The organism is Mesorhizobium sp. WSM4820 (assembly GCF_055811075.1).
Genome location: NZ_JBVVQN010000019.1, coordinates 1 through 112,680, shown reverse-complemented (window position 1 = coordinate 112,680; position 112,680 = coordinate 1). Strand labels below are relative to the sequence as shown.

General features: G+C 64.2%; 106 protein-coding genes, 1 tRNA gene and 1 pseudogene (1 of these 108 only partly in view). 48 read left to right on the top strand and 60 right to left on the bottom strand.

The genetic code is table 11. From position 1 onward, the window contains the following. Positions 1 to 3,872, bottom strand: partial view of an NAD-glutamate dehydrogenase gene (locus AC0L2R_RS26490; protein WP_473512395.1) — the 5' portion only. It extends 937 nt beyond the left edge of the window; only the first 3,872 of its 4,809 coding nucleotides appear in the window; it begins with the start codon at positions 3,870 to 3,872; its stop codon lies off the left edge, out of view. Between the two features lie 135 nt (positions 3,873 to 4,007). Here AC0L2R_RS26490 and AC0L2R_RS26485 point away from each other — a divergent pair. Together AC0L2R_RS26485 and AC0L2R_RS26480 are read left to right on the top strand one after the other, a co-directional pair. Further along, positions 4,008 to 4,175 (top strand): annotated as a pseudogene (locus AC0L2R_RS26485) (peroxidase-related enzyme); the annotation flags it as partial. A 159-nt stretch (positions 4,176 to 4,334) separates the two neighbouring features. Beyond that, complete coding sequence (locus tag AC0L2R_RS26480; protein ID WP_473512394.1) at positions 4,335 to 4,658, top strand: YciI family protein; 324 nt, start codon at positions 4,335 to 4,337, stop codon at positions 4,656 to 4,658. Between the two features lie 9 nt (positions 4,659 to 4,667). Here the strand turns inward: AC0L2R_RS26480 and AC0L2R_RS26475 are convergent, their stop codons facing one another. Continuing rightward, positions 4,668 to 5,282 (bottom strand): LysE family translocator, encoded by a 615-nt coding sequence (locus AC0L2R_RS26475; RefSeq protein WP_473512421.1) that lies wholly within the window; start codon positions 5,280 to 5,282, stop codon positions 4,668 to 4,670. A 300-nt stretch (positions 5,283 to 5,582) separates the two neighbouring features. Further along, the gene (gene typA / locus AC0L2R_RS26470) at positions 5,583 to 7,412 is read right to left on the bottom strand and encodes a translational GTPase TypA (protein ID WP_287241253.1); all 1,830 of its coding nucleotides are present in this window, start codon (positions 7,410 to 7,412) and stop codon (positions 5,583 to 5,585) included. A 200-nt stretch (positions 7,413 to 7,612) separates the two neighbouring features. On the opposite strand from typA, the gene AC0L2R_RS26465 reads away from it, so the two are divergent. Then, entirely contained in the window at positions 7,613 to 7,888 is a 276-nt protein-coding gene (locus tag AC0L2R_RS26465) for a hypothetical protein (RefSeq protein WP_473512392.1), read from the top strand. 274 nt (positions 7,889 to 8,162) lie between these two features. Here the strand turns inward: AC0L2R_RS26465 and AC0L2R_RS26460 are convergent, their stop codons facing one another. Together AC0L2R_RS26460 and AC0L2R_RS26455 are read right to left on the bottom strand one after the other, a co-directional pair. After that, complete coding sequence (locus AC0L2R_RS26460) at positions 8,163 to 9,731, bottom strand: alkaline phosphatase D family protein (protein ID WP_473512390.1); 1,569 nt, start codon at positions 9,729 to 9,731, stop codon at positions 8,163 to 8,165. A gap of 277 nt (positions 9,732 to 10,008) precedes the next feature. Beyond that, the gene (locus AC0L2R_RS26455) at positions 10,009 to 11,292 is read right to left on the bottom strand and encodes an MFS transporter (protein ID WP_473512388.1); all 1,284 of its coding nucleotides are present in this window, start codon (positions 11,290 to 11,292) and stop codon (positions 10,009 to 10,011) included. A gap of 81 nt (positions 11,293 to 11,373) precedes the next feature. Here AC0L2R_RS26455 and AC0L2R_RS26450 point away from each other — a divergent pair, with 81 nt between their 5' ends. Both AC0L2R_RS26450 and AC0L2R_RS26445 read left to right on the top strand, forming a co-directional pair. After that, positions 11,374 to 11,973, top strand: coding sequence for a TetR/AcrR family transcriptional regulator (locus AC0L2R_RS26450; protein ID WP_473512386.1), 600 nt, complete (start codon positions 11,374 to 11,376; stop codon positions 11,971 to 11,973). Positions 11,974 to 12,018: 45 nt separating this feature from the next. Beyond that, entirely contained in the window at positions 12,019 to 12,612 is a 594-nt protein-coding gene (locus AC0L2R_RS26445; RefSeq protein WP_473512384.1) for a hypothetical protein, read from the top strand. Between the two features lie 245 nt (positions 12,613 to 12,857). On the opposite strand, the gene ppa is transcribed toward AC0L2R_RS26445, so the two are convergent. The 5 genes from ppa to AC0L2R_RS26420 form a co-directional block, all read right to left on the bottom strand. Beyond that, positions 12,858 to 13,391, bottom strand: a complete 534-nt coding sequence (gene ppa / locus AC0L2R_RS26440) for an inorganic diphosphatase (protein ID WP_023800478.1) — start codon at positions 13,389 to 13,391, stop codon at positions 12,858 to 12,860. Between the two features lie 112 nt (positions 13,392 to 13,503). Further along, the gene (locus tag AC0L2R_RS26435) at positions 13,504 to 14,010 is read right to left on the bottom strand and encodes a GNAT family N-acetyltransferase (RefSeq protein ID WP_023800479.1); all 507 of its coding nucleotides are present in this window, start codon (positions 14,008 to 14,010) and stop codon (positions 13,504 to 13,506) included. Between the two features lie 116 nt (positions 14,011 to 14,126). Then, positions 14,127 to 14,765, bottom strand: coding sequence for a TPM domain-containing protein (locus AC0L2R_RS26430; RefSeq protein ID WP_473512383.1), 639 nt, complete (start codon positions 14,763 to 14,765; stop codon positions 14,127 to 14,129). Positions 14,766 to 14,773: 8 nt separating this feature from the next. Beyond that, complete coding sequence (locus tag AC0L2R_RS26425) at positions 14,774 to 15,601, bottom strand: TPM domain-containing protein (RefSeq protein WP_419695139.1); 828 nt, start codon at positions 15,599 to 15,601, stop codon at positions 14,774 to 14,776. 88 nt (positions 15,602 to 15,689) lie between these two features. After that, positions 15,690 to 16,322, bottom strand: coding sequence for a LemA family protein (locus tag AC0L2R_RS26420; RefSeq protein WP_473512381.1), 633 nt, complete (start codon positions 16,320 to 16,322; stop codon positions 15,690 to 15,692). 161 nt (positions 16,323 to 16,483) lie between these two features. On the opposite strand from AC0L2R_RS26420, the gene AC0L2R_RS26415 reads away from it, so the two are divergent. The 6 genes from AC0L2R_RS26415 to AC0L2R_RS26390 all read left to right on the top strand — a co-directional run bounded on the left by AC0L2R_RS26415 (position 16,484) and on the right by AC0L2R_RS26390 (position 21,779). Next, complete coding sequence (locus AC0L2R_RS26415; protein ID WP_473512380.1) at positions 16,484 to 16,726, top strand: hypothetical protein; 243 nt, start codon at positions 16,484 to 16,486, stop codon at positions 16,724 to 16,726. A gap of 7 nt (positions 16,727 to 16,733) precedes the next feature. Then, on the top strand, positions 16,734 to 17,618 hold the full coding sequence (gene pdxY, locus AC0L2R_RS26410; protein ID WP_473512379.1) for a pyridoxal kinase PdxY: 885 nt from the start codon (positions 16,734 to 16,736) through the stop codon (positions 17,616 to 17,618). Continuing rightward, positions 17,615 to 18,391, top strand: a complete 777-nt coding sequence (locus AC0L2R_RS26405) for a DUF429 domain-containing protein (protein WP_473512378.1) — start codon at positions 17,615 to 17,617, stop codon at positions 18,389 to 18,391. Before pdxY ends, AC0L2R_RS26405 begins: the two co-directional genes overlap by 4 nt. A gap of 154 nt (positions 18,392 to 18,545) precedes the next feature. Next, entirely contained in the window at positions 18,546 to 19,190 is a 645-nt protein-coding gene (locus AC0L2R_RS26400) for a carbonic anhydrase (RefSeq protein WP_023800486.1), read from the top strand. 9 nt (positions 19,191 to 19,199) lie between these two features. Beyond that, positions 19,200 to 19,610, top strand: a complete 411-nt coding sequence (locus AC0L2R_RS26395; RefSeq protein ID WP_473512377.1) for a nuclear transport factor 2 family protein — start codon at positions 19,200 to 19,202, stop codon at positions 19,608 to 19,610. A 114-nt stretch (positions 19,611 to 19,724) separates the two neighbouring features. Further along, positions 19,725 to 21,779 carry a M3 family metallopeptidase gene (locus AC0L2R_RS26390; protein ID WP_473512375.1) on the top strand — a complete coding sequence of 685 codons (2,055 nt, stop codon included), beginning with the start codon at positions 19,725 to 19,727 and terminating at the stop codon, positions 21,777 to 21,779. Between the two features lie 290 nt (positions 21,780 to 22,069). Here the strand turns inward: AC0L2R_RS26390 and AC0L2R_RS26385 are convergent, their stop codons facing one another. After that, positions 22,070 to 22,384: a DUF167 domain-containing protein gene (locus AC0L2R_RS26385; protein ID WP_473512374.1), complete on the bottom strand. Its 315-nt coding sequence runs from the start codon at positions 22,382 to 22,384 to the stop codon at positions 22,070 to 22,072. A gap of 10 nt (positions 22,385 to 22,394) precedes the next feature. Continuing rightward, positions 22,395 to 22,685 carry a YggT family protein gene (locus AC0L2R_RS26380; protein ID WP_023800489.1) on the bottom strand — a complete coding sequence of 97 codons (291 nt, stop codon included), beginning with the start codon at positions 22,683 to 22,685 and terminating at the stop codon, positions 22,395 to 22,397. A 161-nt stretch (positions 22,686 to 22,846) separates the two neighbouring features. On the opposite strand from AC0L2R_RS26380, the gene AC0L2R_RS26375 reads away from it, so the two are divergent. The 6 genes from AC0L2R_RS26375 to AC0L2R_RS26350 all read left to right on the top strand — a co-directional run bounded on the left by AC0L2R_RS26375 (position 22,847) and on the right by AC0L2R_RS26350 (position 29,386). Next, positions 22,847 to 22,922, top strand: a tRNA-Ala gene (locus tag AC0L2R_RS26375). Between the two features lie 517 nt (positions 22,923 to 23,439). Then, the gene (locus tag AC0L2R_RS26370) at positions 23,440 to 24,354 is read left to right on the top strand and encodes a sugar phosphate isomerase/epimerase family protein (RefSeq protein ID WP_473512373.1); all 915 of its coding nucleotides are present in this window, start codon (positions 23,440 to 23,442) and stop codon (positions 24,352 to 24,354) included. Positions 24,355 to 24,400: 46 nt separating this feature from the next. Then, a complete protein-coding gene (locus tag AC0L2R_RS26365) occupies positions 24,401 to 25,435 on the top strand; it encodes an ABC transporter substrate-binding protein (RefSeq protein WP_473512372.1) in 1,035 nt (344 codons plus the stop codon). Between the two features lie 210 nt (positions 25,436 to 25,645). Then, on the top strand, positions 25,646 to 27,184 hold the full coding sequence (locus AC0L2R_RS26360; protein ID WP_473512370.1) for a sugar ABC transporter ATP-binding protein: 1,539 nt from the start codon (positions 25,646 to 25,648) through the stop codon (positions 27,182 to 27,184). After that, positions 27,181 to 28,149 (top strand): ABC transporter permease, encoded by a 969-nt coding sequence (locus tag AC0L2R_RS26355; protein WP_473512368.1) that lies wholly within the window; start codon positions 27,181 to 27,183, stop codon positions 28,147 to 28,149. Before AC0L2R_RS26360 ends, AC0L2R_RS26355 begins: the two co-directional genes overlap by 4 nt. A gap of 256 nt (positions 28,150 to 28,405) precedes the next feature. After that, the gene (locus AC0L2R_RS26350) at positions 28,406 to 29,386 is read left to right on the top strand and encodes an ABC transporter permease (RefSeq protein ID WP_023800493.1); all 981 of its coding nucleotides are present in this window, start codon (positions 28,406 to 28,408) and stop codon (positions 29,384 to 29,386) included. Positions 29,387 to 29,602: 216 nt separating this feature from the next. On the opposite strand, the gene AC0L2R_RS26345 is transcribed toward AC0L2R_RS26350, so the two are convergent. The 21 genes from AC0L2R_RS26345 to AC0L2R_RS26245 form a co-directional block, all read right to left on the bottom strand. Further along, positions 29,603 to 30,037, bottom strand: coding sequence for an FKBP-type peptidyl-prolyl cis-trans isomerase (locus AC0L2R_RS26345; protein WP_473512366.1), 435 nt, complete (start codon positions 30,035 to 30,037; stop codon positions 29,603 to 29,605). 801 nt (positions 30,038 to 30,838) lie between these two features. Then, positions 30,839 to 31,645, bottom strand: a complete 807-nt coding sequence (locus tag AC0L2R_RS26340) for a cytochrome c oxidase subunit 3 (protein ID WP_091592351.1) — start codon at positions 31,643 to 31,645, stop codon at positions 30,839 to 30,841. Continuing rightward, positions 31,642 to 33,216, bottom strand: coding sequence for a cytochrome c oxidase subunit I (locus AC0L2R_RS26335; protein WP_473512365.1), 1,575 nt, complete (start codon positions 33,214 to 33,216; stop codon positions 31,642 to 31,644). The genes AC0L2R_RS26340 and AC0L2R_RS26335 overlap by 4 nt, the downstream gene beginning before the upstream one ends. Further along, positions 33,213 to 34,037 (bottom strand): cytochrome c oxidase subunit II, encoded by an 825-nt coding sequence (gene coxB / locus AC0L2R_RS26330; RefSeq protein WP_473512363.1) that lies wholly within the window; start codon positions 34,035 to 34,037, stop codon positions 33,213 to 33,215. The genes AC0L2R_RS26335 and coxB overlap by 4 nt, the downstream gene beginning before the upstream one ends. Before the next feature lie 5 nt (positions 34,038 to 34,042). After that, complete coding sequence (locus AC0L2R_RS26325) at positions 34,043 to 35,656, bottom strand: GMC family oxidoreductase (protein ID WP_473512361.1); 1,614 nt, start codon at positions 35,654 to 35,656, stop codon at positions 34,043 to 34,045. Continuing rightward, positions 35,653 to 36,201, bottom strand: coding sequence for a sugar dehydrogenase complex small subunit (locus AC0L2R_RS26320; RefSeq protein WP_128173635.1), 549 nt, complete (start codon positions 36,199 to 36,201; stop codon positions 35,653 to 35,655). The genes AC0L2R_RS26325 and AC0L2R_RS26320 overlap by 4 nt, the downstream gene beginning before the upstream one ends. 324 nt (positions 36,202 to 36,525) lie before the next feature. Next, positions 36,526 to 37,650 (bottom strand): D-alanyl-D-alanine-carboxypeptidase/endopeptidase AmpH, encoded by a 1,125-nt coding sequence (gene ampH, locus AC0L2R_RS26315; RefSeq protein WP_473512359.1) that lies wholly within the window; start codon positions 37,648 to 37,650, stop codon positions 36,526 to 36,528. A gap of 488 nt (positions 37,651 to 38,138) precedes the next feature. Beyond that, positions 38,139 to 39,638 (bottom strand): helicase HerA domain-containing protein, encoded by a 1,500-nt coding sequence (locus tag AC0L2R_RS26310; RefSeq protein WP_473512357.1) that lies wholly within the window; start codon positions 39,636 to 39,638, stop codon positions 38,139 to 38,141. 105 nt (positions 39,639 to 39,743) lie between these two features. After that, positions 39,744 to 40,976, bottom strand: a complete 1,233-nt coding sequence (gene arsK, locus AC0L2R_RS26305) for an arsenite efflux MFS transporter ArsK (protein ID WP_473512355.1) — start codon at positions 40,974 to 40,976, stop codon at positions 39,744 to 39,746. After that, the gene (locus AC0L2R_RS26300; protein WP_473512354.1) at positions 40,973 to 42,406 is read right to left on the bottom strand and encodes an NAD(P)-binding domain-containing protein; all 1,434 of its coding nucleotides are present in this window, start codon (positions 42,404 to 42,406) and stop codon (positions 40,973 to 40,975) included. Before AC0L2R_RS26300 ends, arsK begins: the two co-directional genes overlap by 4 nt. 51 nt (positions 42,407 to 42,457) lie before the next feature. Further along, positions 42,458 to 42,778, bottom strand: coding sequence for an ArsR/SmtB family transcription factor (locus AC0L2R_RS26295; RefSeq protein WP_127315183.1), 321 nt, complete (start codon positions 42,776 to 42,778; stop codon positions 42,458 to 42,460). A 77-nt stretch (positions 42,779 to 42,855) separates the two neighbouring features. Continuing rightward, entirely contained in the window at positions 42,856 to 43,584 is a 729-nt protein-coding gene (gene arsH, locus AC0L2R_RS26290) for an arsenical resistance protein ArsH (RefSeq protein ID WP_473512353.1), read from the bottom strand. Next, positions 43,577 to 43,999: an arsenate reductase (glutaredoxin) gene (gene arsC / locus AC0L2R_RS26285; RefSeq protein ID WP_473512351.1), complete on the bottom strand. Its 423-nt coding sequence runs from the start codon at positions 43,997 to 43,999 to the stop codon at positions 43,577 to 43,579. Before arsC ends, arsH begins: the two co-directional genes overlap by 8 nt. Further along, positions 43,996 to 44,685 (bottom strand): aquaporin, encoded by a 690-nt coding sequence (locus AC0L2R_RS26280; protein ID WP_473512350.1) that lies wholly within the window; start codon positions 44,683 to 44,685, stop codon positions 43,996 to 43,998. The genes arsC and AC0L2R_RS26280 overlap by 4 nt, the downstream gene beginning before the upstream one ends. Positions 44,686 to 44,689: 4 nt before the next feature. Further along, positions 44,690 to 45,196, bottom strand: coding sequence for an arsenate reductase ArsC (locus AC0L2R_RS26275; protein WP_473512349.1), 507 nt, complete (start codon positions 45,194 to 45,196; stop codon positions 44,690 to 44,692). A 16-nt stretch (positions 45,197 to 45,212) separates the two neighbouring features. Next, positions 45,213 to 45,545 (bottom strand): ArsR/SmtB family transcription factor, encoded by a 333-nt coding sequence (locus AC0L2R_RS26270; RefSeq protein ID WP_077380823.1) that lies wholly within the window; start codon positions 45,543 to 45,545, stop codon positions 45,213 to 45,215. 120 nt (positions 45,546 to 45,665) lie between these two features. Further along, on the bottom strand, positions 45,666 to 46,037 hold the full coding sequence (locus AC0L2R_RS26265; protein WP_473512347.1) for a hypothetical protein: 372 nt from the start codon (positions 46,035 to 46,037) through the stop codon (positions 45,666 to 45,668). Then, complete coding sequence (locus AC0L2R_RS26260) at positions 46,034 to 49,138, bottom strand: efflux RND transporter permease subunit (protein ID WP_473512346.1); 3,105 nt, start codon at positions 49,136 to 49,138, stop codon at positions 46,034 to 46,036. Before AC0L2R_RS26260 ends, AC0L2R_RS26265 begins: the two co-directional genes overlap by 4 nt. Then, entirely contained in the window at positions 49,135 to 50,307 is a 1,173-nt protein-coding gene (locus AC0L2R_RS26255) for an efflux RND transporter periplasmic adaptor subunit (RefSeq protein WP_473512345.1), read from the bottom strand. Before AC0L2R_RS26255 ends, AC0L2R_RS26260 begins: the two co-directional genes overlap by 4 nt. Continuing rightward, the gene (locus tag AC0L2R_RS26250; protein ID WP_473512343.1) at positions 50,297 to 50,500 is read right to left on the bottom strand and encodes a hypothetical protein; all 204 of its coding nucleotides are present in this window, start codon (positions 50,498 to 50,500) and stop codon (positions 50,297 to 50,299) included. Before AC0L2R_RS26250 ends, AC0L2R_RS26255 begins: the two co-directional genes overlap by 11 nt. Before the next feature lie 72 nt (positions 50,501 to 50,572). After that, positions 50,573 to 51,250, bottom strand: a complete 678-nt coding sequence (locus AC0L2R_RS26245; RefSeq protein WP_473512342.1) for a hypothetical protein — start codon at positions 51,248 to 51,250, stop codon at positions 50,573 to 50,575. A 230-nt stretch (positions 51,251 to 51,480) separates the two neighbouring features. Here AC0L2R_RS26245 and AC0L2R_RS26240 point away from each other — a divergent pair, with 230 nt between their 5' ends. Both AC0L2R_RS26240 and AC0L2R_RS26235 read left to right on the top strand, forming a co-directional pair. Then, entirely contained in the window at positions 51,481 to 52,206 is a 726-nt protein-coding gene (locus AC0L2R_RS26240; protein WP_473512340.1) for a response regulator, read from the top strand. Next, entirely contained in the window at positions 52,203 to 53,453 is a 1,251-nt protein-coding gene (locus AC0L2R_RS26235; protein ID WP_473512339.1) for an ATP-binding protein, read from the top strand. The genes AC0L2R_RS26240 and AC0L2R_RS26235 overlap by 4 nt, the downstream gene beginning before the upstream one ends. A gap of 49 nt (positions 53,454 to 53,502) precedes the next feature. Here the strand turns inward: AC0L2R_RS26235 and AC0L2R_RS26230 are convergent, their stop codons facing one another. From AC0L2R_RS26230 to AC0L2R_RS26215, 4 genes are read right to left on the bottom strand one after another with little or no spacing between them, the layout of a single operon-like run. Continuing rightward, positions 53,503 to 54,474: an energy transducer TonB gene (locus AC0L2R_RS26230; RefSeq protein WP_473512337.1), complete on the bottom strand. Its 972-nt coding sequence runs from the start codon at positions 54,472 to 54,474 to the stop codon at positions 53,503 to 53,505. Next, positions 54,474 to 54,932 (bottom strand): TonB system transport protein ExbD, encoded by a 459-nt coding sequence (gene exbD, locus AC0L2R_RS26225; RefSeq protein ID WP_091592320.1) that lies wholly within the window; start codon positions 54,930 to 54,932, stop codon positions 54,474 to 54,476. Before exbD ends, AC0L2R_RS26230 begins: the two co-directional genes overlap by 1 nt. A gap of 15 nt (positions 54,933 to 54,947) precedes the next feature. After that, complete coding sequence (gene exbB / locus AC0L2R_RS26220; RefSeq protein ID WP_473512336.1) at positions 54,948 to 55,931, bottom strand: tonB-system energizer ExbB; 984 nt, start codon at positions 55,929 to 55,931, stop codon at positions 54,948 to 54,950. Between the two features lie 29 nt (positions 55,932 to 55,960). After that, positions 55,961 to 56,752 carry an ATP-binding cassette domain-containing protein gene (locus AC0L2R_RS26215; RefSeq protein WP_128173647.1) on the bottom strand — a complete coding sequence of 264 codons (792 nt, stop codon included), beginning with the start codon at positions 56,750 to 56,752 and terminating at the stop codon, positions 55,961 to 55,963. A 230-nt stretch (positions 56,753 to 56,982) separates the two neighbouring features. Here AC0L2R_RS26215 and AC0L2R_RS26210 point away from each other — a divergent pair, with 230 nt between their 5' ends. The 3 genes from AC0L2R_RS26210 to fhuB are packed head-to-tail and all read left to right on the top strand — an operon-like array spanning position 56,983 to position 62,052. Continuing rightward, a complete protein-coding gene (locus AC0L2R_RS26210) occupies positions 56,983 to 59,157 on the top strand; it encodes a TonB-dependent siderophore receptor (protein ID WP_473512335.1) in 2,175 nt (724 codons plus the stop codon). Between the two features lie 7 nt (positions 59,158 to 59,164). Beyond that, complete coding sequence (locus AC0L2R_RS26205; RefSeq protein ID WP_473512334.1) at positions 59,165 to 60,049, top strand: ABC transporter substrate-binding protein; 885 nt, start codon at positions 59,165 to 59,167, stop codon at positions 60,047 to 60,049. Further along, a complete protein-coding gene (fhuB, locus tag AC0L2R_RS26200; RefSeq protein WP_473512333.1) occupies positions 60,046 to 62,052 on the top strand; it encodes a Fe(3+)-hydroxamate ABC transporter permease FhuB in 2,007 nt (668 codons plus the stop codon). Before AC0L2R_RS26205 ends, fhuB begins: the two co-directional genes overlap by 4 nt. 52 nt (positions 62,053 to 62,104) lie before the next feature. On the opposite strand, the gene AC0L2R_RS26195 is transcribed toward fhuB, so the two are convergent. From AC0L2R_RS26195 to AC0L2R_RS26185, 3 genes are all read right to left on the bottom strand, one after another. Further along, the gene (locus AC0L2R_RS26195) at positions 62,105 to 63,043 is read right to left on the bottom strand and encodes an LLM class flavin-dependent oxidoreductase (RefSeq protein ID WP_473512419.1); all 939 of its coding nucleotides are present in this window, start codon (positions 63,041 to 63,043) and stop codon (positions 62,105 to 62,107) included. A gap of 131 nt (positions 63,044 to 63,174) precedes the next feature. Continuing rightward, positions 63,175 to 63,330, bottom strand: coding sequence for a hypothetical protein (locus AC0L2R_RS26190; protein WP_091592315.1), 156 nt, complete (start codon positions 63,328 to 63,330; stop codon positions 63,175 to 63,177). Between the two features lie 201 nt (positions 63,331 to 63,531). Further along, positions 63,532 to 63,924: a hypothetical protein gene (locus AC0L2R_RS26185; RefSeq protein ID WP_473512331.1), complete on the bottom strand. Its 393-nt coding sequence runs from the start codon at positions 63,922 to 63,924 to the stop codon at positions 63,532 to 63,534. Positions 63,925 to 64,194: 270 nt separating this feature from the next. Between AC0L2R_RS26185 and AC0L2R_RS26180 the strand changes: the two genes are divergently transcribed. Further along, positions 64,195 to 66,345, top strand: coding sequence for a DUF294 nucleotidyltransferase-like domain-containing protein (locus AC0L2R_RS26180; RefSeq protein WP_473512329.1), 2,151 nt, complete (start codon positions 64,195 to 64,197; stop codon positions 66,343 to 66,345). Between the two features lie 5 nt (positions 66,346 to 66,350). On the opposite strand, the gene AC0L2R_RS26175 is transcribed toward AC0L2R_RS26180, so the two are convergent. Beyond that, the gene (locus AC0L2R_RS26175; protein ID WP_473512327.1) at positions 66,351 to 66,983 is read right to left on the bottom strand and encodes a hypothetical protein; all 633 of its coding nucleotides are present in this window, start codon (positions 66,981 to 66,983) and stop codon (positions 66,351 to 66,353) included. A gap of 303 nt (positions 66,984 to 67,286) precedes the next feature. On the opposite strand from AC0L2R_RS26175, the gene AC0L2R_RS26170 reads away from it, so the two are divergent. From AC0L2R_RS26170 to AC0L2R_RS26155, 4 genes are all read left to right on the top strand, one after another. Beyond that, positions 67,287 to 67,541, top strand: a complete 255-nt coding sequence (locus tag AC0L2R_RS26170; RefSeq protein WP_473512325.1) for a DUF4212 domain-containing protein — start codon at positions 67,287 to 67,289, stop codon at positions 67,539 to 67,541. 14 nt (positions 67,542 to 67,555) lie between these two features. After that, on the top strand, positions 67,556 to 69,544 hold the full coding sequence (locus AC0L2R_RS26165) for a sodium:solute symporter family protein (RefSeq protein WP_287378147.1): 1,989 nt from the start codon (positions 67,556 to 67,558) through the stop codon (positions 69,542 to 69,544). Between the two features lie 108 nt (positions 69,545 to 69,652). Beyond that, positions 69,653 to 69,961 carry a YggT family protein gene (locus AC0L2R_RS26160; RefSeq protein ID WP_473512323.1) on the top strand — a complete coding sequence of 103 codons (309 nt, stop codon included), beginning with the start codon at positions 69,653 to 69,655 and terminating at the stop codon, positions 69,959 to 69,961. Between the two features lie 4 nt (positions 69,962 to 69,965). Then, positions 69,966 to 70,286 carry a hypothetical protein gene (locus tag AC0L2R_RS26155; protein ID WP_473512322.1) on the top strand — a complete coding sequence of 107 codons (321 nt, stop codon included), beginning with the start codon at positions 69,966 to 69,968 and terminating at the stop codon, positions 70,284 to 70,286. A 20-nt stretch (positions 70,287 to 70,306) separates the two neighbouring features. Here AC0L2R_RS26155 and AC0L2R_RS26150 read toward each other — a convergent pair whose 3' ends face one another. The 8 genes from AC0L2R_RS26150 to AC0L2R_RS26115 form a co-directional block, all read right to left on the bottom strand. Continuing rightward, entirely contained in the window at positions 70,307 to 71,251 is a 945-nt protein-coding gene (locus tag AC0L2R_RS26150) for an ABC transporter permease (RefSeq protein WP_023800524.1), read from the bottom strand. After that, positions 71,248 to 72,303: an ABC transporter permease gene (locus tag AC0L2R_RS26145; RefSeq protein ID WP_473512321.1), complete on the bottom strand. Its 1,056-nt coding sequence runs from the start codon at positions 72,301 to 72,303 to the stop codon at positions 71,248 to 71,250. Before AC0L2R_RS26145 ends, AC0L2R_RS26150 begins: the two co-directional genes overlap by 4 nt. Next, positions 72,303 to 73,814: an ABC transporter ATP-binding protein gene (locus AC0L2R_RS26140; RefSeq protein ID WP_473512319.1), complete on the bottom strand. Its 1,512-nt coding sequence runs from the start codon at positions 73,812 to 73,814 to the stop codon at positions 72,303 to 72,305. The genes AC0L2R_RS26145 and AC0L2R_RS26140 overlap by 1 nt, the downstream gene beginning before the upstream one ends. Positions 73,815 to 73,919: 105 nt before the next feature. Next, complete coding sequence (locus tag AC0L2R_RS26135) at positions 73,920 to 74,951, bottom strand: BMP family protein (RefSeq protein ID WP_473512317.1); 1,032 nt, start codon at positions 74,949 to 74,951, stop codon at positions 73,920 to 73,922. Between the two features lie 165 nt (positions 74,952 to 75,116). Beyond that, on the bottom strand, positions 75,117 to 76,418 hold the full coding sequence (locus AC0L2R_RS26130) for an NAD(P)/FAD-dependent oxidoreductase (protein WP_473512316.1): 1,302 nt from the start codon (positions 76,416 to 76,418) through the stop codon (positions 75,117 to 75,119). Between the two features lie 2 nt (positions 76,419 to 76,420). Continuing rightward, positions 76,421 to 77,773 (bottom strand): glutamine synthetase family protein, encoded by a 1,353-nt coding sequence (locus AC0L2R_RS26125; protein ID WP_473512315.1) that lies wholly within the window; start codon positions 77,771 to 77,773, stop codon positions 76,421 to 76,423. 37 nt (positions 77,774 to 77,810) lie between these two features. After that, positions 77,811 to 79,094 carry a glycosyltransferase gene (locus AC0L2R_RS26120; RefSeq protein WP_473512313.1) on the bottom strand — a complete coding sequence of 428 codons (1,284 nt, stop codon included), beginning with the start codon at positions 79,092 to 79,094 and terminating at the stop codon, positions 77,811 to 77,813. A 17-nt stretch (positions 79,095 to 79,111) separates the two neighbouring features. Further along, positions 79,112 to 80,050 carry a GntR family transcriptional regulator gene (locus AC0L2R_RS26115; RefSeq protein WP_473512311.1) on the bottom strand — a complete coding sequence of 313 codons (939 nt, stop codon included), beginning with the start codon at positions 80,048 to 80,050 and terminating at the stop codon, positions 79,112 to 79,114. 240 nt (positions 80,051 to 80,290) lie between these two features. Here AC0L2R_RS26115 and AC0L2R_RS26110 point away from each other — a divergent pair, with 240 nt between their 5' ends. The 8 genes from AC0L2R_RS26110 to AC0L2R_RS26075 all read left to right on the top strand — a co-directional run bounded on the left by AC0L2R_RS26110 (position 80,291) and on the right by AC0L2R_RS26075 (position 88,041). Next, the gene (locus AC0L2R_RS26110; RefSeq protein ID WP_473512310.1) at positions 80,291 to 81,355 is read left to right on the top strand and encodes a polyamine ABC transporter substrate-binding protein; all 1,065 of its coding nucleotides are present in this window, start codon (positions 80,291 to 80,293) and stop codon (positions 81,353 to 81,355) included. Positions 81,356 to 81,720: 365 nt separating this feature from the next. Further along, on the top strand, positions 81,721 to 82,563 hold the full coding sequence (locus AC0L2R_RS26105; protein WP_036269997.1) for an ABC transporter permease: 843 nt from the start codon (positions 81,721 to 81,723) through the stop codon (positions 82,561 to 82,563). Then, a complete protein-coding gene (locus AC0L2R_RS26100; protein ID WP_473512309.1) occupies positions 82,556 to 83,350 on the top strand; it encodes an ABC transporter permease in 795 nt (264 codons plus the stop codon). Before AC0L2R_RS26105 ends, AC0L2R_RS26100 begins: the two co-directional genes overlap by 8 nt. Beyond that, complete coding sequence (locus tag AC0L2R_RS26095; RefSeq protein WP_473512307.1) at positions 83,347 to 84,420, top strand: ABC transporter ATP-binding protein; 1,074 nt, start codon at positions 83,347 to 83,349, stop codon at positions 84,418 to 84,420. Before AC0L2R_RS26100 ends, AC0L2R_RS26095 begins: the two co-directional genes overlap by 4 nt. A gap of 16 nt (positions 84,421 to 84,436) precedes the next feature. Next, positions 84,437 to 85,711, top strand: coding sequence for a glycosyltransferase (locus tag AC0L2R_RS26090; RefSeq protein ID WP_473512305.1), 1,275 nt, complete (start codon positions 84,437 to 84,439; stop codon positions 85,709 to 85,711). A gap of 82 nt (positions 85,712 to 85,793) precedes the next feature. Next, positions 85,794 to 86,144: a cupin domain-containing protein gene (locus tag AC0L2R_RS26085; RefSeq protein WP_023800537.1), complete on the top strand. Its 351-nt coding sequence runs from the start codon at positions 85,794 to 85,796 to the stop codon at positions 86,142 to 86,144. 24 nt (positions 86,145 to 86,168) lie between these two features. Next, on the top strand, positions 86,169 to 86,513 hold the full coding sequence (locus tag AC0L2R_RS26080; protein ID WP_023800538.1) for a cupin domain-containing protein: 345 nt from the start codon (positions 86,169 to 86,171) through the stop codon (positions 86,511 to 86,513). 19 nt (positions 86,514 to 86,532) lie between these two features. Next, complete coding sequence (locus AC0L2R_RS26075; protein ID WP_473512303.1) at positions 86,533 to 88,041, top strand: aldehyde dehydrogenase family protein; 1,509 nt, start codon at positions 86,533 to 86,535, stop codon at positions 88,039 to 88,041. Positions 88,042 to 88,078: 37 nt separating this feature from the next. On the opposite strand, the gene AC0L2R_RS26070 is transcribed toward AC0L2R_RS26075, so the two are convergent. From AC0L2R_RS26070 to AC0L2R_RS26055, 4 genes are read right to left on the bottom strand one after another with little or no spacing between them, the layout of a single operon-like run. Beyond that, positions 88,079 to 89,026, bottom strand: a complete 948-nt coding sequence (locus AC0L2R_RS26070; protein WP_287213381.1) for an ABC transporter permease — start codon at positions 89,024 to 89,026, stop codon at positions 88,079 to 88,081. A 4-nt stretch (positions 89,027 to 89,030) separates the two neighbouring features. Continuing rightward, the gene (locus AC0L2R_RS26065; RefSeq protein ID WP_023800541.1) at positions 89,031 to 90,011 is read right to left on the bottom strand and encodes an ABC transporter permease; all 981 of its coding nucleotides are present in this window, start codon (positions 90,009 to 90,011) and stop codon (positions 89,031 to 89,033) included. 1 nt (position 90,012) lies between these two features. Beyond that, a complete protein-coding gene (locus tag AC0L2R_RS26060; RefSeq protein WP_473512302.1) occupies positions 90,013 to 91,533 on the bottom strand; it encodes a sugar ABC transporter ATP-binding protein in 1,521 nt (506 codons plus the stop codon). Positions 91,534 to 91,582: 49 nt separating this feature from the next. Further along, positions 91,583 to 92,596, bottom strand: a complete 1,014-nt coding sequence (locus AC0L2R_RS26055) for a substrate-binding domain-containing protein (RefSeq protein WP_473512301.1) — start codon at positions 92,594 to 92,596, stop codon at positions 91,583 to 91,585. Positions 92,597 to 92,797: 201 nt separating this feature from the next. Between AC0L2R_RS26055 and AC0L2R_RS26050 the strand changes: the two genes are divergently transcribed. From AC0L2R_RS26050 to AC0L2R_RS26025, 6 genes are all read left to right on the top strand, one after another. Further along, positions 92,798 to 95,194 (top strand): glucan 1,4-alpha-glucosidase, encoded by a 2,397-nt coding sequence (locus tag AC0L2R_RS26050; protein ID WP_473512299.1) that lies wholly within the window; start codon positions 92,798 to 92,800, stop codon positions 95,192 to 95,194. 120 nt (positions 95,195 to 95,314) lie between these two features. Beyond that, positions 95,315 to 96,331 (top strand): phosphogluconate dehydrogenase (NAD(+)-dependent, decarboxylating), encoded by a 1,017-nt coding sequence (gene gnd, locus AC0L2R_RS26045; protein ID WP_473512298.1) that lies wholly within the window; start codon positions 95,315 to 95,317, stop codon positions 96,329 to 96,331. Positions 96,332 to 96,347: 16 nt separating this feature from the next. Beyond that, the gene (gene zwf, locus AC0L2R_RS26040; protein WP_473512297.1) at positions 96,348 to 97,724 is read left to right on the top strand and encodes a glucose-6-phosphate dehydrogenase; all 1,377 of its coding nucleotides are present in this window, start codon (positions 96,348 to 96,350) and stop codon (positions 97,722 to 97,724) included. Positions 97,725 to 97,740: 16 nt separating this feature from the next. Continuing rightward, positions 97,741 to 98,445, top strand: a complete 705-nt coding sequence (locus AC0L2R_RS26035; RefSeq protein ID WP_473512295.1) for an ROK family protein — start codon at positions 97,741 to 97,743, stop codon at positions 98,443 to 98,445. A 147-nt stretch (positions 98,446 to 98,592) separates the two neighbouring features. Beyond that, positions 98,593 to 99,054: a Ros/MucR family transcriptional regulator gene (locus AC0L2R_RS26030; RefSeq protein ID WP_023800548.1), complete on the top strand. Its 462-nt coding sequence runs from the start codon at positions 98,593 to 98,595 to the stop codon at positions 99,052 to 99,054. Positions 99,055 to 99,357: 303 nt separating this feature from the next. Continuing rightward, positions 99,358 to 100,599: an MFS transporter gene (locus AC0L2R_RS26025; RefSeq protein WP_473512294.1), complete on the top strand. Its 1,242-nt coding sequence runs from the start codon at positions 99,358 to 99,360 to the stop codon at positions 100,597 to 100,599. Between the two features lie 36 nt (positions 100,600 to 100,635). Here AC0L2R_RS26025 and AC0L2R_RS26020 read toward each other — a convergent pair whose 3' ends face one another. The 6 genes from AC0L2R_RS26020 to hemC form a co-directional block, all read right to left on the bottom strand. Continuing rightward, positions 100,636 to 101,352, bottom strand: coding sequence for a glutamine amidotransferase (locus tag AC0L2R_RS26020; protein WP_287218882.1), 717 nt, complete (start codon positions 101,350 to 101,352; stop codon positions 100,636 to 100,638). 12 nt (positions 101,353 to 101,364) lie between these two features. Next, the gene (locus AC0L2R_RS26015; RefSeq protein WP_473512293.1) at positions 101,365 to 101,844 is read right to left on the bottom strand and encodes a tellurite resistance TerB family protein; all 480 of its coding nucleotides are present in this window, start codon (positions 101,842 to 101,844) and stop codon (positions 101,365 to 101,367) included. Positions 101,845 to 101,908: 64 nt separating this feature from the next. Continuing rightward, positions 101,909 to 103,510 carry a heme biosynthesis HemY N-terminal domain-containing protein gene (locus AC0L2R_RS26010; protein WP_473512291.1) on the bottom strand — a complete coding sequence of 534 codons (1,602 nt, stop codon included), beginning with the start codon at positions 103,508 to 103,510 and terminating at the stop codon, positions 101,909 to 101,911. A 10-nt stretch (positions 103,511 to 103,520) separates the two neighbouring features. Then, the gene (locus AC0L2R_RS26005) at positions 103,521 to 105,011 is read right to left on the bottom strand and encodes a COG4223 family protein (protein ID WP_473512290.1); all 1,491 of its coding nucleotides are present in this window, start codon (positions 105,009 to 105,011) and stop codon (positions 103,521 to 103,523) included. A 91-nt stretch (positions 105,012 to 105,102) separates the two neighbouring features. Beyond that, a complete protein-coding gene (locus AC0L2R_RS26000; protein ID WP_473512289.1) occupies positions 105,103 to 105,819 on the bottom strand; it encodes a uroporphyrinogen-III synthase in 717 nt (238 codons plus the stop codon). Position 105,820: 1 nt separating this feature from the next. Beyond that, positions 105,821 to 106,747, bottom strand: coding sequence for a hydroxymethylbilane synthase (gene hemC, locus AC0L2R_RS25995; protein ID WP_287077036.1), 927 nt, complete (start codon positions 106,745 to 106,747; stop codon positions 105,821 to 105,823). Between the two features lie 232 nt (positions 106,748 to 106,979). Between hemC and tsaD the strand changes: the two genes are divergently transcribed. The 6 genes from tsaD to AC0L2R_RS25965 all read left to right on the top strand — a co-directional run bounded on the left by tsaD (position 106,980) and on the right by AC0L2R_RS25965 (position 111,148). Then, positions 106,980 to 108,065, top strand: coding sequence for a tRNA (adenosine(37)-N6)-threonylcarbamoyltransferase complex transferase subunit TsaD (gene tsaD, locus AC0L2R_RS25990; protein ID WP_473512418.1), 1,086 nt, complete (start codon positions 106,980 to 106,982; stop codon positions 108,063 to 108,065). Continuing rightward, complete coding sequence (locus tag AC0L2R_RS25985; protein WP_473512287.1) at positions 108,062 to 109,072, top strand: NAD(P)H-dependent glycerol-3-phosphate dehydrogenase; 1,011 nt, start codon at positions 108,062 to 108,064, stop codon at positions 109,070 to 109,072. The genes tsaD and AC0L2R_RS25985 overlap by 4 nt, the downstream gene beginning before the upstream one ends. 25 nt (positions 109,073 to 109,097) lie before the next feature. Then, positions 109,098 to 109,394 (top strand): YciI-like protein, encoded by a 297-nt coding sequence (locus AC0L2R_RS25980; protein WP_473512286.1) that lies wholly within the window; start codon positions 109,098 to 109,100, stop codon positions 109,392 to 109,394. A gap of 122 nt (positions 109,395 to 109,516) precedes the next feature. Continuing rightward, entirely contained in the window at positions 109,517 to 109,942 is a 426-nt protein-coding gene (locus AC0L2R_RS25975) for an EVE domain-containing protein (RefSeq protein WP_027154811.1), read from the top strand. A gap of 53 nt (positions 109,943 to 109,995) precedes the next feature. Further along, positions 109,996 to 110,595 carry a class I SAM-dependent methyltransferase gene (locus tag AC0L2R_RS25970; RefSeq protein WP_473512416.1) on the top strand — a complete coding sequence of 200 codons (600 nt, stop codon included), beginning with the start codon at positions 109,996 to 109,998 and terminating at the stop codon, positions 110,593 to 110,595. 130 nt (positions 110,596 to 110,725) lie between these two features. Next, positions 110,726 to 111,148: a DUF1761 domain-containing protein gene (locus AC0L2R_RS25965; protein WP_473512415.1), complete on the top strand. Its 423-nt coding sequence runs from the start codon at positions 110,726 to 110,728 to the stop codon at positions 111,146 to 111,148. Positions 111,149 to 111,310: 162 nt separating this feature from the next. Here the strand turns inward: AC0L2R_RS25965 and gcvA are convergent, their stop codons facing one another. Then, the gene (gene gcvA / locus AC0L2R_RS25960) at positions 111,311 to 112,246 is read right to left on the bottom strand and encodes a transcriptional regulator GcvA (RefSeq protein ID WP_287173850.1); all 936 of its coding nucleotides are present in this window, start codon (positions 112,244 to 112,246) and stop codon (positions 111,311 to 111,313) included. 164 nt (positions 112,247 to 112,410) lie between these two features. Here gcvA and AC0L2R_RS25955 point away from each other — a divergent pair, with 164 nt between their 5' ends. After that, entirely contained in the window at positions 112,411 to 112,647 is a 237-nt protein-coding gene (locus tag AC0L2R_RS25955; RefSeq protein ID WP_236372866.1) for a hypothetical protein, read from the top strand. Positions 112,648 to 112,680 lie beyond the last annotated feature (33 nt).

Sequence of the window (112,680 nt, the reverse complement as noted above, 5' to 3'; positions counted from 1 at the left end):
ACGTCGCTGGCGACGATGTCGGAAAACAGCACGATCTTGGCATAGGCCAGCAGCACGCCGAGCTCGGCCCTGGTCAACGGCTCGCCGCGCGCCTCGCGCTCGGCAAGGCCTGCCGGCGACGACAGAGCTTCGACATTGCGGTCGAGCAGGCCGCGCGCCTCGAGCGCTGCCATGAAACGGCTCTGATGGGCGATATCGGCAAGGCCGCGCTTGCGGGCAAGGGACAACGCCAGCGTCTGCTCGTAATTGTTGGACAGCACCAGCGCGCTCACCTCGTCGGTCATTTCGGCGAGAAGCTTGTTGCGCGCTGGGCGGGTCAGCGCCCCCTTGCGCATGGCGGAAGCCAGCGCGATCTTGATGTTGACCTCGACGTCGGAGCAGTTGACGCCGCCCGAATTGTCGATGGCGTCGGAATTGCAGCGCCCGCCATTCAGCCCGAACTCGATGCGGGCCCGCTGCGTCGCGCCAAGATTGGCGCCCTCGCCGATGACCTTGGCGCGCACTTCGAGCGCAGTCACCCGAATGGCATCGTTGGCGCGATCGCCAGCGTCCTGGTTGGTTTCCGTCGATGCCCTGAGATAGGTGCCGATGCCGCCGAACCACAAAAGGTCGACCGGCGCCTTGAGGATGGCGCTCATGATCTCGACCGGCGAGGCGGTCGTCTTGCCGAGGCCGATCGCCGCGGCCGCGCCCGGCGGCAGCGTGATCGATTTCTGGCTGCGCGAGACGATGATGCCGCCTTCGGACAGTTTTGTCTTGTCGTAGTCCTGCCAGCTCGAACGGGCGAGGGCGAACATGCGCCGGCGCTCGGCCATCGAAACCGCCATGTCGGGAGCGGGATCGATGAAGATGTCACGATGGTCGAAGGCGGCGATCAGCCGGGTCTGCTCGGACAGGAGCATGCCGTTGCCGAACACGTCGCCCGACATGTCGCCGACGCCGACAACGGTAAAGGGTGTGGTCTGGATATCGCGGTTCATCTCGCGGAAATGCCGCTTGACCGCTTCCCAGGCGCCCTTGGCGGTGATGCCCATCTTCTTGTGGTCGTAGCCGGCCGAGCCGCCGCTGGCGAAGGCGTCGTCGAGCCAGAAGCCATGCTTCTCGCTGATGGCATTGGCGGTGTCGGAGAAGGTCGCCGTGCCCTTGTCTGCGGCGACGACGAAATAGGGGTCGTCCTGGTCGCGCCGCACGACCTCAGCCGGCGGAATGACGCCGTCCAGGCCGATATTGTCGGTGATCGACAACAGGCTGGAGACGTAATTCTTGTAGGCGGACGCGCCGGCTTCGAAGATGGCGTCGCGGCCGGCGCCCATCGGCAGCTTCTTCGGATAGAAACCGCCCTTGGCGCCAACCGGCACGATCACCGCGTTCTTGACCTGCTGCGCCTTGACCAAACCGAGCACCTCGGTGCGGTAGTCCTGGGCGCGGTCCGACCAGCGCAGGCCGCCGCGCGCGACCGGGCCGAAGCGCAGATGCACGCCCTCGACCTCGGAGCCGTAGACGAAGATCTCCCGCCACGGCCGCGGCGCCGGCAGGCCGTCGACCGCTTGCGAATCGAGCTTGATCGCCAGCGACTGGCCCTTCTCCTTCAGATCGGGAACGAAATGATTGGTGCGCAGCGAGGCTTCTATCAGGTTGAGGTAGCGACGGATGATGGTGTCGTCGTCGATGTTGGGAACCTCTTCCAGCGCATCCCTGATCTTGGCCTTGAGGTGCCTGGCCGCGACCGCCCCTTCCGTCTGCGCCGTCGGTCCGAGGCGGGCGACGAACAGCTCATGCAGGCCACGCGCGATCTCCGGATAGCGGTTGAGCGCGGTGGCAATGAAATCCTGGCTTTGCGGGATGCCGGCCTGCTGCAGATAGCGGCCGTAGGCGCGCAGGATGGAAACCTCGCCCGACCACAGGCCGGCGGTCTGGGCAAGGCCGTTATAGCCGTCATTGTCGATGTCGCCGCGCCAGACGGAAAGGAACGCGTCTTCGAACAGCGCGCCGCGGTCGCTTAGGTCGATTGGCTTGCCGTAGCTGTTTTCGAGCTCCATGTCGTGGATGAAGACCATGCCCGGCTGATCACTATTGATCATGCCGGAAGCCTCGTCCCCGACCTCGAAGGTGCGCTCGCTGATCACGCGGAAACCGATGTTCTCCAGCACCGGCACCCGCCGCGACAGCGCCACCGGGCTGCCATGGTGATAGATCTTCAGCGCCGCCTGATGCGGTTCCTGGTTGGCATGACGATAGTAGTCGATGGCGATCGGATTGGCCGCGCTGATCCTGGCGATGCGACCGGCATCGGCCAACGCCTCCGCCGGCGAGAAGCTGTCGCGATAGCTCCCCGAGAAGCGCGAGGCGATCGCCGTGAGCGCCGCGTCGGCGCCGGTCTCTTCGGCGGTCTCGCGCAGAATGTCGTCCCAGGTCCGCACGATGGCGCGGATCGCTGCCTCGATCGTCGCCTGGTCGACCTTAGGCGTCTTGCCGCCGGAACGGCCGATGATGAAGTGGACGCGCGCCAGTCCGCCTTCCGGAAAGGCGGGGTAGTAGGCCGAAAGCCGGCCCTGGAACACCGTCCTCAGATAGGTACCGATCTTCTCGCGCACGACGCTGTCGTACCGGTCGCGCGGCACGAAGACGAGGATCGAGACGAAGCGGTCGAACTGATCGGCGCGCACCAGCGCTCTGACGCGCGGCCGCTCGATCAGCCCCAGAATGGCTTCGGCGTGCTTGCGCAGGATCGGCACCGGAACCTGGAACAGTTCGTCGCGCGGATAGCTCTCCAGCACGTTGATCAGTGCCTTGCCGGAGTGATCTTCAGGGTTGAAACCGGATTTGGCGATGATGGTTTCGGCTTTCGACCTGAGATAGGGGATCTTCATCACCGAGCGCGTGTAGGCGGTCGAGGTGAACAGGCCGACGATGCGCAACTCGCCGGCGAGCACGCCCTTGGCGGTGTAGGTCTTGACGCCGATGTAATCGAGATAGATGCGGCGGTGCACCGACGATTTGGCGTTGGCCTTGGTGACGATCAGCGGTTCCGGCCCGTGCAGAAAGGCGCGGATTTCCGGCGTCGTCGACACCGCTTCGGTGCCGCGCCGCAGCACCAGCACGTCGGGATCGGAGAGGATGCCGAGGCCGGGCTTTTCGGTGCGCTCCAGGGTGCCGCTCTTCTCGCCGCCGGTATATTTGAACTCGCGCATGCCGAGGAAGGTGAAATTGTCGTCGCGCAGCCATTCGAGGAGGGCGATCGCTTCGGTGACGTTGGCCTTGTCGAGCGGCACCGGAGCGTAGCGGAACTCGGAGATTGCCTGGTCGAGGCGGGCCAGCATCGGCTTCCAGTCGGTGACGGCGGCGCGCACCTGGCCCAATATTTTCTTCAGCCGGTCAGCCAATGCCTCGGCCTGCTCGGACGAAACACGGCCGATATGGACGTGGATGACGCTCAGCCGTTCATGACTGTGATCGCCCTTGGCGAAGCCGCCATCGCCGAGGATTTCGTCGACGCCGCTCTTGCCGTGCCTGACGACGATGACCGGATGGGTAACCAGCAGCGGTTCGCCAGCGCTCTCGGTGATCTCGCCGAGGATGGAATCGAACAGGAACGGCATGTTGTCGTTGACGACGGTGATCACCGTCATCGGCCTGCCCTGGCGCACGACACCGGAATCAACCTCTATGGCGACGACGCAATCGCCCTTCTTGTGCCTGGCGACGGCGCGTCCGGCGAGATCGGCGGCGCGTTCGAGGGCGGTGACGTCATAGGCGGCGACATCTTCGGCCGGCGCACGGGCCAGCAAGTAATCGGCAAGCCTGCCGGGTTTCTCGCTGCCCTTGGCCGTGCTTATCTTTTTCAACTGGCTTGCAGATTTCAGGCCGGCCATGTCGCTAAATCCCTCCCTCATATGTCTTGCGACTATGGTAGCAGATGACCGATATTTGGCGACAAAGGTTTGACCGCTTGCGACGAAATGTCGGGATTCGCCGGTGGGTCACCGAAAATGAGGAGAAAATCCGCCATAAAAGACAAAATCATCGCACTTGACCTCGCGCCTGCGGAACTGAGCGAAGCGACGAAAGCCTATTTCGCCAAATGCGAGGAGAAGCTCGGCCTCGTTCCCAATGTGCTTTTGGCCTACGCTTTCGATGAGACGAAGCTGCGCGCCTTCACCGACATACCACGCGATGGCGCGGTGAGAGCATGGCGGTTGCGAGCCAACCGGACCTCACATTAGTGATTCGCATTCTCGTTGCTTGTTTTTCGGTTTGGTCCGATGATCGCCCTGCGGCGTGACCGCATGTCGGTTCGACGCCCGCCGATCAACGGAAGATCAACGGAGGAGAACATGGCGAAATTTCTCTATGTCTATCACGGCTCCGGCAAGATGCCGACCGACGACGCCGAACGGCAAGCGGCGATGGATGCCTGGAACGGCTGGTACGGCAAGCTTGGCTCGGCCGTGGTCGACGGTGGCAATCCGGTCGGCATGTCGAAGACCGTGCTGCCCGGCGGCAAAGTCGAGAACAATGGCGGCAGCAATCCGACCGCCGGTTACACAATCATCGAAGCGAACGACATCGACGATGCCGTCGCGAAGGCCAAGGATTGTCCTATCCTGAAGGACCCGAGTTTCAGCGTCGAGATCGCGCCGATCATCGAAATGGGCTGACGCACCGGCTCAGGATCGAGCCGCAATCGCCGCCGCGGCACCGGCCATGGTGGTGGCGCTGACGCGGTTGGCGATCTTCATCGCCCGCCTGCTCTTCAAGAGTTTTCGCGCCTGCGCTGCCGCCAGCACCCAGGCCAGATCGATGGCGACCAGAACCACGGCCATGGTCAGCGTCAGCTCGATCCAGCCGACGACCGTCACTGAGGCGAGATCGATGATGGTCGGCAGCAGCGCCAGGTAGAACATCATGATCTTGGGATTGCCGAGCGTCACCGCCATGCCGGCAAAGAACAGTTTGACGGCCGACTCCTCGCGCGGCATCTCGCCATCGCGCGCCTCGACCGGGGCCGTCCACATCTTCCAGGCGAGGTAGGCGAGATAGGCGACGCCGACCCATTTCAGCACGACGAAGGCAAGATGGAAGGTCTGCGCCACCACCGCCAGCCCGAACACCGCCAGCGACAGCCAGATGGCCTCGCCGATCCACATGGCGAGCAGGAATGGAAACACGTCGCGAAAGCCCTTTGCGATAACCCGCGCCACCAGGGCGGCAATCGACGGGCCGGGCGAGCCCGCGGCGACGAAAAGGGCGGCGGCGAAGATCAAAAGCGAGGTGACGTGCATGTGAGTGCCTTCGAGCGTCAGAGAGCCCAAGGATACCCGATCAGCGGCGGTTTGGCACCCCTGCAGCTTGCAGAGAACTTTGCCCTCTGAACAGGCGTCGGCGCTGCCCCTCATCCGCCTGCCGCCATCTTCTCCCCGTCAACGGGAAGAAGGGCGCTGTCATCGACGGTTCCGCCAATTACCAGCGTTGCAAGAAATGAACGCCGAGGGTGCGCTCAGCGGTCTTCTCCCCGTTCACGGGGAGAAGGTGCCGGCAGGCGGATGAGGGGCAGCGCCGATCCCCTTCAATGAGACGTCGCCTTACGCCGCGCCGACCACTTTCGCCGATTTCTCAAAACGCTTGCGCTCGTTCGGGTCGAGATAGAGCTTGCGCAGACGAATGGTCTTCGGCGTCACTTCGACCAGCTCGTCGTCCTGGATCCAGGCCAGCGCGCGTTCCAGCGTCATGCGGATCGGCGGCGTCAGCTTCACCGCCTCATCCTTGCCGGCGGCGCGGATGTTGGTCAGCTTCTTGCCCTTCAGCACGTTCACTTCGAGGTCGTTGTCGCGTGAATGGATGCCGATGATCATGCCCTGATAGACCTTGACGCCCGGATCGATGACCATCGGGCCGCGGTCTTCCAGGTTCCACATGGCATAGGCCACTGATTCACCCTGTTCATTGGAGATCAGCACGCCGTTGGTGCGGCCCGGCAGCTCACCCTTGTAAGGCTCGTAGGCATGGAACAGCCGGTTCATGACGGCGGTGCCGCGGGTGTCGGTCAGCAGTTCCGACTGGTAGCCGATCAGGCCGCGCGTCGGCGCGTGGAAGACGATGCGCTGGCGGTTGCCGCCTGACGGGCGCAATTCGACCATCTCGGCCTTGCGCTCCGACATTTTTTGCACGACGACGCCGGCATGTTCCTCGTCGACGTCGATGACGACTTCCTCGACCGGCTCGAGCAACTCGCCGTTCTCGCCCTTCTGCATGACGACGCGCGGCCGCGACACGGCAATCTCGAACCCTTCGCGGCGCATCGTCTCGATCAGCACGGCAAGCTGCAATTCGCCGCGGCCGGAGACGAAAAACGAATCCTTGTCAGGCGATTCCTCGATTTTCAGCGCGACATTGCCTTCGGCCTCGCGCAGCAGGCGGTCGCGGATGACGCGGCTGGTCACCTTGTCGCCCTCGGTGCCGGCCAGTGGGCTATCGTTGACGAGGAACGACATCGTCACGGTCGGCGGATCGATCGGCTGCGCATGCAGCGGCTCGGTCACCGACGCGTCGCAGAACGTGTCGGCGACGGTGCCCTTCGACAGGCCGGCGATGGCGACGATGTCGCCCGCCTGCGCCTCGTCGATCGGCTGGCGCTCGAGGCCGCGGAAAGCGAGGATCTTCGAGATGCGGCCGGTTTCGACCTGGGTGCCGTCATGATGCAGCACCTTGACCGCCTGGTTGGACTTCAGCGTGCCGGATTCGATGCGGCCGGTGATGATGCGGCCAAGGAACGGATTGGCTTCCAGGATGGTGCCGATCATGCGGAACGGGCCGGGGTGGACGGTCGGCGCCGGCACATGCTTGATCACGAGGTCGAACAGCGGCGCCAGGCCCTGGTCCTTCGGACCCTCGGGGTTTTCCGACACCCAGCCGTCGCGGCCCGAACCGTAAAGGATCGGGAAGTCGAGCTGCTCGTCGGTGGCGTCGAGCGCTGCAAACAGGTCGAACACTTCGTTGACCACCTCGACGTGGCGGGCGTCCGGCCGGTCGATCTTGTTGATGACGACGATCGGCTTCAATCCGACCTTGAGCGCCTTGCCGACGACGAATTTTGTCTGCGGCATCGGCCCTTCGGCTGCGTCGACCAGCACGATGGCTGAATCCACCATCGACAGGATACGCTCGACTTCACCGCCGAAATCGGCGTGGCCGGGGGTGTCGACGATGTTGATGCGGGTGTCCTTCCAGTCGACCGAGGTCGCCTTGGCCAGGATGGTGATGCCGCGTTCCTTTTCGAGGTCGTTCGAATCCATGGCGCGTTCGGCAACGCGCTGGTTGTCGCGGAACGATCCCGACTGTTTCAGGAGCTGGTCGACGAGGGTGGTTTTCCCATGGTCGACGTGCGCGATGATCGCGATATTACGAATTTTCATGTTGTGGTCTCGGGAGCGTTGCAGGCAGCAGGCCAAAAGGCGCTGCCTCTTTCGGTTGGGCGGCTCATACAGGGTTTTTCGCAATTGCGAAAGAGGAGGCGTGCCACCAAATACATGGTCACCAAATCTTAAGTGTCTTGGTGTGAAATTGAATTATTAACCAAAGCGGAACCTTTCACGGTCGGGACAGTTCAAATTTCATGAGCAAAACGGGCATCAGATACCGGCCAATCCTTGCATGGGCTGCCCTCGCCGTTCTGCTTGCGGCAGGCGTGGCACAGTCGGCCGCGACGTCGGAGGAGCCTGCCCTGCCGTCCGACACCCGAACGGCCGAGCAGTTGTTTGCCGACGCTCCCGATGGCGTCGACCCGGTGGTGACCGGGCCGGTTAGCGCCGCCTTCAAGCAGAGGCAGGAGGCTGCCAACTGCGACAGCGCTGTTTGGCCCAATATTCCGACCGTTTGCTATCCAGATTAGGACTGCTTTCCGCACATTGTCGGAAAGGTCGGATCGACCCTTCCTGAAGTTTTGCCAACGCCGGCGCAGCCCCTCATCCGCCTGCCGGTACCTTCTCCCCGTAAACGGGGGAGAAGCCCGCTGCGCGAAATGTCGGCTCTCCTTCTGCAACGTTCGCGATTAGCGAAATCTTGGATGCGGGCGACTTTCTCCCGTAAACGGGGAGAAATGCCCGGCAGGGCAATGAGGGGCAGCGCGACGTCACCCAGGATTGATACAAAGTGACCCAGTCCCCTCACGCCGAATGCACTGGGTCGAGCGTGACCTTGTAGAGTTCATTGTCGTCGCGATCCATCAGCCGCACCGTCATCTGTTCAGTGGCGCCATCGATGTCGACGAGGCCGAAGAACTGCAGGCCGGCCGAGGGTGGCAGGTTCTGCCCCTGCTCGGCGGTTGGCGCCTTGATGAATTTCAGCTCCGGGCCGAAGGTCATGTCGAAATCATTGGGTCCATAGGTGCCGGCATGGAGCGGACCCGAGACGAATTCCCAGAACGGATTGAAGTCCTGGAACTGCGCCTTGTCGGGATTGTAGTAATGCGCCGCCGTGTAGTGCACGTCGGCGGTCAGCCAGACGGTGTTGGTGATGCCGGCATTCTTTATGTAGCGAAGGAGGTCGGCAATTTCCAGTTCGCGGCCCTTGGCCGGGCCATTGTCGCCATTGCTGACGGCCTCGGCGCCGGCCTTGTTGGTGGCGTCGTTCCAGACGACGAGACCAAGCGGCATGTCGGCGGCGATGATTTTCCAGGTCGCGTTGGAGTTTGCCAGTTCGCGCTTCAGCCATTTCATCTGCTGTTCGCCGAGGACACGCGACTGCGGCGTCATCGTATCCTGCATGCCAGTACCGTTGGCGCCGCGATATGAGCGCATGTCGAGGAAGAACACTTCGAGCAGCGGCCCGTAGGCGATCTTGCGATAGACGCGGCCCGGTTCCGACGGCTCGTAGCGGATCGTCGTCATCTCGTGGAAGGCGCGTGCCGCGCGTGCCGCCAGCACATGGATGCTTTTTTCCGAGTAGCGGTCGTCGGCGCTCAGGTCCTTCGAATCCGACCAGTTGTTGACCACCTCGTGGTCGTCCCACTGGTAGAAGGTCGGGCAGATGGCGTTGAGCCCCAGCACGTTCCTGTCCATCATGTTGTACTTCCACTGGCCGCGGTACTCGTCCAGCGTCTCGGCAACCTTGCGCTTTTCGTCGATGAGGACCTTGTTCTTCCACTTGCTGCCGCCGGGAAGCTCGACCTCGTCCTTCATCGGGCCGTCGGCATAGATGGTGTCGCCGGAATGCAGGAAGAAGTCGGGCGTATGCTTGCCGATCGTGGCGTAGGTCTTCATGCCGGTGTCGTCGATGCCCCAGCCCTGGCCGGCGGTATCGCCCGACCAGGCGAAGCGGATGTCGCGTTTCGAGGCCGGCGCCGTGCGGAAGCGGCCGACGATCGGCTCGGAGACGGCGTTGATGTCGGCAAGATCGGCCGCGACCATGCGGTAGAAGATGTCCTGGTCGGAGGTGAGGTCGGTGAGCAGCCGCTTTACCGTGTAGTCGCTGGCCGGCGACGTATCGAGCGGCGCAAGGCGCAAGGGATTGGCGAAATTCTCCGTCGACGAGACTTCGAACATGACGCGCGAAGGGCGGTCGGTCCGCGTCCACACCACGCCGCTGGTTGCGTCGACATCGCCCGACTGGATGCCATGGGTGAAGGCGGGCCGCTGATTGGCGCGCGAATAATAGGGAAGCGCGAGGCCCGATACGCCGACGAGGCCGGCGGCGCTCGCCGACGTGACAAAAGCGCGGCGCGAAATCTTGTTCATGGCTGTCTCCTGGATGGCTTAAACGTCGCCGCCAAGGTCCCGCCTCAATGTTTCACGCACATCTCGAAACCATGAAGGTTTTCTGACGATCAACAGGCTGGCGAATCTCCCCCCTCGAGGGGGAGATTCGCCGAAGGCGACAGAGGGGGTCGTGTCGCGTGGAGCGCCAACCTCCTGCGTCTGCGATAAGGGGCCGAGCCCGGTCGGACCGACCCCTCTGGCCGCTTCGCGGCCATCTCCCCCTCAAGGGGGGAGATTAGCGCTCGGCAGTCACAGCTCAAGCCGCCTGCGGGTTCGGCTCGAAGGCCGGACGGCTGGTGTTGATCAACAGCGAGATGCAGGCTGCGGCTATTGCCGTCATGCCGGCGATGAGGAAGGCAAGTTCGTAATTGCCCTGCAATTCACGCATGGTGCCGCCGAAGAAGGCGGCCGCCGCTGCACCCACCTGATGGCCGGCGACGATCCAGCCGAAGACGATCGGCCCGCTGCGGTCGCCGAACGCCTCGTTCGACAGCCTGAGCGTCGGCGGCACGGTGGCGATCCAGTCCAATCCGTAGAGCACGGCGAAGATGATCAAGCTGGTCGACGAAAAGCCGGAATAAGGCAGATAGATCAGCGACAGGCCGCGGATGCCATAATAGACGCCGAGCAGCTTGCGCGGGTCGAAACGGTCGGTGAGCCAACCCGACAGCGTCGTGCCGATCAGGTCGAAGATGCCCATCAGCGACAGCAGGCCGGCGGCTTGCACCTGGCCGATGCCCATGTCGCCGCAAAACGCGATCAGGTGCGTTCCGACCAGTCCGTTGGTGGTGAAGCCACAAATGAAGAAAGTGGCGAACAGATACCAGAACACCCGCGTGCCGGCGGCGCGACGCAGCGTGCTGAGTGTGTGCATGAGGAAATTGCCCTGCGAGGCCGGCGGAACCGGCGGCACGTCGTCGGCCTCAGCGCCGTAGCGCACCATGCCGATTGAGGACGGCCGTTCCGGCACCAGCAGCCAGACCAGCGGCACCAGGCAGGCGGTGGCCACCGCAATGGCGATGGCGACAGGCTTCCAGCCGCCCGACTGGGCGAGCGCGGCGAGCAACGGCAGGAACACCAGCAGGCCGGTGGCGGCGGAGGCCGACATCAGCCCCATCACCAGGCCGCGATTGGTCTTGAACCAGCGATTGACGATGGTGGCGCCGAGCACCGTGGCGACCGCGCCGGAACCGACGCCGGAGAATACGCCCCAGGTGAGAAGCAGGTGCCACGGCTGGGTCATCAACAGGCTGAGCGCCGTAGAGCCCGACATCAGCACCAGCGACGCCAGCAGCGTGCGGCGCAGCCCGATCCGTTCCATCAGTGCCGCGGCAAACGGCCCGGTCAGGCCGTAGAGGAAGATGCCGATGGCCGCGGCGAGCGAGACGACATCGCGCCGCCAGCCGAAACTCTCCTCCAGCGGCAGCATCATGACGGCCGGCGCCGACCGCAGGCCCGCCGCGATCAGCAGGCACAGGAAAATGACGGCGACCACGACGAAAGCATAGCGCTGGCCAAACGGGCGGGATTGAGCTATCATGTTACTGACCGGTACGTTGCAATGCATGGGAGCATACGTACCGATCGGTAACATTGTCAAGCAGGCAACGGCACGTCCTAGATGAAAAGCATTGAACCAGCGATCAAAGCGGATGAACGGCCCCGCGCGGGCGAAAAAATCCTTCGCGTTGCCCGCGACCTGTTCTACCGGCAAGGCATCAGGGCGATCGGCGTCGACGAGATCGTGCGGCGCGCCGGCGTCACCAAGCCCAGCCTCTATCGCAGCTTTCCGTCCAAGGACGAATTGGCCGCGTCCTATCTGCGGCAATACGACCTCGAGTTCTGGGCCCGCTTCGACGCGGCGGTGGCTGCCCATCCTGGCGATCCGCGCGCGCAGATCGCCGCCTTCCTGACCCGCATCGGCAAACGCACGCAAAAACCCGACTATCGCGGCTGCGGCATGACCAATGCGGCCGTCGAATATCCCGAACGTGGCCACCCGGCCCGGGTGGTGAGTGAGGCCAACAAGCAGGAATTGCGCCGACGCCTGCGCGCCATGGCGGAGGCGATGGGTGCCGGCGACGCCGATACGCTAGGCGACGGGCTGCTGCTTCTGATCGAAGGCGCCTATATCAGCGGCCAGTTGTTCGGGGCCGGCGGACCGGCGAAGTCTGTGGCCCGCAATGCCGACCTGCTGATCGAAGCGAGCTTGAAGAAATAGCGATTAACGATACCGTGCGGCAGCCCCGAAACGGAGTAGCCCGCGATGCGTGCTCTTTTGCTGATCCCGCTTGCCCTTGCCGGCCTCTGCCAGCCTGCCCGGGCCGGCGACATTTCCAGCGCCTACACCGATCTCGACTGGAAGAAGGACTGCGTGACCTACGCGCAAGCGGAGGAAGGCGACGGCGACTGGGCCAGTCTCGCCTGTTCGGGCTATCGCGGCTACCCGGTGCTGATCGCCTACGACGACGCCCGCGAATCGCTGTTTTATGGTTTTCCGCCCAGCGACATGACCGCAGTCTGGGAAAGTTTTGTCGCCTTTAACACGGCTGCATCCAAACTCGAGTGGCGCATCGAGACGAACGGCGATCGCGCCGTCCCGTTTGCGGTCATCCATCGGCGCTCGATCAGCAATCCCGAGGTGGAGAACAAGCCGACCGACGTGCTGATCGTCGCCAAGGTCGGCCAACCGGAGACCTATGAAGGCTGCACCGTCGGCCTGGTGCTGGCCACCGGCAACCCCGGCGCCAACGACCAGGCCCGCAAGCTCGCCGACGAGAAGGCGCGGACCTTTGCCTGCGGCAAGGACAAGCGCGTGGTTATCGGCAACGCGCCCGCTTTCGGCCGCGTCGATAATTAGGAGCGCGTGGCATTGAAAAGTAACGTCGGTCAGCGCTGCCCCTCATTGCCCTGCCGGGCATTTCTCCCCGTATAGTGACGGGGAGAAAGACGCAGCCAATAAATGGTTTCGCCAATTACCAGCGTTGCTGAATGGGCGCCAAGGTCGAGGTCAGCGGGCTTCTCCCCGTTCACGGGGAGAAGGTGCCGGCAGGCGGAAGGGGGCGGCGCTACGCCAGCAGTTTGCTCGCAACTTCAGGCGTTCGGCTACTTGCTTGCCTTGGCCCGTTCGATCGCCTCGACGATCATCTTCTTGGCGTAGGCGGCGTCATGCCAGCCCTCGATCTTGACCCATTTGCCGGGTTCGAGATCCTTGTAGTGCTCGAAGAAGTGCTGCACCTGCTGGCGGGTGATGTCGGGCAGGTGCGTGTATTCGGTGACGTTCTCGTAGCGCAGCGTCAGCTTGGGCGACGGCACCGCAATGATCTTTTCGTCCAGGCCGGAATTGTCCTCCATCACCAGCACGCCGATCGGCCGCACATTGATGACGCAGCCCGGCACCAGCGCGCGCGTGTTGCAGACCAGCACGTCGATCGGGTCGCCGTCACCCGACAGCGTGTGCGGCACGAAGCCGTAATTGCCGGGGTAGCGCATCGAGGTGTGCAGGAAGCGGTCGACGAACAGCGTGCCGGCCTCCTTGTCCATCTCGTACTTGATCGGCTCGCCGCCGATCGGCACCTCGATGATGACGTTGATGTCCTCCGGCGGGTTCTTTCCGATGGCGATGGCTTCGATACGCATGGCTTTTGTCCCTCTTTCGATTGGAAACCGATAGCGGGCAGCGGCGCATGGTGCAATGCGGCGAATGGTACTGAAATCGGCTGAGGGTGCTGGCGAGAGGCGTGTCGAGCCGTCATTCCCAGACGAAGGCGACCTTCTTCAGAGCCTTCTGCTCGAAAACCTCGACTCCCTCGGCGACGTCGCGGCCGCCGGCGCCGGCATAGAAGGTGAGCGCGTTCTGGTTGTCCTCCAGCGCCCACACCACCATGCCTTTCAGCCCGTGGTCTGCCAGTCGCGCCCGTGCTGCCGAGAATAGCCGGCTGCCGAGCCCGATGCCCTGATATTCCGGGCGCACGTAGAGTTCGTAGATCTCGCCCTGCTGCTTGAGCTCGCGGGCGCGGTTCTTGCCGATCGTGGCGTAGCCGGCGACCTTGCCGCCGATCTCGACAACCAGGACGGTGGCGGCGCGGCGGATGGCGTTCGCCCACCAGTCGGCGCCGCGGCGGTTGATCATCGATGTCAGCGTGCGATGCGGGATGATGCCGGAGTAGGCGCCGCGCCAGGCCAGCAGGTGCACGTCGGCGATGGCGCTTGCGTCGCGCGGCTCGGCTTTCCTGATGTCGATGCTCAGCGTCTTCATGATTGGTTAACCATAAACCCGCATCGCCCGAATGCAAGAGTCCGGTCAGCGGCTCCCAAGCTTTCGCACAGACGATAGACGTGCCGTTGAGTGCTGAAAAAACCGTTCGTAGCGACTCAGATTTCGACCAGATGATCGTCGAGCTCGTTGCTGTCGCCGGAAGAAACCGGGAAATGCTCGGCCAGCACCGCAGCCGTCGCTTCGATCGCCTTGATGAAGCCGTCGGCGAGACGATCGTCGCGGGCATGCGCGGTAAGGTCGCGGACGACGCCGTCCCAAACATGCTGGCCGACGCGGCTGTCGATGCCGCTGTCGGCGATCACTTCGGCGTAGTGCTCGGCAATCGAAACGAAGACCAGCACGCCGGTGCGCGCCGTGGTGCGGTGGACGTTGCGGGCGAGGAACTGCTTTATCGCATTGGCGTGCGCGGCCTGGTAACGCAGCCGTCTCGGCACCAGGTGGATGCGCAAGCCGGGCAGCGCCCACAACAGCACAAGCACCGAGGCCATCGCCAGAAGCTGGGCGATGACGAAATGCGGCAAGCGGATCGACAGCCACCACGCTTCCAGCCCGTAGCTGACGGCGAGGCTGACGACGAGCATCGCCAGCGTCGCCATGAAGGCCGCCGGAAAGAAATAGCCGTCGCTGGCATAGGCGACCACGCAGTAGATTTCGCCGTCGGTCTTCGATTCGGCAACGCGGATCGCTTTGGCGATGCGGTCATGGTCCTCGCGGCTGATCGGTCGAGTTGCCATGTCGTGTCTCACCAGCTTCCTGAAGATCCGCCGCCACCGGACGAGCCGCCGCCGCCCGAAAACCCGCCACCGCCTGAGCCTCCTCCGCCCGACGACCAGCCTCCCCCGCCGGACGACCAGCCGCCAGAAGATTGCCGGCCCGGCTCGAAGGTCATGCCCAGCCAGCGATAGCGACCGGGGCCGAGTTTCCGGCCGAAGATCGGCGGCAGGATCGAGGCGGCGATGCTGCCGAAGAAGATGATCGCCCAGATGCTTATGAAGATCGCAAAGAACAGATCGTCGGTGTTGAATGGCGGCTGCTGGTTGCGGGTCCCGCGCGCTTCCAGCTCTTCCGGATTGCCTTCCAGCACCATGACCATGTCGTCGACGGCCTTCATTATGCCGCCGGAGAAATCGCCGGCGCGGAAGGCCGGCACCATGTCGTTTTCGATGATCAGCCTGGTGTGCAGGTCGGTCAGCGTGCCTTCCAGCCCGTAGCCGACCTCGATGCGCATCTTGCGGTCGTCTTTGGCGACCAGCAAAAGCACGCCATTGTCCTCGCCGGCCTGGCCGAGCTTCCAGGCGCGGAACAGCCGGTTGGCGTAGGGCTCGATTTCCTCGCCGTCGAGGCCAGGAAGCGTCGCGACGACGATCTGGTCAGAGCTCTCGGCCTCGAAATCCGCAAGCTTGCGGGTCAGCGCCGCTTCGGTTGCGGCATCGATGATGCCGGCATTGTCGACGACCCGCCCGGTCAGGGCAGGCAATTCGGCGGCAAGGGTGGCGAGGGGGAGGAAGAGGGCTAAGTAGAGAAGGGCTAGAGCAACCGGCAGGAATGCAAGGCTGGCGTTCCGTCCCACCCCCCTCTGTCCTGCCGGACTGTCCGGCAGGACAGAGGGGGGTGGGACGGAGTACAAGGCCAATGGAACTGCGCTCGCCAAGCGCCGATCACTCACCCTGCTGCGTGCCGAAATCGACCTTCGGCGTCTGCATCTTGTCTTCCTCGATGGTGAAATTGGCGAATGGCTGATTGTCGCGGAACCACAGGGTCGCCCAAATCACCGACGGGAAGGTCCTCAGCGTCAGATTGTACTCCCGCACCGCCTCGATATAGTCGCGGCGGGCGACCGAGATGCGGTTCTCGGTGCCTTCGAGCTGCGCCTGCAGCGCCAGAAAATTCTGGTTGGCCTTGAGGTCGGGATAATTCTCCACCACTGCCAGCAACCGCGACAGCGCGCTGGTCAGGCCGGCTTGACTATCCTGGAATCTCTTGACCGCTTCCGGATCGCTCAGCGTCTCGGGCGTCACCGTCACTTGCGTCGCCTTCGCGCGCGCCTCGACCACGGCATCGAGCGTCTCCTTCTCATGCGCCGCATAGCCCTTGACCGTCTCGACCAGGTTGGGAATGAGATCGGCGCGGCGCTGGTACTGGTTCAGCACCTGGCTCCATGCGGCCTTGGCGTTTTCCTCCGCCGTCGGAATTGTGTTGTAGCCGCAGCCGGCCAGCAGCGGCAGCACGATCGCCATCATCAGCAAGGCTGGCAGGTTGCGGAAGACGAAAGGGGAGGAAAGGGCAGGCATGGAAAATCCCTCAACAAGACTGACGGGCGAAGCATTACCACAATCCGCGCGCAAGAACATGACCTCAACCTGGGGCGCTGCTGGTGCTTTGGCATTCACTCTCAGGCCCTGTGATTGACCGGGCGAACAGGTTAAAGTCGCTGCGAAAACAGGGCATAGCCATGGCGGGACGCCAGGACAGCGACGACGAATCGCGCCGCATCATCGAGCGCGTGGCAAGTGAAACCGACCCGGCCTCGTCCGTTGCGCGGACGGCCAAGGGCGCGCGCGATCACGTCACTGCTGCAGACGCCGACCGGGCGGACCCGATCGAATATTGGGGCACGCGCATCGGCCGGGCGCTGGGGCTCATTGTCGGCATTGGCCTGTTGATCTGGCTCGTGCTTTTCATCATCCAGGGTTAGGAACCTCGTGAGCACCGAAGAATCCGACGCGCCGCGCGCGGTCATCGTCATTTCCAGCCATGTCGCGCGCGGCTCGGTCGGCAACCGCGCCGCGGTCTTTGCGTTGGAGACGCTGGGCTTTCCGGTGTGGGCGGTGCCGACCGTCATCCTGCCCTGGCATCCGGGCCATGGACGGGCGACGCGCATCGTGCCGCCGCTCGATCAATTCAGGGCGCTGATGGCCGATCTCGAGCGCGCGCCATGGCTCGGCGAGGTCGGCGCGGTGCTGTCCGGCTATCTCGGCGAAGGCGGCCAGGCCGACGCCGTCGCCTCGCTGGTCGGCGCGGTCAAGGCGAAGACGCCGGACGCCGTCTATATCTGCGACCCGGTGATGGGCGATTCGGGCGGGCTCTATGTGCCGGAGACGACCGCCATCGCGATGCGTGACCGGCTGATGCCGATCGCCGACATCGCCACGCCCAACCGCTACGAGCTGGAGTGGATGGCGGGAGCGCCGCTGCCCGACCTCCAAGCGGTGATGGCGGCCGCCCTTCAGGCCGAGCCGTCGACCATGCTGGTCACGTCGGCGCCGGCGATGATGGCCGGCGGTACCGGCAATCTGCTGCTCAACGGCAACCAGGCGCTGCTCGCCGAGCATCGCCTCATCGACAAGCCGCCCAATGGCCTCGGCGACCTGACGGCGGCCGTCTATCTGGCGCGCATCCTGTCCGGCCAGCCGGCGATCAAGGCACTGCAGTCGACCACGACGGCGGTCTACGAGATCCTGGCGCGCACCGCCAAGCGCGGCGGCGACGAATTGCAGCTCGAAACCGATGCACAGAGCCTGTCGCACCCGATGGCCATGGTGCAGCTTCGCCATCTCCTGCATCCGGGGCGGGACAAAAGAGCGTGACCGTTGTCGGCGTCGACGGCTGCAAGGCCGGCTGGATCGCCGTTCGCCGCGATCCCGGTTCGACACCTCGTAACCCGGGCGCAGCCCCCTCGGTAGCCGTTTTTCCAAGCTTCGCAGCACTGCTCGACGCATTGCCCGCCGAGGCGACAGTCGCCGTCGACATGCCGATCGGCCTGCCCGATGTTTCGCAAAAGGGCGGCCGCGGGCCCGAAGCTCTGGTGCGGCCGCTGCTTGGCAACAGGCAATCGAGTGTCTTCGCCATCCCCTCGCGTGCGGCGCTTTATGCGCATACGGACGGCTTCACTACGATCGAGGCCTGGCATGCCGCGCATCGCCAGGCAAGCGAAGTGGCCAAGGCGACCTCCAATCCGCCGCGCGGCGTCTCGATCCAGGCTTTTGGCATCTTTGCCAAGATCCGCGAGGTCGATGCGGTTCTGATCGCGCGTCCCGAACTGCGCCGCCGCGTCTTCGAATCGCATCCGGAAGTCGCTTTCTGCCGGCTGAACGACGACCAGGCGATGCGCCTGCCGAAGAAGATCAAGGGCGCCGTCAACCCGGCCGGCATGGCGGAACGCAAGGCGCTGCTTTGCCGGCACGGTTATTTCAGGGGCTTTCTCGACCGGACGCCGCCGCGAGGCGCCGCTGCCGACGACTTTCTCGATGCCGCAGCGATGATGCTGATCGCCGGTCGCATCGCCAGCGGCGAGGCAAGGCCGTTTCCGGATCCGCCGCTCGCCGACCGTTTTGGTATCCCTGTCGCCATTTGGGCGTGAATCTCCTCGGCCCATCTATCGGCGAGGCAATCGCATTGGCGAATGGCAACCACGTCCTTCGCGATTCGGCATTGCTCGCGACCGGCTTTTGCCGCTAGAGCCTTCCTGACCTACAGAGCTGCCGCCTAACCCGGAAAGGCTCCAGACGCCGCCAATGCCTCATCTCCCAGACCATCTGCTCACCGGCTACCGCAATTTCATGAGTGGCCGCTATCTCGCCGAAAGCGGACGCTATCGCTCGCTTGCTCGCGAGGGCCAGGCCCCCGAAACGATGATCATTGCTTGCTGCGACTCCCGCGCGGCTCCCGAGGCGATCTTCGACGCTGGTCCCGGCGAACTCTTCGTGCTGCGCAATGTCGGCAATCTGGTGCCGCCCTATGCGCCCGACGACCAGTTCCACTCGACCTCGGCCGCGCTCGAGTTCGCCGTGCAGAGCCTCAAGGTCAAGAACATCGTGGTGATGGGCCATGGCCGCTGCGGCGGCATCCGCGCAGCACTCGACAGTACCGCAGCGCCCTTGTCGCCCGGCGACTTCATCGGCAAGTGGATGAGCCTGATTGCGCCGGCGGCCGAGACCGTTTCGTCCAGCACCTTCATGACGGCGACCGAGCGCCAGACCGCGCTCGAGCGCATTTCGATCCGCTATTCGATCGCCAATCTCAGGACCTTTCCCTGCGTCTCGATCCTGGAAGGCAAGGGACGGCTGTCGCTGCACGGCGCCTGGTTCGACATCTCGACCGGCGAACTCTGGGTGATGAACAAGGACACCGGCGACTTCGAGCGGCCGGAGATGACGTAGGAGGGTTGCATGGCATGCCGTTCGATCGCTTTGGCCGCAGCGGCGCTGCTGTTTTCAGTCATGTCCGCCGGCGCCGACGACGGCGCGCTCATCAGCCGCTGGTATGCGGCGCTGCTGGTCGCCGATCGCACGGAACTGTCGGATCTGCTTGCCGACGACGTCCGGATAAAACTCGACGATCTCGGCGTCGTGCAGACCAAGCAGGAGTTCATCGCCTCCATCGACGACTGGGAGGGCGCCGTCGCCGGGGCTGAAATCCGGCATCGGATCGAGAAGACCGAAGGCGGCGTCACCACGGTGATCGCCTGCTATGATTTCCCCAACAACGACGTGCTGATGCAGGAAACCTTCGCGATCGCCGACAACCGCATCACTGCCAGCTCGCAGGCGGCGATCGCCGAAAACTGCGATAGCTACTGACCAGCCGCGATATTGCGTGCGGCAAGCCGGCGCCTTACATCGGTGACGATCCGCCTCATCCCGCCACGCAGCGAAAGCCCCTCACTTAGCGAAAGCCCCTCACTTAACGGAAGAATGCCCATGCCGTCCGCCGTCGACCTCGCCGCCCATCCGCTCACCACCTGGCAAGGGCCGCTCGGTCTGCCCGATTTCACCCGCATCGGCGACGGCGATTTTTCCGGGGTTTTCGATGCGGCATTGGCGGCGCATGAGGCCGAGATCGAGGCGATATCAGGCAATGCCGAGACCCCGACCATCGAGAATACGCTTGCAGCGCTCGAGCTTGGCGGCGAGGCGCTCGACCATGTCTCGTCGATCTTCTGGTGCCGGGCCGGCGCCCACACCAACGAGGCGATCCAGGCGCTGGAGCGCGAGATCTCGCCAAAGATGTCGCGGCATTTCTCGGCGATCTCGATGAACGAGAGGCTGTTTGCCCGCATCGACGATCTCTACCAGCGCCGCGACTCCCTGAAGCTCGATGCCGAAACGCTGCGGGTGCTGGAAAAGACCTGGAAGAATTTCGTCCGTTCCGGCGCCAGGCTCGACGCCGAGGGCAAGAAACGGCTGGCGGCGATCAATGAGGAGCTGTCGTCGCTCGGCACGAATTTCGGCCAGAACCTGCTTGCCGACGAGCGCGACTGGGCGCTGTTCCTCGATGAGGCCGACCTTGCCGGCCTGCCGGAATTCCTGAAAAGTGCGATGGCGGAGGCCGCCGAGATGCGCGGCCAGAAGGGCCGCTATGCCGTCACCCTGTCGCGCTCGATCTACGAGCCGTTCTCGACCTTCTCCGAACGCCGCGACCTGCGCGAGATCGCCTTCCGCGCCTTCACCATGCGCGGCCAGAACGGTGGCGCCACCGACAACACCACCGTGGTGCGCGATATGCTGCGTCTGCGTGCCGAAAAGGCGAAGCTGCTCGGCTACGCTTCCTACGCCGCGCTGAAGCTCGACGACACCATGGCAAAGACGCCCGAGGCGGTGCATACGCTGCTCGACCCGGTCTGGAAAAAGGCGGTGGAAAAGGCCGCAAGCGATCAGATCGAATTGCAGCGGCTGGCGGCCGAGGCCGGCAGCAACGAAGAATTCGCCGCCTGGGACTGGCGCTTCTATCAGGAGAAGCTGCGCGCCGAGAAGTTTGCCTTCGACGAGGCCGAGCTGAAGCCCTATCTGCAGCTCGACCGCATCATCGACGCCTGTTTCGACGTGGCGACAAAATTGTTCGGCATCAGCTTCGAGGAGAAGCAAGGCATTGCCACCTGGCATCCGGACGCGCGCGTTTTCATCGTCAGGAATGCCGACGGCAGCGAGCGCGGGCTGTTCCTGGCCGACTATTTCGCGCGGCCCTCAAAGCGCTCCGGCGCCTGGATGAGCGCGCTGAAATCCGGCTACAAGCTTGGCGATGGCTCCAGGCCGGTCATCTACAACATCATGAATTTCGCCAAGCCGCCGGAGGGCGAGACAGCGCTTTTGTCGGTCGATGAGGCCAAAACCCTGTTCCACGAATTCGGTCATGCCCTGCATGGCATGCTGACCGAGGTCACCTGGCCGTCGGTCGCGGGCACCTCGGTCAGCCGCGATTTCGTCGAACTGCCCTCGCAACTCTACGAGCACTGGCTGACGGTGCCAGCGGTGCTGGAAAAGCATGCGCTGCACGTGAAGACCGGCAAACCGATGCCGAAGGCGCTGGTCGACAAGATGCTGGCGGCGCGCACCTTCGGCGCCGGCTTCGCCACGGTCGAGTTCACCGCCTCGGCCTTGATCGACATGGCCTACCACGCGCGGCCGGACGCGCCGGACGAGCCGCTTCGTTTCGAAGCCGAAACGCTCGAGAGGCTCAACATGCCCGACACCATCGCCATGCGCCACCGCACCCCGCATTTCGGCCACATCTTTGCCGGCGACGGCTATTCGGCCGGCTACTATTCCTACATGTGGTCGGAGGTCCTCGACGCCGACGCCTTCGCCGCCTTCGAGGAGACGGGCGACCTGTTCAATCCGGCGCTGGCCGAGCGGCTCAGGAAAAACATCTATGCCGCCGGCGGTTCCAAGGACCCGGAAGAGCTCTACACCGCCTTCCGCGGCAAGATGCCGTCGCCCGAAGCGATGATGGCCAAGCGCGGGCTGGTCTGAAGGCCGAAGCGCCAATCTTGTCCCTCGTGGACAGGGCAATCGCAGGTGGATTCTTGCGAAGGTGGACCCCCACCCTAACCCTCCCCACAAGGGAGGGAACGCTGCCGCGCGCCCTTACTTCCGCCGAAAGCAGCCAATTTGCCCGAGGTCAGCGCCAGCGGAAGTCTCCCTCCCCCTTGTGGGGAGGGTTAGGGGTGGGGGTACATCGTAGAGCGAAAGCCTCGGCTTTCCACCTGCGATAGCCCTGTCCCTGTGGGGGAGATGGCAAGTCTTGGCAAAGAGGGGCAGGTTCAAGCGCTGCCCAGCGCCTCGACGCATCTCGCCAGCGCCGCCGGATCGCCTGATATGCGCAGCGTCTTCAGCCGCGCCGTGCCGCCCGCGATGACCGAGACGGCCGATCGCGGCACGCCCAGCGCCTTGGCGACCAGCCGTTCGAGCGCCTGGTTGGCGGCGCCGTTTTCCGGCACGGCACGGACGCGCGCCTTCAGATGGCTTCGCCCGTCTGCCGAAATCTCGATGCCTTCGAGCCTGTCCATCGCCGCTTTCGGCGTCAGCCGGACGAACAGGTCGACGCCGTCGTTACGCGGGCGAAACGGCCCGGTCATGGAACCGCCGTCAGACGACCAGCGGCGCCACCGTGGTGAGCAGGAACTGCCGCAGGAAGAACAGGATCAAAAGCAGGATGATCGGCGAAATATCGATGCCGCCGAGATCGGGCAGGAAGCGACGGATCGGCCGCAGCGCCGGCTCGGTCAGCCGGAACAGCATGTTGCTGACGCTATCGACGAACTGGTTGCGCGAGTTGACGACGTTGAAGGCGTAGAGCCAGGAGAAAATCGCCGAAGCGATGATGATCCACCAATAAATGTCAAGCGCCAGGACAATGGTCTGAATGAGGGCTATCATGCCGGTCTCCGATTGTTGCCGACATGTAGCCATTGCAGGCGGAGGCGGCAAGAGCCAGCTTCGCGGCACGGCAGGCCGGTGGCTGGCCGCCCGGCTTTTGGGCAAAACGCCGTCTTGACAGGAAACCGCCGCGCCCGATAAATGCGCCCATTCCGCTGGACGGGGCTGTAGCTCAGCTGGGAGAGCGCGTCGTTCGCAATGACGAGGTCAGGAGTTCGATCCTCCTCAGCTCCACCAGCGGATTTTTACCTCAGTAAAATCAAGAAGATAGCTGTACCGGCACCCCGAACGCGCTCTGGCGGGCTTTTGAGCTTGGGGCTTAAACCTGGCCATCAAGCCATTCCCGCAGATCGGGGTCCTCGTGACCTTCAGGGATAGGCGGTCTCGTTCTGACGTACCAGATCACGCCAAATCCAACTGCCGCCCACGCGCCAGCAACCACGAATGTGATGATGTCAGTCACTTCAAACCCCTAAGCCCGACACATCATTAGCTCGACCGAAATCGCCCCACAAGAGCAAAATCAGGTCGTTGCGGGAGTGGGCTGGTGCCCAGCCAAGGGAAGTCCTGTTGTTGTCAGACGCCTAACTAAATCCAGCCGTTCCGCACGGCTGTCACAGCCGTTCACGATGGCCGGCTCTGCGACGATCCGGTGGCATTCGTCAGACAGGTTTGCGCATTGCCGGCGGCGACACGGTTGAAGCGGCCTGCACAATCGGCATAGTAGGCCGGTCGTGAACCACGGGAGGGCCACATGAAGCTCGGATTGCTCACCGCACCGTTTGCCGACACCCCGCTTGGCGAGGTCGCCGACTGGGCAAGTTCTGCCGGCTTCGAGGCGCTGGAGATCGCCTGCTGGCCGAAATCCTCAGGCGCAGCCCGGCGCTATGCCGGCACCAGCCATATCGACGCCGCCTCGACCTCGGCCTCGCAGGCCAAGGAAATCGCCGCCGCACTGGCGGAAGAGAACCTGTCGATCTCCGGCCTCGGCTTTTATCCCAATCCGCTGCATCCCGATGCCGCCCACCGCAAGGTCGTCGTCGATCATTTGAAGAAGGTGATCGTGCTGGCGAGCCATATGGGCCTGCCTGTCGTCAACACCTTCTGCGGCGGCGACGCCTCAAAAACCATCGACGCCAACTGGCAAGAGGCACTCAAACTGTGGCCCGATATCATCGCCCATGCGCGCGACAACGGCGTCAAGCTGGCTTTTGAGAACTGCCCGATGATCTTCAGCTACGACGAATGGCCGGGCGGCCACAACATCGCCTATTCGCCCTATATCTGGCGCCGCATCCTCGATGCCTGGGGCGGCGACGTCGGCATGAATTTCGACCCGTCGCATCTGGTCTGGCAGATGATCGACCAGGCCCGCTTCATCAAAGAGTTCGGCCCGTACATGCTGCATGTCCATGCCAAGGACCTGATGATCGATCATGATGGGCTTTACGAGCGCGGCATCCTCTCGGCCGGCATGGGCTGGCAGGTGCCGCGCATGCCGGGGCTTGGCGATGTCGACTGGAATGTGATCTTCTCCGGCCTCTATCGCGTCGGCTACGACGGAGCCATCATCATCGAACACGAGGACCGGCGCTTTGAAGGAAGCGACGACGAGATCAAGCGCGGCTTTCTACTCGCCCGCGACGTGCTGCGCCCCTTCGTGAAATGAGGCCCCTTTTCGAACTGAACTGAAAACAAGGTGGAGGAAGACTGAAATGAAAAAATATCTGGCGATGGTCTCGCTGCTCGCCGGCGCGGCGTTTCTGGCTTCGGTGGGCGTCTCGTCTGCAGAAGCCAAATACACGATCGGCGTCTCCAACACGGTGCAGGGCAATGGCTGGCGCGAGGAGATGATCTGCGCCATCAAGGCGCAGGCGCTCGCCTCCGGCGAGGTCACCAAGCTCAACATCGCCCATCGCAACACCGACGCCGCCGGCCAGCTCGAGGACATCCGCAACCTGATCAGCGCCAAGGTCAACGCTATCGTCGTCAACCCGGCCGATCCCGCCGGCATCAAGTCAGCGCTCGAGGAAGCCACCAAGGCCGGCATCGTCGTCGTCGCCGTCGACCAGGCGGTCACCGAGCCTTCGGCCTACATCATCTCCAACAACCAGGAACAGTACGCCTATCTCGGCGCCAAATGGCTGTTCCAGCAGATCGGCGGCAAGGGCGACGTCGTCTATATGCGTGGTGCCGCCGGCGCCTCGGCCGACAGCGACCGCGACAAGGGTTTCAAGAAGGCGCTCGCCGAATTCCCCAACGTCAAGGTCGTGCATGAGGTCTTCACCGGCTGGCAGCAGGACCAGGGCAAGCAGCAGATCCTCGATTTCATCGCCACCGGATCGCCGTTCAACGGCATCTGGACCTCAGGCATCGACAATGTGATCGTCGACGCGCTGGTCGAGTCGCAGACGCCGCTGGTGCCGGTGGTCGGCGCCGACAATGCCGGCTTCGTCGGCCAGTTGAACTCGGTCGAAGGCCTCGTCGGCGCGGCGGTGACCAATCCTGGTTCAATCGGCGGTGCCGGCGTGACGCTGGCCCTGCAGATCCTGAACGGCAAGAAGCCGGCGGAGCAGACCGTGCTGGTCGAGCCGCAGCTGTGGGAGAACGCCACCGAAGAGGGCAAGGCCAAGCTGAAGAGCGTAGCCGATCCGTCGCTGAGCCCGGAATGGCCGGTCTCGATCTCCATCCCGGAGTGGACCACCTACACCAAGGAGCAGATCATCGCCTGCAAGGGCCCGGGCGAGTAATGATCGCTGCCGCGCTTCCTCCTTCTCGCCTTGTGGGAGAAGGTGGATCGGCGCGCAGCGCCGAGACGGATGAGGGGTGTTGGACGAATGAGACGTTGGTGTTCCCTGGAACACCCCTCATCCGACCTCGCTTCGCGAGGCCACCTTCTCCCACAAGGGGAGAAGGCAAGATCGCCGTTTTAGACAACTTTGAACGAGAGCAACGCGATTTTGACCACCAACCCGCTCCTGGACGCCACCGGCGTTGTAAAAACCTACGGCGCCGTGGTGGCGTTGCGCAACGCGTCGCTGTCGGTCCTGCCGGGCGAGGTTCACGCCCTGATGGGCGCCAATGGCGCCGGCAAATCGACGCTGGTCAAAATCCTGACCGGCGCCATCCGCGCCGATGCCGGGCATATCCTGATCCGCGGCGAGACGCACGACGTGCGCTCGCCTGCCGATGCGCGCCGCGCCGGCCTGCTTCCGGTCTACCAGGAACCATCGCTCATCCCCGATCTCGACGTCGCCTCCAACCTTCGCCTGACCGACACGCCGGTCGAGCCGTTCCGCGCCTGGGTGCGCGAACTCGGCATTCCCGACCTCGACATACGCGACACCGCGCGCGACATCCCGCTTGCCGTGCTGCGCGTGCTCGATCTGGCGCGCGCGCTGGCGGTCGAGCCCGACGTTTTGCTGCTCGACGAGATGACCGCAGCATTGCCGGCTAACCTTGCCGAAAAGGTGCTTGAGGTCGTTCGCCGCCAGGGCGACAGCGGCCGTTCTGTGATCTTCATTTCCCACCGCTTTGTCGAGATATCGGCGCTTTGCGACCGTGCCACCGTGCTTCGCGACGGCGAGACCGTCGGCGTCGTCGACATCGAGCCGGGCGTCGAGGAGCGCATCGTCGAGATGATGCTCGGCGCCAAGGTCGAGAAGACGCGCGTGACGGCGCGCCAGGCGAGCCAGGCCGCTTCGCCTGGGAATAGCCGCGCGCGCCTCGGCGTGGCGAACCTTCGTGTCGGCACCAAGCTCAACGACGTCTCGTTCGACCTGGCGAATGGCGAGGTCGCTGGCGTCGTCGCGCTCGAGGGCCAAGGCCAGGACGAGCTGTTCGCCGCGCTCGCCGGCTCGATCCGCCCGTCCGGCGGCACGATCGAGGTGGACGGGCAGCCGGTGAAATTCGCGCATCCGGCCGATGCGATCCGCGCCGGCATCGCCTATGTGCCCGGCGACCGCACCGAAGCGCTGACCATGCAGCGCTCGGTGCGCGAAAACATCGCGCTCCCGTTCAGCGCCGCCTTGCGCAACTGGGGGCCGATCAACATGGCGCAGGAACGCTCAAGGATCGTCAGCGCGATCGAGCGTCTGCAGATCGACACCCGCGCCCAGCGCGAGGTGCAGCGGCTGTCCGGCGGCAACCAGCAGAAGGTGACGATCGCCCGCTGGATCGCCGCTGAGGCACAGACCATCCTCTGCTTCGACCCGACGCGCGGCATCGATGTCGGCACCAAGCAGGAGATTTACAAGCTGCTGCGCGAACTCGCCGACCAGGGCAAGTCGGTGCTGTTCTATACATCCGAACTCGAGGAGGTGCAGCGTGTCTGCGATCGCGTCATCGTCATCTTTGGGGGACGCGTCGTCGATGTCTTCCCCGTCGAACTCGCCGACGAGCCGGCACTGATGCGCGCCGCTTACGGCTTGCCGCGCGGCGCCAAGGTGGACGTCGGCATTCTTGCCGATATCCACTCGAGCCCGGTGGCGAAACCTTGACCCGCCTCGTCCGTCGTCAGGGCTGGGTCGCCGGCCTGCTCGTCCTGTTCGTGGTCCTGTTGGTGATCACCAGGCTCATCCAGCCGGGCTATGGCAGTGGCGATTTCGGCTCGCTGGTGCGCGCGGTGCTGCCTTACGCCTTTGCCGTGGCCGCCCAGACGATTGTCGTCATCGCCGGCGGCATCGACCTTTCCGTCGGCGCCATGATGGCGCTGACCAGCGTCACCGCCGCCTCGATGATGGACGGCGCCAGCGAGGAATACGCGTTTTTCGTCGTGCCGTTCGTGCTGGCCATGGGACTGGTCCTAGGCGCCGTCAACGGCATGCTGATCGTCGTCACCCGCGTGCCCGATATCGTCGTCACGCTGGCCACCCTGTTCGTCCTGCAGGGCGCGGCGCTGCTGGTGCTCGGCGCGCCCGGCGGCGCGGTCGCCGAATGGCTGCGGGCGACCATCGTCGGCACCGTCGCGATCCCGGGCTTGCCAGAAATCTCTGCCTGGATACCGAAGGCGCTGGTGCTTCTGGTCGTCTGCCTGTGCATCATCTGGATACCACTCAAGCGCTCAAAACTCGGCCTGTCGATCTACGCCATCGGCAGCAGCGAGCTCGCCGCATTTCGCAGCGGCGTGCCGGTCGCGCGCACCAAAATTATCGCCTATGCCCTGTCGGGGCTTTTCGCTGCCATGGGCGGGCTGGCGCTGACCATGAGCACAGGCATCGGCGCCCCTATTCCCGGCCCCTATCTTCTGGCCAGCGTGGCGGCGGTGGTGCTCGGCGGCGTAGCGCTTGGCGGCGGCAAGGGCGGCCTGCTCGGCCCGATCGTCGCCGTCTTCGTGCTGCGGCTGGTGCGCACCGACCTGACGCTCTTGGCCATCGATCCCAACGTCACCGCAATCATCGAGGGCGCGATCATGGTCGCCGTCGTCATGTTCGGCGCGTTTATTACCATGAGGGGGCGGCAATGATGAGCAATGGCGTAAGGCTGGTTTACGGAGTCGGCGATCCACGGCGCCCCCCTCTGTCCTGCCGGACATCTCCCCCACTTGGGGGGAGATCGGACGGCGCGACGGCTTTCGCCAATTGTCGACGTTGCAAGAATGAGCGAGGCGCCGAAGCTGCCAATCTCCCCACCCGTGGGGGAGATGTCCGGCAGGACAGAGGGGGGCGCCGTAGAACGCCATCCTCTCCTGGCATCGCGCCACCCCAATCGCGAGCAACCCCATGAGCACAACCGCGATCCAACCCGTCCCCTTCGGCCGCCGCCTGAAACGCTTCATGGCCGACCGGCCGCTGATCCCGCTGATCATCCTGCTGGTCATCCTGGTGGTGGTCCTGCAGATCCTGCGCCCCGGCATCGTCAACGAGCGGTGGCTCGCCAACACCGTCAAATTCGCCATCCCGCTGGCAATTCTGGCCGGATGCCAGACCATGACCATGTTGACCGGCGGCATCGATCTGTCGGTCGGAACCGTGGCGACGATGAGCGCCTTCATCATGGCGACGCAGGTCGTCAACCATGACCCGGCGGTGGCGATCCTGATCGCCTTGGTGCCGGCGGTGCTGATCGGCCTGGTCAACGGCATCGGCGTCGGCGTGTTTCGCGTGCACCCGCTGATCATGACGCTTGGCACCAGCCTGATCGGCACCGGCTGCCTGCAGGTCTATCAGCGCACCGTCATCGCTTCGGGCGCCAAGATTCCGCCCTTCCTGGCCTGGTTGGGCACTGGCCTCACCTATGGCGTGCCCAACGCGCTGCTGCTGTTCGTGCCCATCGCCGTCCTCATCGTCTTCACCTTGAACCGCACCGGCTTTGGCCGCCTGCTTTACGCAGTCGGCGACAATGAAGGCGCAGCGCGCCTGTCCGGCGTCCGCTACTGGCAGGTCATCACAGCGCTCTACGTCATCTCCAGCGTGCTCGCCGGCATCACCGGCCTGCTCTACATCGGCCTGATCAAGGCGCCGTCGCTGTCGCTGGCCGAGCCGCTGGTGCTGCCTTCGGTGGCCGCCGCGGTGATCGGCGGCACCTCGATCTTCGGCGGCCGCGGCGGCTACACCGGCACCATCATCGGCGCGCTGATCCTCACCGTGCTGACGACGCTGCTGACCATCCTGCAAATGCCGGAAGGCGCGCGGCGGATACTGTTCGGGCTGATCGTGCTGTTCGTCACGGCGGCGTATCTGCGGATTATTGAGGATCGGTAGGGGTGGAGGCTGGAGCCGGGGGGCTGCTTTTGACCGAAGCTTTGCGCGCTGTCGCATTAGATTAGATGCAGTGTCGAACCTTACGAATGTCGGCACGGTTTTGGCGATGGCCTAAGCGCGGAAAGCAGGGCGGCAGGCGGCACAAACCGCCGAAACCTCCGGCGGAAGTCCGTCACCCGAAATCATAGCCACCACGGCCCTGGCCGCATGGATACCCTACGCCGCCTGAACGATCTCGACCAGTTCAACGTCGAACACCAGATCCTTTCCGGCCAACGGATGATTGCCGTCGAGCTTGACGCTGGCGTCGTCGACGCCGACAACCGTCACCTGCATGGGGCGCCCTTCGGGGGTTCTGGCCTGCAATCGAGTACCGATATCGAGGTTGAGGTTGTCCGGCACCCTGGCGCGGTCGACGGTCATGACCGCTTCGGGGCGGTGGGGGCCATAGGCGGCGTCGGCGGGAACGGTGACGGTGCTTTTCGCGCCTTCCTCCATGCCCTCGACATGGGTCTCAAGGCCGGGGATCACTTGCCCTTCACCGAGCTTGAATTGCAGCGGTTCGCTGCCGGAAGAATCGAATTGAGTGCCGTCGGCTAGACGTCCAGTATAATTGATGCGCACGGTGTCGCCATTCTTGGCCTGTGTCATGGCAGTCATCCTTTGGGAGTTTTTGAGGGACCGGCCAGAGTTCACGGTCCCGTTTTCGATCATCCACGCACTAAGGTGCGCGGCGCGAAACTCTAAAACTAGGGGCTTGGCTGCCGATGTAAACCCACAATGCCGATTCAGCCACCTGCGTAAAGACAGGTCGCGGAGGCGGACTGGGATCTGTTCGCCAAGGATCTGGGGCGCGCATTTTTCGAGCATGCCGTGGCGACAGAGATTGCGAAGACTCTGATCGGCCACCCACCCCGCGGTTTTTGGCGTTTGCTGATGTTGAGCGACGTCAGCTTTCGCCCAAGCGCATCAACCTTCAACAGCCAACCTCCCCTGCTCCGCCTCCTCGGCATTAGGATCGCCCGGTGCCGTCGCCGGTCACCTGGCTCGTGTTCCAGCCGCGCAAGCCATGGCGAGTCGCTATGGCATCGTGCACGGAAGACGCCACCGCCTTTACGGCAAGTTCGTGATCAATTGAATGACGCTCTGCCATTGCGGCCCTCATCCTGAAACGCAACTTGCCTTTAGGCAAAACCACGGCCGCAATTCTTTTGCAACTACAGCTTGAGATATGCTTGGTCGATTGATGATCGAGGAGGGGAGCCACTACACTACTTGATCCTGCAGGAAACTGATCGACTATGGAGTAAGGTCACTTCCGCCAGAGGCAGCTCTTCTGGGTGCTTTTGAGTTTGCTTCTATGCAACTTTGAACCGCGAAGGCCCGCCCTCAGCGGGCTCCCAGATATGTTTCAGCAATGCCGATGCTAGTCGACGTCGCGTCGGCACGCTCCTAGCTGGCCCAGGCGTAGAAGACGGCGAACAGCAGAAGCCACACCGCATCGACAAAATGCCAGTACCAGGATGCCGCCGTCGGGATGAAGCCGGCGCCGCCGGCTGAGCGCGCGCGGATCACCCGATATGCGGCGATCGACAGCAACAAGATGCCGATAACGACGTGCAGGCCGTGGAAGCCAGTCGTAAGGAAGAAGATCGAGGGATAGACACCGTCGCGGAATCCCACCGAGGCGAGGCTGAATTCCCGAAGCTGAAGGCCGACGAACACGCCGCCGAGCGCGATCGCCACGGTAAGCCCGATAGCCGAAAGCTGCCATCGCTCTTTCAGAAGCCAGTCGTGCGCCGCTGCGACGCAGACCCCCGACGCGACGAGGATCACTGTGTTGAGAAGCGGGCCGCCCCAAGGGTCGTCGGGGCGCATCGGCGTAGGTGGCCATGAGCTGAACCCCGCGACCTCCGGATAGATCGCGTATCGTAGGTAGGCGGCGAACAAGGCGGCGAAGAACGCTACCTCGGACGCGATTAATGCGATGATCGCGATCCTCGGGCCAAAGGTGTTTTGCGGACCATTCGCACGCTCACCACTCGTCGCCCGCGACCACGCTGTCAGAGCGATGAACAATGGCAGAAGCCCCACCGCGATCACGAGCGGACCGAGTACCGCGATGCTGCCTGCCAGCGTGCCGAACAGCGACGGGTGGAAGAGCGCGAGACCGGCGCACGCTAGCAGGAACAGCGAGACAGCAATCGCGACAGGCCATCGGCCATCCGTGCCGCCGACCTCGGTGACAGTCTTGCTCACGCGCCTGCCTCCGCGCCCGCCGTGCCGCGCGCACGCGCCATCTCGGGATCGTCATCCCATTCATGCGTGAAAGCCGGACCCCACACATCGCGCGGGGCCAGCGCGCCACGCCGCAGCGAGACCGCAAGCATCACCAGGAACAGCAGCGTGGAGGCGAGCGCGAGCACAGCGCCGAGCGACGCAATCATATTCCAGCCCAAGAAACCGTCCGGATAATCCGCGATGCGCCGTGGCATTCCTGCCAGTCCGAGGAAATGCATCGGGAAAAACAGAACGTTGGTGCCGATGAAGAAGCACCAGAAATGCAGCCGTCCAACCCACTCCGGGAACATGCGTCCGGTCATGCGCGGAAACCAGTAATAGAAGCCGGCGAAGATCGCATAGGTCGCGCCGAGGCTCAGCACATAGTGGAAATGCGCGACGACGTAGTAGGTGTTGTGCAGCACTTGATCCGCGCCGGCATTGGCAAGCACGATCCCCGTCGTGCCGCCGACCGTGAACATGATGATGAAGCCCAGCGCCCACAGCATCGGCACGGTGAGGCGGATCGACCCGCCCCACATAGTGGCAATCCAGGCGAACACCTTGATGCCGGTCGGCACCGCGATCACCATCGAGGCCAGCGTGAAGAAGGCACGCGGCGCGAAGCCGCCACCGACGGTGAACATATGGTGCGCCCAGACGATGAAACCCAGCGCCGCAATTGATGCCATCGCCAGCACCATGCCGGGATAACCGAAAATCGGGCGCCCTGAGAACCGCGAGACGATCTGGCTGATGATGCCGAAGGCCGGCAGGATCATGATGTAGACCTCCGGATGGCCGAAGAACCAGAAGAGGTTCATGAACAGCATCGGGTCTCCGCCGCCGGCTGGATCGAAAAAGGCGCCGCCGAAATTGCGGTCGGCAAGCAGCATCGCCAGCGCGGCCGCCAGCACCGGCATGGCGAGAAGCAGCATCAGCGACGAAATCAGGATCGACCACACGAACAGCGGCATGCCGAACAGCGGCAAGCGATCCTCGCGCATGTTGAGGATGGTAGTGACGAAATTGATCGCGCTGATCACGGAAGAAATGCCGGCCAAGTGCAGCGCGAGGATCGTCATGTCGACCGACGGTCCGGGCTGGCCGTCTATGCCCGACAGCGGCGGATAGAGGCTCCAGCCGGTACCCGTTCCGTCGCCGACCAGCAGCGATCCAATCAGCATGATCAAGGACAGCGGCAGTAACCAGAAGCCGAGACTGTTCAGTCCCGGAAAGGCCATGTCGCGCGCACCGATCATCAGCGGGACGAACCAGTTACCGAAGCCGCCGATCAACGCCGGCATCACCATGTAGAAGATCATGATCAGGCCATGCGCGGTGATCAGCGCGTTCCAGGACTGGCCGTTGACGACATAGTCCATGCCCGGCTGCGCCAGTTCGAGCCGCATGTAGCCCGAGATCGCGCCACCCAGCGTCCCCGCCATGATCGCGAATCCGAGATAAAGCGTGCCGATCGCCTTATGGTCGGTGGTGAACAGCCAAGCCGCAATCGACCGGCCATCGCGCCTATGTTCGGTAGCGCTCATTTCGCCACCTGCGCTGATATAGTCGCGGCGCTGACGACCGGATATCGCGTTGCAGCGTCCCGCACCCAGGCGTCGAAATCAGGCTGCGCCATGGCCTCGATCGCGATCGGCATGAAGGAGTGGTTCAGACCGCAGATCTGGTTGCACTGCCCGTAATAGATGCCCGGCTTCTCGACGCGTGTCCAGGTTTCGTTGAGGCGCCCGGGCATGGCGTAAATCTGTAGGCCCAGTGCCGGCATGAAGAAGGAGTGCACGACGTCCGACGATGTCACCTGTATGCGCACGACAGCGCCGACCGGGACAACCATGCGATTGTCGACCGCTAGCAGACGCGGTTCACCGGCCGGAACGGAGGCCGGCGGCAACATGATGGAATCGTATGCGAAGCCGCCATTGTCGGGATAGGAATAACGCCAGAACCACTGATGGCCGCTGGCCTTTATCGTCAACTGTGCGTCGGGAATATCGCTCTCATAGGCGAGCAGCTGGAGCGACGGCGCGGCGATCGCGCCCAGCACCAGCACCGGCGCGATAGTCCAGCCGAATTCCAGCCAGGGCATGCGCGTGACTTTTGACGCCGTGGGGTGGCGGCTCGCCCGGAAGCGCAAGAGCGCGAAACCGATCAGCATGGCGACGAGCGCGACGATGCAGACGCCGATCAGCAATATGTGGTCGTGCAGCGCAACGATCCGCTCCTTCGTCTCCGAGGCTGAGACGCCGAAACTTGTCTGCCAGTTCGCCGGCGCCTGCGCCAAGCCGTGCCGTGCGTCGAGCATCATTGCGGAGACAAAACCGAGGAAAACAGTGCCCCGCCCGCGCATGACATCTACGCCTTCAGCAGGGAGATGAGATGCGCGCCGAGGCGCGCACTGAGCGCCGCAATGGTGAGCGTGGGCGCATTCGCCGTGATGGACGGGAAGACGGACGAGCCAACGATGTAGAGGTTTGGATGGTCGTGGCTCTTCAGGTCCCTGTCGACGACCGAGGTGAGCGGGTCATCTCCCATGCGTGTCGTGCCGCCCATGATCGCGCTGTCAGCGATCGGGCCGAGCTGCTTGATCTGCGTGGCGCCGAGTGCAGCCATGAGCTTGTTCTGCACATCGCGCGCGACCGCCAGCCCGCGCGCCGTGTAGTCGTCAGACTTGAAGGCGATGTTCGGCCGCGGAATGCCGATCCCGTCCATCTGATTGCTCAGCGTCACGCGATTGTCCGGATTGGGAAGCATTTCGGCAGAGCTGCCAATGATCAGCTCCCGCGCGACGTGCGAACGGACTGCCGCCTTCAGCGCATCGCCGCGCAGGCCCTGTTTGATGAAGGTCGTCGCAGCCTGGAACGGACCGACCGCCCGCGCCCAGCCCTCGTTGGAAGGCGAGATGCCGATGGCGGCACGCTCGTTGCGGAAATCGCCGTCCCGAAGCTCGGCAATGCCACCGGTCGAGACCGGTCCGCGATAGGTGAACACGGGATCCCTGGTCAGTCCCTGAATGCCGACATCGATCTGCGACAGCAGATTGCGGCCGACCTGGTCGGAACTGTTCGCCACGCCCGTCGGCGCATTGTCTCCCGTCGAAAGCAGTAGCAGCTTTGGCGTCTCAATGGTATGCGCCGCGATGACCACAATTTTTCCGGTCGCGCTGCCCTCGCTGCGATCTGGGCGACGGTAACGCACTTCGGCAATGCGTTTGTCCGGACCGACGACTAGCTCGTGCACCACGGCCTGCGGCTCGACATGCGCGCTGGCGCGCTCCGCGATGGCGAGATGATGCGTCGCGTCGTACTTCGCCTGGATGGGGCAGATCGGCACGCAACTCGCATTGCCGCAGCATTGCGGGCGGCCATCCCGCCACACCGAATTGCGCGCCTGTGGAAATGGCAACACCGAGTAGCCGAGCGCCTTGGCAGCGATGCCGACCTGCTTGTCGGCATAGGTCATGGGGATCGGTGGCATCGGAAACGACTTTGAGCGCGGCGCGCCGAAATCGGCGGTGTCGTCGCCCGCGACGCCGATCTCTTCCTCGGCGGCCTGATACCACGGCTCCATGTCGCCATAGGCGATAGGCCAATCGACGCCGACGCCGAACTTCGAGTGCATCTTGAAATCGTTTGGCCGGAACCGCGCGGCGAGCCCGCCCCAGTGCCACGTGGTGCCGCCGACGATCCTCGCCTGCTGTCCCCTAAAGGTGTCCGGCCCAGCCTCGACATAGTAGGCGGAGAAGTCGGATTCTTCCGGCTGCGGCGCATAGGGCTGGTCGGGGTAAGGCGAGTTCTGGCCCTTCGCGGACGAGTACTGGAATCGTGTCACAGCGGTGCCGCGATCGACGCGCGGTCCCGCCTCGAGGAACAGCACGCTGAACCCTGCTTTCGCGATAGCCGCGCCGGCAAGCGCCGCGGCTACGCCTGAACCGACAAACACGACATCGGCGGACGCCGGCGCGGTCATTCGGAAAACCGTCCGGGCGGTGGTGCGTTCGCCCACGCGCCAAAATTCGTGTCGCATCGCGTCGGCGGCTTGGTGTAACCGCAGGCATGCCAGACGAACGCATCGAGATAGGTAAGGACGCGTTCTTCCGAGCCGTGCATGATGCTACCCGTATACCAGGCTTGGATGAGCGATTCCGACAGCGGTTTCAGCCCCGCCGACGCAATCGCGCTGTCCCATTCTGTCTCGGGCTGTTCCGTCACGATCGCATGCAGTTTTCCGAGATCGGCGGCGTCAGCGGAGAATGCCTGCAGGAACAATTCCGGCAGCGTGGCGTCGCTCGGCGACATGCCCGTCAGTATGCCTGTCAATTCGCGAAACGCGCCGGGCTCGATCGCGCTGCTCAAGGCGACCTGGCTACGGGCCGCGGCGGGCAATCCGAAGAATGCTGCGAGCGTCGAGACGGCAATGAGAAGCTCGCGTCGCCGCACTGTTGCCGACGCAGAATGATGCGCCGCCGGCTGACCTACCTGCTTGGGCAGACGCGCATCGTCACTGCCAGCCATCGGTACCCTCAAGGCGAGCCTCTGCTGAAACAACCAGGCCGCACGCTATCTGAAGCTACGGCTCAATCTGAGCTTGGTCAATCGACCCTTTCAAGCTCAGAACAGTCGAGCCAGAGAGCTCCACATTTGAGATCAAAAGCGCCGCTTGGGCCTGACCTTGCACGCGGCGACCTATCCATGCGGTGGTCGTCCTCAGGAGGGAATAACTAAGCCGTCGGCCGGAAATAGCCGATGTCGAGCTTGCCTTGCCACCAAACATGCGGTCCGTCAGGCCCCCTCCACAGCGTTAATCATCGCGCACGTTCCCCCTGATCAGCGCGAAAATCAGCGTGGAGCGATCTCTGCGACGAGATCGTTCGTCGTCTTGACCCCCGCCATGAAGCCGGCGGCATTGAATTGGTTCATGACGAAGAAAGCGCCGACGCCGCGTGTCGGTGCAATCGCAACATAGAGAAACATCCCTTGCAGGCCGCCGCTCTTCTGGAGGATGAGCGGGCTATGCTCGGTGGGGAGCATGATGACCCATCCGAGACCCATGGCGTCCATCGGGCCGCCGTCATCCAGCCCCACCACCGACCCGAGACCGTCCCGGTACAAAAAAGCCGCGTGGTTCAAAAGCCGCAACTCGGCATCGGTCGCAGAAGGCTTGTTCTCGACATGCCAGTTCATCCAGCGCAGCAGGTCGTCCGCGGTCGAGTACAATCCACCGGCGCACTCCATGGCTGTGCTCGTCGGCACGATGGGCATGGCGCTGCCGTCGAAGTTATGGCCCTGCATCAGGCGCGGCTCGTCCTCCGATCTTGCGTTGAAAACCGTGTCTTTCATGCCGAGAGGATCGAGGACACGCTCCCGAAGGAGCTCGGCATAAGGCTTTCCAGAGACATTCGCGAGCGCCACTCCAAGGAGGTCGTATCCGAAGTTCGAATAGAGAACGGCGGTGCCCGGCGCGAACAGCAGCGGATTGTCCTTGAGGGCGGCAATCTGCGCCTCTTTGGTGTTCGTAGAGAAGGGGTCGGAGGGGGGCGCATCGGCCACTGGCACCTCCCGCGGAAGGCCGGAAGCTTGCGCGACGAGATCGATCAGCCGGAGGGCGCGGCCATCCTTCTCAGGGAGCGTGACGTCCCAGCCAAGGCGATCCTGCAGCCGGTCGGTGAGCTGTACCTTGCCGTCGATCGCCAGCGAGGAAAGCACACTGCCGCAGAACACCTTGCTCACGGATGCGATGCGGAACATTGTATCGCCGTCGGGCACTTTTTCACTCCCGTCGGCAATCTTGCCGAAACCGGCCAAGGCCGTCTCGCCGTTGCGCACGGCGCCGAAGATCAGGCCAGGCACTTCGGTGGAGAGATACAGGATCGTACCGTTGAACTGCACCGCTTCCGTCAGCAGCTTGTCCTCGGCATGTCCAGAAGAGGGAACGGCTGCGATTGCCGTCAAAGCGATGGCCATAAGTCGGCGCGATCGAGACAAACGCATTGCCGAAATCCTTTGATGAAGCTGCAGAATAAAATCTTCGGAAAAAGGGCCGCCGCGTAGTATCTTACCATCTCTCCAGAAGCAGGGGATGTCAACAGAATGAACCGAAGGGGGTAATCGGCGGCGGTAGCGTAGTTTCGGCGGCTATTTGCGCTACAGTGCTGCCGTATTTCTTGTCATTCGTCAGTTGATCGGGGCTGATCTCTTCATTAGCAAACCGACCCGCGGGTAATTTAGAAGATATGTGAAGCGCCGTCGGCAGGAGGGAGTGCTGTAGCGTCGAACAATTTACAATAGGCGGATCTGCGTCGCGCCAATCGTCGGCGTATGATGAAGACCGGGCAGAAGAGCTGTGGCGAGCCAAGGCCCTAGCTGCGCAAAAAAGACTCGCCGCTGTACCTGCCGCTTGGCCATACATCGCCTTGATGCGTGGCATTTCCCTTGCGCGCTCGGCCGCCGCCTCACACAGCCAAACGCCCCTGCTCCACCTCCGCAGCACCGGGATCCCCCGGCGCCGTCGCCCAGGCCAATTCCACCAGCGTCACCGTCCGCCTTCCAACCCCGTCGAGCTGGCAGACGATCAGCCCCTGCTCTTCGATATAGGTCAGCAGGCGCCGGGCGCGGCGCAGCGAGTGCGAGCCGTAGGCGCGGGCGATCGCCGCGTCGCTCGGGCAGGGCCAGCCCTCCTTCGCCGCGCGGGCGATCATCATGAACACGCCTTGCATATCCTCGGGCAGCAGCGAGGCTCGCGCCGAGACGTCCTGCCAGGCGTCATCCCCTGCCATGTCGGAGCCGAGGCCGGCGCGGGCGCGCGTCAGCATGCGGCGAAAGGCGGGCAGGTCCGGCACCACCGAGGCGAGGCCTTCTATCCGGCAGCGGACCACGAACTCCTGATAAAGCACGCCGATGACCCGGAAGCCCGCGTCGGGCTGCGCCAGAACGGCGCGCAGGACACGGTCGACGCGCTCACGCCGCTCCGCCAAATCCTCGGCGCTGATCGGCGGCTCCGCCGGTTCGGGGCGGATTTCCAGCGCCGCCGACTTCGCCGCCATCAGCTGATCGAGAAGGTCCGGCGACGACCGGCGCTGCGGCCGGACAGTTTCCGGCGGCGGGGCTGCCAGGATGATGGCGCGTGCGTCCTCAAGGGCTGCTTCCGGCAGCGGCATCAGCCGCGGCGTGCCATTGCGCGGACTTGTGTCGGTCGGGCCGATACGCAAGCCGAGCGGACGGCGCGACAGCGCCGGGCCGAGCGCCATGAATTGCCCGCGCTCCAGGTCGCGAAAAGCCTCCGCCTGGCGCCGCTCCATGCCCAAAAGGTCGGCGGCGCGCGCCATGTCGATATCGAGAAAAGTCCGGCCCATGAGGAAATTGGAAGCCTCGGCGGCGACATTCTTGGCGAGCTTGGCCAGCCGCTGAGTGGCGATGATGCCGGCAAGCCCGCGTTTGCGGCCTCGGCACATCAGGTTCGTCATGGCGCCAAGCGAGAGCTTGCGCGCCTCGTCGGAAACCTCGCCGGCCACAGCCGGCGCGAACAGCTGCGCCTCGTCCACCACCACCAGCATCGGGTACCAGTGGTCGCGAGCGACCTCAAAAAGCCCGCCAAGGAAGGCGGCGGCGCGGCGCATCTGGTTCTCGGCGTCGAGCCCCTCGAGATTGAGCACCGTGGAGACGCGGTGGATGCGCGCCCGCTCGCCGGCGCTCTGCAGGCCGCGCTCGGTATGCTCCTCGGCATCGATCACCAAGTGGCCGAACCGGTCGCCCAGCGAGACGAAGTCGCCTTCGGGGTCGATGATGGTCTGCTGCACCCAAGGGGCACTCTGCTCCAGCAGCCGGCGCAGCAGATGGGATTTGCCGGAGCCCGAATTGCCCTGCACCAAAAGGCGCGTCGCCAGCAGCTCCTCAAGATCCAGCGCCGCCGGGGCGCCTGCGGTCGTGTGGCCCATCTCGATCGCAACGGTCATGTCTCGACTCTCCTTAGGGAGAGGGCTTATCAACCGCATCACAGCCCGTCGAGCGCCGATGGCCGGCGGTTTCGGGTTGCGCACAGCTCGACGCTGCGCGCGGCGTCAGTTCGTTGACGTAAGCATCACAGGCGCGAGGGGCTGCCGTCTGATCAGGATGATTGCCGAGAAAGCCAGTATGCCGAGCATGCCTGCTGCAGCGGTGAACCAGAGCGATGGCTGGACGCCCAAGCCTGCCATCGCCATGGCAAGGGCAAATGGCGCAAGTGCTGAAGAGAACTGACGCGCGGCCGTCACCCAGCCGAGCCGGGCGCCGTAGCGCTCCCGTCCGAACAGTTCCAGCGGCAGCGTGCCACCGACGATGCTGGTAAGGCCCGAGCCCAATCCAAACAGGATGACGAAGGCGATGGCGCCGGCCACCGACGGTGTCGTCGCCAGCAGGACGACAAGGCCGAGCGGCAACAATGTCGCGCCGATCACCGCGAGCCAGGTCTGCGCCAGCCGGCCGCCGAACAGCATGTTGATCAGCCGGCTTGCCACCTGGGACGGGCCGAAAAGCGTGGTGACGACAAGCCCGGCGGAGCCAAGCCCGAGCGCCGCCGTCAGCGGCACCATGTGAACGAGGATCGAGGACAGCACAAAACCCTCGATCGCGAAGCCGCCAAGCATGAGTAGAAACACTCTGCTGCGGTCGCGCGCGGTGAAGGCAACCGGCCCGCCCGCCGGCCCAATGGCCGCAGGTGTCGCCGAAGCGTTTTTGTCCACTCGACGCGACAGTCGTGCCAGCCAGGCATGGATGGGCAAGCAGATGGCGACGTTGATGCCGGCAAAGACCAGATAGACCTCGCGCCAGCTCAGGTATTCGTGAAGTGCGGCCGTCAGCGGCCAGAACAGGGTGGAGGCGAAGCCGGCGATCAGCGTCAGATGGGTGATGCTGCGCTGCGCCCTGGCGCCGCCGATCTGGACGATGGCGACGAAAGCGGCGCTGTAGAGCACGAAAGCGGACGCCAGTTCCATGACCATCAAGGCCAGCACGAAGCTCACCCGGCCGGGTGCTATCGCGCAAGCGACAAGCGCTGCTGCGGCCGCAAGCGAACCAAAGGTCATCACCCGGCCGGCGCCGAAACGATCGGCCCAGCGCCCGGCTGTCGGCGCAAACAGGCCACCCGCCAGCAGCGACGCCGACAGGGCGCCGAAAACCCATTGTTCCGGCCAGGCGAACTCGAGCGCGATCGACGGCACCAGGATACTAAAACTGTAATAGAGCGTGCCGTAGCCGATGATCTGCGTCAGCCCCAACGCCCAGAGTGCGGCAGCCGGGATTTTCCGGTCGATCATGGAGCGGCGATCTCAAGATCGCCGCTGCGCACTGCTGCGATTGCTTGCGTGCTGCCACAGCCGCACCCAGACTTGCCGCTCGCCTTTGCCTTGGCATCGTCGACGCAACAGGCATCGACAGCAGCCGGCACGGGTCCGCCGCAGCAACCTTGGGACGACGCGCCTGAAAGTGACACCGGCACCGTGCAGACGCCGGTTTTGGGCAACACCAGCTGCACGGCATCGGCGGCAGCCATGTCGCCGGCGATCGCCGCGGCGACCGAGCGGACCTGCTCATAGCCGGTCAGCAGCAAGAATGTCGGCGCCCGGCCATAGCTTTTGACGCCGACCGTGTAGAAATCGGGCTCTGGGTGGCTGAGCTCGCGATGACCATGCGGCGGGACATCGCCGCATGAGTGCTCGTTGGGATCGATGAGCGGTCCGAGCGCCTTGACGCCTTCGAGCCACGGATCGAGGTCCAGCCGAAGCTCCCGGGTCAAGGCAAGATCGGGGCGCTGCCCCGTCGCGGCAATGATCCTGTCGACGGGGTCGAGCGTGCGCAACCCGTCCTTTGCCTGGCCTTCGACAGCGAGGCGGCCGTCGACCTCACGGATAGCAACAATCGCAAAGCCGGTCACCAGCCGCACCCGGCCACTCTCGGCGAGCTCCCGGACATCCGAACCAAGCTCGCCGCGCGCCGGCAGGGCGTCGGCATCGCCGCCGCCATAGATGCGGACAAGGTCGGTGCCGCGTGTCACCCATAGTGCCGAAGTGCCCGGTTCGGTTTGCGCAAGCTTCGCCAATTCCAGCAAGGCATTGGCAGCGGAATGGCCGGCGCCGACCACCAATGTCGTGCGACCTGCATAGAGATGACAGTCGCGGCCGAGAACATTTGGGATGCCGTAGGCGATGCGGTCGCCAAATTCCCTCTCACCTTCGGCCGGCAAGCCACCCGCACCGAGCGGGTTCGGCGTCTGCCAGGTGCCGGATGCATCGATCACGGCACGGGCGCTGTCCCGGCGCGTGCCTTCCACCGTTTCGACCACAAGCATGAACGGCCGCGTCTCCCGCGCCTTGCTCAACACCTTGTCGGCTCCCCAGCGGGAAATGGCGACAACACAGGCATTGGTCTCAATCGACGGCGCCAGTTCGGCAAGCTTGGCCAGCGGCGCGAGATACTGGTCGACGATCTCATCGGCGGTGGGGAACGCCTCCGGCTCCGGCATTTGCCAGCCATGGCTCTCGAGAAGTTTTCGGGCGACCGCATCGACACAATAACGCCATGGCGTGAAAACCCGGACATGACCCCAATCCCGAAGGTTCGAGCCGACAGAAGAACCAGCCTCGTAAACCCTAACCGGAAGGCCACGGCTGACCAGTTGGGCGGCCGCCGCCAGGCCAACAGGTCCGCCGCCGATGATAGCGATCGGGAGATCGTTTTCAGAAACCATGACACCCCTTCTATGTTTCTAGGATTATAGAAATACCAGTCAAAAAAAGAGTTATGCAGCCGCCTCCCCGACAGCCGGGCCGCATGCGGCATCGGCACAACATTCATCGGCAAGAAAGCCAAGGAGATCGTTCATCACAGGGTAATTGGCACGGCAAATCAGCGTCGTTGCCTGGCGTTCCTGGGTGACCAGGCCGGTCAGGATGAGCCGGTGGAGATGATGCGACAGCGTCGACGCAGCGATGCCGAGGGCTTCTTGGAGATAACCGACCGGTCTCCCGGTTTCGCCTGCCCGCACCAGCGTGCGATAAAGCTTGAGCCGCGTCGGATTGCCGAGCGCTTCGAGCTGTTTTGCTGCTTGTTCGAGTTTCATGGAAACAAGGTAGCGCTGAGACAACGCCGCGTCAATACCTATTTCGAAAATTATCGAATTAGCAACCACACCCGCTCTCAAATCGACCGCTGATTGACCCGCTCGGCAACCGCTTCGGCGCTTTCGACACGCTCTGAATAACGGTCCTTGAGATGGGCGGACCGATCGCGCAAGAGCAGCGTGAACTTCATCAGCTCCTCCATCACGTCGACGATCCTGTTATAGTACGGCGACGGCTTCATGCGGCCGGCCTCGTCGAACTCGTTGAAAGCCTTGGCTACCGACGACTGGTTGGGGATGGTGATCATCCGCATCCAGCGGCCGACGAGACGAAGCTGGTTGACGGCGTTGAAACTCTGCGAGCCGCCCGACACCTGCATCACCGCGAGCGTGCGGCCCTGCGTCGTCCTGACGCCGCCGGCCGACAGCGGCAGCCAGTCGATCTGCGCCTTCATCACTCCGGTCATCGAGCCATGCCGCTCCGGCGAGCACCAGACCTGTGCTTCCGACCAGATCGACAGGTCTCGCAGCTCCTGGACTTTGGCGTGGTCGGCCGAGGTCGAATCCGGCAGCGGCAGGCCGGCGGGATTGTAGATGCGCACCTCGGCGCCCAGGCGGCGCAAAATGCGAGCTGCCTCCTCCGTCGCAAGCCGCGAATAGGACCGCTCGCGCAGCGAGCCGTAGAGCATCAGCACGCGAGGTTTGTGGATCGACCGCGGCACGTCGAGCAGCGCCTGCAGGTCGATCGGCCGGAACTGGTCTTCGTCGACGTTCGGAAGCGAGTCTTCGGACACTAGGTCAGGCAACGCGCTTGCCCTGCGCATCGATGACGACGTCGCCGTCTTCCTTGGTGAACGGCCCGATCTCAGGATTGGGCAGGATGTCGAGAACCGCTTCGGACGGCCGAGCAAGCATGGTGCCAAGCGGCGTCACGACGATCGGCCGGTTGATCAGGATCGGATGCGCTAGCATGAAATCGACGATCTCGTCGTCGGTCCATTTGGGATCGCCGAGATTGAGCTCGGCGTAAGGCGTGCCCTTCTCGCGCAGCAATTGGCGCGGCGTCATCCCCATCGCCGCGATCAGCTCGACCAGCCGTTCACGCGACGGCGGGTTTTTCAGATACTCGATCACCTCAGGCTCTTCGCCGGACTGCCGGATGATGGCGAGCGTGTTGCGCGAGGTGCCGCAGTTGGGATTGTGGTAGATGGTGATGGTCATTTCGCGGCTCTCATCTGTCTGATTGGCTTGGGTTCAGCGAGCAGCCATCCTGCCAACGCCATCGCAAGCAGCGCGCCCAGCAGCTCGGCGACAATAAACCCCGACAGATCTATCGGCCGGATGCCCGCGAAGGTGTTGGAAACCGCCCGGGCAATGGCGACTGCCGGATTGGCAAACGAGGTCGAGGCCGTGAACCAATAGGCCGCGGTGATGTAGAGGCCGACCAGCCATGGAATGGCATCCGAACGGAAGCGAAGACCGGCGAGAATGGTGAAGACCAGGCCGAAGGCGGCCACCAGTTCCGCAATCCATTGTCCGTTTCCGGTCCGCACGGTTTGCGAGATCTGGAGAATTGGCAGTTCGAACATGGCGTGCGCCAGCAGCGTTCCGGCGATGCCGCCGGCAATCTGGGCGATCACATAGGCCAGTGCAGCGTTCGCTTCGATTTCCCGCCTGAGGGCAAAAACCAGCGTCACCGCCGGATTGAAATGCGCCCCGGAAATCGGTCCGAGTATGGTGATCAGCACCACCAAAATCGCTCCAGTCGGCAGCGTGTTGCCGAGCAGGGAGAGACCCACATCGTCCGTCAGACGATCCGCCATGATGCCGGAGCCGACGACCGTCGCGACCAGCATTGCCGTGCCGAGCGCTTCCGCGACGATGCGGCGGGACAGGTCAGCCGCCATGATGTCAGCCGGCCTTCGGCAGATCGCGGCCGATTTCATCGAGCCGTTTCTGCAGGGCGAGCTTGTCGATCGTGTTCATCGGCAGGCTGACGAAGATCGAGATCCGGTTGTTGAGCATGCGATAGGCTTCGGCAAAGGCCAGATGCTTTTCGGCGTCGGTGCCGTCCACGGCGGCCGGGTCGGGCACGCCCCAATGCGCGGTCATCGGCTGTCCCGGCCAGACCGGGCAGGCTTCATTGGCCGCGTTGTCGCAGACGGTGAAAACGAAATTCATCTCGGGGGCGCCAGGAGCCGCGAATTCCTGCCAGTCTTTTGAGCGGGCGAAGGACGTGTCGTGGTTGAGGGTTTTCAACAGCTGGAGCGCGTAGGGATGGACCTCTCCCTTCGGGTGCGATCCGGCCGAATGGGCCCTGAACTTGCCGGCGCCGACACGGTTGAGGATCGCTTCGGCAAGGATCGACCGTGCCGAATTGCCGGTGCACAGGAAAAGCACGTTGTAAGGGTCATTCATGGGGTGGTCCTCCCTTCTAGCAGTTGCAAGTCACGGCCTGAATGACCGGCTGGCAGAGCTCCGGCGCGCCGTTGCAGCAATCCTCCATGAGATAGGCAAGCAGATCGCGAAAGCCGGTCATGTCGGCGACGTAGCGGATCGTCCGGCCGTCGCGCTCGGCGCGGACCAGGCCGGCATGGTCGAGGACCTTCAGATGCGCCGACATGGTGTTCTGCACCGCACCGAGGCGCGCGGCGATCTCGCCGGCTGGCACACCGTCCGCGCCCGCCCGCACCAGCAGGCGAAACACTTCGAGCCTGGTGTCCTGGCCAAGCGCTGCCAATGCGAGAAGAGCGGTGTTCTTATCCATGTATCCTAGAATCCGGAATTATCGATGTATATGGCGGGTATGTGACAACCAGATGACAGAGGCAGGAGGCTCATCATCTTCACCCGCAAATGTCCAGCGCGCGGAAATATGGCGCCTTCTTCACTGCGTCACAGGCTTCGAAGCCAGGCGTGGGCCGGCCTTGACGTCGCCGATCTCAAGTTTCGCGGCGTCGATCGCGCCATCCCAACCGATCACTTCTGCATTGCTTGCTTCCAGGGTCGGAACATCGGCTTCCGTGCTGCTTGCCTGCCCCATCGCCTTCGCAACATCCGCCGCCGTTGACATGCCGACTTGCGCCATGGCGCGGGTGAGCGTTGCGGTTGCCTTCATTTTCATACCTCTACCCTCAAATCCGATTGACTGTTGCTTGCCACGCGGCAATCCGCCGGCGCCCCCGCCAGCGCGTGGTAAGCTCGACGGTGATGCGGCGAAGGAACGGCGGCGGGTTTCCGTGATCAGCGTGTCGATCACGCGCTTCCAGTCCCGGCGCCCGGCAGATCAGCTGCTTCGTCCGCGCCGGACCGTTCCACCAGCAGCTTGCGCAGATGGCGGTCGAGGAAGCGCTGGATATCGTCCATGAAGGTGTAGACCACCGGCACGTAGACCAGGCTGAGCACGGTCGAGGACAGCAACCCGCCGATGACGGCGATGGCCATCGGCGCCCGCGTCTCGGCATCGGCACCGAGGCCGAGCGCGATCGGCAGCATGCCGGCGCCCATAGCGACCGACGTCATCACGATCGGCCGCGCCCGCTTGCGAGCGGCGTCGATCAGCGCCTCGAAGCGGCTCATGCCGCGTTCCCGTTCGGCGATCAGCGCATACTCGACCAGCAGGATCGAGTTCTTCGCCGCGATCCCCATCAGCATCAACAGGCCGATCAGCGTCGAAAGCCCAAGCGCCTTGCCGGTGATCAGCATAAAGCCGAGCGCACCGCCGACCGACAGCGGCAGCGCGACCAGGATCGTCACCGGTTGCACGAAGCTGCGGAACAGAAGCACCAGCGTCAGGTACATCAGCAAGATGCCGGCGGCGATCGCCGTGGCAAAGCCGCTGAACAGCTCCTGCATGCGGGCGGCGTCGCCGCGCGCCAGTTCACGCACGCCCGCGGGCAGGTTCTGCATTGCCGGCAGGGCGCGGATGGCCGAGGTCGCCTCGCCGAGTGTGATGCCGGAAAGATCCGCCTCGACGGTGGCGCTGCGGCTGCGATCCACCCGCGCGATGCTGTTGGGCCCGGCGTTGAAGCTGATGTCGGCGATCGCGGCAAGCGGCACGGTGCCCTTGGTGCCGGTCAACGGCAGGACAGCGAGCTTCGAAGGGTCGTCGATGGCTCCGTCGGGCAAGGTCACGACGATCGACACCTGGCGATCGCCGAGATTGAATTTCGGCAGGCTGGTGTCGGTATCGCCGACGGTGGCGATCTTCACCGTCTGGGCGATCTCGGTCGGGGTGATGCCAAGCTCGGCCGCCTTGGCGCTGTCGGGGCGCACGATCAGCTCGGGTTTCGTCGTTGCAGCCGTCGATGTCGGATTGCTGAGGCCGGGAACCGACTTCATCTGGTCAATCAGCGCATCGCTGGTCTTCTGCAGCGCATCGCCATTGTCGCCTATCAGCGTGATCGACACCTTGGCGCCCGAAAAGCCGTCTGCGCCGAACTGGATGCGGGCACCGGGAATGTCGTTGAGCTTCGGAGAGGCCTCGGCCTCGAATTCCTGCTGGCTGACAGTCCGCTCGTCGCGCGGCTTCAGATTGACGGTAACATTGGCGCTGCGCACTTCGGCCGATGTCGATCCGCGGTTCGGCCCGCCGCCCGACTCGGCCGCCGTGCCGATCGTGGCGAAAATGCTGTCGACCGCCGGTTCGCCCTGCAGGCGCCTGGTGATGTCCTGCACCGCGGCCGCCGTCTGCTCGATCGTCGATCCCGGCTGCAGCTCGACCGAGATCATCGAGCGGCCGCGATCCGTTGCCGCCATGAATTCGGTCGGCAGCTGCGTCGCCAGCGCCAATGAGCCGGCGAAAAAGGCGATGCCGGCAACAAGCGTGATCCAGCGGTGGTCGAGCGCCTCGTGCAGCAGCCAGAGATAAGTCGGCACCCAGGCCGGCGTATCCTCTTCGCTGTGGCCGCCGGCGCGCACCAGATAGGCGCCCATCAGCGGGGTCAGCATGCGTGCCACCAGCAGCGAGAACAGCACCGACACACAGACGGCGACGGCGAAGCTGACGAAGAATTTTCCCGGAATGCCGGGCATGAAGGCCACCGGCAGGAAGACGGCGACGATTGTGGCGGTGGTCGCCACCACGGCGAGGCCGATCTCGTCGGCGGCCTCGATCGCCGCTTGATAGGCTGTGGCGCCGGTCTGACGCATATGGCGCACGATATTCTCGATCTCGACGATGGCGTCGTCGACGAGGATGCCGACCACCAGCGACAGAGCGAGCAAGGTGATATTGTTGAGCGAAATGTCGAACGCCGCCATCACCGCAAAGGTCGGGATCAGCGATAGCGGCATGGCGACCGCCGACACCAGCGTCGCCCTGATGTCACGCAGGAACAGCCAGACAACACCGATGGCGAGCAGCGCGCCGAGCCACAGCGCCTCGAACGCGGCATCGTAGCTTTCCTGGACAAAACCTGAGGACGAGGTGACCTCGGTGAATTTCACCGCATTTGTCTTCGCGCCCATTTCGGCGATCGCGGCGCGCGCGGCCTCGACCACGTCGATCTCGCTCGAACCGACCGACCGGTAGATGTTGAAGGCGACGACCTGTCTGCCGTCGAGATAGGCGGACTGACGCGGCTTTTCCCAACTGTCGACCACCTTGCCGAGGTCGGACAGCTTGACGTCGCCGGCTCCCACAAGTGCGATGCGTGTATCGGCCAGCGTGCGGACCGACTGCTCCTGGCTGCCGATCGTCGTGCGGCCGCCTGGCTGGTTGACGTTGATGGAAGCGAGCATCTGGCTGACATCGCCGGCGCTGATGCCGAGCGCGGCAAGGCGGTCGGGATCGAACTCGACACGGATCACCCGGTCGACGCCGCCCGAACGGGTGATCTTGGACACTCCATCAACGCCCAACATCGCCTTGGCGACGTCGTTGTCGATGTACCAGCTCAGCGCGTCGGGCGACATGGCCGGCGCCTCGACCACATAGGTCAGCACCGAATTGCCTGATGCATTGACCTTCGTCACGACGGGCGCGACGGCAGCAGCAGGCAGGCTGGACTGGACGCTGGAGACCGCGTTGCGCACGTCGTTGGTGGCCGTTTCGGGTTCGGTGTCGAGGGTGAATTCGACTGAGGTGACTGAGGAGCCTTCGCTGATCGAGGTCGAGACGTCGTCGACGCCATCCAGGCTCGCCACGGCATTCTCGATGGCCTGCGCGATCTGGACTTCCATCTCGCTCGGCGCAGCACCCGCCTGCGTCACCGTGACGGTGACGGTCGGCAAGTCGATGTCAGGCATGTTGTTGGTTCTGAGCTGCATGAAGCCATAGAGGCCGGCAATCGTCAGCGACAGGAACAAGACGATGGTCGGAACCGGATTGCGGATCGACCAGGAGGAAATCGCGTTCATCGCACCGTCTCCGTGTTTGATGCGGCCTGGCCGGAATCGCCCGCCGCGACGCGGACGAGATTGCCGTCATTGAGCAGGCCGGCTCCAGAGACGACGACGCTCTCGCCTTGGGTCAGCCCAGACACAATGGCGACGCGACTGGCCTTGCGGCTGCCGGTCGCAACGGAGCGGGTCGCAACCTTACCGCTTTCACCGACGACGAAGACGTTCGGCTTGCCATCGCGCCATGTCAGCGCGCTCTCCGCGATATTCAGGATTTCCGCCGAAGACGTGGCGATCGAGACGCGGGCGAACATGCCAGGCCTGAGCCCTGAGTTGTCCTGCGGCACGACATAGACGGTGCCCAGCCTTGTGGTGCCGTCGACCTTCTCGGCGATCGAGCTGACCTTGCCGGAAAGCATCTTGCCGGCGGCGTCGGTAATTGTCGCTGCCTGGTCGGTCGCGATCGCGGGCAGATCCTTCTCGGGCACCTGGACGGCAACCTCGACTTTGCCGTCACGCACGATTTTCATCAGTTCCGTGCCGGACTGAACGATGGAGCCGGCCACCGCGGGCCTGGTGGACACCGAACCGTCAAAGGGGGCGTGGATTTCGGTCCGCGCGAGTTGCGCGGCGATGTTGTCCGCCGCCGCTTGAGCCTGGGCGAGTTGCGCCTGGCTGATCTTGACCGTGGTTGCTCTCTCTTCGGCCGTCTCGGCGCTGATCGCATTGCTGGTGATGAGCTTTTGGGCGCGCGCCGACGCCGTCTCGGCTGCCTCCAGCGTAGCGCGCGCCTGCTCGACGGTTGCCTTCTGCTCGGCGAGTTGGGCCTTCAGCACCGCATCATCGAGGCGCGCGATCACATCGCCCTTGCTGACGTCGTCGCCCTCGTCAACGAGAACCTCGGTCAGTTGCAGGCCGCTCGTCTGCGAGCCGATCGTGGCTTCCTGCCGTGCCTGAACCGTGCCGGTGGCGGTAATCACTGAGGCGATTTCATCCTTGCGCACCTTTTCGACCGAAACTGTCAGCGAGGCGGCCTGCACGATCGCGGGTGTCTTGTCTGCAGTCGCATCGGCCCCATTCGCATCGATATTGCTGCGCCCATAGGCCTTGAGCATGGCGGCAATCGCGATGGCGAGAATGACGGCGAAAAGCAGCAGGTATTTCTTGCGCGACAATCTAGCGGCCATCGGTCTTCTCGGCGTTCGTTGAACTGGTTTTCTCAAGCGTGGGAACACCGAGCGAAAGGCGCCAGGTGCCGAAGACAAGCCTGGTCGCGCCGGTGAAGGCCTGCAGCGACCGAAGCGTCGTGGCCGAACCGCGGCGATGCTGCTCGGGCGCGGCCGCCATCAGCAGCCGCAGTATCAAGAACATCTCCCACATGGAAATTCTCTTTCATAAGGTGTCGGCCGGCCCGGCAACGGGGAAGGTCAGCGGACCGGCCGGTGCAGCCGGTCAGAGTTGCTCGTCCGTCCGGGGTAGGGGTGGCGGGAGCTGCCTGCCAGGATTGGGCAGGCCTCCGGGGCCGGCTGCATCATCCGGCGGATTGCCCCATGGGCCGCGGGGTGGTCCATGAGGTCTATCCGCCGAAGCAAGGATTTCGAGCTGTTCGGGCGTCAGCTTGCCGCGAAGTGCTGCGATTGCTTCCTTCAGCTTTGCCGCCGAGGCAGCGCGAGCGGTAAGGTCGTCAGCCAGCTTTTCCTGGAAAGCGAAAGGATCGCGGGGACCCTGATCGCTATTGCTGCCGGGGCCTCCCGTGTCGGGACCGCGCTTGCCGGGACCATTCGGTCCATGATCGGGCCGTGTCAGCGTCGCCTGCAGCGCGCTGGTATAGTCGCGCCATGCGTCGAGCTGCTCGGTCCTGACGCCGATCCGGGTCTCGAGCGCGCAAAGCCGGACTGCGAGCCTGAATTCCGGCGGCGGCCCCATATGTTGCCGGCCGAAGCCGTCCGGACCAGGCCGCATCGGCCGGTGCTGGCCGGGCCACGGCATCGGGCTGTCATCCGGCCCGCTCTGCATTGCGGCGACCTGCGGTTCCCCGCCAGGTCCGGTGACAGGGTCGGTGGGCTGCGCCAGCGCCGGATGAATGAGCGCGGCGGAGAAGAGGCCGAGAGCAAGAAGTCTGCTTTGCATGATGTAATCCTTTCCCACATGCTTCGGATGGCGAGAGGATAGGAGGCGACCTTTTCGCGTTTGCTTCGCGCTGTTGCCGAAGGTTTCCGGAAAGGGAAGATTTGTTTCCGAATGTTTCCGCCTGCCTGTCGGAAACATTCGGTTGCAATTTTCAGTGCCGCGCGCCGGTGGCTCTCCCTATAATCGACCCTGTAACCGGCAAAGAACGGCCAAACGACACCAGGCAGATAATGCAGTCAAAACCGCAAATCCTTGTCGTCGACGACGATCGCGAGATAAGGACGCTGCTCGGGCGCTATCTCGACGGCCAGGGATTTCGCGTCTCGGTGGCGGCGGATCGGCGCGAATGCGAGCACAGGCTGGCCACCGGCCAGTTCGACCTGATCGTGCTCGACGTCATGCTGCCCGACGGTTCAGGGCTCGATATCTGCCGCAGCCTGCGCGACAGCAAACCACACATCCCGATCATCCTGCTGACGGCGCTGAAGGAGGATGTCGACCGCATCATCGGATTGGAGCTTGGCGCCGACGACTATCTTGGCAAGCCGTTCAACCCGCGTGAGCTGACCGCCCGCATCCGCGCCGTGCTGCGGCGCTCGGCGCAGGAGCAGGCAGCGTCCGTCATGGCCCGCATCTATCGCTTCGCCGGCTATACGATGGAGCCGGAAATCCGTCGCGTCGCCAATGCGAACGGCGAGGCGATCGAGCTGACCGGTGCGGAGTTTGACCTGCTGCAGGTCTTTGTCGACAGACCGGGCCGCGTTCTGTCGCGCGACCAGCTTCTCGATCTCACGCAAGGGCGCGAGCGTGAGCCGCTCGATCGCTCCGTCGACGTGCTGATGAGCCGGCTGAGGCGCAAACTTGGCGAGGACGCCGCAGCGCCTCTTTTCAAGACGGTGCGCAATGGCGGTTATCAGTTGACCGTCCGCGTCGAGACCGTGGACGCGTCGTCGTGACCTCGCTCAGGGCGCGGATCGCGCTGCTTCTCGTTACCTCGATCGTCGGTGTGGTGGCTCTGGCGACACTGGCGGTCGTCAGCGTCGTCCGTGGACCCAACCCTGAATCCACGATAGAACCAGTCGCCCGTCAGATCCTGCTGCTGGCGCAATCGCTTCCCGGCCATGTTGCGCAGGCAGACGACGTCAAACTCGAACTCGCAGATCAGCCGACAAAAGGTGAGAAGGACGAGCGCGCAACACGTTTTCTCAACCGAGCGCTGGAACACAGCGGGGCAGCGTTTCCCGCTATCGTCGTGCGGGTCGAAGGCAAACTGGGCATGGTTGCCTCGGTGCAACTCCCGGACGGCCGCTGGATGGCCCTCGATATTCCCGACTTCTCGCCGCCGGCCGACCGCTGGCTGGTCTTGTCCGGCTGGATTACGCTCATCGTGCTTGGCGCCACCGCCGTTTCGCTCTACTTCGCGACCGTGCTGACAAGGCCCCTGGTCATGCTGGAATCCGCGGCAGCGCGCATCGGGCCGGACGGCATTCTTGCCCCTTTGCCTGAGAAGGGTTCCGGCGAGGTGCGCGCCACCGCACGTGCGCTGAACCAGCTTTCGACCCGGCTCAAATCGGCCATGGAAAGCCGCATGCGCCTCGTCGCCGCGGCGGGCCATGATTTGAGAACACCGATGACGCGCATGCGACTGCGTGCCGAGTTCCTGGCGGACGAAGAACGCGAAAAATGGCTGCACGATCTTGAGGAGCTCGACCGCATCGCTGACAGCGCCATCCGGCTGGTGCGCGAGGAGGTCGACCAGGATGCCGTCGAACCGGTCGACTTCGAAAGACTGATCCGTGACATCGAGGCCGAGATGATTTCGCTAGGTCACGCCGTTTCGATCGGCCATCTCGACAAGGTCTCGGTCAGGGCGGGTGCGCTCGGCCTTCGCCGCGCACTGCGCAATCTGATCGTCAATGCAGCAACGCATGGCAAGGGCTGCAGCATCTCCCTGTCCGCAGCTGACAACCGCGCCACCCTCACCATCGCCGATCGCGGGCCCGGCATTCCGCCGGAACTGCTCGGCAAGGCGTTCGAGCCTTTCTTTCGCGTCGATCCCGGCCGCAGGCAGTCCATTCCGGGGGCCGGCCTCGGCCTCGCCATCGCCAAGGAAATCATCGAACGCTACGGCGGCGCCATCACACTGGAGAACCGCACCGGCGGCGGCCTTTCCCAGAGGGTGGTCTTCGAAACTGTTTCCTGACTCAGCCGTTTAGCGCCATTCTCAATGCAGGGCATCGCCTATCGTCTGATTACCGCAGGTCGAACCTCAACGGCACATTGACACGCGAGCTAACGCCTTCTGGCGGCGCCGGCACTGAAGCGCCCTGCAGCAGGTCGAGTACACCGCGGTCGAGATCAGGGTCGCCGGACGAACCGGTGATGCGAACGGACGTCACTCGGCCGGAGCCGGCCACCATGAAGGAGACGGTCACAGTTCCTTCCGAACGGCGGGCTTTCGCGGCCTTCGGATAGCGCTTGTGCCGATTGAGCCACCTTGTCAGTTGCGAGTTCCACTTCTTGGCGTCCCCGCGTTTCGCAGCCGTTGCCTTGGTCGATTTCGGGGCGGCCGCCCTGGCTGCGGATGTCGCAGCGACACTGGCCGTCGTCCGCGGCGGTGCGGCCTTTTCCTTTTTCGGACGCTTTTTGGATTCTTTGACAGGCTTCTTCGCCTTAACCTCAGCCGGCTCCTTTACCTCAGTCTTTGCCTGTTTCTTTGGCTTGGCCTCGACGGGTTTGTCGACCGGTTTCGGCTGCGGCAGCGGAACGACCACTTCCGGCGTGACGGCTTCGGCAATTTCGGGCACGACCTCCTCGAGCGGCGGCTGGTCGACCCGTTCGGCCACTGTCGGCGGGGTCGGCTCGACCGTGTCGGCCGGAGCGGCCTCCGACGGCTCGGTGACCGGCTCGGCCTGCTCGACGGGCGGTTCGGGCGGAGGCTCCGTTTCGGTAATCTCGGGCTCCTCGGCCGGGTCCGGCTGATCGGGCGCTATCTCATCCGATATCGGCGCCGGCTCGGCCGGCGTGAGCGCCATTGGCGACAACTCGATCACCTGCGCCTGCGGCGGCCCGCCATCGGGCTCGGCCGGGCGCCAGCTCTGCATCGCATAGCCGACCGCGGCATGCGCCATCAGGACCAGCGCAGCCGCGCCCGCCCACCAGGCGATCTCGCGCGCGCCGAAACGCCGCTGATCGGCCATCGGCAGGGCGGCCGCCGGCGACATTATTGGCCGGTTCCGACTTGCGGCGCCGCGGCATCGCTGGGCGCGGTCTCGAGGCCAACCAGCGCGATCTTCAGATAGCCGGCGCCGCGCAAAAGGTTCATCACCTCCATCAGCTCGCCGTAGCCGACCGCCTTGTCGGCGCGCAGGAAGATGCGCGTCTGCCTGTCGCCTTTTGTCCTGCCGACCAGCGCGGCGGCGAAGGCTGCGCGCGGCACGCTGTCGTTGCCGATCGCCAGGCTGAGATCGTTCTTCAGCGTCAGGAACAACGGCGTCTCCGGTCGAGGCGCAGGCGTTGCGGTCGAGCCCGGCAGGTCGACATTGACATCCACGGTCGCCAGCGGCGCCGCGACCATGAAGATGATCAGCAGGACCAGGATCACGTCGATGAACGGCGTGACGTTGATCTCGTGGTTTTCCTCGAGATCGCCGTCGATGTTCTCTCGAATTCTAGCCGCCATGGCGTCGCTCCGTGTTCATTCCGCGGCCATGTGCTTTGCCGGCGCGACCGTGCGGAAATCCAGATCCCGGCTGACCAGCCGCTCGACCCCTGCCGACGCATCGGCAAGGATCTGCCTGTAGCCGGCTATCGATCGCGCGAAGACGTTGTAGATGACGACCGCCGGGATCGCCGCGACAAGGCCCATCGCCGTGGCCAGCAAGGCTTCCGCAATGCCCGGGGCAACGACGGCGAGGTTGGTGGTCTGCGCCTGCGAGATGCCGATGAAGGCGTTCATGATGCCCCAGACGGTGCCGAACAGGCCGACGAAGGGCGCGGTCGAGCCGATTGTCGCCAGCACGCCGGTGCCGCGCGACATGCGCCGCGCCGCCGCCGCCTCGATGCGCGACAGGCGCGAGGTGACCCGTTCCTTCAGTCCGTCGCCGGACACATGGTCGAGCGAGCCGGCCGAAAGCGCGGTCTCTTCCTCGGCTGCCCGCACCAGCAGGGCGCCAGGACCGTTATTGTGGCCAAGCGCGCGCCCGGCCTGGTTCAACGTCGCGGCATTGCCGATCGCTTGTGCCGCGCGGCGGGCGCGCAGCTTGCCGCCAAGGATCTCCAGCGATTTGGCCAGCCATATCGTCCAGGTGACGAAGGACGCAAAAGCCAACCCGATCATCACCGCTTTCACGACGATGTCGGCCGCCATGAACATGCCCCATGGCGAGAGGTCACGCGGCAGGGTCAGGGACGTTGCCGTCGAAGGGCCAGTCTCGGTAGGCGTTGTCTCGATAGGTGTTGTCACGCCGGGCTGCGTCGCCGGTGGCGCGGCGGCGTCTGGCGCAGCCTGCCCAGGCACTGGAGCCGGCGCCTCGATCGCCGGGGCTGCGCCCGGTTGCTCCTGGGCGGCTGCGCCCGGTTGCTCCTGGGCGGCTGCGCCCGGTTGCTCCTGGGCGGCTGCGCCGCCGGCCGACAGGATGGCGGATGCGAGCAACGCCGCGAACAAACCATGTCTGGACAAGGGCTTCTTCCTTATTCTCAAGAGTGGCCTCATTGCACATAGCCGATGGGCTGGCCGGTGACGGGGTGCGCAAACACGCCCATCTCGACACCGAAAATTCCTTTGAGCACGTCGCCCTGCATGATCTGGTCCGGCGTGCCGCGCGTCAGCAGCCTGCCGTCCTTCAGCGCGATCAATTCGTCGCAGTAGCGCGCCGCCATGTTGGGATCGTGCAGCACGACGACGACGCACAGGTCGCGCTTGCGGCTGAGGTCCCTGACCAGCCCCAGCACCTCGACCTGATGGGCGATGTCGAGCGCCGAGATCGGCTCGTCGAGCAGCATGACGCCGGCATTCTGCGCCACCAGCATCGCTAGCCATGCGCGCTGGCGCTCGCCGCCTGACAATTCGTCGACCAGCCGGTCGGTGAAGTCAGCCATGTCGGTCAGGACTAGCGCCTCCTCGACATGGCGCCTGTCCTCATGCCCGAAACGGCCGAGCGCGCCATGCCAGGGATAGCGGCCGAGCGTCGCCAGTTCGCGCACGGTCAGGCCGGTCGCCGCCGGCGTCGTCTGCGGCAGATAGGCGAGCGCGCGCGCCAGTTCACGCGCGCCCCACTGCACCAGCGGCCGCTGCGCGAAGGTTATGCCGCCCGAGCTTGCCGGCTGCTGGCGCGCCAGCAGCTTGATTAGCGTCGACTTGCCCGAGCCGTTGTGCCCGATCAGCCCATAGACGCGCGAGCGTTGCAACTCGAGTGTAACCGGACCGAGCAGCGTCCGCTCGCCGACAGCGAACCGCACCGCTTCGACATGAAAGGCAGTCTGGGCATGAATTCCCGCCACGGTCTCGGCCTTTCTCCAGCTCTGCGCGCATTTCGAAATCCGGTTTTCGGCAATCCGGTTTGCGGGCGCCGATGTCCGGTTGACTATGAAACATGAGTTTACTAGTCAACAATGAAGATGACTTTTTGAGTCAACAAAATGTCGCGACGCGCCGGATTTGCGTCGAAACACGAAATGTGGAGCGCGCCGAGATGGTCGTTGGTTCAGGTCGCGGAAGAACTCAAAGCGAAGTGACTGCGCGCCGAAACCTGCTGGTCGCGGCGATGTCGCTGCCGGTGCTGCTTGGCGGCGGTCACGCCGTCGCGCAGGAGGCGACCACCACTCTCGACCCGATCAATATTCAGGAACGCGTCGAAAGCGCCTTTGGGACGGTCGACGGCTATGTCGCCACCCAGGGCTCCACCGCTACCAAGACCGAAACACCGCTGATCGAGACGCCGCAGTCGATATCGGTCATCACCAAAGACCAGATGGAAGCGCAGGCGGTGGACAGCCTGAACAGTGCGCTGCGTTATACGCCAGGCGCAACCGGCAATCTCTACGGCACCGACAATCGTGGCCACGGCTTGCAGATGCGCGGCATTTCGAACTCCAGCGGCGTCTTCTACAAGGACGGGCTGCAGCTCAAGGAAAGCAATTTCACGCTGTTCACGGCGCTCGATTCCTACGGTGCCGAACGCTACGAAATCCTGCGCGGGCCGGCATCGGTTCTCTACGGCCAGGCAAGTCCTGGCGGCATCATCAACTATGTCAGCAAGCGCCCGACCGAGGAGAACCTCCGCGAGGTCGAGTTCGGCGCCGGAAGCTTCGACCGCTATGAAGGAAAGTTCGACTTCAGCGGGGCTGTCAACGCCGACAAGTCGCTGCTGTTCCGCCTCACCGGTGCCGCCCACACCGGCGATACGCAGACTGATTTCGTCGAGGACGAACGCATCTTCATCGCGCCGGCGCTGACCTGGCAGCCCGATGCCGATACCAGCCTGACCATCCTCGCCAACTATCAGCGCGACCGGTCCGGCTGGGCGATGCAGTATCTGCCGGCATACGGCACGATCAGGCCGGGCAGGGACGGAAAATACCTGCCGAACAGCATGTTCGTCGGCGAACCGGGCTTCGACACCTACGACAACGACCAGGCGTCGATCGGTTACGAGTTGGATCACCGCTTCAACGAGACGTGGCAGGTTCGCCAGCATGCCCGCTACGTCTATTTGAAGCACTATGAGGAAGGCGTCTTCGGCGGCGGGCTTCTGAATGATGAGGGCGACTATTCCCGCTATGCCGATGCCGGCGGCAGCAGGCTCAGCGGCGTGACCATCGACAACCAGGCGCAGGCCGATTTCGACACCGGGCCGCTCGCCCACACGCTGCTTCTCGGCCTCGACTACAAGCGCTACACCTACCGCGACTATGCCGCCAGCAACGATATGATCGATGATCATTTCAATATTTTCGACCCGGTCTATGGCTATCCGGTCGGCGAAATGACGCCCTATACAGATACCGACACCACCCAATCGCAGGTCGGCCTCTACGCGCAGGACCAGATCAAGCTGGGCAACTGGCGGCTGACGCTGGGCGGCCGCCAGGACTGGGCCGACGCGAAAGTCCACGACAATCTGGCCGGCGCTTTCGATCCTCGCCAGAGGGACGACGCCTTCACCAGCCGCGCCGGTCTGCTTTATCTCGCCGACAATGGCCTTGCCCCTTATGTCAGCTATTCCGAATCGTTCCAGCCGGTGTCCGGCCCCGACAGCAACGGCAATCCGCTCGTGCCCGAAACCGGCAAGCAGTACGAGGTCGGGCTGAAATACCAGCCGGTCGGCTGGAATGCCTTCGTCACCGTTTCGGCGTTCGACCTGGCCCGGCAGAATGTCGTGCGCTATGGCGGTGTTGGCGCGCCCAACGATATCTTCCAGACCGGCGAGATCCGCTCGCGCGGCATCGAGCTGGAAGCTGTTGCCAGCCTCGATTCAGGCTTCGATTTCCGGGCGGCCTATACCTATCTCGACACCGAGATCACCAAGGCCACCTCGATCACCGTCGATGACGATAGTGGCGAGACAATCAGCGATGAGGGCAACACCCCATTCGGCGTGCCGGAGCATGCGGCCTCGCTGTGGGCGAATTACACCGTCGGCAGCGGCAAATTGGAAGGCTTCGGGCTCGGCGCCGGCATTCGCTACGTCGGCTCGACCTTCGGCGACGACGCCAACACTTTCAAAGTGCCGGCAGTCACGCTTGTCGATGCCGCACTCCACTACGAATGGCGGAACGCCGAGCTGAACCTCAATGTCAGCAATCTGTTCGACAAGCGCTATGTCGCCTCCTGCTACGCGGAAAGCTTCGGCTGCTTTTATGGCGAGGGTCGCCGGTTCAACGGCTCGGTGAAGTACACATGGTGACCCGCGCGTGCAGGCCCGGACCCAATTGGCGCCACTGACGCGGCGCCGGTGCCTGGCCGGCCTGGCCGCGACGAGCCTCGGCCTGCGCGGCGACCCGGCGCATGCGGCGCGGCAGCCGCGGATCGCCTGCCTTGAGTGGACCTCGGCCGAGATGGTCGTCTCGCTCGGGATCGGCCCGGTGGCGGTCGCCGATACCAAGGGCTACCGCGACTGGGTCGCGGGTCCGGCTGTTCCCGCCGCCGGCTGCCTCGATCTCGGCTCGCGCGGCGAGCCCAATCTCGAACTGCTCCTGGAACTCAAGCCCGATCTTATCACCGGCGCCTATGGCTATGGGCTGGACGAAGCTCCGTTCCGGCGGATCGCGCCGCTGCATACGGTGCCCTTCTACGATGGCACCGAAGCGCCTTATCGCCAGGCCGAGATTGAAACGCTGAAACTTGGCTCAAAGCTCGGCCGCGAGGCTGAGGCTCAGCGCCTCATCCAGGAAACGGCGGCGGCAATCGCCCAGATCAGGGCACGATTTTCAGAGCGGGCCAGGCAGCCGCTCGCGGTGGTCAGCATGTTCGACGACCGTCACGTCCGCGTCTACGGCAAGGGCAGTCTGTTCCAGGACGTGCTCGACAGGTTGAGCCTCACCAACGCCTGGACGGCGCCGACCGATAGCTGGGGCTTTTCCATGCTGGGCATCGAAGAGCTGGTTGCGATCGGCGAGGCCCGCGTGATTTCGCTCGATCCGATCCCGCCGCATGTGAAGATCAGGATCGACCAGAGCAGCCTCTGGGCGAACCTTCCCTGCGTCAAGGCCGGCAACGTCAGGACAATCCCGCCGGTATGGCCGTTCGGCGGGCTAGCAGCCGCTGCCCGTTTTGCGACGTTTTTGGCCCGGGCATGACCATCATGCAGTCCACGGCCGGCCATCGTGCTCGTTTCAAGGCAGGGATGCTCGTCGCCCTCGTCGGCGTGCCGGCGGTGCTCGCCGCCTATCTCACCGCTGCCGGGCTTTTGCGCCTGTTGCCCGCCGACATGTGGTGGCAGTCGCTCGGGGCGACCGACTTTGCCGATCCGCGGCAGCTGCTTTACCGGCATGCCTTCCTGCCGCGTTTGGCGATCAGTCTGCTGGCCGGCGCGGCGCTCGGCCTGACCGGCACGCTGCTCCAGCAACTGCTGCGCAATCCGCTCGCCGAGCCGACGACCATCGGCACCAATGCAGGCGCCACCATCGCCCTGACGATCGCCACGCTCTACGCGCCGTGGCTGCTGGAGCAAGGTCGCGAATTGGTGGCGCTCGCCGGCGGCGCCCTGTCGACGCTGGCGGTTTTGGCTCTGGCCCGGGGCCGGAGTTTCTCGCCGGTCGCGATCATCATTTCCGGCCTGGTGGTCAGCCTCACATGCAGTTCGGCGAGCGCCCTGCTGATGGCGGCCAACCGCGAATATTCCGAGGAACTCTTCATCTGGCAGAGCGGTTCGCTGATCCAGAACGGCGATGCCGTGGTGCTCGGGTTCGCGCCATGGCTGGCGATGGCCGGCATTGCTGCCTTCCTTCTGCTCCGGCCACTGCGGCTTCTCGACCTGAGCGACGAGGGAGCCGAAAGCCTCGGCACGAAACCCGTATTGACACGGCTGGCCGGGATGACCGTCGCCGTCGGGCTGAGCAGCATGGTGGTCGCAGCCGTCGGCGTCATCAGCTTCGTGGCGCTTGCGGCGCCGGCGCTGGTCAGGCTCGCCGGCGCACGGACCCTGCGCCAGCGCATGATCTGGGCGCCGCTTGCGGGCGCCATGCTGTTGTGGCTGACCGACCGGCTGGTGCAGGTCCTGCCGTTTACCTCCGAAATCCCGGCAGGCGTGGCGACTGCTTTCCTCGGTGCGCCGCTGCTGTTTCTTCTCCTGCCGAAATTGCGCACCAGCCCGGACCGGGACGGCACCATGCTGGCTTCCGTGCGCAGGCGCAGCGGGTGGGCCTATCTGCTGCTCGGGCTCATCGCGATCGCGCTTCTTCTCTGCGCCGCGCTTGTTGTCGGGCGAGGCGCGACCGGCTGGCACGTGGCCTCGGCCGCCGAACTTGCCGACCTGCTGCCGCTCAGGGCACCTCGCATCGTCGTCGCGGTTTGCGCGGGTATGATGCTGGGCGTGGTCGGCACGCTGATGCAGCGGATGACCGGCAATCCGATGGCGGCGCCCGAGGTGCTGGGTATCTCAGGCGGCGCCTCGCTAGGCATACTGCTGCTCTTCGTCGCGACTTCTGATGTCAACCGTCCGGCGATGATCGCGGCCGGTCTCGTCGGGGCGCTGGTCAGCCTGGCGATGGTTTCGCCGACCGGCCGCCAGCAGCCCCTCGCACCTGATCGGTTGCTGCTTTCCGGGGTCGCCGTGGCGACGATGGCGTCGGCATTCTCGGCGGTGATGCTCGCCAGCGGCGATCCTCGGCTCGATACGCTGATCGGCTGGCTGTCCGGCTCCACCTACCGGGCCACCGCCGCCGATGCCACAATCGCCGCCGTGGCGGCGACTGCTCTGCTCGCCATCGTGCCCCTCACCAGCCGCTGGCTGGAAATCCTGCCGCTTGGAGAAGCCGCCTCGCGCGGGCTCGGGCTTGGCCTGTTTCGCGTGCGGGTCGTGCTCCTGGTGCTTATCTCGGTGCCGACGACAATAGCCACGCTGGTCATCGGGCCGCTGAGCTTCGTCGGATTGATGGCGCCGCACCTGGCCCGCATGCTCGGCTTTCGACGCGCCTTGCCGCAGCTTTTCGCATCGGCGATGCTTGGCGGCATGATGCTTGTTTCCGCCGACTGGGCCGGCCGGATGCTGATTTTCCCGTGGCAGATTCCTGCGGGTTTGCTAGCTGCCCTGGTTGGCGGGCCTTACTTCATGGTGCTGATGTGGAAAGGCCGGCAATGAGCGGCCCCGCCACGCGCTTCGGGTTGGCGACCACAAAGCGCATAGCACGCGCTCAGCCGGCGCGTGCTTCGCGGATCACGCGAGGCGCAAACGCCCCGGGCGGTGGAGCCTCGCGGCGCGCCAGAGTGTTGCGCAGCAGCGCGATCGTTTCACGGCCAGCCATTGCGATCTCGCGTGGCCTGTCGACGCCGACGATCATGAATTCCTCGATTCCCAGGGCAGCATAAGGAAGCAGGGAAAGCGCGACTTGTGCCGGCGGTCCGACAAATTCGACCGCCTTCTGGCCGGAAGCGTTGCCCTCCGAACGGATCCGGACGGGAAGCGCGAAACGCAGCTTGCCGGCCCGACCGTGTTCGGCGGCGGCATTGCGCACCCGCTCCATCAGTTGCCGGATCTCGTCGAGCGAACCCGGCGTCAGCTCGAAGACATCGGCATGCCGCCCGGCGACCCTGAGCGCCGTTCCGGACCGTCCTCCCATGCGGACGCTCACGCCGGCGCTACGCGGCCCCTTGCGCGGCACATAGCCGCCGCTGACGCTGTAGAAGGCGCCTTCATGGTCGAACGGCCTGTCGTTCGACCACAACCGTTTCAGCAGCACCAGATATTCATCGACGCGCTGCCAGACGACCGTATGACCGACCCGACGCGTTTCGGCATCGTCGTCGTTCAGCGGCTCGCTGAGCATCCTGAGCGACAGCCGACCGCCGCTTTTCGCGTCGAGGGCCGCCAATTGCCGTGCCGCCACCGTCGGGTCGATCACACCAGCCCAATGCGTGAGAACGATCTCGAGCGAAGAAGTGCGGTCCAGCGCCCGGGCGGCAATATCCATATTGGTCAGCAGCCCAGCCGGATCGTCGACGACGATTTTCTGGAAACCGATGTCCTCGATCAGCGACAGCTTTGTCGCGGTTTCCGCGAAATCGTAGAAAAACGGCGCGGTTGGGTCGGCCGGGTGAGTTTTACCGGGAACATGCGTGAACTCGATCGGCATTGCCATCTCCTCCATCACGTTGGGGTCAAGCGCGCGAAAGCGCACCGGGACTCGGTTCATTCAACTCCGATATCGCGAAACGGCAGACAGCTATCCCTTTAGTCAGGCCCGATGACTCGCGGGCTCCATAGTCAGGGAACAAAACCCAGAACGACCGCCCCGGTGAACACGAACGCAAGGGCAAAGACGAGATAGGCAAAGGCGCCCGCATAGGCCGGCCGCCAAGTCTGCTCGGAACCGAGCCTTTGGCCTTTGCGGGCAGTGTGGGCGTTCTGGAAATAGGACATATCGACCTCCGTCTCGGCAGTTAATCTATTAAATCAGTAGACTTTGTCGAGTGCTATTTTCCAGCGATCCTTAGAATGTTTTTCTCCAACCTGAGGACAATTTGGTTTGTTTGCTGCTTAGCGCGGCACTTTCCGAGGCCGATCGGCCCGATGGCAAAACGCCAGGTCCTGCGGGCGGGCAGGGATAGGCGGAGCGGCCGCCTAGTTGGCAGGCGGCCTGTAAGCTTCCAGGCCGAACAGCATCAGCACGAGCGACACCAGGAAGAACCCGACCGCGACGCCGAGCGCGATCCGGGCGTAGAGTCTATAAACGTCGCTCATGATGGTACCGAACACCCGTCGCGCCGGACCATTGGCTGGGCGCGATTTCTCATCGAGGTAGAGCCAGACCTCGGTGTGCTTGGGATCCTTGCTGGCTGCGGTCGTGGCTTTCCACATCAGCGCCAGAACCATGGTCAGTGTGAGGAACGCGCCGGAGCGAAATGCAGACACCGGATTGAAGGAGAATCCGACCATGACACAGCCGATGGCAAGCGAGCCGAACATGACGGCGCGCCCGATGCACCCCACAGCAATCCGCCTGATCTCATCCATCGGCGCCCTCGGCAGCAAGCTCGCCGACAATGTGCGAGCGTTGCGACCGTATCAAATCACTTTAAGGCGAATGTGCCGCCTGGACGTGCAGGCGCGCAACTCCCCGGCGCAACATTGCGAACGCCATAGCCTGACTTCGGCCATCGACGCGGCCCGCCGGCGCGCTCTATGTTGCATGGCAAGCCGGATCGAACCTTCTCGCACCGACAAGGCGCTGTCTCGGACAGGCGCTGTCTCGGCAAGACATCCGGCAGAGGAAGGCTATCGGCTATGCCGAAGGAGACGGAATTGAAGCTGCCGAGCGGCGCGACACCGCTGATAGCAATTGCGGCTGCCGCCGTCGACACCGAAACAACCGGGCCCGACGCCACCAAGGCGCGCGTGGTCCAGATTGCCGCGATCGGCATCGCGCATGGCAAGGTCGTCCGGGAAACTCAGCTCGATCTCCTCATCGATCCCGGTGAAGCAATCCCGTCCGAGGCTTCGCTCGTCCACGGCATCACCGATGCCGATGTTGACGGAGCCGGCAGCTTCCCGGATGCATGGGCGCAATTCCAGGAGTTCGTCGGCGACCGCATCCTCGTCGGCCACTCGATCGGCTTCGACCTGGCGGTATTGGAGCGCGAATGCCGACGCGCCCGATTGCCCTGGAAAAAGCCTCGGGCGCTGTGCGTCCGGCTTCTTGCAACCATAGCAAATCCCAATCTGGCAGACCATTCGCTGGAAACGATCGCCGGGTGGCTTCGCCTGGAGATAACCGGCCGGCATTCGGCTCTGGGCGATGCGATTGCGGCCGGAGACATCTTTGCCGCGCTGATTCCGGAGTTGCGCAAGCGCAACATCCGAACGCTTGGAGAGGCCGAGGTTGCCTGCCTTGCCCTTTCGGACGCTCTCGAAGCCGGCCATCGCGCCGGCTGGGCCGAGCCGGTGTCGCGACCCCAGGCTCCCGCGTTTCAGCCGGTTGATCCCTATGCCTATCGCCATCGCGTCGGCAGCCTCATGAGCAGCCCGCCAGTGGTGGTGAAGTCGACCAAACCGACAAGGCAGGTCATCGACCTCATGGTCAAGCGCAAGATCAGCTCGGTCCTCGTGTCCGACTGCGGAACGCCGGATCAAGCGATCGAGGCATATGGCATCGTTACCGAGCGCGACCTGCTGCGCCGCATGTCGTCCGACGCCGAGCGGGCTTTTGACATGCCGGTCGCAAGCCTCGCAACGCGACCGCTGATAAGCATCCGCGCCGCCGCGTTCGCTTATCGGGCGATCGGCCGCATGGATCGGCTGAAAGTCCGCCACCTCGCCGTCCGCGACGACGGCGGCATGCTGGTCGGCGTGCTTTCGGCGCGTGATCTGCTGAGGCTCCGCGCCGCCGCTGCCATCGATCTCGACGACACCATCGAACATGCCAGGGATGCCGCCGAACTGGCGGCCAGCTGGTCGATGCTGCCCGGCGTGGTACGATCGCTCCTCGGCGAAGCAATCGACCCGCGCGTGGTGGCGGAAATCATCAGCGACGAACTTTGCTCGCTTACCCGCCGCGCCGCCGTGCTTGCCGAACAGCAGATGCAGATCGAAGGCCACGGCCCGCCGCCCTGCGCCTACGCGGTGCTCGTGCTCGGCTCAGGCGGCCGTGGCGAAAGCCTGATGGCCCCCGACCAGGACAACGCAATCGTCTTTGCAGACGGCGAGCCGGATGGGCCCGAAGATCGCTGGTTCAAGAATCTCGGCGCCAGGCTCGCCGACATGCTCGACATCTCAGGCGTGCCGTATTGCAAAGGCGGGGTAATGGCCTCGAATGCCGCATTCCGCGGTAGCCTCTCCAGCTGGAAGGGGCGCGTCGAGGATTGGGTTCGCCGCCTGCGGCCTGAGGACCTGCTCAACGTCGATATCGTCTACGATCCGAGGCCGGTGCATGGCGACACCACGCTGGCCGCGCAGTTCATCGAATATGCCTATGACCGTGCCCACGCCGAGCCGGTGTTCGCGAAGCTGCTCGGCGAGCAGATGACGACCGGCAGTCCCTTCACTGTCTTTGGCGGCTTTCAGCTTGAAAATGGCCGGCTGGACATCAAGAAGCATGGCCTTTTTCCGATCGTCGCGACCGCACGCACGCTTGCAATTCGCCACGGCATCCGCGAGCGGAGCACGCGTGCCCGGCTCGAGCGACTGATCGCCCTGGATATTGGCGGCGAGCCCGACATGAGGGCGATGCTGGCCGGCCATACCATGCTGATCGGCTTGCTGCTCGCCCAGCAGACGCATGACATCTACTCCGGTATACCGGTATCCAACCGCGTCGAGATCAATGCGCTGGCGCGCGAGCAGCAGGCGCATCTCAAGACACTCATCAAGCGCCTTCAGTCGGCACCCGACCTGGTGCGGGACCTGATGTTCGCATCGCCGGCGACGCTCGGGCAGTAACAAGCTCAGCTGCGCGCGGCGCCAAGCAGTTCATCGACGAGGGCGCTGCGGTCGGCCTGCACCAGGAAATCCTCATGCGCGCGCAGCAGATTCATTCTCAAGAAATTGAAGATATAGTCGTAATCGTTGGTCAGCAGATTGGGGTGGATCGGGACCATCTCGAAAACCGTTCGCGCCAGCGGCTCGGGGATCTCGCGCACCGGGCGCGGCGGACCGATCTGGGTGGCGGCGAGGCGTTGACGTGTGAGTTCGGCGGCGTCCTCCCAAAAAGTGGCGGGTGAGCCCTCCGGAACGGCATATTTGGAGAAGCTTGCCAAGGCTACTTTTTCCAGCGCCGCTGGCAGGCCTCGCTGACGCAAGCCGGCAGGTTCGCGCAGCGCGCCTTCCACCATTTCCGCCATCATGGCGTAACACGCTGGGTAGGTGCGCCAGCGTGAATGGTTGAGCGCCGCCTGGAATTCCTTCTCGCTGAACAGCTTCTGCCAGTACACCCCTGCCCTGACGCGGCAGAACTCGACGATGCTTTTCTGCGCCAGGAAGGCGGCGCGCGAATCCATGAAGTCAGCCAGTTCGTCGACGCTGACGATCGGCTGCGGCTTGCGCAGAAACTCGGGCAACAAGTCGTTCAGCAGGCCCATGGCGCTCTCCCTTCGGTTTTGTTCCCAACCGATGGTAACCGTTTAGCCTCCGCCACGCCGCACCGCCAGTCCTCTAACTGATTGAAGTCCTCTTGCCGGTTCTCCAGTCCTTTCACCGATTCTAAAGTCGTATGAACAGCGGCGACAAAAAGTGATACTCCTGCAAAGTTACGGTCGGCTGATTCTATACCTGGCCGCAACATATGCCGGAGGGCTTCCGCGTCAGCGGAAGAGGCAAGCTTTAAACGGCGCCTTGCGGTCGAGACGGTTCGCAAGCTGCCAACCAAGGGAGGGTTCAACGCTATGGCGACGCCAGACCGCATAAGTTATTGGAACAAGACCAGGAGCCTCATGTTCGTCATGCTGGGCCTGTGGGTGTTCTTCGGTTACTTCATCCACCTGTTCGCGGTGCAACTCAACACCATCGTCATTTTTGGCTTTCCGCTCGGCTTCTACATGGCCGCTCAGGGTTCGCTCATCGCCTTCGTCGTCATGCTGTTCTGGTTCGCACGGCGCCAGAACGCAATCGACGAAGAGCATGGCGTCCATGAAGAATGATCGGGGGAAACTCAATGGCTAACACGACAGTTACCACTGCAGGCAGAGGCGACTTCACCTCCAATCTCGGTCGCATCTACGGCATCTACACCGGTGGCTTCATCGCCTTCATCATCCTGATGGCGATCATCAGCGCGATGGGCGTCCCGAACAGAATCATCGGCTATATGTTCGTGGCGTTCACGATCACGATCTACGCCGTCATCGGCATTCTCAGCCGCACCATGCATGTCGGCGAGTACTACGTGGCGGGGCGCAGGGTCCCGGCGATCTACAACGGCATGGCGACCGGCGCTGACTGGATGTCCGGCGCGTCCTTCGTCGGCATGGCTGGCACGCTCTATCTGCTCGGCTATGACGGCCTCGCCTTCGTGCTGGGCTGGACCGGCGGCTACGTGCTCGTGGCCATCCTCGTTGCGCCCTATCTGCGCAAATTCGGCGCCTACACCGTTCCAGACTTCCTGTCGGCGCGCTATGGTGGCAATCTGGCGCGCTTTATCGGCGTGATCGTGCTGTTCTCCTGCTCTTTCACTTATGTGGTAGCGCAGATCTACGCGACCGGCATCATCTCGGCACGCTTCCTCGGCCTCGACTTCAACGTAGCAGTCTATGTCGGCCTTGCGGGCATCCTGGTCTGCTCAATGCTGGGTGGCATGCGCGCCGTCACCTGGACGCAGGTCGCCCAGTACATCGTGCTGATCATCGCCTACCTGATCCCCGCCATCTGGATGTCCACCGTGAAAACCGGCGTGCCGATCCCGCAATTGATGCAGGGCCAGGCACTCGCGAACATCACCGCGCTTGAAACGGCGCAGAACATCGCGGTTCATCACATCACCCCATTCGTGCATGGCGGCTACAATGCGCTCAACTACTTCCTGCTTATTCTCTGCCTGATGGTCGGAACGGCATCCCTGCCGCACGTCCTGATGCGATATTTCACCACTCCGTCGGTGCGTGAAGCGCGTGTCTCGGTCGCCTGGTCGCTGCTGTTCATCTTCATCCTCTATTTCACCGCGCCGGCCTATGCGGCGTTCGCCAAATGGACGATGCTCGATCTGGTGGCATCGGGCCTGACGCCTGAAAACATCAGTGAGAAAGCCGGATGGATGATGCGCTGGGCGGCAGCCGACGGCACGCTCGTCCAGATCTGCGGCAAGGCTGCCACTGACGCCGCAGCGATCGCGGCGGCCTGCGCCGAAAAGGGTGTGACGGCACTTTCCTTCGCCGACATCAACCTCAACGCCGACATGATCGTGCTGGCCACGCCGGAAATGGCCGGCATGCCTTACGTCATCTCGGGCCTCGTCGCCGCCGGCGGTCTTGCCGCCGCGCTATCGACGGCGGATGGCCTGCTGCTGGCCATCGCCAACGCGCTCAGCCACGACATCTACTACAAGATGATCGACCAGAATGCTCCGACCGCCCGCCGTCTGGTGGTGTCGCGTATTTTGCTCGTGCTCGTGGCCATCGCCGCCGCCTATGTGGCGTCGACCAAGCCGGGCGACATCCTCGCCATGGTGTCATGGGCATTCTCGCTCGCCGCCGCGGGTCTGTTCCCCGCGCTGGTGCTCGGCGTTTGGTGGAAGCGAACGAACTCTGCCGGCGCCGTTGCAGGCATGATCGCCGGTTTCGGCATCTGCCTCTATTATCTGCTCGGTACCCGCTACGGCGCAGTCGGATTCTACGAAACGTGGAGTGGCCTGTCCGCGGCACCGGCTGACGCCGTTGCGAAATATGCGGAGCTGAAGGCGGCTTGGGCTTCTGCGGCTCCGGACGCACAGGCCGCTGCATGGGCGGCGCTCGACAAGCATGCCCAGACCATCGCCAACTGGTGGGGCGTCAAGAACCTGTCGGCAGCCGCATTCGGCCTGCCGGTCGGATTCTTGGTCATGATCGTTGTCTCCAGGCTGACCAGGGAACCGTCTTTGGCAATGCAGGAGTTCATCGAGGAACTGCGCATACCTCGCGGCAAGCAGATGATGGAAGAAAAGACTGCCTGATCGCGCATGGCGATTGGCGCTCAAGGCGGGGTCCGGTGACGGACCCCGCTTTCATTTCGGGGGCGTCGCTGGCATAACGCGGCGCCGCCGCTGCTTGGAAACTCCCCCATGAACGATTTCTGGTCCTATTGGTATTTCCACATCCCGAATTTCGTCCTTGCCGCGGTGATGTACACGCTGGTCGGGCGTCTCGTGCTCGGTCTCTTCGTGCCGGAAAGCTGGGACAACTACATCTGGCGCTTCTTCAAGACTGTCACGGACCCGTTCCTGCGGGTCGTGCGGAGCATTACGCCGTCGATTCTGACCCAGCCGGTGGTGATTGTCTTCAGCGTGCTCTGGCTTATGGCCTTGCGCGTGTTCTATCTCGTCTTGCTGATCAATTTCGGCATTGCGCCGATGGCTTCGCAGGGGAGTTGAGGCAATGGACAAAAACGCTCTTGTCCCGGTCATGGCGGTCGCCATCGTCAACGGCATCTTTTCGCCGTGGGTGCTGATGGTGTTCCTGTTCTATCCGATCTGGTATCCGGGCTGGGCGCCTCCCCTGAGCCAGATCGTCTACATGGCAAGTGCGCTGATCCTGTCGACGATGACCATCATGCTCGCCGGCGTGCCGGCCGCTCTCTATGAGCGCTGGTCGGCGCGCCCCAGGAGCATCGTCGTCGCGTCGATCTGGCTTGCCGGCACGATGTTGCTGACGCTGCCGGCGCTGCCGAATGTGGTGCGGGCGCTAAGCGGTGGCTGAGAATTCCCTTCCCCGCCCTGTCAGCGTTCTTCGCGGCGGAACGGCTTGAGCAGCGCCGAAGGCGCGACGGCGTTGCGTGACATCACCGCCATGGCGACGATGGTGAAGATGAAGGGCAGCATCAGGAACGCCTCATAGGGGATATGGCCGAGCCCGCTCGCCTGCATGCGCAGTTGCAAGGCATCGACGAAGGCGAACAGCAGTGCCGCCCCTGCCGAACGCCAGGGATCCCAGCGGCCGAAGACGACGAGCGCGATCGCCACCCAGCCACGCCCGGAAACGAGGCCGAAGGTGAAGGCGTTGAACTGCACCATCGACAGGAAAGCCCCGGCCAGCCCCATCAGGGCACCGCCAAGGATCACCGCCTGAAAGCGAGTGGCGATGACGCCGACGCCGGCCGAATCGGCGGCGCGCGGATTTTCGCCGACCATGCGCACCGACAGGCCCCATGGTGTACGGTAGAGCACGAAGGCGGCAAGGGGAACGGCTGCCATCGCCATGTAAACCAGCGAAAACTGGTTGAACACCGCTGGTCCGAGCACCGGAATGTCGGAGAGAACAGGGATCGGCAGCGTTTCGAAACTCTTGATGCTGGGCGGCACCGATTGCTGGCCGAAGATCAGCCGGTAAAGGAAATAGGCGAGGCCCGACGAGAACAGCGTCACACCGATGCCGCAGACATGCTGGCTGAGGCCGAGAGCCACCGTGAACAGCGCATGCACGGCACCCATCAGCGCACCGGTCAGCACCGCCGCAAGCACGCCGAGCCACAGGCTGCCGCTGAGGCTGGTCGCTGTGAAGCCGGTCATCGCCGACAACAGCATGATGCCTTCGATGCCGAGATTGAGCACGCCGGCCCGCTCGGAGAACATCTCGCCCAGCGTCGCGAAAGCCAAAGGCGTGGCGATGCGGATGATCGCGGCGAGGAAGCCGACCTGAAAAATCTGTTCGAGCACCACGCTCATCGTGCGGCTCCGACGCGGCGGATGCGATAGGCCGTGAACAGCAGCGCCACCAGCATGGCGAGCAGCGCCGTGCCCTGGATAACGTCGCTGAGAAAGGCCGGAACGCCGGTGGCCCGCGACATCGCCTCGGCGCCGGTCATCACGGCGGCGAGGAACAGCGCCGCCGGCATCACGCCAAGCGGATTGAGCCTCGCCAGCATGGCGACGACAATGCCGGAATAGCCGTAGCCCGGCGAGATGTCGCTCATCACCTGGAAATGCACGCCGCCGACCTCGCCGACGCCGGCAAGGCCGGCGAGCGCGCCGGACAGCAGCGCCGTCGAGATCAGCACCCGCTCGACATGGATGCCGCCATAGCGCGCGGCCTCGGGATTTTCGCCGATGACCCTGATCCTGAAGCCGAGCGTCGTGCGCGCAATCAGGAACCAGATGACCGGCGCGGCCAGGAACGCCGCCACGACGCCGAGATGCAGCCGCGTGCCTTCGAGCAGCACCGGGAAATTGGCTGAATCCTCGATCGGCGGCGAGATCGGGTAGCCGCTGAAGCTGTCTTTCCACGGGCCTTCGATCAGCGCCATCAAGGCGTAGAAGATGACCGAGTTGAGCAGCAGTGAACTGACGACGTCATCGACTTTGAATTTCACCCGCAGCGTCGCCGGGACCAGGGCGACCGCAGCGCCGGCGGCGGCGCCGGCGAGCGCCATCAGCAGCATGGCGAGCGGCCCCGGCATCGGGACGGCGCCGACGGCACAGCTCGCCACCGCGCCGGCAAGCAACTGGCCCTCGGCGCCGATATTCCAGAATTTGGCGCGGAAGGCGACCGCTACGGCAAGCCCGGTGAAGATCATCGGTGTTGCGCGCACCAGCGTTTCGGTGATCGCGTAGCTGTCGCCCAGCGACGCCGAGAACATCACGCCATAGGCCTCGATCACCCCGGCGCCGGCCAGCGCAATGAGGCCGCTGCATAGCACCAATGTCGCGCCGATGGCCAGCAACGGCAGAGCCAGGTTGAACCAGGCGGGCGTTGAGGTGCGGGCTTCGAGGCGGAACATCAACTATGGCCCCCCGCTCCGGTCATCATCAGTCCGAGCCGCGCGATGGTGGCGTCGGCGCTGGCCAGCGTGCCGGCAATGCGCCCCTCATACATCACCGCGATGCGGTCGCAGAGCATCAGCAGCTCTTCGAGGTCTTCGCCGATGACGACGATGCCGCAGCCCCTGGCACGCATGTCGAGGAACTTTTCGTGGATGAAGCGCGCCGCACCAATGTCGAGACCGCGCGTCGGCTGCGATACGATCAGCACCTTGGGGTCGAAGGCGAGCTCACGCGCCAGCAGCGCCTTTTGCAGATTGCCGCCGGACAGCGCTCCGGCCCGCGTCATCGGCCCGGGGCAGCGTATGTCATAGGCCTTGATCTGTTCTTCGGCGAAGGCGCGGATCGCATCGGGCCTGAGCAGACCGTTGCGGCTGAACGCCCCGGTGCCGATGCGCGGCAGCACCATCGAATCGGCAAGCGGCAGGTTGGTGACCAGTCCCGTCGTCATGCGGTCTTCCGGGATGCGCCCGAGACCGAGTGCCTGCACCTCGCGCGGCGAGAACCGCGAGACAGCTTTGCCGGCTATCGTCATCCGGCCGGCATCAGGCGCGCGAACGCCGGAGATCACCTCGGCAAGCGCCCGCTGGCCGTTGCCCGAGACACCGGCAATGCCGAGGATCTCGCCGGCGCGCACCGAAAGCGAGACATCGCGCAGCGCCATGCCGGAATGGCGCGACGTCGAGATGCCATCCAGTGTCAGCACCGCGGCACCCGGTGTCGACGGTCCCCTGGCCGGCGGAACGATCTCGTGGCCGCACATCAGCCGCGCCATCTCCGAGGATGTCGTGCTGGCAGGTGCATCGACGCGCCCGGTTACGCGGCCGTGCCGCAGCACGACGCAGCGATGGGTCAACGCCCTGACCTCGTTGAGCTTGTGCGAGATGAAGATGATGCCGAGACCCTGGGCCGCCATCGACCGCAGCGCCGAAAACAGCCCGTCGACCTCTGTCGGCGCCAGCACCGCCGTCGGCTCGTCGAGGATCAGCAGCCTTGCACCGCGAAACAGCGCCTTGACGATTTCGAGCCGCTGCTGCTCGCCGATCGACAGCTCCGAGACGGGACGATCCGGATCGAGCGTGAGCCCATGCTGGCGGCCGATATCCGCCAGTCGCGCCAGCCCGCCGGCGCGGTCGATCCGGCCCGATTTGCCGGGAATGCCGATCAGCAGGTTTTCCAGCACCGAAAGCCGCGGCGCCAGGTGAAAATGCTGGTGCACCATGCCGATGCCGGCGGCGAGCGCATCGGCCGAGCTGTTGATCGTCACCGGCCGGCCCTGAACCAGGATCTCGCCGGCGTCGGGCGCATAGGCGCCGAACAGCACGTTCATCAGCGTCGTCTTGCCGGCGCCGTTTTCACCGAGCAGCCCGAGAATCTCGCCCGGCGCGACGCTGAGATCGACGGCTTCGTTCGCCACGACGGCGCCGAAGTTTTTGGAGATGCCGCGCATTTCGATGAGAGGGGCGGGCAAAGGCGAAGGTGCTCCTGAAATTGGCTTATGATTTGAGGGATGCGCTGCACCCCCCTCTGGCCGGCAGGCCAGAGGGGGGGTGCAGCGCTAACCCCAAAAGACCGCTCAATCCGAAACCGGCGTGTTCTCGTCGACGACGACACGGAAATTGCCGTCGAGGATTTCGGCCTTCTTCTTCTCGACCAGCTCCTTGACGTCGGCGGGCAGCGTCTTGTCGAACTTGTGATACGGCGCCAGAAAGGAACCGCCCTTGGCCATGCGCGAGAAATCGCCGTAATCCTGTGCGGTGAAGACGCCGGCCTTGACCAGTTTGATCGCGTGCTCGACCGTCGGATACATGTCCCAGACCGGGCCGGTGATCACCGTGTCCGGGCCGAGGTTGGACTGGTCGGACATATTGGAGATGGCGAGGATCTTCCTCTCGACCGCCGCTTCGATGACGCCGAAACGTTCGGCATAGATCACGTCGACGCCGGCGTCGATCTGGGCGATAGCCGCTTCCTTGGCCTTGGGCGGGTCGAAGAAGGAGCCGATGAATGCGACCTTCCTCTTGATGTCAGGATTGACCTCGCGGGCGCCGGCAAAGAAGGCATTGACCAGCCGGTTCACTTCCGGAATGCCCATCGCCGCAACGGCGCCGATCGTGCCTGATTTCGACATCTTTCCGGCGATCAGGCCGGAGAGATAGGCGGGCTCGTGGATCCAGTTGTCGAAGACTGCAAAATTCGGCTCGGCCGGCCCGGCGCCGGAGCCGAACAGGAAGGCGACCTTCGGAAACTGCTTGGCGGTGCGGCGGGATTCGCGTTCGGCAGCGAACGCGTCGCCCAGCACCAGCTCATAGCCGCCTTGCGCATATTCGCGCATCACACGGCTGAAATCGGCCGTCTGCACCTTCTCCGACCATTTGTACTCGATGCCGAGTTCCTTCTCGGCCCTCTGCAGGGCGACATGGATCTGGTGGACCCATGGCTCCTCGGTCGGCGTGGCGAAGATCGCCGCCACCTTCAGCTTCTTGTCCTGCGCCAAGGCCTGGCCCGGCAGCATGGCTGCCGCCAGGCCGAGCGCGCCGAGTTCCAGCAAATTGCGTCGCGAAAGTCCTTCGCGTTTCGATTGGATTTTGCTCTTCCCGTTGTCCATTGCATGCCCCTCTGATTGGCGCCGTGTTGAGCCGGCTGTTTCTTTGGATATCAGGCGAGGGAACTATGGAACGGCGTCCGACCTTTGTCCACATGGTCAAATTTGTCGGGAAGTTGCGTTGCCGCCCTCCGTCGCAAGACCACGGCGGCAGTGGATCGCTTTCGCTCAATGCTTGATGCGATCGCGCATGGCGTACCAGAGCATGCCGAGCACATAGAGCGGGCCGCGCAGCGCGGTGCCGCCGGGAAACGGCATTGGCCTCAGCGTCGAAAACAGATCGAGCCGCGAACTATCGCCGGTGATCGCCTCGGCAAGCAGCTTTCCCGAAAGCGTCGACAGGATCACGCCCTTGCCGGAATAGCCATGCGCAAAATAGACCTCGCCATAGTGGCCGACATCCGGCAGGCGCGACGTCGTCACCGAGACCAGCCCGCCCCAGGCATGCTCGATGCGGCAGCCGCGCAATTGCGGAAAGGTCTTTTCCATATGCGGCCGCACGAAGCCGGCAATGTCGGCGGGCGGCGACGGCGTGTAGCGCTCGCCACCGCCGAACAACAGGCGGCCGTCGGCCGACAGCCGGTAGTAGTTGACGACGAAGCGTGTGTCGGAAACGGCGGCATTGCTTGGGATGACGTCGCTGGTGTCGTCAAGCGGCTCTGTGGCGATGATGTAGTTGCCGACCGGCATGATGCGGCTGTTGACGCGCGGTTCGAGCCCCTGGAGCAGGGCGTCGCCGGCCAACACGACATGCCGGGCCCGGACCGAGCCCTTGGCCGTGGAAACCCGGATGGAAGGTTCCCGCTCCAGCCGCAGCGCCACCGAATTCTCGTGGATGGTGACGCCTGCCGCTGCCGTGGCGCGGGCAAGACCCAGCGTGTAGTTCAGCGGATGCATATGGCCGCCGAGCTTCTCGTACATGGCGCCGTGATAGGGCGTGTTCACCATTTCACGCGCCCGCGCCGCCGACAGCATCTCGACGTCATGAAAGTTCATTACTGTGGCAAGGTACTCGGCCTCTTCCTCGAGGTCGCGGAGGTCGGAGCCGTTTATCGCACCGGCCAGATGGCCGGTGAGCCGGAGGTCGCAATCGATGGCATGGCGCTCGATCAGGTCGAGCACCAGCCCGCGCGCCTCCAGGGCGAGAGCGAAAAGCGCCCGCGCCCGCTCGGGCCCATAAAGCTTGACCAGGCCCTTGGCGCCCTTGCGCAGGCCGGGGATGATCTGGCCGCCATTGCGCCCCGACGCCCCCCAGCCGATCTTGCCGCCTTCGAGGAGAACCACCCTCAGCCCGCGCTCGGCGGCATGAAAGGCTGCGGACAGGCCGGTGCAGCCGCCGCCGACCACCACCAGATCGGCGTCGACCTCGCCCTGCAGCGCCGGATGATCAGGCGCTGGATTGGCGTTCGCGACATAGTAGGATCTGCCGATGTCCAGGCCGGAATTGAAGCCCCCAGAATCCAAGCTCATAGTCAGACTTTGAGCAGCAGGTGGTCGCGTTCCCAGCTGGTGACGACGCTCTGGAACAGGTCGAGCTCGACGCTTTTGACGCGCAAATAGGTCTGGACGAAATCCTCGCCGAGCAAGTCCCGAACCGGACTGCAGGCGGCGAAACGGTCGAGCGCCTCCTCCATGGTTTTCGGCAGCGTGCTCTTGCTGCGATAGGCGTTGCCCGATGCCTCGGGCGAACGCGAGAGCTTTTCCTCGACGCCGAGATAGCCGCAGAGCAGCGAGCCGGCCATCGCCAGATAGGGGTTGGCATCGGCGCCGGGCAACCGGTTTTCCACCCGCCGCGCGGCCCGCCCGCCGGTCGGCACGCGCAGCCCGCAGGAGCGATTGTCATGCGACCACTCGATGTTGGCGGGGGCGCTGTGGTTCGGCCGGATGCGGCGGAACGAATTCACGTTCGGCGCAAACAGCGGCATCACCTCGGGAATGTATTTCTGCAGGCCGCCGATGAAATGCCCGAACATCTCGGTGTCGGCATCGTCACGCCCGGCGAACAGCGTATTCCCGGCCTCGTCGATGACCGACATGTGGAGATGCATGGAGCTGCCGGCTTGTGCGGCGATCGGCTTGGCCATGAAGGTCGCATGCATGCCGTATTGCTGCGCGGCCTGGCGCGTCATCCGCTTGAACAGCAGCACCTTGTCGGCCATCGGCAGCGCGTCGCCATGCAGGAAATTGATCTCCAACTGCGCTGTGCCTGACTCGTGGATCAGCGTATCGAGCGGCAGCCCGGCCTTTGCGGCATAGTCGTAGAGCCGCTGGATCACCGGCTCGAATTCCTCCAGCGCCGCCATGTCATAGGGGTGCTGCACGGTTTCGGAGCGGCCATTGCGCCCGACCGGCGCGATCAACGGCCGATCGGGATCGGGATTGGGCGCAGTCAGGTAGAATTCGAGCTCCGGCGCCACCACTGCCCGCCATCCGCGCTGGTGATAGAGATCGAGCACGGCCCTCAGCACATGACGTGGCGAGGCCATCCACGGCCGGTCGTCCATGTGAAACGCATCGGCGAAGACATAGGCCTTTTCAGCTCCAGCGCCGGGCGCAAGGCAGAGCGTCGCGACATCCGGCACCATCCGCATGTCGGGATCCTGATAGGCGAAGCCCTCGTCGTTGGAACCGGAATAGCGGCCGTCTATGCAGACCAGGAAGGCGCTGCTCGGCAGGTAGAGCGCGCGGTCTTCGAGCGACTTCAGGAACTTGGCCGTTGGCAACGCCTTGCCGCGCAACACGCCATTCACGTCCGGCACCAGGCATTCGACTTCCCTGATCCCCTGCTGCTCCAGCCATCGCTTCGGATCGTCCGTTGCGGTCATTTGCGGTGCATCCGTTGTCGTGGTGTTGAGCATCAGGTCACGTCCTTACGAGGGCGAGAATGGATTCGGCGGCGATTTCGGTTCCCGGCGCCCGTGCCATGGTGGCTGCATTCTCCTTGAGACGAAAGCGCATCTCGCCATCGGCCATTAGGCCAAGGATGGCGTTTTCCAGTTCGTCGTCGCTCCAGCCATCGCGGCTGAGGTGGCGGCCAACGCCGGTTTCCTCGGCGCGTTGCGCATTGTCGTGCCCGTCCCAGCAATAGGGCATGATCAGCGATGGCACGCCGAAACGCAGCGCTTCGCAAAAGCTGTTGTTGCCGCCGTGGTGGATGAAGAGATCGGATTTGGCGACAACCGACGGCTGCGGAAACCAGGCGTCGAGATAGACATTGTCCGGAACCGCGCGATAGCTGTCGCGCAGACCGCCGACATTGACGATGAAGCGGGCCGGAAGCCGGTCGAACACGGCGAGCATGCGCTCGATCAGGCCGACATCCATCGCGCCCAGGCTGCCGAAGCTGAGATAGACCAGCGGCCCGTCATTGCGTGGAAAGACCGGCACGTCGAACGGCCCTTCCGAACGGACGCAGCCTTCGAGATAGACGAAGCGGGCCGGGTCGAGCGGCTCGGCGCGCTGCCTGCGCACGATCGTCGGGGTCAGCAGCAGATTGAGATCGGGCGAAGCTTCGAGAAAAAGGCCCCTCGGCAAGGGTGCAAGACCGGCGTCGGTCCGAAGCCGGTTGAACCGATCATGAGCCGGAGCGACGGCTGCCAGGTAGCGCGCCTCGAAGGCCGCGCGATCGGGGTCGTCGGCGGCGAGACCGGACAGATAGGGTGGTACATCGGCGTCGGGCAGCTCGGTCTCGGCGCAGGAGACGACGCGCACCCATGGGCAGTCGGCGGCAGCAAGTGCTGGAAACATGATGACATTGTCGAGCACCACGGCGTCCGGCTTCAACCGGGTCAGCAATTGGCGCAGCGGCGCCTCGGCGTTGACCGCGGTATCGACGATCGCTTCCCAGGTCGGGGCGACATAGGTTTCGAGCTGGTCGATCGGGCTCAGCCTGAAATGCGGCAGATGCCGGCGCACGAAAGCCTGCCAATAGCTCTGGCGTTCGCTGTCGGTCAGCGGATCGTCGGTCGGCAACTGGTATTCCTGAAACCCGTAGTCGGCGAACACACCGGAAAAGCCGGCGTGACAGATGAACACCGGCCGCGCGCCCCTTGCGCGCAAGGCCTGCGCGATGCCGACGCAATTGAGCGCGGCACCGAAGCTCGCTTCGGGAAACAACGCGATAGTCGGGCTGGTTTTGCGCGTCACTGTTCTCGTGGTCCTCGTCAATCCGGCCGGCTGATCATGCCGAACAATGCGGGGGCGCCGCGACTGGCCGCCTGCGGTCGCTGGCTGCGGGACAATCGCAGATGGACGCGAAGCAGATCGGCTGCAACCTCATACTGCCGGCTTTCCAGTTGGTCGAGTATGGTCAGGTGCTCGCGCAGCGATTGCTTCAGCCGGAAGACGTTGACGCCGGCATAAGTCCCCGGCAGCCGGCGCAGCCTGAGATGATCGGACAGCGCGTCGGTGACGAAGCGGTTGCTGGAGCCATCGGCGATTAGGCCGTGAAAGTCGATGTCCAGCCGCTGGAACTCTCTGATATCGAATGTGGCGTCGGGCAGCGCCAGCAGCGCCTCCATGCCCTGGCGCAAGGCTGCCGCGCGGGTCCCGTCCAGCCGAAAGCCAGGCGCCAGAATGGCGGCGGGTTCGAGCAGCAGGCGGAACTCGTAGCTTTCCCCTTGTGCCTCTGGATCGTCAGGCGCCCGCCTGAACAGCCAGGACTGTCCCGGTGCGCGATCCAGAAGATTTTCGTCTGTCAGTTTCTTTAGCGCTTTTAGTACTGTCTTTCGTTCGGCACTGTAGCGCCGCATCAACGCGCCGATGGTCACCGTCTGATCCAGCCGGCGCGCCGACCGATCGCGCAGGATCATCTCCGCGAGTTCGTCCTCCTCGGCGCTTGGCAGGTCAGTGGCAAGCGTCGCCTGCTTGGTGAGGTCAACGGCCAGCCGATAGCCGGACTCGGCTTCCCATCGCACGACGCCTTTTTCGGTGAGCAGGCGCAGCGCGGCCCGCACCGGGGTTCGCGAGACGTTGCAGAGCGAGGCGATCTGCTGTTCCGGGAGATGGGCGCCGGCCGTAAATCCGCGCTGCCGGGCTACATCGAGAATGCGCTGCGCGAGATCAAGATGATTGGTGCGCGGGCGTCTGGCAACGGCTTGCATGGCGTTTCTCGTGAACGGGCTCGACCGCCGCGGTTTGACCGATTGCCCTTGCGGGCGCGATCGGCTGGATTTCGCGGCGATTTTGACAAATTATGGATTGACGTACTTTTTTCTGCAATAGTACTGTGAGTTCAGTCGGCAATAAAAAGACCGGGGAACAGGATCGAAGCGGCGGCATGGTCGCAAGCGCTGGTCCGACGATTGATTGAATTCGACGATCAACCAGAATGGGAGTCTGTCATGACCGCCACCACCCTGCGGCACCGTTCGTTAAAAACATCCGCGATCGCGCTTGGCCTCGCTATGGCGCTGTCGGCGCCGGCGGCCGCCGCCGACCTCGTCATTTCCAACTGGGACGGCTACATGGCGCCGGACGCCATGGCCGCCTTCAAAGCAGCGACCGGCGTTTCCGGCGAGGTCGTCGTTCACGCCACCAATGAGGAGATCATGGGCAAGCTCGTTGCTTCGGGCGGCAAGGGCTATGACGTGGTCTTCGTTTCCTCGCCGTTCGCAGAAGTGCTGAACAATCTCGGCCTGATCGAGACGATCGACCACGCCAAGATTCCCAATCTCGCCAATCTCTATCCTGAGGCGGCCAAGCTGCCGCACGATGTCGGCAACAATTTTTCCGTGCCTTACACCTGGGGCACCACCGGCCTCTGCTACCGCTCGGATCTGGTGAAGACCGAGCCGGCCAGCTGGAACGAGCTTCTCGCCCCGTCCGAGGCGCTCAAGGGCAAGACCACGATGCTGGCGACCGACCGCTGGCTGCTTGCCGCCGGGCAGCTCGCCAAGGGCTATTCGGTCAACGAAACCGATCCGGCCAAGCTCGCCGAGGTCAAGGACCTGCTGATCTCGGCCAAGAAGACCTTGCTCGCCTATGACGACACCACCTTCTATTCGAAGCTGGTTTCGGGAGAGGCGCTGATGGTGCAGGCATGGGATGGCTGGTGCAACTATGGCATCGCCGAGAATCCGCAGATTAAATACACCATACCCAAGGAAGGCTCGGACCTGTGGGTCGATACGATGGTGGTGATGAAGGCATCGGCCAACAAGGACGCCGCCTTCCAGTTCATCAACTTCATGCTGGACGCCAAGAACCACGCCTGGGCGGCTCAGAACATCGATTACAAGGTGCCGAACAAGCCGGCTATGGAAAGCCTGCCGGCGGATTTCCTCGCCAAATTCCCAAATATGAACATGCCTGTGGCCGAACTGGTCAAGTTCGAGCAGTTGCGCGACGTCGGCGACGCCCAGCGCGACTATTCGAAGATCGTCAGCGAGATCAAGGCGGCGCAGTAGTTTCGGCATCTGGAATCAGGCTTGCGTTCCTTCACGCCCCCCTCTGGCCTGCCGGCCATCTCCCCCTCAAGGGGGGAGTTCGGCTGGCTTGCAGCCGCTCGCCAATCTCCGGCGCAGCACCCCCTCATCCGGCCGCTTCGCGGCCACCTTCTCCCCGCTGGGGAGAAGAGGCTGACGCCAAGGTCGGCGACCTCCTCTCCCCTCGGGGAGAGGTCGGATTGCCCCGAATTGCCTTTCGCAATTCGGTTGGCAATCCGGGTGAGGGGGCGCTTGTCCAAACACAATTTCGATGCCTTTGAGATGGCCTCAAGGCCAGAGGAGGGTGCGACATGAGATCGTTCACACCTTCTCGCTCCTCCTTGCTGATGGCGCCGGCGCTGGCTTGGCTCACCGCCTTGATGGTGGTGCCATGCGCGCTGGTGCTGGCGCTCGCCTTCTTCCGGCGCGGCATTTATGGCGGCATCGAATACAGCTTCACGCTGGAGAATTTCGGGCTGGTGCTCGACCCGCTCTATGCCGGCATCTTCCTCAATTCGGCGCGCATCGCCGGCACGGCAACGCTGATCGCCGTGGTGATCGGCTATGCCGCCGCCTATGCGATCGCGGCAGCACCGCGCCGGTGGCAGCCGGTGTTCCTGTTCTTCGCCGTCTTGCCTTTCTGGTCCAATTACCTGATCCGCACCTATGCATGGATCGTGCTGCTCAACCGCGAAGGCCTGATCACCCAGCTCTTGCGCTGGTTCGGCTATACCGGCGAGCCGCCGTCGATGCTCTATACCGAAGGCGCCGTCATCGCCGGTCTGGTCTACAATTACCTGCCTTTCGTCATCCTCGCCTGCTACGCGCCGCTGTCGCGGCTCAATCCGGAGCTGGCCGAGGCCTCGCGCGATCTCGGCGCTTCGGCCATGACCACATTTCGCCGGGTTATACTGCCGCTGACGGTGCCGGGCATCGCCGCCGGGGCGGTGTTCGTCTTCGTGCTGTCGATCGGCAATTTCGTCACGCCGGCACTGCTCGGCGGCGGCCGCTTCCAGATGATCGGCAATCTTGTCTACGACCAGTTCCTGACCGCCAATGACTGGCCGTTCGGCGCAGCGCTGGCGATGGCGCTGATCGCCATCATGCTTTTGGTGCTGACGGCGCAGGCCCTGGCTGCCGATCGCGCCGCCGGCCGTATCGCCGAAGCGAAAGGAGGCGCCGATGACTGAGCGCTCGCCCGCCACACGGCGCACGCTCTGGCTCGTGCTGACGCTGGTCTTCGCCTTCCTCTACATTCCGATCGCCGTACTGGTGGCGCTGTCGTTCAACCAAGGCGGGCTGCCGACCGTCTGGTCGGGCTTTTCGCTGAAATGGTATGCCTCGCTCGCCGGAAACGTCGCGATCCTTTCCGCCGCCCTCAACACGCTGATCGTGGCGCTGGTCTCGACTGCCATCGCCACGCTGCTCGGCACCTTGCTGGCCATCGGCGTCGAAATGCGCCGGCAGTACGGAAGCGGCCTCGAGGCGCTGATCTTTGCGCCGATGATCATTCCCGACATCGTGCTGGCGGTGGCGCTGCTCAGCTTCTTTTCCATGCTCGATTTCACGCTCGGCCTGCACACCATCATCCTCGCCCATGTCGTCTTCAACCTCGCCTTCGTCTGCTCGGTGGTGCGCGCGCGGCTAAAAAGCTTCGACTGGTCGATCGTCGAGGCCTCCGCCGATCTCGGCGCTTCCGCGCTCACCACCTTCAGGCGGGTGACATTGCCGGTCATCCTGCCTGCGGTCGTCGCCGGCGCGCTGCTCGCCTTCACCCTTTCGGTCGACGAGTTCATCATCGCCTTCTTCACCGCCGGCGCCGGCCGCGCCTCGACTACGCTGCCGATGCAGATCTATTCGATGATCCGCTTCGGCATCACGCCGGAGATCAATGCATTGGCGACCATCGTCATGGCGGTCTCAATCACCGCGCTGACCCTGTCGCAGCGGCTCAACCGCGGAGTCATCGGCCAATGAGCGAGCCCCGCACGCTGCTGGCGATCGACAAGGTGTCGAAGAACTTCGGCCGGGTGACGGCCGTCGACGGCATCTCGCTCGATATCCGCGAGAACGAGTTCTTCGCCTTGCTCGGACCTTCCGGCTGCGGCAAGACCACGCTGCTGCGCATGCTGGCCGGTTTCGAGACGCCCAATGAGGGGCGCATCCTGCTCGACGGCCGCGACATCGCCAAAACCCCGCCCAACAGGCGGCCGGTCAACCTGATGTTCCAGTCCTACGCGCTGTTTCCGCATATGAGCGTCCGGGCCAATGTTTCCTACGGCCTTGAAATGGAACGCTTGCCGGCAAACGAAATCCGTTCCCGCGTCGATGCAATCCTGGCGACGACCGAGCTCGTCGCCTTCGCCGACCGCAAGCCGGAGCAATTGTCGGGCGGCCAGAAGCAGCGCGTCGCGCTTGCCCGTGCGCTGGTCAAGCGGCCGCGGCTGCTGCTGCTCGACGAGCCGCTCGGTGCACTCGACAAGAAATTGCGCGGCGCCATGCAACTGGAGCTGAAGCGGCTGCAGAACGAAGTCGGCATCACCTTCGTCATCGTCACCCATGACCAGGAAGAATCGCTCGTTATGGCGGACCGCATGGCGGTGCTGAGGGACGGCAAGCTGCTGCAATGCGACACGCCGCATGCGGTCTACGAACATCCGGCCGACCGTTTCGTCGCCGACTTCATCAGCGTCATGAATTTCGTGCCGGGCAAAGCCGCCGACAATGGCGTGCTGGCAGCCAATGGTGCGCGAATCGTCGGCACGGTTCCCGAAATACTTTCGCCCGGCGCTGCGGCGGTCGCTTCGGTGCGACCCGAGCGCATCCGACTGTTCCCGCCGCCAGAGACGGCCAACCGTGTTGCCGGCATCGTCGAGGCGCTCGCCTATCACGGGCTCGACCTGCAGCTGCATGTCCGCACCGCTCTGTCACAAAAACCGTTCCTGGTGCGCGTCACCGCCGACGCCGCCGACCGCCGCCCGGTCGCGTCGGGCGATGCGGTTGAACTCGGCTGGGATGCCGCCGACGTCAGAATTTTCGCAGATTGATTGAAGGAGAACTTTCATGGCGCAGAAGACCATCGCGTTTTTTCCGGAAGCGGCCTACGGCCCGGCGCTCAACTCCGTCGGTATCGCCCAGGCGGTCGAGGCGCGCGGCCACAGAGCGGTGTTCCTGTCGGACCCCGGCTTCCTCGACGTCTACAAGGGCTACGGCTTCGAGGCGCATCCGGTGAACCTGTCCGAGCCGATGCCGCCCGAGCAGATGGCCAAGTTCTGGGAAGACTTCATCAACGGCCACATCCCGAATTTTCGCAAATCGCCCTACGACCAGGTCGACAATTACGTGAAGGACTGCTGGACGGCGATCGTCGACAGCGCCAAATGGGCTGAGAAGGACCTGCCCGGCGTGCTTGCGACGATCAAGCCCGACGTCATCTGCGTCGACAACGTCATCCTGTTCCCGGCGATCAAGCAGTATGGCAAGCCATGGGTGCGCGTCATCTCCTGCTCGGAAAATGAGATCGAGGACGAGGACATCCCGCCGCATCTGTCCGGCTGCGGCGAGAACGACCACGCCTGTCATGAGCGCTACCGCAACCATTTCAACGCCGTCATCAAGCCGATCCATGACGACTTCAATGCGTTTTTGAAAGCGAACAACGAAGCGTCTTATCCGATCGGCCAGTTCTTCGAGGCCTCGCCCTACCTCAACCTGCTGCTTTATCCCGAAGCGGCAAAGTTCAAGCGCCGCCATCCGCTCGACCCGGCAAAATTCCAGTATCTGGAAGGCTGCGTGCGGCAGGAGAAGCCCTACACCGTGCCGACCTTTGCTGAGAATAATGACGGGCCGCTGCTCTACGTCTCGTTCGGCAGCCTTGGCGCCGGCGATGTCGATCTCTTGAAGCGCATCATCGCGACGCTGGCCGAGACTCGCTACCGGGCGCTGGTCAATGTCGGCGGCTACAAGGACCAATACGCGCAAGTGCTCGGCAATGTCATCGTCGAGAGCTGGTTTCCGCAGCCCTCGGTGATCCCGCAGGTCGATGCGGTTATCCACCATGGCGGCAACAACTCGTTCACCGAGTGTCTCTACTTCGGCAAGCCGGCGATCATCATGCCCTATGTCTGGGATGGCCACGACAACGCGACCCGGGTCGAGGAGACCAGCCACGGCTTCGGCATGCCGCGCTACGACTGGAGCGACGCCGAGCTGATCGCCAAGATCGAAACCTGCCTGACCGACCCGGCAATCAGGGCCAAGCTGGCGAAGACGTCGGCGCAGATGCAGGCGCAGAACGGCCCGGAGAAGGCAGCGGGGCTGCTGGAGAAACTGCTGTGACCGGGCTGATGGGTATGGCATTCCTTCGCGCCCCCGCCGGAGAGCGCGGGCACGTCAAGCACAAGCATGGCGGAACTCCCATATGACCTCCTCCGCCCCACACCTCCACCAAGCCTCCACCCGCACCGACCTGATCGACTGGGGCGCCCAGCCCGATGCGCTGGAAGGTGCTTCGCACTCCACCGGCAGGCTCGTCCACAAGGGGCCAAACAACCAGCCGGAATCCGGCATCTGGGTCTGCACGCCCGGCCGCTGGCGGCTGGCGATCCCGCGCGACGAACTGTGCCATTTCGTTGCCGGCCGCGCGACCTACCGATCGGACAACGGCGAGGTGATAGAAGTCTCCGCTGCCACGGTGGTCATGTTCCCGGCCGGCTGGACCGGCGAATGCACCGTCCACGAGACCATCCGCAACATTTACATGCTGGCCTGAAGCCAGCCACTGGAGCTTCACGACATGCCGACACCGATCATGAAATCGCCGCTTGCCCTCACCGACCTCGTCGACTGGGGCGTCATCCCCACGATGATCGAGGGCGAATCCCGTACCTCCGGCAAATTGCTGCACAAGGGGCCGGAAGGCCGCTCCGAATGCGGGCTGTGGGTCTGCACCCCAGGCAAATGGCACTGCCACGTCACCCGCGACGAATTCTGCCATTTCCTAGAGGGCCGCTGCACCTATGTCCACGAATCCGGCGAGGTGATCGAGATCGAACCCGACACCGCGGCGTTCTTTCCGCAGGACTGGAAGGGCGTCTGCACCGTCCACGAGACAATCAAGAAGGTCTACATGATCCGCTGAGCGACTTGAAAGGACGACCATGGACTTCTCACCTGACCGGCCGGCCTTCTTCGTCAATCCGGATTATCGGCCGATGACCGGCGCGGCAAAACCGGTGATCGATCCGGCGACACTGGAAACCGTCGGCGCCATCGCGACTGCAACCGACGGCGAGATCGACGCCGTGCTCACCGCTGCGGCCAGGGCGCAAGCTGCCTGGAAAAAGCTCGACGCCAAGAGCCGCGCCAGGCATCTGCATGCAGTCGCCAACGCCATCGAGGCGGCCGACTTCACCTGCTGCGCCGAGCTGATGGTGCGCGAGATGGGCAAGCCCTATCCGGAAGCAATCGGCGAGATCGCCAATTGCGCGCCGATCTTCCGCTACTACGCCGAAATGGCGCGCGACGATGCCGGCAAGATCGCCGGCACGACGCAGGCGGGTTCGTTCCAGTATGCGCGCTACGAGCCCTACGGCACGTCTGTGCACATCATGCCCTACAATTTCCCGATCCTGTTGATGTGCTGGACCGTTGCCGCCTCGCTTGCCGCCGGCAATGCCTGCGTCATCAAGCCGGCCGAAGCGACGACACTGTCGACGCTGAATTACATGACCGTGTTCCGCTCACTGCCGGAGGGCCTGGTTTCCTGCCTGCCCGGCGCGGCGGCCACGGCGCAGGCTTTGATCGCCTCCGATCGCACCCATGCGGTTGCCTTCACCGGTTCGGTCGCCGCCGGCAAGGCTGTCGCCGTCGCTTGCGCCGAGCGCATGAAGCCATGCGTCATCGAGGCCGGCGGCAGCGATCCGCTGATCATCAGCCGACACGCCCCGCTCGACGTGGCGGCCGCCGGCAGCGTCACCGCCGCGTTCCATCTCACCGGCCAGGTCTGCACCTCGGCCGAACGGTTTTTCGTCGTCGATGCCGTTCATGACCGCTTTGTCGAGCTGTTTGCGCAGAAGACACGGGCGCTGCGCATCGGCAACGGCCTCGACAAGACCGAGATCGGGCCGCTGGTCAGCGAGGCGGCGCGGGCGAAAGTCATGCGGCTGGTCGACGATGCCGTGCGCAATGGTGCTAAGGCGATCACCGGCGGGCGTATTCCGCCGGCGCACAATGTCGGCTGGTTCTACGAGCCGACGATCCTGACCGGCGTCACCCCCGACATGGCGATCGTGCGCGAAGAATGTTTCGGGCCAGTCGCCGCGATCTGCCGGGTCAAGGATTTCGACGAGGCGGTAGAACTTGCCAATGACAGCCCGTTCGGGCTCGGCGCCTCGGTGTTCACCACTGATCTTGCCGAGGCGCATGAGGCTGCGGAGCGGCTTGAGGCAGGGATGGTCTGGGTCAACAATCCGCTGATCGACAACGACGCACTGCCGTTCGGCGGCTGGAAGGCGTCGGGCCTCGGCCGCGAACTTGGTCGCCAGGGGCTGGATGCCTTCCGCCGCTCGAAGATGGTCATCATCGACCACAGGCCAGCGATCCAGGACTGGTGGTATCCCTATCCCGACAGCTGGTTCCGCGAATCTGGCGGGCGCAAGCACGTATGAGATGACACAGGTCAGCGCCGCCAAGGGCCGCCGCTTGCTAGCGCAGCGCTTTCTGCCCGCCGGCGGCAGTGATGACGCCGACGATGATCAGCCCGGTCAGCAACAGACGGACGCCGGCGCTGACGCCGAACGTGTTGAGCATGGTCAAAAGCAGCACCAGGAACAGGGCCGCGCCCCATACACCCGGCACATTGGCCTTGCCGCCGGCTACCGACGTGCCGCCGATGACGACGACGGCGATCGAGGCCAGCAGGTACTCATTGCCGATATCGACATTGGCGCCGCGGAAATAGCCGGCGAGCAGCGCCCCGTCGAGGCCGCCGAGCGCGCCCGACAGCGTGTAGGTAAGAAAGCGGATGCGGCCGACATTGACGCCGGCCAGCCACGCCGCGCGGATGTTCTGGCCGATCGCCAGCACCGAACGGCCATAGATCATGCGCTGCAGCGCGATTGCAGCGCCGATGGAGAACAGCACGGTGAGGATCGCCAGCACCGGAATGCCAAGAATCTGCCAGTTGGTGAAACTGGCAAAGCCCGGCGGCGGCTTGATCTGCAAGCCGCGGCCATAGCTGATGTCGATCGACTGGATGATGAAGCTCGCCGACAGTGTGGCGATGATCGGTGGAATGCGCAGCGCCCAGATCAACAGATAATTGGCGGCGCCGATCGCCATGCCGCAGGCCAGCGCCGCCAGCAGCCCGACCGCGATCATTGAATCATTGCCGTCCATCACCTTCATGGCGACGGCGCTGGCGAGGCCGATATTGGCGGGCAGCGACAGGTCGACATTGCCGGGACCGAGCGTGATCACGAACATCTGGCCGACACCGACGATGACGGTGAAGACGGCGAGCGAAAGTGCTGCCGTGATCATGCCGCCGCCGCCATATCCGCCGGTGAAGGTGACCGTCGCCAGCCACACCAGCAGCGCGCCGATGAAGGACCAGATCCAGGGTTTGGCGAGCAGCAATCGCAACGATGCCATCTCCTCACCTCTCTTTGCGGCTGATCAGCACCCGGGCCGCCAGCACGATGATGAGGATGGCGCCGTTGGCGGCCACCTGCCAATCGGGCGGGATGTGCATGAAGGTCAGCAGCGGCGACGCGGCGAGCGCCAGCGTCAGCGCGCCGATCACCGCGCCGATCGGCGATACCCGGCCGCCGACGAATTCGCCGCCACCGAGGATGACGCCGGCGATCGACAGCAGCGTGTAGCCATTGCCGATATTGGCATCGGCCGAGGTGGTGATGCCGATCAGGGCCATGCCGGATAAAACGCCGAACAGGCCGGTCAATGCGAACAGCACGACCTTGGTCTTGAGCAGCGACCAGCCGGCACGGCTGAGGGCCGCGGCATTGCCACCGGAGCCGCGCAGGATCACGCCATACGAGGTGCGCATCAGCCCGAAGTGGACGACCGCGGCAATCAGCAGCGCCGCAATGATCGGGAACGGAACGAAGGGCGGTTTGAAGGCCATGAGCGACAGCAGCCAGTCCGGCGCCTTGCCGCCGGGCTTCGGCAGGATGAGGATGGCGAGGCCCTGCCAGACAAAACTCATGCCGAGCGTCACCACGATTGAAGGCAGGTTGCGCAGATGGATCAGCGCGCCGAGCAGCGCATAGACGCCGATCGACCCGAGGAGGATCAAGACACCGACCAGCGGCGCCTCCTTCAGCCATGTCGCCGTGACGCAGCCGACGAAACCGACGAAGGTGCCGATCGACAGGTCCAGCTCGTTGCCGGCAATGACGAACATCTGCGCGATCGTCGCCAATGCGATCGGGATCGCCAGGTTGAGCATCAGGCTGAAGCCGAAATAGCTGATGGCGCGCGGGTTGAGCCAGGCGATCGCCAGCAGCACCAGCACCAGCGACATCGCAGGCAGCAGCCCGCGCAGCAGGCGCGCCCGCGCCAGCGCGCTTCGCTCGGAAGAACTCTTGGGACCGCTCTCGACGGGTGCTGCCGTCATCTCAGGCCGCATCGCCGAACGAGGACTGGATGATCTTTTCCTCGGTCAGCTCGTCGCGACCAAGCTTGGCGACGATCCGGCCGTTCTTGAACACATAGACGTGGTGGCAATTGTCGAGCTCTTCGGTTTCCGTGGTGTACCAGAGGAAGGTACGGCCGCGGCCGGCCTCTTCGCGCACAAGGTCGTAGACCTCGAGCTTGGTGCCGATGTCGACGCCGCGCATCGGGTCGTCCATCAGCACGATCTTGGCGTCGGAACCGAGCGCCCGGGCAAACAGGGCCTTCTGCTGGTTGCCGCCGGACAGCGAGAAGATGTTGTTGTTCATGTCGGGGGTGCGGATGCCGATTTTCTTTTGCCAGAAGTCGGCGAGCTCGGCTTCGCGCCGCGGCGAGATCAGCAGGCCGTTGTGCAATCGCGCCAGCGAGCGGATGCCGATGTTTTGCGCAATCGACCATTGCGGAAAGATCCCGTCAGACTGGCGGTCGCCGGCCACCAGCGCCACCGGTGCTGTGACCTCGATGCCGGTTTTGGTGCGCGCCGCGGCTGCGAAAATCGCCAGCAGCAGATCGGTTTGGCCATGACCGGCAAGCCCGGCAAGGCCGATGATTTCGCCGGCATGCGCCACAAGTTCGTTGCCGTCCTGTTGCCGCGCTGGGCGGGCCCGGACCCGCAACGGGCCGGTCTCCGGCTTTTGGGTCGCGATTTCGGCCGCGATCTTCTCACGCGCTGCCGCTCCGCCCATGGTCGTCACCAGCCTGTCGCGATCGAAAGCCTTAGCCGCATCCGACGCAACGACCTTGCCGTCGCGCATCACCACGATGCGGTCGGCATTCCCGAGCACCTCGCCCAGAACATGCGAGATCAGGATGCAGCTCTTGCCCCCGGCGACAAAGCGCCGGACGAAACCCAGCAACTGGCCGGCCGTGTGCGCGTCGAGCGAGGATGTCGGCTCGTCGAGGATGACCAATTCGAGCGGATCCTGCGTCACCGTGAAGGCGCGCGCCACCTCGACCATCTGCCGCCTGCCGATGGAAAGGTCGCTGGCGATATCGGCGGCGGAGATGCTGTGGCCCGGAAATATCTCGTCGAGCTTGGCGGCGATCAGATCGGCCGCCTTGCGCCGCCAGCCGAGGCCGCGCAGCGCCGGGTGGTTGATTCGGATGTTCTCGGCAACGCTGAGGTTCGGGCACAGCGACAGTTCCTGGAAGACGCAGCGTATGCCGAGTTGTTGGGCGCGCAGCACCGAATAATTGTCCTCGATGCCGCCACGCACCGCGATCCGACCGCTGTCGGGCACGAGCGTGCCCGCCACCATATGCATGAGCGTCGACTTGCCCGCGCCATTGTGGCCGACGAGACCGACGCATTCGCCGGCGCCGACGTGGAAATCCACCCCGGCAAGCGCCCGGACGGCGCCGAAATGTTTTTCGGCTCCGTCCAGTCTGATTATGTCGACAGTGGCGGCGCCGAAATGTTTTTCGGCTCCGTCCAGTCTGATGATGTCTGCATCGGTCTCGGGCATCCCTAGCGATATCCGGTCGATGACGCGCGCGGCATTGGATGTGCCACGCTCACTTGATGTTGGCTTTGATCGCCGCGATGGCGTCTTCCTGCGTGTATTCGTGGCTGGCGACGCCGCCCTTGGGGATGTTCGGCAGCTCGGCCTCGAAATTATCCTGGGTGAAGGCGAGGTATGGCACCAACAGGTCATGCGGCACATCGGTGCGGCCGTCGAGCACCTGCTGCGCCACCCAGAAGGCCAGCGACGACACGCCCGGCGCAATCGACGCCGACCAGGTCTGGTAGCCATCCTTGTCCTTCTGTTCCTTCCACCACTGCAATTCGTCCTGACGGTTGCCCATGATGATGGTCGGGCGCGGTTTGCCGGCGGCGGCGAAGGCCTGTGCCGCGCCATAGCCGTCGCCGCCCTGATCGACGACGCCGACGATTTCCGGCAGCGACGGCAGGATCGTCGCGACCGCCTTCTGTGCTGTGGTCTGGTCCCAGTCGCCGGTCACCGAACCGACGATCTTGAACTCGGGATGGGCGGCGACGCCCTCCAGAATTCCGGCGTGGATGGCGTCGTCGATCGAGGTGCCGGCAAGGCCGCGGATTTCCAGCAGATTGCCGCCCTCGGGATGGAACTTGGCCATCTGCTCGACTTCCTGCCTGCCCATGTCCTTGAAGTCGACGACGACGCGGTAGGCGCAGGGCTCGGTGACGATGCCGTCGAAGGAGACGACGACGATGCCGGCGTCGCAGGCCTGCTTGACGGCGCCGTTGAGCGCGTCCGGCGAGGCGGCGTTGATGACGATGGCGTCATAGCCCTGCAGGATCAGGTTCTGCACCTGGGCTGCCTGGGTCGGCACTTCCTTGTCGGCCGTCGTGAAGATATCCGCGGCAGCGACTACCCCGTCGGCGACCGCCTTCTTGGTGACGATGGCATAGCTGTCGAGCATCGCCTGTCGCCACGAATTGCCGGCATAATTGTTGGAAAAGGCGATCTTCTTGTCGCTGGTGTCGGCCAGTGATGCGCCTGACGCGAGCATCGCTGCAAGGGCACTCAGGACGAGTATCTTCTTCATCTGTTATCCTCCCATGGATTGCTGGTCGTTGTTGGCTGCTGGCGGCTGTTATGACGACCCTCGTTTCAATATTGTCAGACAAATTTAGATGGGCGCGCTTGTCAACAGCGATCGATGACGGTTTGACGATCAACTTGCGGTGCAATGATTGAAAAGGCTTCAGCTCCTGGTCTAGGGATGGGGAAGGAGACCGAAATCAAGATGGCAGCGACGCCGACTGATGCGCTGGGCGCACCCGGAATTCCGGCGCGCTGGACGTCGAGCGCCAAGAGCGGCGTCGGAACCGCGCTTTCGCCGGCCTGTCCTGTCTGGTTCACGATCAGCCACGGCATTCTCAACGAGGTCTATTATCCCCGCCTCGACAGCGGCTGCACCCGAGACATGGGACTGGTCGTCACCGGCCCCGGCTTCTATTTCTCGGAAGAGAAGCGCGATGCCGTGCACAGCCTCGAGCCGTTCGAGGATGGGGTGCCCGCCTACAGGCTGGTCAACACCGCCGCCACCTACCGGATCGAAAAGAGCATCGTTACGGACCCGGAACGTCCTGCTCTGCTGCAGGAAATCATCTTCACGCCGCTGAAAGGCACATACGCCGACCACCGCGTCTACGCGCTGCTGGCGCCGCATCTGGTCAATGCCGGCATGGCCAACACCGCCTGGGTCGGCGACCACGAGGGAAGGCCTGTTCTGTTTGCATCGGGACGTGGCGTTTGCCTGGCGCTCGCCTCGTCGCTGCTCTGGGGAGCATGCTCGGCCGGCTATGTCGGTGTCTCCGACGGCTGGCAGCAACTCCGTCGTGACGGCCGGCTCGACCCGGCTTGCCGCAGGGCCGAGGACGGCAATGTCGCGCTGACCGGCGAGATCGGGTTTTCGGCTGCGGACCCGAAGGCGCTGCTGGCGCTGGGTTTCGGAACGACGCCGCAAGCGGCGGCGGAAAATGCCTCGGCCAGCCTGAAGCGAGGCTTTGCGCCCGCGGCCAAATCCTTTATCGAAAAATGGCGGGAGTGGCAGGCTGGCTTGCTGCCGCTGGACCGGCGTGGTGCGGCGATCAACACCTATCGTGTCAGCACGGCGGTTCTGGCAACGCATCGCTCATCCACCGGAGCGGCCGTCGCCAGCCTGTCGATCCCGTGGGGCTTCAGCAAGGGCGACGACGATATCGGCGGCTATCATCTGGTCTGGCCGCGCGACCTGGTCGAAACCGCGGGCGGTTTCCTCGCCGCCGGCGATCCGGCGCAAGCGCTTGAGATCCTCGCCTATCTCCGCTCGATCCAGCAGCCGGATGGGCATTGGCCGCAGAACGCCTGGCTCGACGGATCAGCCTATTGGCCGGGCATCCAGATGGACGAGTGCGCGTTTCCGCTGCTGCTCGCAGATGCGCTGCGCCGGGCTGGGCATCTGGCAGACGCCGCGTTGCGCTCCTTCATGCCGATGGTCGAACGCGCCGCTTCCTATGTCGTGCGCAACGGTCCGGTCACCGGCGAAGACCGCTGGGAGGAGGATGCCGGCTACAGCCCGTTCACGCTGGCCGTCGAGATCGCCGCCCTGCTGGCCGCGGCCGACCTGTTCGAAACTTGCGGCAAAGCAGAGCCGGCAAATTATCTGCGGGAAACCGCCGATGTCTGGAACGACCAGATCGAGCGCTGGACCTATGTCACCGGCACTCCACTCGGCGAAGAGGTCGGCGTCGAGGGCTATTACGTCCGCATCGCGCCGCCCGACACCGCCGGCGCGGCGTCGCCGAGGGACGGCTATGTGCCGATCAAGAACCGGCCGCCGGGCGATAGCGACCGGCCGGCCGAGGCGATCGTCAGCCCGGATGCGCTGGCGCTCGTCCGCTTCGGCCTCAGGGCCGCCGACGATCCGCGCATCGTCGACACGGTCAGGGTCATCGATGCGCGGCTGCGCTGCGACCTGCCGCAGGGGCCCGTCTGGTATCGCTATACCAGCGACGGCTATGGCGAGCACGCCGACGGCGCGCCCTTCGACGGGTCCGGCCAGGGCCGGCCCTGGCCGCTGCTGGTCGGCGAGCGCGCCCATTACGAACTGGCGGCGGGCCGCAAGGACAAGGCAGCGAGCCTGTTAAAGACCCTGGAGGATTCGGCCGGGTTTGGCGGCCTGCTGCCGGAGCAGGTCTGGGATGGTCCCGACATCGCCGAACACGAACTGCGGCACGGCGGACCGTCGGGCAGCGCCATGCCTCTGGTCTGGGCGCATTCGGAGCATATCAAGCTGCTGCGCTCGCTCAAAGACGGCGCCGTCTTCGACATGCCGCCGCAAGGCGTGAGGCGTTACATCGAGGACAGGACCGTGGCGCCGCGCCGGACATGGCGCTTCAACCACAAGCTCCGCGGCATGCCCGCCGGCAAGCTGCTGCGCGTCGAACTGCTGACGCGGGCGGTGGTCCATTGGAGCAACGATAATTGGGCAACCATCTATGACGCCGCGACGATCGAGAACGCCTTCGGCATCCATCTCACGGACCTGCCCGTTGCCGATGTCCCGCCGGGCAATAGGATCGTCTTTACTTTTTTCTGGCCCGATGCCGGCCGTTGGGAGAATGTCGACTTTTCCGTCGCTATCGACAAGCCGGACTAGAGCATGATCCCGAACCGAAGGTCCGCGTTAGCGAAAAGTGGAAACCGGTTTTCGGAAAAGATCATGCTCCAACAATAGAGCCAGTAGATCTTCTATCCCTCAAGAAGCAGGACGAAAAACATGCAGATCGGAATGATGGGACTGGGCAGGATGGGCGCCAACATGGTGCGGCGCCTGCTGCGCGATGGCCACGAATGCGTGGTCTACGACATCAACCCGGCCAGCGTTGAAGCCCTTGTGACGGCTGGCGCGATCGGAGCCGCTTCGATGGAGGAGTTCGTCGGCAAGCTGACCAAGCCGCGCAGCGCCTGGCTGATGCTGCCGGCGGCGATCACCAGCCGGGTCGTCGACCAGGTGGCCGACCTAATGGAGCCGGGCGACATCATCGTCGACGGCGGCAATTCCTATTATCACGAAGCTGTCGACCATGCCGCGCGCCTGGCATCGAAAGGCTTGAACTATGTCGATGTCGGCACCAGCGGCGGCGTCTGGGGCCTCGAGCGCGGCTATTGCCTGATGATCGGCGGCCCCGACAGCGCGGTCCAGCATCTCGACCCGGTCTTCGCCACCCTGGCGCCGGGGGCCGATGCCGGGATGCCTGCCCCTGGCAAGGATGCCGGAACCGCACCGTTCGGCTATCTCCACTGCGGACCGAGCGGCGCCGGCCATTTCGTCAAGATGGTCCACAACGGCATCGAGTACGGCGTCATGGCCGCCTATGCCGAAGGCATGAACATCCTGAAGTCGGCGAATGCCGGCAAGAGACAGCGGACCGCCGACGCCGAAACCAGCCCATTGGAAAACCCGCAATATTACCAGTTCGACATCGATATCGCCCAGGTTGCCGAGGTCTGGCGGCATGGCAGCGTCATCGGCTCCTGGCTGCTCGACCTCACGGCGGGCGTATTGAAGGCCGATTCGGGGCTGACGCAGTTCGGCGGACGGGTTTCGGATTCCGGCGAAGGCCGCTGGACGCTGAAGGCGGCGATCGACACCGGCGTGCCGGCGCCTGTTCTGTCCTCGGCCCTGTTCGACCGGTTCGCCTCGCAAGGCGAATCCGAATTCGCCGACAAGCTGCTATCCGCCATGCGCTATGCCTTTGGCGGCCATGTCGAAAAGCCGAAGATCGGCTCGTGACGGGGAAGACACGCTCATGAACCAGGAACGGTCCGACACGCTGGTGCTTTTCGGGGCGACCGGCGACCTCGCCCACAAAAAAATCTTCCCGGCACTTTACGCCATGGTCGCCAAGGGAACGCTCACCGAACCGGTGATCGGCGTCGCTTTCGACGCCTGGGACCTGAAGCAGTTGCAGGCGCGGGCCCACGACGGCATCGTCAAGGCCATCGGCAAGGTCGACGAGAAGATATTCGCGAAACTTGCCTCGCTGCTTCGCTATGTCAGCGGCGACTACCGCAGCGCCGCGACATTCGAGAAGCTGAAAAGCGCGCTCGGGACCGCGCAGCACCCGCTGCACTATCTGGCGGTGCCGCCGACCATGTTCGAGACGGTCATCCAGGGCCTGGAACAGTCGGGCGCAGCCCAGGGCGCGCGCCTGATGGTGGAAAAGCCGTTCGGTCACGATCTGCAATCGGCGCGCTGGCTGAACCGGGTCCTTCACCTGGTGTTCGACGAGCAGTCGATCTTTCGCATCGACCATTATCTCGGCAAGGAGGCGATCCAGAACCTGCTCTATTTCCGCTTCGCCAATTCCTTTCTCGAGCCGATCTGGAACCGCAATTTCGTCGAGAGCGTGCAGATCACCATGGCCGAGGATTTCGGCGTCGAAGGCCGCGGCCGCTTCTACGACGAGGTCGGCTGCATCCGCGACGTCATCGAGAACCATCTGCTCAACATCCTGCTGCTGCTGGCCATGGAGCCGCCCGTTGGCCGCTCGGCCGACGATCTGATCGACGAGAAGGTGCAGGTGCTGCGGGCGATCCGGACGCTGACCAGTGACGATGTCGTGCGCGGCCAGTTCAAAGGCTATCTCAGCGAGCCGGGCGTCGCGCCGAATTCGCCGGTCGAGACCTTCGCGGCGGTGCGTTTCTTCGTCGACACCTGGCGCTGGCGGGACGTGCCCTTCTTCATCCGCGCCGGCAAATGCATGCCGGTGCACGCCACCGAGGTCATCGTGCGTTTGAAGCGGCCGCCGCTCGACGTCTTCGACCCGATCAAACCCGGAGATGCGAATCACGTCCGTTTCCGCATCGACCCGCAGGTGGCGATCTCGATCGGCGCCCAGCGCAAGGCCGCTGGTGACGACATGATCGGCGAGCAGGTCGAACTCACCGCGCTCGACGACAGCAAGGGCGACATGCCGCCCTATGAGCGGCTGATCGGCGACGCCATGAACGGCAATGGCCAGTTGTTCACCCGTCAGGACGCCAGCGAGCTTGCCTGGCGGATCGTCGGCCCGGTGCTCGGCGATACCACGCCGCCACACCTCTATGAGCCGGGAGCATGGGGTCCCGCCGATGCGATGGCCGGGTTCGGACCGCCGAACGGCTGGATCAACCCGGCGAAATGAACTCGGAGGCGACGCAATGGCCAAAGCGGCGAAAAAGCCGGCACCGGAGAGCGAAAAGATCGTGCTTGCGATCGATATCGGCGGCTCCCATGTCAAGATCCTCACCAGCGCCGGCGGCGAGGAGCGCAAGGCCGATTCCGGACCCGGCCTGACGCCGCAGCAGATGATCGCCGCCGTGCAGACGCTCGCCGATGGCTTGCCCTACGACGTCGTCTCGATCGGTTATCCTGGCCCGGTGCACCACAACAGGCCATTGGCCGACCCCGCCAATCTCGGCAAGGGCTGGGTCGGATTTGACTTCGCAACGCAGTTCGGCAAGCCGGTGAAGCTGGTCAACGACGCGCTGATGCAGGCCGTCGGCAGCTATGAAGGCGGGCGCATGCTGTTCCTGGGTCTCGGAACCGGCCTCGGTGCCGCGATGATCCTCGACAACGTCGCCCAGCCGATGGAACTCGCGCATCTTCCCTACAAGAAGGGCAGCAGCTTCGAGGACTATGTCGGCGAACGCGGCCTTGAAAAGCGCGGCAAGAAGAAATGGCGCAAACACGTTTTCGACGTCGTCGAGCGGCTGCGCGCCGCCCTTCAGCCTGACTATGTGGTCATCGGCGGCGGCAATGTCGACAAACTCGACGAATTGCCTGCCGGTTGCGAGCGTGGCGACAACACACGCGCCTTCGAAGGGGGATTTCGACTGTGGCGCGACAAATCCCTGATTGTCTGATATTGTAGCGGTTCGAGGCCAAATCTGTTGATCTGGCCCGGCCGTTAGTATTGTTATTCAAAATAATGTGTAGCGTGGTGCGGCGTCATTGCGTTATGCAGATTTGCCGACTAGGAATTCCGCGACCCCACTAACGGAGAAAATAGATTGACCGACGACAGCAACAAAGCCCGCAAGGACATCGACCTTCTCGAGCTGACCGCTCACATCGTGTCCGCTTACGTCGAGAAGAACCGCTTGCCCGCTTCCGGCCTCGGCGATCTCATCGCCAGCGTCAGCGCGTCGATAGGTGGTCTCGGCCAGCCCGCCGTTCCGGTCGCAGCACCGCTGATCCCGGCGGTCAATCCCAAGAAATCAGTGACGCCGGATTACATCATCTGCCTCGAAGACGGCAAGAAGTTCAAATCCCTGAAACGCCATATCGGCGTTCATTTCGGACTGACGCCGGATGCCTACCGCGCCAAATGGGGCTTGCCGGCTGACTATCCGATGGTCGCCCCGACCTATGCGGCCTCGCGCTCGCAGTTGGCGAAGGCGATCGGCCTTGGCCGCAAGGCCGCCCCGCCGGCGCCGGTCAAGAAGACCAGGAAGCCAAAGGCCACGGTCTGACGCGCTCGAAGCCGCCTTTGACGCTCGAGATTGGCGAAGGCCGCCGCGACGTCCAATCTCCCCCTTGAGGGCCCTTGTGGGGAGATGTCCGCAGGACAGAGGGGGCGCGGGGAGAACTCTGCGCGCCTAATAGCCCTTCCACCTCCGCCTCGCTGTGCAATTAGCATGGTAGCCGGAAATCCTTGATCCAGAGCCGATTTTTGCGCGCGCCTCGCACCGAACTGCGTTAAAAGCGCTGTGGTCGGATCAGCGCCCTCGTGGAAGTGCCCCGCCGGCCGACTTCCTTGCCACGGGGCCTGATTCATGACACCCGAACCTCACGCACCGCCCGACCGGCGCTATGCCGCCTTCCGGCACAAACCCTTCCTGAGCTATTGGGCGGCACGCTTCCTCGCCACATTCGCCACCCAGATCGTATCCGTCGCCGTCGGCTGGCAGGTCTACGACCTGACCCGCGATCCGTTCGATCTCGGCCTTGTCGGCATTGTCCAGTTCCTGCCTTCGCTGCTGCTGGTGCTGATCACCGGGGTGGTCGCTGACCGTTTCGGCCGCCGCCTGATCATGGCGCTGATGGTGCTGCTGGAGGCGATCTGCGCGCTGGCCCTGCTGCTGCTGACGCTACGCGGTCTTAGCGGACCGGGACTGATCTTCGGCGTGCTCGCCATGTTCGGCATCGCGCGCGCCTTCTTCGGACCGGCCGCGGCGTCGCTGTTCGCCAACCTCGTGCCGCCGGAGGATTTCGGCAACGCGATTGCCTGGAATTCGTCCGCCTGGCAGACGGCGACCATCGTCGGACCGGTCGCCGGCGGCCTGCTCTACGGGCTCTCGGCGCAAGCGGCATACGGCACCGCTGCCGTTCTGATGTTTGTCGCTGCGGTGCTGGTCTTCACCATCCCGAAGCCTGCCCAGCGCAGCGAGACCGACAGGCCGACGATGCAGACCCTGTTTGCCGGCTTCGGCTACATCTGGAGCGAGAAGATCGTGCTCGGCGCCATTTCGCTCGATTTGTTCGCCGTGCTTTTGTCCGGCGCCACGGCGCTGCTGCCGGTCTATGCGCGCGACATCCTCGAACTCGGCCCTTGGGGCCTGGGACTGTTGCGTTCGGCGCCGGGCATCGGCGCCATCTGCGTTGCCATCTGGCTGGCCGGACATCCGATCCGCAACCATGCCGGCGTGGTCATGCTCGGCTTCGTCGCGCTGTTCGGCGCCTTCACGGTGCTGTTCGGCCTTTCCACCATCACCTGGCTGTCGATCGCAGCGCTCGCCTTGCTCGGCGCCGCCGACATGTTCAGCGTCTACATCAGAGAGACGCTGATCCAGCTGTGGACGCCGGACCAGGTTCGCGGCCGCGTCAACGCAGTCAATCAGGTTTTCGTCGGCGCCTCCAACGAACTCGGCGAATTCCGCGCCGGCACCATGGCGGCATTGATCGGCACCGTGCCCGCGGTGGTGATCGGCGGCGTCGGCGCAGTCGTTGTCGCCGGGCTGTGGGCGGTGCTGTTCTCGCAGTTGCGTAAGGTGCGCCACCTCAACGGGCGAAACTGATCCCAGGGCACTCTGATCCGGGCAAACTAGATCAGATCAGGACAGCGCCGGCTTGCCGAAGATCGTCTGCAGGAATTCGCCGAGCCAGCGCTTGAGATGCATGTCCCAGATCAGCCGGCCGCCGAGATGATCGCGACCGGGCTGCGCGCCGGGCAACTCGAAGCGATGCGCGCCGCGAACGACCCAGCGCTGCATCATCGCCCTTGTCAATTCGCCGTGGAACTGGATGCCCCAGGCATTGTCGCCATAACGAAAGGCCTGGTTTGGATAGGTTTCGGCCGTCGCCAGCAGCGTCGCGTCCTTCGGCAGCGAAAAGCCCTCACGGTGAAACTGATAGACCATTTCGGGCCAGCGCATCAGCTTCTTGCCGTCCTCGGTCGCTGTCAGCGGATACCAGCCGATCTCGACCAGCCCCTCGCCATGACCCTCGACCTTGCCGCCAAGATGGTTGACCAGCATCTGCGCGCCGAGGCAGATGCCGAGCAACGGCCGGTTCTCCCGGAGCGGCACTTTTAGCCAGTCGGTCTCACGGCGGACGAAATCGTCCTCGTCATTGGCGCTCATCGGTCCGCCGAACACCACGGTTCCGGCATGACCGTCCAGCGTTTCCGGCAAGGCGTCGCCGAGCGGCGGGCAGCGGAGATCGAGGTCGAAGCCTTCTTCGATAAGCATGTGGCCGACGCGCCCGGGGCTCGAACTCTCCTGATGCAGCACGATCAGGATTTTTGGTCTCGGCCTCGGCGTGGATGGCATGGGGAATCCCGTCTATTCGTCGCTCGATATTCCAGCCGCGCCCGGCACTTCGGCGGCCGCCTTGCGGCGTGCCTCGACGCGGTCGTGGCGTTCGACATCCATCAGCTCGGCGACACGCCAGACGATATTGTCCTCGAGCTCGTGCAATTCGCCATCGGCATAGACGATTTCCCACATCAGGCCGATGAAGGCTTTTCGCGCGTCCGGATCGAGCTGACGCTTCAAAACGCTGGTGAAGGCGTAGAGGTCGATCGCCTCATGGTCGGCCCGCTCGCCGGCAGCGGCAAGCGCGTCGAGCTCGTCGCCGCTGATCGAATAGCTTTCCGCCAGCACCGCCTTGAACCGCTCCCATTCGGCATCCTGACGCACGCCGTCGGCACTCATCACATGGTAGAGAAGGGCGGATGCGGCAACGCGCGGATCATCGGCGTTGTTGCGGGCGCGGCCGTCTCCCGGCAGGTCCTTCAGAAACGACAGAACGCGTTCGAACATGTGATTCCTACTTCCCATCCGCCAAAACTTTCAAGCTCAGCCAAACTTTTCAAGCTCAGCCAAATCAAAACAATCGAAACCTGCGTGGTGATTTTTGCTCTTCGTCGTCCGGATCGACGCCGGGATCGTCGGGCAGCCGAGCCATTTCCTCCGCCGGTTCGGCAGCGTCGCCATCCGGCGGCACTGCGGCAGACGCCGTGGCGGTGACCGGCGCAACATCGTCTCCGCCAGTTTCCGATGCCGCCGCGGCGGTCGGCCTTTCGGCCGAACCAGCGGGGTTCAGCTCGATCACATTTTCCTTTGCCGGCTTCGTTGGCGCCGCAATTGTCGGCACCGCGGCGGCCGGCACATCCTCGTCACTGTCGATGAGCTGGCCGAGCCGCTCCATCGGCGCACGCCACTCGAAGGCGTCGAGCTTGCCGGTGATCGGCGACACCGGCGCCCAGCGTTCGGAAACGACGCCGTCGGCGACCCAGGCCGGATCGCGCGGTGCACGCACTGCCTTGGACAAAAGCTGCCGCACCTTGCCCTGATCGCCGGTCTCGGCCTCCTCGATGTCGGCCAGAAGCAGATAGGCGCCTTCGCGGCGATCCATGCGGATAGCCGCCTCGGCCTCTTTGCGGGCGGTTGAAAAGTCCTGCGCGTCGAGCGCGGCGCGCGCCACCGCCAGCGACGATTCGGCGTGGTTCTTCTTCATCTCCTGCAGCTTCTTCGCCCGGTTCAGCCGGTCGAGCACGGCATCGCCTGGCCGGGCGTGGGTGTAAAGCTCGGCGATCTCTGGATGCGGCTCGGCTTTCCACGCCGTTTCGAGGATCTTCGCGCCCTTGCGCACATCATTCTGTCTGAACAGCAGTTTGGCTGCGTTCACCGCCGCCGGCGCGAAATCCGGCCGCAGCCGGTTGGCCTCCAGAGCAGCGGTTTTGGCGGCATTGGGATCGCTGTCGATCAGCCCCTGCGCCTTGGCGGTGAGCAGCACGGCGCGACGCCGGTTGGCGGCATCGCGCTCGATCTGCCGCGTCGATTTCTGCGCCTCGACCAGTTTCAGCGCGCCGTCCCAGTCGCCGCGCCCGGTCAGGTCTTCCAGCGTCGATTCGGCGGCCCAGGCCAGTTGCGGCGCCATCGCCGCAGCGCGGCCGGCGTAGTGCCGCGCCGCGTTGCGGTCGCCGAGGCGTTCGGCCTCGAGATAAAGCCCGCGCAGGCCGAGCAGCCGCATTTCGGGATCGTCGAGCATGGTCTCGAACTTTTCGCGGGCACCCTCATGGTCGCCTTCGAGCAGCGAGGCTTGCGCCTCCAGCAATTGGATCAGCGGCTCCTGGTCGGAGCGGATCAGCTTTGCCGCTTCCTTGGTCTTCTTGCGGGCGAGCGCCCCGTCACCGGCGCCCGCGGCAATCATGCCGGTCGACAGCGCCTGATAGCCACGATCGCGACGGCGCACGCGGAAATAGCGCGAGATGGTGTAGGGGCTGTTCCACAGCGCCTTGAGCAGCCACCAGACGATCATCACCGCGGCAACCACGGCAACGACCGCCACCGCCGCCACCATCAGGCTGACCTGGTATTGGTAGCCGCTGAAGGTGACGACCATCTCGCCCGGCCGGTCGGCCAGCCAGGCGAAACCCAGCCCGAGCGCGAAAACCACGACGAGGAAAAGCAGAATGCGAATCATCGGGTTGTCCTCACGCCTTCATCGCACTGGCGATCAGCGCGTCGACCTGCTTCTCGACCTCGATTCGCGCCTTCAGTTTGCCGGCAAATTCGGCGCCGGCGACCTTCACCGACTCGGGCAGCGTATCGTATTCGCTGAGCGCCTTGGCGTAATCGCCCTGATTGACCGCTACCTCCATGCGGGCGACGATTTCCGGAGCGCCAGCGCCTTCGACTGCACCGATCGGCCTGACCCTGACCAGCGATTGCGCGCTCGACAGCAGGTTTTGCAGGAAGCCGGCATTCTGGTCGACGGGCTCTGAGGCAGCGACCATGGCATTGGCGGCGGCAGGCATTTCGGTTGCGATCTCCGACCGGGTCGGAACGCCCGTTTCGGCGTAGGCACGCAAGGCTGCGATCTCTGGAGCATCCGGCGAAATCGCCGTAAAGGTTTCGAGTTCGGCGGCGAATGGCGCACCTCGGTCGAGTGCTGCCTTCAGCGCCGATGCGGCGATGGCGAGCGCAACCTTGGGCTGCCCGGCCTGTGCCTCAACCTTGCCGGAAAGCTGAGACACCGACTGTTCCAGCGCTGCAAGCCGGCCGTCCTGTGCCTTCGCCGTCTCACCGGCGGATTTCACCGCCGCGTCGAGCCCGGCCAGCTTTTCATTGAGCGGTCCGAGATCGACCGGCGCCGTGTTGCCGGTCTGGCCAAGCGCCGCAACCGCCGTCTCGATCTGCCTGACCTTATCGCCGAGGGCTGCAAGCCCGGCAGTGTCGCCTGCTCCGCCCTGCTCGATCGCCGATTGCAGCGCCGCGACATCCGTCTTGACCTGATCCAGCGCCGACGACAGCCCGTCCACCTTGGCCGAGGCGTCATTGTTGCCGGCTGTATCCTTGAGCCCGGCAATCTCGCTCTTCAGCGCAGCGATTTCGCTGTTGACGCCATCGAGCGACACGCCGCCCGAGGATAAATCGCCAACCCCTGGCGCGCCGAGCAGGCCGGCAAACTGCAGCCCTCCGGCGGCAGCCAGCGCGATGACGCCGCCGATGATGCCGGCAGCGATGCCGTTGATGCCGCCACGCTTCGGCTGCGCTGCCATGTCAGTCCCTGCCTGGGTTTCCTTCGCCGCGTCTGCGGCGCCCGCCTTGGCCGAAGCGTCCTTGGCCGACGCGTCGTCGAAACTGTAGTCGACGGCCCGCTTCGCCGATGCCTCCGAGCCGGCCGGATAAGTTGGTTTGGGCCCTTCGGGAGCTTTGGCGTCACCCTCTGCCGGCTGTTCCGAGCCGGCCGGCGGGGCCGCTTCGGCATGTTCCCACGGCTCGATGTCGGTCTGGTCGGCATGGACGGGTTCTTCAGGCGCTTCCGGCTGCGACGCGCTTGCCGCCTCCTCCGCCTTCGCCTCGTCGGTCCGCCCGTTGGCGGCATCCTCGTCGGCAACGCGCGAGACAGCGCCGGGCTCGAGCTCGATGGTCACCGGCTCGCGACGGCTTTTCGAATGCCGCATCTTCGGCGTCTTGACCATGCTTGGGCTCCGCAAATTTCGCTTCGGGATGGTTCAGAAAGGGTCTAGCACATCACCAAGCGGTGAAAAGGGGCGGCGTGATGACACGGGGTCAAGGCGACGTCCGCAAAAGCTCCAGCAGCGCCTCCTCGCTGGGCTCCGGCGCAACGCGGAGCTGTTCTGAGGCAACAGTCTCCAAGGCTGCGGCGATACGTCCGGACAGCGCAAAAAAACATGTCTTTTTAAAAAGCTCACGCAGCGCCGGCCGCCCAGCCAGTGCCTGCAGCGCTGTGGCGGCCTTGGCCGAATAGAGCAGCACTGCCTCGACCGGCAGGCCGGACAAGCGCGCAAGAACGGCCCCATCGGAATAATCCAGCGCGACAGTGTCATAGGTCTCGACGGCGCGAACCTGAACGCCTGCCGACTGCAGCCGCTGCTCGAAACCCGAATAACGCACCCGCCCGCACAAATAGACGATGGTTTGTCCGGCGTAATCGCCGGCCAGCGCATCCGCCAGCGCCTCGGCATCGCCCGGCCCTTCGCTGACCGACAGAAACCCGGCCGCACGGGCGGCCTGCGCTGTCCGTCTGCCGACGGCATGGCAAGGCAAACCGGCGAGCGCCGTGCTGATTTCTTTCGGCGCATGGCGCACGGCATTGGCGCTGGTGACGGCAACGGCCGCGGCATTGGCTGCGACCCTGTCCGGATCAACCGGCAGCGCCACCGTTTCGGTCAGCGGCAGCAGGATCGGCTTAAAACCCAGGTCCTCGAGCCGCTGTGCCGTGCGCGAGGCGCCCGGCTCCGGCCTCGTCACCAGGACGCGACGCATGTCAGGCCCAGCCGTCGAAGAATTTTTCGCCGGCCTTGGCCCGCACGGTCCTGGCAGCTTCGTCGCCGATGCGCGCGGCATCCTGCGCCGGGCCTTCCGCCTTGACCTCATGGGATTGCGCGCCGTCCGGCGAGATGATCAGCCCGCCGAAGAAGACCGTTTCGGCCGAAATCGTCGCATGGCCGGCAATCGGCGTGCGGCAGGAACCGTCGAGCGCCGCCAGGAAAGCCCGTTCGCAGGCCAGCGCCTGCCCGGTCGGCACGTCATGGACTGCCGTCAGCATCCTTTCCACATCGAGGTCGCCGATGCGGCTTTCGATGCAGATCGCGCCTTGCCCCGGTGCCGGCGGAAAGCTGTCGAGCGGCATCAGGTCGGTGATGACATCTTCGAGCCCGAGCCGCTTCAGCCCGGCATAGGCAAGGATGGTGCCGTCGGCGACGCCCTCGTCGAGCTTGCGCAGCCGCGTCTGCACATTGCCGCGGAACATCACCACGTCGAGGTCCGGCCGCATCCGCCGGATCAGCGCCTGGCGTCGGAGCGACGACGAACCGACCTTCGCGCCGTGCGGCAATCCGGCGATCGTTTTGGCCGCCTTGCCGACGAAGGCGTCGCGGGCATCCTCGCGCGGCAGGAAGGCAGACAGTTCCAGCCCGTCGGGCAACACCGTCGGCATGTCCTTCGACGAATGCACGGCGATGTCGATGCGGCGCGCCAGCAGCGCCTCCTCGATTTCCTTGGTGAACAGCCCCTTGCCGCCGGCTTCCGACAGCGGCCGGTCCTGGATGCGATCGCCGCTGGTCGAGATGACGACCACCTCGAATGCCTCAACCGGCATGCCGTGAGCGGCCATCAGCCGCGCCTGCGTTTCATGCGCCTGCGCCAGCGCCAGCGGGCTGCCGCGTGTTCCGATTTTCAAGGTTGTTTGCATGGCGCGCTGTCCGTGATAACCGGCAGGTAGAGGTCTGTTGAGATTCAGGTCAGGCCGAGCCGAAAATGGTGGTTTCCGAGAACCGGAGCGGAGCGTACTTTGAGTACGTGAGCACCGGAAGCACAGGAACCCGCCATTTGCAGGCCGGCATCACCTGAATATCAACAGACCTTGGGCTTTCTCCTAACGGGGAAAGCCTGGTTGCACAATCTCCAGGGATGGCAACGAATTGATCCGCGTTCTGGGCATTGAGACGAGTTGTGACGAGACCGCCGCCAGCGTCGTAGCGCTGGACGGCACCGGCGCGCCGAAAATCCTGTCTGATATCGTGCTCAGCCAGATCGAAGAGCATGCCGCCTTCGGCGGCGTCGTCCCGGAAATCGCCGCGCGCGCCCATGTCGAGGCGCTGGACGGCATCATCGAGGCCGCGCTTGCCGATTCAGGCGTCGATCTCGCCGATATCGACGCGATCGCTGCGACCGCCGGCCCCGGCCTCGTCGGCGGCCTGATCGTCGGGCTGATGACGGCCAAGGCGATCGCAGCCGCGGCGAACAAGCCGCTGATCGCCATCAACCACCTCGAAGGCCATGCGCTGACCGCGCGGCTGACCCACGGGCTCGACTTTCCCTATCTGTTGCTGCTGGTGTCCGGCGGCCACACGCAGATCGTCGCGGTGCGCGGCGTCGGCGACTACCAGCGCTGGGCGACGACCATCGACGATGCGCTCGGCGAAGCTTTTGACAAGACCGCCAAGATGCTCGGCCTGCCCTATCCAGGCGGGCCGAATGTCGAGAAGGCGGCGGCGACCGGCGACGCCGCGCGCTTCGCCTTCCCACGGCCGATGAAGGGCTCGGCGCAGCCCGATTTTTCCTTTTCCGGGCTGAAGACCGCCGTGCGCCAGGCAGCGACGGCCATTGCCCCTTTGAGCGACCAGGACGTCGCCGACATCTGCGCCTCGTTCCAGTCGGCGGTTGCGGATGCGCTGGATGACCGTGTTTCGAGGGCGCTGAACCGTTTCCGCCAGGAGTTTCCGAGCGAGCTGAAGCCTGCGCTCGTCGTTGCAGGCGGTGTCGCCGCCAACCGGACGATCAAGACCACACTCGAAGCCCTGTGCGAAAAAGCCGGTTTTGCCTTCGTCGCGCCGCCGCTCAAGCTCTGCACCGACAATGCGGCGATGATCGCCTGGGCCGGCATCGAGCGGCTGCGCGCCGGCATATCGGGTGAAAACACCGCTGATTTCGTGCCGCGTTCGCGCTGGCCGCTGGACAGCATCTCGGCTCCGATGGTCGGCTCGGGCCGGCGCGGAGCCAAGGCATGAGCGGTAGCGGGCACAAGGTACCAAGCGGCTGGCGCGTTGCCGTGCTCGGCGGCGGTGCCTGGGGCACGGCGCTGGCGCTGGCCATGTTGCGCGCCGGCCATTTCGTCCGCCTCTATGCGCGCGACCCGGAGACCGTCGCCGCGATCGACCGTGGCGAAAATCCGCGCTATCTGCCTGGCATCGCGCTCCAGGCCGGCATCGTGGCAACGAGTGATATCGAGGCTGCGCTCGACGGCGCCGACTGCGTGCTGGCGGTGGCGCCGGCGCAGTCGCTGCGCGCCATGCTGGCCACCGCGAAAGCCCATATGCCGAAGGACGTCCCGCTGGTCCTCTGCGCCAAGGGCATCGAGCGCGACACCGGCGCATTGCTGTCGGCGGTCGCTGGAGAGATCCTGCCTGAAAATCCGGTCGTCGCCCTGTCCGGGCCGAGCTTCGCCACTGACGTCGCCAGGGGGCTACCGACGGCCGTGGTGGTCGCCGCCGGCAATGAGGGTCTGGCGGCCGACCTGGCCGCGCGCTTTTCGGCGCAGAATCTGCGCTGCTATTCGAGCGACGACCTCATCGGCGTCGAGATCGGCGGCGCGCTGAAGAACGTCTTCGCCATTGCCGCCGGTGCGGTCACCGGCGCCGAGCTCGGCGCCAGCGCCCAGGCCGCCATGGTGACGCGCGGCTTTGTCGAATTGCGCCGCATCGGCGCCGCCTTCGGCGCCAGGCCGGAAACGCTGATGGGACTTTCCGGTCTCGGCGACCTGTTGCTCACCTGCTCGTCCGCCCAGTCGCGCAATTTCGCCTACGGGCTGGCGCTGGGGCAAGGCAAGCCGCTTGCCGGGCTGCCACTTGCCGAAGGGGTGCCGACGGCGGCGATCGCCGCCCGCATCGCCACCGAGCGCAACATCGACGCGCCGATCATCACCGCCGTCGCCGCCATACTGGACGGCACGATCACCATCCGCCAGGCTGTGTCGGCGCTGATGACAAGGCCGCTGAAGACCGAAACCGACGTGTAATGTTGAACAATCCGGAGATGGAAAGATGCTGTTTGCGCTGATTTGCAAGGACAAGCCTGGAAGCCTGCAGGTGCGGCTCGATACGCGGCCCGAGCATGTTGCCTTTTTGGAGGGACTGAACGGCGAGAACAAGCTGGCCTTCGCCGGTCCGTTCCTCGACGCCGACGGCAAGCCGAACGGCAGCCTCGTCGTGGTTGAGGCGCCCGGTCTGGAGGCGGCAGAAGCGCTATCGGCGGCAGACCCCTTTGCCAGGGCAGGGCTGTTCGAAAGCGTCGAAATCCGGCAATGGAATTGGACCTTCAACAAGCCAGTGAGTGCATGACTCCGAAAATCGGAATCGATTTTCGGAAAGGATCATGCGCAAAATCAAAGTGCTACAGCGTCCTTGCGCGTCTGAAAGACGCGCGGCTCTGCAGCTGATCTCCAGCCGCGAAGGAGCAAAAAATGAACTACTGGCTGTTCAAATCCGAACCCTCGGTCTTCTCCTTCGAGGACCTCAAGGCGAAGGGCAAGGCCGGCACGCAATGGGACGGCGTGCGCAACTATGCGGCGCGCAACAACATGAAGGCGATGCAGATCGGCGATCTCGGCTTCTTCTACCATTCCAACGACGGGCTCGACGTGGTCGGCATCGTCGAGGTCTGCGCGCTGGCCCATCAGGACACCACTACTGACGATCCGCGCTGGGAATGTGTCGATATCCGCGCCGTTAAGGATGTGCCGAAGCCGGTGACGCTGGAGCAGGTCAAGGCCAACCCCAAGCTTGCCGAGATGGCGCTGGTCCGACTCGGACGGCTTTCCGTGCAGCCGGTGACGCCGGCCGAATGGAAAGAGGTCTGCCGCATGGGCGACCTGACGCCGGCGCCGTGACGGCGCTGACGCCAAACAGCGCGAGAAATTTCATCCTCGACAACACGGCGCTGATGGCACCGCCGCATGTGCCGGAGATGCTGCTGCATCTGGCCGACGAGGCGCATGATCTATGGCAGCGGACAGAGGACGAACTGGCCGAAATCGGTCTGCCGCCGCCTTTCTGGGCCTTCGCCTGGGCCGGCGGCCAGGGCCTTGCCCGCTACATCCTCGACAATCCGTCTGATGTGCAGGGCAAGCGCGTGCTCGACTTTGCCTCCGGTTCCGGCCTTGTCGCCATTGCGGCAGTGAAGGCCGGCGCGTCAGAGGTGATCGCCGCCGACATCGACCCGTTCTGCGCGACCGCGATCCGCCTCAACGCCGAGGCCAATGGCGTCGGGATAATGTTTCTTGGCACCGACTGCATCGGAACCGATGCGGGCTGGGATGTGGTCCTGGCCGGTGACGTCTTCTACGACAAATCCTTCGCCGACCGGCTGAAGCCATGGTTCGCGACGCTCAAGGCGCGTGGCGCCGACATCCTCGTTGGCGATCCCGGCCGCTCCTATCTGCCGAAAGCTGGACTGGAGCCGCTCGCCGTCTACGAGGTGGCGGTAACCCGGGCGCTGGAAGACGCGCTGGTCAAACGCACCACCGTCTGGCGGTTTTCTTGACGGCATCGCCGAACAGGCGTTCCATCACGCTTCGATTTTGAGAATACGCATGCCGTCCCAAAACCGCTGGGCACCCCCGGCTCGGGCCTGGGGGCATGCTTTTGAGCGACATGCTTCCGGGGAGGAAATCATGGATTTTTCAGCAGTGAACTGGCTGGCGGTGATCGTCGCCGCGGTGGTGGCGTGGTTGTTCGGCGCTGCCTGGTACATGGGCCTGAGCAAGCCGTGGCTAAAGGCCACCAGGCTTGATCCGGCGACCATGAGTAAATCGCCGCTGCCCTTCGTCATCAGCTTCGTCGCGGAAATTGTCATGGCGCTCGTCATCTCTCTGATCGTCGCAGCGATGACCGGTGGCGAACCGAGCCTCGTTGCCGGGCTCGTCTTCGGCTTCGTTCTCTGGTTCGGATTCGTCGCCACGACGCTATCCGTCAATCATCGTTACCAAGGGTTCGGCTGGGACCTGACCATCATCGACTGCGGCCACTGGCTCGGCGTGCTGCTTATCATCGGCGCGGTGATCGGCTGGTTCGGCGCGGCGGATGTCGCGGGCTGACGCTGCCGCCATGAAATAATGCATGTCGCGCAAAAGTGTGCAGCGGTTTTGCGATAACGACATGCATAAAAACAACAACCTAAAGCGCGTCGCATGAGGCCGGTCAAACGCGACGCGCTTTAGTCGACGACTGCCGGCTGATCACTCAGAGCGACCTGAAGCTCATCCAAGCGTCGGCTCCGGCTGCGGGTTGTGAACTTCGTTGAGGAGCCAATCCCTGAACGCCACGATCCTGGGATCATTGGCGGATGCGACGGGATAGACCAGGAAGTAGGCGAAGTCGGGCGGAACCTTGATGCCAAGTTCGAAGGGCCGGATCAGCCGGCCCTCGGAAAGGTCGTTCGCCACCATGGCAAAATCGGCGAGCGCAACGGCATTGCCATCGAGCGCGGCCTGAACGGCGTCGGTTGAGGTGCCGAAAACGATCGTCCGGCTGTCGTCGAAATCGTCGACGCCGGCCGCCGCCATCCACATCCGCCAGTTTGGCCAGGTCACGCCCTGTCGCGCCCACTCGATATGGGCGAGCGTGTGATGGAAGAGATCGCGTGGCTCGCGCAGCGGCGGGCCGGAGGCCAGCAGGCTGGGGCTGCACACAGGGATGATGATGTTGTCGAACAGCCGGTGGGTGCAAAGGCCGGGATATTTTCCCGCGCCGAAACGGATGCCGACATCGACGTCGTCCAGGTCGAAATCGCGCAATTCAGAGGCAATGTCGAAGCGGAGCTCGATGCCCGGTCGCTGCTTGCGAAAATCATCGACGCGTCGCATCAGCCATTTTGTCGCAAACTGGGCGTCGAGTGTCACTTTCAGCAACGCCGTTCCACGCGCCAGCTTGTGCGCCCGTGAGACGGCGCGGCCAAGCAGGTCGAGCGCGTCGGTCGAGGCCTCGAACAGCACCGCGCCCGCCTCGGTCAGCCGGATGGTGCGGCTGGTGCGCGTGAACAGCACGATGCCGAGCTGATCCTCGATTTCCTTGATCTGGTGGCTGACCGCGGCCGGGGTCAGGCCAAGTTCGTCCGCGGCGCGGGTGAAATTGAGGTGCCGGGCGGCTGCTTCCAGCGTCCTCAGTGCACGGGTTCCTGGCAGCAGGCGCGCCATCAGAATAGGACGAGGAGAGGCCGGTCGAGCATTTTCAATCCTCAAAGAAAACTTGAAGATGCAGAGAAAACTACTCGTTTCTCGTTTTAATTTCAATCCGTCATGATGTGACCATCGAACAAACATCAAACCGGACTTGATGTCCGGAGAAGCCGGATTGCACCATGTCTCACATCGTCTTGAGTCCTGTAACCATCCGCCCGGCCTGGCTGCGCGCGGTGTCTGATTGGTTCCGCCATGCAAAAATGGCGGTCAACCTCCCGCCCGAGAACGTCGACGACCTTTCGGACCGCCAATTGCGCGACATCGGCGCCGAGCGCAAGGATGTCGCGCGCGCGATGGACCGGGAACTCGGCCGGTTGGGTCTGCTCGATATCGGCTGGCAGAGGCCGCGGACGTAGGGGAGTAGGGGAGTAGGGGAGTAGGGGAGTAGG

Bases quoted from the DNA above. Each gene is read 5' to 3' on its own strand.
- AC0L2R_RS26195 (WP_473512419.1), bottom strand. From the start codon at position 63,043: ATGCCGATCGAGTTCACGCATGTTCCCGGTAAAACTCACCCGGCCGAC.
- zwf (WP_473512297.1), top strand. From the start codon at position 96,348: ATGAACCAGGAACGGTCCGACACGCTGGTGCTTTTCGGGGCGACCGGC.
- hemC (WP_287077036.1), bottom strand. From the start codon at position 106,747: ATGCAAACAACCTTGAAAATCGGAACACGCGGCAGCCCGCTGGCGCTG.
- AC0L2R_RS26145 (WP_473512321.1), bottom strand. From the start codon at position 72,303: ATGTTCCGCCTCGAAGCCCGCACCTCAACGCCCGCCTGGTTCAACCTG.
- AC0L2R_RS26370 (WP_473512373.1), top strand. From the start codon at position 23,440: ATGAAGCTCGGATTGCTCACCGCACCGTTTGCCGACACCCCGCTTGGC.
- AC0L2R_RS26005 (WP_473512290.1), bottom strand. From the start codon at position 105,011: ATGGTCAAGACGCCGAAGATGCGGCATTCGAAAAGCCGTCGCGAGCCG.
- AC0L2R_RS26065 (WP_023800541.1), bottom strand. From the start codon at position 90,011: ATGACGGCAGCACCCGTCGAGAGCGGTCCCAAGAGTTCTTCCGAGCGA.
- AC0L2R_RS26190 (WP_091592315.1), bottom strand. From the start codon at position 63,330: ATGTCCTATTTCCAGAACGCCCACACTGCCCGCAAAGGCCAAAGGCTC.
- AC0L2R_RS26240 (WP_473512340.1), top strand. From the start codon at position 51,481: ATGCAGTCAAAACCGCAAATCCTTGTCGTCGACGACGATCGCGAGATA.
- AC0L2R_RS26105 (WP_036269997.1), top strand. From the start codon at position 81,721: ATGGCGCCGGCGCTGGCTTGGCTCACCGCCTTGATGGTGGTGCCATGC.
- AC0L2R_RS26250 (WP_473512343.1), bottom strand. From the start codon at position 50,500: ATGTGGGAGATGTTCTTGATACTGCGGCTGCTGATGGCGGCCGCGCCC.
- AC0L2R_RS26060 (WP_473512302.1), bottom strand. From the start codon at position 91,533: ATGCCCGAGACCGATGCAGACATCATCAGACTGGACGGAGCCGAAAAA.
- AC0L2R_RS26295 (WP_127315183.1), bottom strand. From the start codon at position 42,778: ATGAAACTCGAACAAGCAGCAAAACAGCTCGAAGCGCTCGGCAATCCG.
- arsK (WP_473512355.1), bottom strand. From the start codon at position 40,976: ATGATCGACCGGAAAATCCCGGCTGCCGCACTCTGGGCGTTGGGGCTG.
- AC0L2R_RS26300 (WP_473512354.1), bottom strand. From the start codon at position 42,406: ATGGTTTCTGAAAACGATCTCCCGATCGCTATCATCGGCGGCGGACCT.
- ppa (WP_023800478.1), bottom strand. From the start codon at position 13,391: ATGCGTATCGAAGCCATCGCCATCGGAAAGAACCCGCCGGAGGACATC.
- coxB (WP_473512363.1), bottom strand. From the start codon at position 34,037: ATGCGCGGGCGGGGCACTGTTTTCCTCGGTTTTGTCTCCGCAATGATG.
- AC0L2R_RS26460 (WP_473512390.1), bottom strand. From the start codon at position 9,731: ATGAACAAGATTTCGCGCCGCGCTTTTGTCACGTCGGCGAGCGCCGCC.
- AC0L2R_RS26100 (WP_473512309.1), top strand. From the start codon at position 82,556: ATGACTGAGCGCTCGCCCGCCACACGGCGCACGCTCTGGCTCGTGCTG.
- AC0L2R_RS26445 (WP_473512384.1), top strand. From the start codon at position 12,019: ATGCGTGCTCTTTTGCTGATCCCGCTTGCCCTTGCCGGCCTCTGCCAG.
- AC0L2R_RS26125 (WP_473512315.1), bottom strand. From the start codon at position 77,773: ATGACCGCAACGGACGATCCGAAGCGATGGCTGGAGCAGCAGGGGATC.
- AC0L2R_RS25965 (WP_473512415.1), top strand. From the start codon at position 110,726: ATGGATTTTTCAGCAGTGAACTGGCTGGCGGTGATCGTCGCCGCGGTG.
- AC0L2R_RS26230 (WP_473512337.1), bottom strand. From the start codon at position 54,474: ATGTCGCCGGCGGCCGCCCTGCCGATGGCCGATCAGCGGCGTTTCGGC.
- AC0L2R_RS26095 (WP_473512307.1), top strand. From the start codon at position 83,347: ATGAGCGAGCCCCGCACGCTGCTGGCGATCGACAAGGTGTCGAAGAAC.
- AC0L2R_RS26175 (WP_473512327.1), bottom strand. From the start codon at position 66,983: ATGGGCCTGCTGAACGACTTGTTGCCCGAGTTTCTGCGCAAGCCGCAG.
- AC0L2R_RS26455 (WP_473512388.1), bottom strand. From the start codon at position 11,292: ATGATAGCTCAATCCCGCCCGTTTGGCCAGCGCTATGCTTTCGTCGTG.
- AC0L2R_RS26075 (WP_473512303.1), top strand. From the start codon at position 86,533: ATGGACTTCTCACCTGACCGGCCGGCCTTCTTCGTCAATCCGGATTAT.
- AC0L2R_RS26325 (WP_473512361.1), bottom strand. From the start codon at position 35,656: ATGACCGCGCCGGCGTCCGCCGATGTCGTGTTTGTCGGTTCAGGCGTA.
- AC0L2R_RS25980 (WP_473512286.1), top strand. From the start codon at position 109,098: ATGCTGTTTGCGCTGATTTGCAAGGACAAGCCTGGAAGCCTGCAGGTG.
- AC0L2R_RS26135 (WP_473512317.1), bottom strand. From the start codon at position 74,951: ATGGACAACGGGAAGAGCAAAATCCAATCGAAACGCGAAGGACTTTCG.
- AC0L2R_RS26435 (WP_023800479.1), bottom strand. From the start codon at position 14,010: ATGAAGACGCTGAGCATCGACATCAGGAAAGCCGAGCCGCGCGACGCA.
- AC0L2R_RS26335 (WP_473512365.1), bottom strand. From the start codon at position 33,216: ATGAGCGCTACCGAACATAGGCGCGATGGCCGGTCGATTGCGGCTTGG.
- AC0L2R_RS26350 (WP_023800493.1), top strand. From the start codon at position 28,406: ATGAGCACAACCGCGATCCAACCCGTCCCCTTCGGCCGCCGCCTGAAA.
- arsC (WP_473512351.1), bottom strand. From the start codon at position 43,999: ATGACCATCACCATCTACCACAATCCCAACTGCGGCACCTCGCGCAAC.
- AC0L2R_RS26280 (WP_473512350.1), bottom strand. From the start codon at position 44,685: ATGGCGGCTGACCTGTCCCGCCGCATCGTCGCGGAAGCGCTCGGCACG.
- AC0L2R_RS26160 (WP_473512323.1), top strand. From the start codon at position 69,653: ATGAACGATTTCTGGTCCTATTGGTATTTCCACATCCCGAATTTCGTC.
- AC0L2R_RS26395 (WP_473512377.1), top strand. From the start codon at position 19,200: ATGGCATGCCGTTCGATCGCTTTGGCCGCAGCGGCGCTGCTGTTTTCA.
- AC0L2R_RS26035 (WP_473512295.1), top strand. From the start codon at position 97,741: ATGGCCAAAGCGGCGAAAAAGCCGGCACCGGAGAGCGAAAAGATCGTG.
- AC0L2R_RS26415 (WP_473512380.1), top strand. From the start codon at position 16,484: ATGGCGGGACGCCAGGACAGCGACGACGAATCGCGCCGCATCATCGAG.
- AC0L2R_RS26185 (WP_473512331.1), bottom strand. From the start codon at position 63,924: ATGGATGAGATCAGGCGGATTGCTGTGGGGTGCATCGGGCGCGCCGTC.
- AC0L2R_RS26015 (WP_473512293.1), bottom strand. From the start codon at position 101,844: ATGTTCGAACGCGTTCTGTCGTTTCTGAAGGACCTGCCGGGAGACGGC.
- AC0L2R_RS26130 (WP_473512316.1), bottom strand. From the start codon at position 76,418: ATGAGCTTGGATTCTGGGGGCTTCAATTCCGGCCTGGACATCGGCAGA.
- AC0L2R_RS26165 (WP_287378147.1), top strand. From the start codon at position 67,556: ATGGCTAACACGACAGTTACCACTGCAGGCAGAGGCGACTTCACCTCC.
- AC0L2R_RS26430 (WP_473512383.1), bottom strand. From the start codon at position 14,765: ATGGCAACTCGACCGATCAGCCGCGAGGACCATGACCGCATCGCCAAA.
- AC0L2R_RS26050 (WP_473512299.1), top strand. From the start codon at position 92,798: ATGGCAGCGACGCCGACTGATGCGCTGGGCGCACCCGGAATTCCGGCG.
- AC0L2R_RS26180 (WP_473512329.1), top strand. From the start codon at position 64,195: ATGCCGAAGGAGACGGAATTGAAGCTGCCGAGCGGCGCGACACCGCTG.
- AC0L2R_RS26480 (WP_473512394.1), top strand. From the start codon at position 4,335: ATGGCGAAATTTCTCTATGTCTATCACGGCTCCGGCAAGATGCCGACC.
- fhuB (WP_473512333.1), top strand. From the start codon at position 60,046: ATGACCATCATGCAGTCCACGGCCGGCCATCGTGCTCGTTTCAAGGCA.
- AC0L2R_RS26115 (WP_473512311.1), bottom strand. From the start codon at position 80,050: ATGCAAGCCGTTGCCAGACGCCCGCGCACCAATCATCTTGATCTCGCG.
- AC0L2R_RS26155 (WP_473512322.1), top strand. From the start codon at position 69,966: ATGGACAAAAACGCTCTTGTCCCGGTCATGGCGGTCGCCATCGTCAAC.
- AC0L2R_RS26320 (WP_128173635.1), bottom strand. From the start codon at position 36,201: ATGGCTGGCAGTGACGATGCGCGTCTGCCCAAGCAGGTAGGTCAGCCG.
- AC0L2R_RS26110 (WP_473512310.1), top strand. From the start codon at position 80,291: ATGACCGCCACCACCCTGCGGCACCGTTCGTTAAAAACATCCGCGATC.
- gnd (WP_473512298.1), top strand. From the start codon at position 95,315: ATGCAGATCGGAATGATGGGACTGGGCAGGATGGGCGCCAACATGGTG.
- gcvA (WP_287173850.1), bottom strand. From the start codon at position 112,246: ATGGCGCGCCTGCTGCCAGGAACCCGTGCACTGAGGACGCTGGAAGCA.
- AC0L2R_RS26260 (WP_473512346.1), bottom strand. From the start codon at position 49,138: ATGAACGCGATTTCCTCCTGGTCGATCCGCAATCCGGTTCCGACCATC.
- AC0L2R_RS26245 (WP_473512342.1), bottom strand. From the start codon at position 51,250: ATGCAAAGCAGACTTCTTGCTCTCGGCCTCTTCTCCGCCGCGCTCATT.
- AC0L2R_RS26275 (WP_473512349.1), bottom strand. From the start codon at position 45,196: ATGAATGACCCTTACAACGTGCTTTTCCTGTGCACCGGCAATTCGGCA.
- AC0L2R_RS26365 (WP_473512372.1), top strand. From the start codon at position 24,401: ATGAAAAAATATCTGGCGATGGTCTCGCTGCTCGCCGGCGCGGCGTTT.
- AC0L2R_RS25955 (WP_236372866.1), top strand. From the start codon at position 112,411: ATGTCTCACATCGTCTTGAGTCCTGTAACCATCCGCCCGGCCTGGCTG.
- AC0L2R_RS26420 (WP_473512381.1), bottom strand. From the start codon at position 16,322: ATGCCTGCCCTTTCCTCCCCTTTCGTCTTCCGCAACCTGCCAGCCTTG.
- AC0L2R_RS26000 (WP_473512289.1), bottom strand. From the start codon at position 105,819: ATGCGTCGCGTCCTGGTGACGAGGCCGGAGCCGGGCGCCTCGCGCACG.
- AC0L2R_RS26400 (WP_023800486.1), top strand. From the start codon at position 18,546: ATGCCTCATCTCCCAGACCATCTGCTCACCGGCTACCGCAATTTCATG.
- AC0L2R_RS26150 (WP_023800524.1), bottom strand. From the start codon at position 71,251: ATGAGCGTGGTGCTCGAACAGATTTTTCAGGTCGGCTTCCTCGCCGCG.
- AC0L2R_RS26085 (WP_023800537.1), top strand. From the start codon at position 85,794: ATGACCTCCTCCGCCCCACACCTCCACCAAGCCTCCACCCGCACCGAC.
- AC0L2R_RS26345 (WP_473512366.1), bottom strand. From the start codon at position 30,037: ATGACACAGGCCAAGAATGGCGACACCGTGCGCATCAATTATACTGGA.
- AC0L2R_RS26475 (WP_473512421.1), bottom strand. From the start codon at position 5,282: ATGCACGTCACCTCGCTTTTGATCTTCGCCGCCGCCCTTTTCGTCGCC.
- AC0L2R_RS26380 (WP_023800489.1), bottom strand. From the start codon at position 22,685: ATGATAGCCCTCATTCAGACCATTGTCCTGGCGCTTGACATTTATTGG.
- AC0L2R_RS26055 (WP_473512301.1), bottom strand. From the start codon at position 92,596: ATGAAGAAGATACTCGTCCTGAGTGCCCTTGCAGCGATGCTCGCGTCA.
- AC0L2R_RS26170 (WP_473512325.1), top strand. From the start codon at position 67,287: ATGGCGACGCCAGACCGCATAAGTTATTGGAACAAGACCAGGAGCCTC.
- AC0L2R_RS26070 (WP_287213381.1), bottom strand. From the start codon at position 89,026: ATGGCATCGTTGCGATTGCTGCTCGCCAAACCCTGGATCTGGTCCTTC.
- AC0L2R_RS26310 (WP_473512357.1), bottom strand. From the start codon at position 39,638: ATGACCGTTGCGATCGAGATGGGCCACACGACCGCAGGCGCCCCGGCG.
- AC0L2R_RS26385 (WP_473512374.1), bottom strand. From the start codon at position 22,384: ATGACCGGGCCGTTTCGCCCGCGTAACGACGGCGTCGACCTGTTCGTC.
- AC0L2R_RS26090 (WP_473512305.1), top strand. From the start codon at position 84,437: ATGGCGCAGAAGACCATCGCGTTTTTTCCGGAAGCGGCCTACGGCCCG.
- AC0L2R_RS26025 (WP_473512294.1), top strand. From the start codon at position 99,358: ATGACACCCGAACCTCACGCACCGCCCGACCGGCGCTATGCCGCCTTC.
- AC0L2R_RS26465 (WP_473512392.1), top strand. From the start codon at position 7,613: ATGAGCAAAACGGGCATCAGATACCGGCCAATCCTTGCATGGGCTGCC.
- AC0L2R_RS26020 (WP_287218882.1), bottom strand. From the start codon at position 101,352: ATGCCATCCACGCCGAGGCCGAGACCAAAAATCCTGATCGTGCTGCAT.
- AC0L2R_RS26010 (WP_473512291.1), bottom strand. From the start codon at position 103,510: ATGATTCGCATTCTGCTTTTCCTCGTCGTGGTTTTCGCGCTCGGGCTG.
- typA (WP_287241253.1), bottom strand. From the start codon at position 7,412: ATGAAAATTCGTAATATCGCGATCATCGCGCACGTCGACCATGGGAAA.
- AC0L2R_RS25970 (WP_473512416.1), top strand. From the start codon at position 109,996: ATGGCACCGCCGCATGTGCCGGAGATGCTGCTGCATCTGGCCGACGAG.
- AC0L2R_RS25985 (WP_473512287.1), top strand. From the start codon at position 108,062: ATGAGCGGTAGCGGGCACAAGGTACCAAGCGGCTGGCGCGTTGCCGTG.
- AC0L2R_RS26255 (WP_473512345.1), bottom strand. From the start codon at position 50,307: ATGGCCGCTAGATTGTCGCGCAAGAAATACCTGCTGCTTTTCGCCGTC.
- ampH (WP_473512359.1), bottom strand. From the start codon at position 37,650: ATGGCCATCGCTTTGACGGCAATCGCAGCCGTTCCCTCTTCTGGACAT.
- AC0L2R_RS26080 (WP_023800538.1), top strand. From the start codon at position 86,169: ATGCCGACACCGATCATGAAATCGCCGCTTGCCCTCACCGACCTCGTC.
- AC0L2R_RS26450 (WP_473512386.1), top strand. From the start codon at position 11,374: ATGAAAAGCATTGAACCAGCGATCAAAGCGGATGAACGGCCCCGCGCG.
- AC0L2R_RS26390 (WP_473512375.1), top strand. From the start codon at position 19,725: ATGCCCATGCCGTCCGCCGTCGACCTCGCCGCCCATCCGCTCACCACC.
- AC0L2R_RS26270 (WP_077380823.1), bottom strand. From the start codon at position 45,545: ATGGATAAGAACACCGCTCTTCTCGCATTGGCAGCGCTTGGCCAGGAC.
- AC0L2R_RS25975 (WP_027154811.1), top strand. From the start codon at position 109,517: ATGAACTACTGGCTGTTCAAATCCGAACCCTCGGTCTTCTCCTTCGAG.
- exbD (WP_091592320.1), bottom strand. From the start codon at position 54,932: ATGGCGGCTAGAATTCGAGAGAACATCGACGGCGATCTCGAGGAAAAC.